This window comes from Streptomyces sp. CB01580, assembly GCF_001905795.1.
GTDB lineage: Bacteria > Actinomycetota > Actinomycetes > Streptomycetales > Streptomycetaceae > Streptomyces.
The window spans coordinates 57,672-152,501 of record NZ_LIXJ01000018.1; the positions used below are offsets into that span (position 1 = coordinate 57,672).

Here is a 94,830-nt window from a genome sequence, read left to right on the forward strand (position 1 = left end):
CGCTGTCGTCGGCCGCGACCGTTCCCCCATTTCCGGCCGGTTCCGGCAGCTTCCAGCCCCTTGCGGCCGTTTCCGGCCCATTGTCCGTAGCGGGTTCTTCGCCATCCGCTTCTTCGGCAGTCGCTGCATCGGTCCGTTGTCAGTGGTGGTCTCTAGGCTCTGCTCGCGACCAGCAATGCGAGCAGAGCCGACCGGGAGAGACCATCGCCATGGAATTCCGTATCGAGTGCAGAGCGCTGACCGACGCCGTGATCTGGGCGGCCCGGGTGCTGCCGAACCGCTCGACCGTTCCGCTGCTGGGTGGGCTGCTGCTGGAGGCGGAGGATGGTCGACTGCGCATATCGGGCCTCGACTACGAGGCGTCCGCGTGCATCGAGGTGGACGCGGAGATCGTGCGCCCCGGAAAGGCGCTGGTCATGGGGCGGCGGCTGGCCGACGTGGGCCGGGTGCTGCCCGACGGCGTGGTGGAGTGCGTGGTCGAGGGGGCACGGTTCTCCATGACCGGTGGCAGTGCCCGGTTCGGGCTCTCGATGCTGCCGCTCGACGACTACCCGACCTTGCCGGACCTGCCCCCGGTGCTCGGAGAGGTGGACGCGGAGGAGCTCGCCGACGCGGTCGCCCAGGTCTCGGTGGCAGCGGGCCGGGACGACTCGCTGCCGACGCTGACCGGTGTACGACTGGCGCTCGACGGCGACCGCATGACGCTCGCCGCGACGGACCGCTACCGGTTCGCGGTGCGCACGCTCACGTGGAAGCCGGTCGTGGAGGACGTCTCGGCAGATGTGCTGGTGTCCACCCGCAGGCTGTCCGAGATCACCCGTTCCTTCGACCGGTCCGGGGCGTGCCGACTGGCCCTGGACGGCGGTTCTGCCGGCTTCGAGCAGGGTGGCACGCAGTCCACGGTGCGACTGCTCGACGGTCGACTGCCGCGGCACGACAAGCTGTTCGCGATGGCGGACCCGGTCGGCGTGGTCGCGGACTGGGAGGAGCTGGCCGGATCGGTCGCTCGGGTCGCCGTGGTCGCCGAGGGCAGCAGTCCCTTGCAACTGACGTTCTCGGGCGGCTCGCTGCTGCTCCAGGCGGGCTACGAGGACGATGTGGCCTCCCAGCGCCTGGACGTCGAGCTGGTCGGCGCCGACGAGATGACGGTGGCGTTCGACCCGGTGTACTTGTCGAACGCGCTGTCCTCGTTCCACGCACCGGTGGTCCGCCTCGACCTGATGGGTCCGGGGCAGCGCGCGATGATCACCGGCTGGTCGTCCCGGGAGGACGCGCTCGGGCGGGCGACGATCCCTGCCCACCAGCATCTTCTGATGTCGGTGAAGCCGTTGGCCTAGGGATACTCGGTGAGTCGGTGAGTCGGTGACGTGGCGTCGACCACGGCCTGCTCGGCGACGGCTCCGTCGAAGTCCGCGTCACGCTCGCCGTACAGCTTGGGCAGCGGGTCACCGTCGACGATCCAGTTGCGCCAGTCCCGTTCCACCTCGGCGAGGTGCCGGACCAGGCCGAGCAGCGACATCGTCGACGGCGGAACCGATCGACGGGCCAGTTGCTCCGGATCCAGGCCCTCGCACTTCATCCGCAGGGTCGTGCGGTAGTCCGTCAGGAAGTCGTGCAGCGTCGCAGGCTCGCCTTCCGGGCCCGGACCTTCGTTGTTGCGGGGATCGTCGTCCGGGTCGGCCCACATGTCGGGGTAGACGGTCGCCTGGCTCCATCGTGCGGGTTGGTCGGTCATGCACCCCATGCTCGTCCGTGACAGCCGGAGCCACCACCGTGTTCTCGTTCCGATGCGGCGCCGTGTCGGCGACAGGATGAGGGGTCGGCGCCGGGGGGCGAGGGCCTCGTCCGTGGGCCGTTCCCGTCCAGGAACGTCGTCTCCTCGCCGACGAGGGGCAAGGCCCGTCCGGGTAATTCCTCGGCCGGTGATTCGCCGTTCCCGGTCACGACTTTCGGCTACAACTCCCGGCTACAACTCCCGTTCCATACGCATCAGTCGGCCCGTGTGTATGTCAACTGACCACTGCCGTCCGTGTTCTCGCGGTGCAGCGAACCGTTCGGGAGCAGCGTGAGTACGGTCGGCTTGCCCGCCGCGCAGGACGACATCGGCTCACCGGCGACCACCGTGGACGCGTCGATCTCCATCGGACCGGACGGGGACGGCTCGGTGGTCAAGGCGGCCTCGAAGACGCAGTGGTACGAGCCGCCGCCGTCGAGCGGTCCGTCCGCGGTGAGGGTGAGCACGGTCTGCCCGACCGCGCCCTGTCGGATGACGAGTTCCCGGGTCGAACGGCCCGAGGGGTTGTCGATGGAACCCGACCAACTGCCCAGGAAACCGGAGGGTATGGGGCCGTTGCCGCTCCGCCGGCCGTCGGAGGACGAATCGTCCGGATCGGAGGATGTCCGGCCGTCGCCGCCGTTCGCACCCGAGGACGTCCCGGCGGGTGGCGGTGACAGGGTCGGGGACGGAACGGGCTTCTTCCCCTTGTCGTTCATCAGCGCGTAGACGGACCCGCCGGCGCCGATCGCGACGAGCACGGCCACCGCGACGAGCGCGATCGTCGCTCCCTTGCCCCGCCGCTCGGGTTTTGGGGCGGGCTGCGGGGCGGGGGTGCAGAGCGGGCCGTACGGAGGAGTCGAGCCGAATCCGGGTTGCTGGTGCGGGTGCTGCTGTGGATATCCGTACCCGGTACCGCTCTGCTGCGTACCGAACCCCATCTGTCCGGGGTGCGGCTGCGCGTGCTGCTGCGGTGGGTAGCCGTACGCGTGGGAGTCCGGCGCGGGGGGCGGTACGGGCGCAGGGGTGCCGACCACGGCGGGCATCGAGTGCATGGTGCCGGGCGGCATCGGGCCGGGTCCGTCGACCGGCGAGCCTGATGCGACGGATCCGGCGGGGGCGGAAGGAACGGAGGAGGCGGGAGAGGCGGGGGACGTGGCGGACACGGAAGTGGCTGGAGGGGCGCCGGGCGCGGAAGTGGCTGGAGGAGTGCCGGGCGCGGAAGTGGTCAGAGGGGCGGTGGGCGCGCCGGGTGTGGTGGGCGCCGTGGCCGACGGGTCGGTGGGTGGTCGCTGCTCGGGCCTCTCCTCCGGGTCCTCGGAATCCAGCAGCTCCACGGCGTGGCGCCCGAGCTGGGCGAGGAGCGCGCCCGGGAGCCACGGCTCCGTCGCGTTGTCGTCCGCCAGGCGCTCCAGGAGCGCGTCCGTCGAAGGGCGGGCGGCCGGGTCCTTGCGCAGGCAGTCCCGGACCAGCTCGACGAGGTCCACCGGGACGCCGGTCAGATCCGGTTCCTCCTGGGCGATCCGGTACATCTGTGCGTGCGCACCGCTGTCGGACGTTCCGAACGGAAGCCGGCCGGTCGACGCGTACGCCAGTACCGAGCCGAGGCAGAACACGTCGCACGCCGGAGTCACCCGTTCGCCGCGCACCTGCTCCGGCGACATGAAGCCGGGCGAACCGACCAGGGCCCCGGTGCGGGTGAGGCCGCCGTCGGTGACGGTGTCGAGCGCGCGGGCGATGCCGAAGTCGATGACGCGCGGACCGTCGATCGTCAGCAGGATGTTGGAGGGCTTCAGATCACGGTGGACGAGCCCGGCGGAATGGATGGCCCGGAGCGCGTGGGCGAGCCCGGCCCCCAGAATGTGGACCGAGTGCTCGGGCAGCGGGCCGTATACGCCCGCCCCCGGTGTCGATCGCGAGGCGACACCGGGGGCGGGCGGGGTTCCAGGGCGGCCGGAGACCGTGGCCTGGAGGGAAGGCCCGGCGACGTAGCCGGTCGCCACCCAGGGAACGGCGGCCTCGGTGTCGGCGTCCAGAACCGGGGCCGTCCAGGCCGAGCCGACCTGGCGCGCTGCTCGCACCTCCTGACGGAACCGGTCGCGGAATTCCTGCTGTGCGGCGAGCTCGCCGCGTACCAGCTTGATCGCGACGGTTCGGCCGCGGTCGGAACGGGCCAGATAGACCTGGCCCATCCCCCCGGCGCCGAGCCGGCCCAGTAGTCGGTAGCCGCCGATGCGTTGCGGGTCGGTGGGCCCGAGCTTGTCCATGGTGTGTCCTCCCCCTGCGGCGAATACGCCGGAACGCGTTGAGGATAGCCGCGCGCCATGCCGCTCCGAAGGAGCCGGATACGGGCTCCTCCGCAGACAACTCCTCACCCCTGTCCCGGCTTTACTTCCTCGTCCTCGTCCTCGTCCTCGCTCCGTGCCCCTCGCCCGGCTCCGAGCTCCGGTCCCCGTTCCGGTCCCCGATCGAGGACCGCGGCCGGACACGAGGAGTGGCACGGTGGTCACGAGGTGCCGCATGCGACAGGGGAAGTGGCGCGAGGGGGCACGGCGGCGCGGAATGGCGCGGCGTACATGGGGACGGGGCCGCGCGGCACGGCGCGCGCGGGGAGTGGCATGGGGGAGACGGAACGGCGCGGCACGGCCGCTCGCACCGCCACCGGTGACCGGCAGCACGTTGCCGCCGCTGTTGCCGTCGCCGATGCCGGAGTGTGCCGAGCCGCGGTGTGACATCGCGTGCGTGGAGCCGCGACGTCACACCGCGTGCGTGGAGCCGCGACGCGACACCCTGCCCACCAAAGCGCCGCACGCCATACAAGGTGGTCATGTCGGCCGGCCGCCGGCGCATCTACGCTCGCCGCATGACCCCTCATGCCTCGCATGCCCCGCATGTCGACCCCGCCGCCGGCGCGGCCGTGAAGGCCGCAGACCGTGCGCACGTCTTCCACTCCTGGTCCGCCCAGGGCCTCATCGACCCGCTCGCCGTCGCCGGCGCCGAGGGGGCGTACTTCTGGGACTACGACGGCAACCGCTACCTGGACTTCACCAGCGGGCTCGTCTACACCAACATCGGCTACCAGCACCCCACCGTCGTCGCCGCGATCCAGGAGCAGGCGGGCAAGCTCGCCACCTTCGCCCCCGCGTTCGCGATCGAGGCGCGCTCCGAGGCCGCACGCCTCATCGCCGAGCGCACCCCCGGCGACCTGGACAAGATCTTCTTCACCAACGGCGGCGCGGAGGCCGTGGAGAACGCCATCCGGATGGCGCGGCTGCACACCGGGCGCACGAAGGTGCTCTCCGCGTACCGCTCGTACCACGGTGCCACCTCCACCGCGATCAACCTGACCGGCGACCCGCGCCGCTGGCCGTCCGACAGCGCCTCGGCGGGCGTCGTCCACTTCTGGACCCCGTTCCTCTACCGCTCGCCGTTCCACTCCGAGACGGAGGAGCAGGAGTGCGCCCGCGCGCTCCAGCACCTGGAGGACACCCTCGCCTTCGAGGGCCCCGGAACGGTCGCGGCGATCATCCTGGAGACGGTTCCCGGGACCGCGGGCATCATGACGCCGCCGCCCGGCTACCTGGCGGGCGTCCGCGAGATCTGTGACCGCTACGGCATCGTCTTCGTCCTCGACGAGGTGATGGCCGGCTTCGGGCGTACCGGCAAGTGGTTCGCCGCCGACCACTTCGACGTCGTGCCGGACCTGATGACCTTCGCCAAGGGCGTCAACTCCGGTTACGTACCGCTCGGCGGGGTCGCGATCTCCGCCGAGATCGCTGCCACCTTCGAGACCCGCCCCTACCCGGGCGGACTGACCTACTCCGGGCACCCGCTGGCGTGCGCGGCGGCCGTCGCCACTATCCACGTGATGGAGGACGAGAAGGTCATCGAGAACGCCGCCCGCATCGGCGAGACGGTACTCGGCCCCGGCCTGCGCGATCTCGCCGAGCGCCACCCGTCGGTGGGCGAGGTCCGCGGTCTCGGCGCGTTCTGGGCGCTGGAGCTGGTCCGTGACAAGGAGACCCGCGAGCCGCTGGTTCCGTACAACCCGAGCCCCGAGGCCAACGCGCCGATGGCGGCCTTCGGCGCGGCGGCGAAGAAGAACGGCATCTGGCCCTTCATCAACATGAACCGCACCCACGCCGTTCCCGCCTGCAACATCACGGACGAGGAGGCCAAGGCGGGCCTCGCCGCCCTCGACGCGGCGCTGTCGGTCGCGGACGAGTACACCGCGCAGTAGGTGCGCCGCAGGCACGCAGCAGGCGGATACGCGGTGTGACAAGGATGCCGTGCAACAAGCGCACCGTGTAACGAGCCCGCCGTCGTACGGCGAGTGCGCGAGTGTGCCGCATGGTGAACGCACCGAGGCCCTGGGCGCGTGCACCGGCGCGGCCGCCTTTCCCGGCCACCGACCCCGTACAGGGCCGGTGGCCGGGAGAGTTCGCCCGCTCGCCCTTCCGGCGTCTCCCCTTCTGCCCGGATCCGGGCAGGTCGACCCCTGCCTTAAGGTTGCCGGAGGCGGAGAGCAGGGGAGGGGCGCCATGCGCGCGAGCGGAGCTGTGACCCGCAGCACGCTGCGGCAGCAGATCGCGGACGCGCTGCGCGACGAAGTGCTTGCCGGACGACTGGAGCCGGGACGGGAATTCACTGTCAAGCAGATTGCGGAACAGTACGGTGTTTCGGCGACGCCGGTGCGTGAGGCGCTTTTCGACCTCTCGGCGCAGGGGCTGCTCGAATCCGATCAACACCGCGGTTTCCGGGTACGCGAGTTCACCGTCGCCGACTACCGGTCGATGGTCGAGGCCCGCACTCTGGTCATCGACGGGCTCATTCGCGACGTCTTCCAGGGGTACGGCCCGGGGCGGACGGTCGCGCGGGCGGTGGTGTACCAGGACGGTCTGGTCTCCGTGCGCCGCAGGGCGCAGGAGGCCTCGCGGGCGGCGCAGGGCGGCGACCTCGACATCCTCATCGGCTACGACCTTCGCTTCTGGCGGGAGTTGGGCGCGCTCGTCGACAACGCGTACATCAACGACTTCCTGCACCGTCTGCGCGTCCAGGCGTGGGTGTTCGCCGTGCCGTACCTGCGCCACGACGCGAGCGCCCGGGACTGGCTCTGGCACGGCCACCCGGAACTCGTCGCGGCGATCATGCTCTGTGACCGTGACGCGGTGTGCGCGGTGATGGACGACTACAACGCGCACGCGCTGAGCTGGGCGGACCGGCTCGCGGCCGGAAAGCTCGCGCGTCCCGGCGTGCCCGTCCCCGCCGCTGCCGACCCTGCCGCCCCTGTCGCTCCCCTCCCCGCCGTTCCGGGCTCCGGCGACGCCGGCGACGCCGGAGATCCCGGCCCCGCCTGCTCCGGAGATCCGGAACCGGGCTTTCCGGGGGCCTGACGGCCCGTACGGTAACTGCCGCACCGTCAAGTACCACTGCGCGGCGACCGGTCTGTTGCCGCATCAGGTCTGTCGCGCGTCGTCGGACCTGCCCCGCGTCATCGGACTGCCGTGGGCGCCATCGGGCCTGCCGGTTGCCGACCGACCTGTCGGCGCATCAGACCTGCCGTGCGCCATCAGTTCTGCCGACCCGTGAGGACCGCGCGACCGGATCCCGCCACCGCTCCCGGCGGGCGCCCCGGTGGACGTCCGGGCGCTCGCCCGGCTCCTTCTGCGGGCCACCTGGCACTGTGCGCGACGTGCCGCCCGCATTACGCTGTTGCGACTGTTGTGAATATTTCGATGCGCACCTGCGGGAGAGCGAGACTTCGTGGCCTGTGACCTGTGGCTGGTCCCCCTCGTCGATGTGCTGTGCCACAGCCCCGACAACCCGTTCGCCGAAGAGATCGCCGCCTACGACAAGGTGCTGGGCGAGGCCGGACTGCCGCCCGTTCCGGTGTACGCGTACATGCCCGGCCTGACCGGTGACGTGGCCCCGGTCGCGGGCTTCGACTACGACGCCCTGCACTTCCTGCGCCGCGCCTATCTGCTCCAGCTCAGCGGCCTCGCCGTCACGCCCGTCGACGAATTGGGCGGGGACTACGAGCAGTTGCTGGAGATGTTCGAGGCGACGGCCCGGCAGTCCCATCTGGTCTGGCACTACGATCACGCGGGGGCGTACGTTCCGCTGGACTTCGCCGCCCCGCTCTCCGACGACGACCTGCTCGCGGGCGGCGGCCCCCTCGGCTCCAGCCACGGGCTGCTGAGAGAGCTGGAGTTCGTCGCCCCGTCTCTCGGCATCGACCCGGCGAACCCGCCGGCCGCCCCACTGCCGCCCGTGGCGCCGACGGAGCTGGAGGAACCGGCGGGCCCGATCCCTTACGACGGCAGTCCGTTCGCCCGTGAGCGGCACGTCTGGCTGGGCCTGCACGCGGCCGCCACCCGCAGCCTCGCCCAGGGCTCGATGATCGTCCTCAGCTGACCCGTTCACCGCCCCGGGTGTGGTATCCGGACCGGCGTCCGGGCCGCTCCCGGACCGGCACCCGCTCCGGCACCCCGCCCCAGCATCCGAACCGGCATCCGGCCGGCACGGCCGAGGACGGCACCGCCGGGGCCGGTCAGTGCCGGGGGTGGGGCAAGGGCCGGGTCCGACGCCCGAACCGTCCTGCCCGGCCGGGCTCCTCCGGCGCCCCGCGGTGGTGTCACCGCGGGGACTCCGGGGGCCGCTGCCGCGGCATGTTCGGCCGGGCGATCGTCTGCATCGGGAACCGTCCCGGCTGCGTGCCGTGGTCCGTGCGCCCGCCGCCCCCGCCGCCGGACGACAGTGCCTGGAGCCCCATCGGCGCCGGCCCGGCCCGGAACTCCACCATCCAGTCCGCGGTCTCGGTCCGGACGAGTTCCGTGACGTCCTCCGAGAACCGCCGCAGCACCCCGAGACAGCGCTCGGCCGCCTCGCTGGCCGTCCCCTCGGTCGGGCCCAGCACCTCCCGTACGGACTCCGAGGCCCAGTCGAACTGGAGCACTTGGAGGCGACGCTGCACGGCCTGGGCGGTGGCGAGATTCCTTATCCAGCCCGATGTGAGGCCGAAGTATCGGTCGCACGCCATGCACGCGGCCCCCAGCAACAGCGACAGATAGCCCCACCCGGCCGCCCCGGCGAGCGTCCCGGTGAGGTCGAGCAGGGGCAGGGCGGCCCCCGCGACCGCCCCTGCGGCCGCACCGATCCGCAGCGTCCTGGCCGCGCGCCGCTTCCGGATCCGGTCGTTCAGATACCAGTCGGCGGTGCGCAGCGCCTCGGCCTCGACCCAGCGGTACAGCTCGTCGAGGCGCTCGGCGGGTTCACCCCAGTCGCCGAGCGGGAACGGTGTACCGGTCAGGTCCCCGCCCCGGCCCCGTGCGACCCGGCCCCATGCGCCGGAGCCCGAACCGGAGGAGCCGGCCGAGCCGGCCGAACCGGGCTCGTTGCGGGGTCCTTCGGGCTGCATCTCCGGCTGACTCACCGGGGTACTCCTCTGCGTTCTGCTTAATGACGCCTGATGTGCGGCGGTGGTTTCGGCGGTGGGCTGATCACTGCTCTCCGGTGCGGCCGACTGTCCCGCTTGCGTAACTTTGCGTGACGGGCGGTGCGCCTGTGTGCCCTGACGCGCATGCCCTTCCTACCGCCGAATGGTGGGCCGCGGGGTCGAAATGGCGTTATGCCCGGGAGCGGGGGGCCTGTGATCAGGTATGGGCGTCATGTCGGCGCTGACCCAAACTCACTCGAAAGAGTTGCTCGCCAGTGGGTGGGGCGCACTGTGCGGTGACCACGTAGGCTCGACATACCGAAACGTGTTGTCGTCGAATTGCCAGGAGTGACCGTGATTCCCGGTGCGGGTCAGCCCAATATGCAGCAGTTGCTGCAGCAAGCGCAGAAGATGCAGCAGGACCTCGCCGCGGCTCAGGAGGAGCTGGCCAGGACCGAGGTCGAGGGCCAGGCGGGTGGCGGTCTGGTGAAGGCGACCGTGACCGGCTCCGGTGAGCTCCGTGCCCTGGTGATCGACCCGAAGGCCGTCGATCCGGAGGACACCGAGACACTCGCGGACCTCGTCGTCGCCGCGGTCCAGGCGGCGAACGAGAACGCCCAGCAGCTCCAGCAGCAGAAGCTGGGCCCGCTCGCCCAGGGGCTGGGCGGTATGCCCGGCCTCCCCTTCTGACCGACCGCCTCCGGAGCGCCGCTCGGGCGCCGGTGGGGCCAGTCCCGGGGCCGTCGTCCGGGCAGTCCGGGCACGGCCTGGATGGCTTCCATGCTGTCGCACGGGCACGGCCCGGACGCTTCCTGGCCGTCGTCCGGATGTGACCAGGGTGCTTCCCGGTCGTCGTCCGAAGGTGACCAGGAAGCCTCCCGGTCGTCGTTCGGATGTGACCAGGACGCCTCACGGTCGTCGTTCGGCCGCTTGTGGGCCTTCTGACCGGCGGCCCGAACTCGTAGGTTGTATTCATAGCCCATCGCATGCGATGGACCGCCGGTCGCGCGCCGTTCGCGGCGTGCGGCCCACGGCCCGTCGCCCGCGGCCCACCCGTCCGCGGCCCGTCCGGGGACGGGAACAGGGAGTGGAAGAGGAAGGCGTTTCCGTTGTACGAAGGCGTGGTTCAGGACCTCATCGACGAACTGGGCAGGCTGCCCGGCGTCGGTCCCAAGAGCGCGCAGCGGATCGCTTTTCACATCCTGCAGGCCGAACCGACCGATGTGCGCCGTCTCGCCCATGCCCTCCTGGAGGTCAAGGACAAGGTCCGGTTCTGTTCGGTCTGCGGCAATGTCGCCCAGCAGGAGCAGTGCAACATCTGCCGGGACGCCCGCCGCGACCAGGCGGTCATCTGCGTGGTCGAGGAGCCGAAGGACGTCGTCGCGATCGAGCGGACCCGCGAGTTCCGGGGCAGGTACCACGTGCTCGGCGGCGCGATCAGCCCGATCGAGGGCGTCGGCCCCGACGATCTGCGCATCCGTGAACTGCTCGCCCGGCTCGCCGACGGCACGGTCACGGAGCTGATCCTGGCGACCGACCCCAACCTGGAGGGCGAGGCCACCGCGACGTACCTGGCCCGGATGGTCAAGCCGATGGGGCTGCGGGTCACGAGACTGGCCAGCGGTCTGCCGGTGGGCGGCGATCTGGAGTACGCGGACGAGGTCACCCTGGGCCGCGCCTTCGAGGGGAGGCGTCTGCTCGATGTGTGACGCTTTCATGTCACCCGATGTACCGATGGTGACCGTCGTCGCGACGCGCGGTGTTTCTATGTTCAGCGACGCTATGTTCTACTCACCGCTCGCGACCGTGCCCACGGGAGGTCCCCTCGATGTCTGACGCCACGCTGAACTCCGTCACGCAGGACCCGGGCGATTTCGCCGTCCAGATCGCCGACCAGATCAAGACGTTCATCGTCGCGGTCACCGAGGTGTCGAAGGTCGAGGAGCCCGAGGAGGCCGTTCCCGTCCTGCTGCTCCAGATCTCCCAGCTGCTGCTGGCGGGCGGACGGCTCGGTGCGTACGAGGACATCGTCCCCGAGGAGCGCTACGAGCCGGACCTGGGCGCGGAGCCGGACGCCGACGGGCTGCGCGAGCGGTTCGCCGTCCTGCTGGAGCCGATCGACGTCTACTCCGAGGTCTTCGACCCGTACGAGCCCCGAAAGGCGCCGGTCCCGGCCCGCATCTCGGACGACCTGGCCGACCTCGTCACCGATCTGCGCCACGGCCTGGCCCACTACGAGGAGAACCGCGTCACCGAGGCCCTGTGGTGGTGGCAGTTCTCGTACTTCTCCAACTGGGGTTCCACCGCGTCCGCCGCCCTGCGCGCCCTCCAGTCCCTGATCGCCCACATCCGCCTCAACCAGCCCCTCCAGGAGCTGGACGGCCTGGACACGGACTCGGAGACCGCCGACGAGGAGCTCGCCGAGGAGGCGGGCCGGGTGATGGCGCAGGAGATCGCGGGTCCGCTGGGGCTGCGCCCGGTGAAGTAGTACGTCCCTCGCGCCCCCTTGCCGTACCGTGCCGTGGGGCGAGAGGCCCTGTCGCACCCCTCGTCCTGCCGCGCCGCAGGTGAGACGCCCCCTCGCGTTACCTTGCCGTGCCTCGCCGTGCGGTGAGACGGGCCGTCCGGCGAGTGGACGGACGCTGCGCGGCGACCGCCGCGGCGTGCGACGCCTCGTGCCGCAGCTCGCGACCGCGGCGACGTGCGGCGGTGTACGTCCATGTGCGGCAATGCGCGCCCACGCGTGGGGTGCGGGAATGGCGGGATTGCGGAATGCGTGGCAATCACGGCACGCGCCCCGCCGACGGGAGCCATCGGCGGGAGCCCTCGACGGGCGGACGGTGAGGTTCCGGTCCAGGCTGGAGGGGGCGCCTCGCAGGGCGCGGTCCGACCCGCCGCGCATGTGGGGTGGGCCACACCTGGGAGTGCGGATCCGATCGGCGGGCAACAGCCCGTACGAGCGGCTTGGAGCTACACACCGATGATCACGTGCTGAGCAGGACATCTCAGCATGTGGTAACGGCGGGGCGATTTCGGGCCGCTCGTTAAACTGAGTCGACCGAGTAACGGACTGAGCGAGGAGCGCACGTGGGCCTTGTCGTGCAGAAGTACGGAGGCTCCTCCGTAGCCGATGCCGAGGGCATCAAGCGCGTCGCCAAGCGAATCGTCGATGCCAAGAAGAGCGGCAACCAGGTGGTTGTCGTGGTGTCCGCGATGGGCGACACGACGGACGAGTTGATCGATCTCGCCGCGCAGGTATCCCCGATACCCGCGGGGCGCGAGTTCGACATGCTGCTGACCGCGGGAGAGCGGATCTCCATGGCCCTGCTGGCGATGGCGATCAAAAACCTGGGCCACGAGGCCCAGTCGTTCACGGGCAGCCAGGCGGGCGTCATCACCGACTCGGTCCACAACAAAGCGCGCATCATCGATGTGACGCCGGGCCGCATCCGTACGGCGCTGGACGAGGGGAACATCGCGATCGTCGCGGGGTTCCAGGGCGTGTCCCAGGACAAGAAGGACATCACCACCCTCGGCCGGGGCGGATCCGACACCACCGCGGTGGCGCTCGCCGCCGCGCTGGACGCCGAGGTCTGCGAGATCTACACCGACGTGGACGGGGTCTTCACCGCCGACCCGAGGGTCGTGAAGAAGGCCCGGAAGATCGACTGGATCTCCTTCGAGGACATGCTGGAGCTGGCCGCCTCCGGTTCCAAGGTGCTGCTGCACCGGTGCGTGGAGTACGCACGCCGCTACAACATCCCGATCCACGTCCGCTCGTCCTTCTCGGGGCTGCGCGGGACCTGGGTCAGCAACGAGCCGCAAGGGGACCAGAAGGTGGAGCACGCGATCATCTCCGGAGTCGCCCATGACGTCTCCGAGGCCAAGGTCACCGTCGTCGGCGTGCCCGACAAGCCGGGCGAGGCCGCCGCGATCTTCCGCACGATCGCGAACGCGGAGATCAACATCGACATGGTGGTGCAGAACGTCTCCGCCGCGTCGACCGGTCTGACCGACATCTCGTTCACGCTGCCGAAGGCCGAGGGCCGCAAGGCCATCGACGCCCTGGAGCGCAACCGCGGCACCATCGGTTTCGAGTCGCTGCGCTACGACGACCAGATCGCGAAGATCTCCCTGGTCGGCGCCGGTATGAAGACCAACCCCGGAGTCACGGCCGGCTTCTTCGAGGCGCTGTCGGACGCCGGTGTGAACATCGAGCTCATCTCGACATCCGAGATCCGCATCTCGGTCGTCACCCGTGTCGATGACGTCAACGAGGCCGTGCGCGCCGTGCACACCGCCTTCGGCCTCGACAGCGACTCCGACGAGGCCGTCGTCTACGGGGGCACCGGCCGATGACCGCCCGCCGCCCCTCGCTCGCGGTCGTCGGAGCGACCGGGGCGATCGGCGGTGTCATGCTCCAGATCCTCTCGCAGCACGCGGACGTGTGGGGCGAGGTGAGACTGATCGCCTCGCCGCGTTCGGCCGGCCGCAAGCTGGTCGTGCGCGGCGAGGAGAGCGAGGTCCTTCCGCTCACCGAGGAGGTCTTCGACGGCATCGACGTGGCGCTGTTCCTGGTGCCCGACGACGTGTCCGCGCAGTGGGCGCCCGTCGCCGCGGCCAAGGGCGCGGTCGTCGTCGACGACTCCGCCGCGTTCCGGCTGGACGCGGACGTTCCGCTGGTCGTGCCCGAGATCAACCCGCACGCCGTACGGATCAGGCCTCGCGGCATCGTCGCGAGCCCGAACTGCACCACGCTCTCGCTGATCGTCGCGGTCGGCGCACTGCACGCCGAGTTCGGGGTACGGGAACTGGTCGTCTCCTCGTACCAGGCGGTGAGCGGCGCGGGTCGCGACGGGGTGGCCGCGCTGCGCGAACAGCTGTCGCTGGTGGCCGGCACCGAGCTGGGCACGAAGCCGGGTGACGTGCGCCGGGCCGTGGGGGACGCGGAGGGCGGGCCCTTCGCCGCACCGGTGGCGCTCAACGTGGTGCCCTGGGCCGGGACCGAGGCCGGCGACGGTTGGTCGTCGGAGGAGCTCGCGATCCGCGGGGAGTGCCGCAAGATCCTGGACCTGCCGGACCTGCGGGTGGCGGCGACCTGCGTGTACGTACCGGTCGTCGCGACGCACTCGATGTCCGTGCACGCACGGTTCGAGAACGAGGTCGCGGTCGACCGGGCCCACGAGATCCTGGCGACGGCGCCGGGCGTGGTGCTGTACGACAGCCCGGGGGAGGGGGACTTCCCGACGCCGTCCGACGTCGTCGGCACCGACCCGACGTGGGTCGGGCGCGTACGCCGCTCCCTGGACGACCCCCGCGCGCTGGAGATGTTCGTCTGCGGCGACAACCTCCGCAAGGGGGCCGCGCTGAACGTGGCACAGATCGCCGAAGCCGTGGCTGCCGAATTTCCCCGTGCCTGATCATGTCCTTCCTCGCGTCCGCGCCTGACCGAGGTGTCCGATCAGGGTGTTCGGTCGAGGCGTTCGGTCGAGGCGTTCGGTCGAGGCGTTCGATCAGGGTGTCTGATCAAGCCTGGTCGAACCTGATTTGTACGATCTGTGAATGCCCTGTGAGCAAGTTGAAAGTCTGAATCTCTTGAGCTGGGGTGTCGGGGTATCCGACGATGACCTTTCGGCCTGCTGCAACCGTCGGCCGGAACGTGCACGTCTATGCGATGACTTCTTGCACGACGGGGCGCATATTCGGGGCATTTGGGGAAGAGCGGGTACGTATGAGGGCATGTCGCACCGCGTCGAACGCGGTGTCGCGCGCGTACAACCCTGACGGGGGGAAACGTGTCCAACTGGCGTGGCAGAGGTTCTCGACATCACAGTGGTGGGCCCCCTGCGCGGCGCTTCGGTGCGACCGCTCAGGCGGCCCCGCAGGCCCGGCGGCATGCCGGTGATCGCGCCCATGCCTGCCGCGCGTCCCACGACACAGCTGCCGTCGCAGCGCGAGGGCGCTGAGGAGAGCGTGGCAGCCGGAACCACCGTCGACCATCTCACCGAGACCTACCGCGCCCACTACCGTTCGCTGCTGGGCCTCGCGGCGCTGCTCCTCGACGACACCGCATCCTGCGAGGACGTGGTGCAGGAGGCGTTCATCCGCGTGCACTCGGCGCGCAACCGGGTGCGGGACCCCGAGAAGACCCTGGCGTATCTGCGTCAGACCGTCGTCAATCTGTCGCGTTCCGCGCTGCGCCGCCGCATCCTCGGGCTGAAGCTGCTCTCCAAGCCCATGCCTGACATGGCGAGCGCGGAGGAGGGTGCGTACGACCAACTGGAGCGGGACGCCCTGATCAAGGCGATGCGCGGGCTGCAGCGACGCCAGCGGGAGGTGCTGGTGCTTCGCTACTTCGCGGACATGACGGAGGCTCAGGTGGCCGAGACGCTGGGCATATCCCTGGGATCGGTCAAGGCCTACGGGTCGCGCGGGATCGCGGCGCTGCGCGTCGTGATGGAGGCACAGGGATGAGCCGGCGCGGCAGCACGAACGGCAATGACAACGGCAACGGCGATGGCTATGGCGGCGGTGAGGGCTGTGGCGTCGACGATGGCGGCGGCGAGGGCGGTGACGACATGAGCCGCGACGGCGGTGTCGGCGACGTGGGCCGCGAGGGTGGCGAGGTCGCCCCGGAGAACGGGCGCGAGGGCGGCCGAGAGAGCGGAAGCGGGCAGGGGCCCGGGACCGACCGGACTGGAAACGCAATGGTGAACGACGGGCGGGAAGGCGCCGTGGCCCCGGACGGGGCATCGGACGCGTCCCCCGGCATGGATGCATGGGCGACTGCGGACGGGGACGGCGACGCGGCCTCCGAGGCACGGACACCCGAGGACGCGGGCCCCGGGGGCGCGGGTTCCGAGAACATGGCCCCCGAGGTGCGGAGTCACGAGGGCCCGGGCTCCGGGAGAGTGGCCCCCGAGGTGCAGGCTCATGCGCGGGCGGACGTGAGCCCGGGGGCGGAGGCGGACCCGGGCCGTGGCGTGGATGCGGGCGTGCACGTGGGCGCGGGCGGTGGCGACGCTACGCGCACGGGTTCCGTGACGGTCGTGGGCTTCGGCTCCCGGCGCGGTGACGGCGGCATGGAGGCGCCGGACCTCCTGGACGAGGTCGCGCTGCGCCGCATGCTGCACGGGGCGGTCCAGCACATCGAGCCCGGCCAGGGCGTCCTCGGCCATCTGCAGCGGGCGGTGCCCGCCCGTCGCGCCAGACGGCGGCAGGCCGTCGTGGGAATGGCGGCGGCGGCACTGCTCATCGGCACCGCGATCCCCGCCTTCGTCCATGTCGCGAACTCCGACGGTTCGAACACCGCCAACCCCGCGATAGCCGGGCACGGCGAACAGGCGCAGGGCGGCAACGGTACGGAGGATGGTTCGGGAAGCGGCGGGAAGGATCTCGGCGGCGGAACCGACGGCCAGGACGACCGGGATCCGGACCATCCCGTGAGCACGAGCAGCCCGTCCGGCAGCGGTGGCCAGGGCACCGAAGGCGACCTGGCCGGGGGAGTCTCCGATCCGGCCGCCTCCCTGGCGTCCGCCCCGCCGGCCTGTGACGCGGGACAACTCGGTGTCGCCTCGGCCCAGACGGGCTCGGCGGGCGCCGACGGCACTGTTTACGGCACGTTCCGGATCGCCAATGTCTCCGACACGGAGTGCTCGGTGAGCGGCGGCGGAAGCGTGGGCTTCCAGGCACTGGGGGCGGCGGACCCGGCCAAGATCACGGTCGTCCGGCACGCGGCGGGCGACGCGGCGGCCGGACTGCCCGACCCCTCGCAGGAACAGGACGCCGTGGCGCTGAAGCCGTCCATGATGTACGAGGTGAGGTTCGCCTGGGTGCCGAGGGACACCTGTCCGACTGTCGGGGGTTCGCCGAGCCCGACGCCGACGGAGGGCACGGGCGGCGCCGGCGGAGGTACTGCCGCCGGCGCGGGTCCGGGCACGGGTACGGGTTCCGGCGACGGGGCCGTGGCGACGGTCGCGCAGCTCGGCGGAGAGGACGGCGGGCTGCAGGACGGCAGCGTCGCCGTCACGCACATCCCGGAGGCGGGAGCACCGGTCGCGGAGACGAAGATCGCCAACGCCTGTTCCGGCACGATCTACCGGACCGGGGTGCTGGCCCCCACGACGTGACACGTGGGCACGCGCCCGAACCTGCGCGTGCCCCCACGTCCACCAGGTGTCCACGCGCGTGTTGTCGACCGACGAGGACCAGCGCCAGCTCGCAGACTCCCGGACAGATGCCCGCGCGCGTGTTGTTGCCCGACCCGCGGCGCTCCGGGCGTCTGCCTCCAAGCCCTGGGCCCCGGGCCCCGGACACATGCGGATGGTTCAGGCGCCGCCGGTCTTCGCGTCGGACCCGGGCCGGACGCCGTGGTCGGCGGGCTCGGTGGCAGCAGCACCCGCACCCACGCCCGAACTCGATCTCTCGGCCGCATCCGCATCCGCGTTCCTACCTGGATCTGTCCCCGCATCCGCGTCGGTGCTCGCAGCCGTGTTCCCGTCCGCGCCCGCGTCCGCACCCCCTTCTGCGACGATTCCCAGCTTCAGGTCGCGCGCGGCTTCGGCCTCGCGGCGGATCAGCCGGAACCACATGAAAAGCACGAACCCGGCGAAGACGAACCACTCACCGGTGTAGCCGAGGTTCTGGAACGCCTTCAGGTCCAGCCCGGTGCCCTGTGGCACGGTGGCCGGTACGGGACGCAGAGCGCCGGCGCCCGTGCCACCGGTGTCCTGGAGCGTCACCCACGCGTCGTAGACGTCGTACGGGACGAGGTTGATGAGGGACGCTGCGCCGATGATGCCGAGCTGGCCGTCCGGGAGCCCACCCGTGGCATGGGCTCCCGCGGTGCCGGCGTTCTCGGAGGCCTGGAGGTCGCCGGTGACCGTGACCGTGCCGGTCGGCGCGGCCGGAACGGCGGTGTTGCCGGGCTTGCCCGGCAACCAGCCGCGCACGACCGGCAGCGCCTTGCCGTTGTCCGTGCGCAGCATGTTCAGGACGTAGAAGCCGTCCTTGCCGTCCAACTCCCGTCCGGGCACCAGGAACTGGTCGGCGTACCGACCGGTGGCGGTGGCGGGACGGCCGGAGGTCGCCGTGTCGACGGGCAGCAGGTCGTCGATCGGCTTCGCGGCCCTGGTACCCGGGGCGGGCTGCTTCTCGGCGGCGTTGTGCGTCTGCACACGGTCTTCGAAGCGGCCGAGCTGCCAGGTGCCCATGAAGACGCAGAAGGGGATGGCCAGCACGACGAACAGGTTGATCCCCCACCATCGCGGGGTCAGCAGGAACCGGTACACCCCTCCACGGTACGGTCCCTCGCTGCGGTCCCCCGGCGCGGGGTACCGCCCACACCCCCTCCGCCCCGCGATCCGCCACCCACGTCCAGCCCCCTCGTGCGCACGGTCCGTCCCCCGTCGGGCACGGTCCGGCGCGGTCCCGCCGGATGGGGGCCGACACGCCCCGAGTCCGCGTACGCGCACCGTCCCCGAGCCCCCCGCACGGCGCGCCGTCCCCACCACCCGGCGTGGCTTCCGTCCCCCGTCTTCCGCCCCCGTCCCCGCTGTCCCCCCCCGTCCTCCGTGTGTCGTTCCTCAGGCTTCCGGCCGCCGTGCCTCTTTCAGGCGCCGGACGTGGGCGCGGAGGCACCGCCGGACGGGGGAGTGTCAGCAGGGGCAGGGGCAGGGGCGTCCGCGGCCAGGTGGCGTCGGGCGAAGTCGAGCTCCAGGCGGACCTGCTTGATCCGCTCCTCCACGACCAGCGAGCCGTGCCCCGCGTCGTACCGATAGACCTCGTGCACGGCGTCGCGCCCCTTCAACCGGTCCACGTAGTTCTCGATCTGGCGGATCGGGCAGCGCGGGTCGTTGACCCCCGCCGAGATGTGGACCGGCGCCCGGACGGCGTCGACGTACGTCAGCGGGGACGAGGCCGCGAAGCGCTCAGGGATCTCCTCCGGCGTGCCGCCCAGCAGGGTGCGGTCCAGTGCCTTCAGGTCCTCCATCTCGTCCTGGTACGCCGTGACGTAGTCGGCGACCGGCACGGCCGCCAGGCCCACCGCCCAGGCTTCCGGCTGGGTGCCGAGGCCCAACAGGGTCAGATAACCGCCCCAGGAGCCACCGGCCAGAACCAGCTTCGCCGGGTCGGCGAGCCCCGAAGCCACCGCCCACTCCCGCACCGCGGCGATGTCCTCCAGCTCGATCAGGCCGACCCGGTGCTTGAGCGCGTCCGTCCAGGCTCGGCCGTACCCGGTGGAACCCCGGTAATTGACGCGGACGACCGCGTAGCCGTGGTCCACCCACGCGGCGGGCCCGGACGCGAAGGCGTCGCTGTCGTGCCAGGTCGGCCCTCCGTGGATCTCGAACACCGTGGGGAACGGCCCTTCGGCCGGGGCGGCGGGCCGCTGTACGAGTGCGTGGACCCGGCCCCCGGGCCCGTCCACCCATACGTCTTCCACCGGCACGGACGCCGGGGCCTTCCGGCCGGGCGGATCGAGCACCACCGCGCCCGATGTCGACCGGATGACGGGCGGCTGCGCGGCCGACGACCACAGGTACTCCACCGTGCCGTCCGGCCGGGCCGTGGCACCCGAGACCGATCCCGCGGGGGTCTCCACCCGGACGGGAGGCGCGCCCGCCCCCGGCTCGTACCGCCACAGGTCGCTGCGGGCCTCGAACCCGTGCACGACCAGGAGCGCGGAGGCATCCGGATACCACTCGGCGCCCACATCGCCCGGCAGATCCATCCCGAGGTCCGTCTCCGTGCCCGCCACCGGATCCCAGATCATCGGCTCCCAGCGCCCGCGACGCTGATGTCCGACCAGCAGCCTGTTGTCACCGGCGACGGGCGCGAAGCCGAGCACGGACAACCCCAGCTCCTTCGTACCGCCCTCGGTGTCGTCCAGCTCCGCGACCGTGGACCCGTCGGGCCGCATCACACGCAGCGTGGAGTGCATCGCGTCGCCGTGCTCGGTGTGCTCCAGAGCGATCAGCGTCCCGTCATGGCTGAGATCGCCGACGCTCGCCGACTCACGATGGCGGTAGATCTCGACCGGGGCGGCCCCGGGGCGCACGACATGGATCGTCGTTCCGTCCTCGTCGGTCGAGCGGCCGATCACCGCCGTACCGTCCCGCCCGATCGCGAGCCCCGCCGGGTACGAGGGGGCGAGACCGGGCGCCGCCGGTTCGTCCACGGGCCCCTCGCCGTCGGCGCCGTGGAACGGCTGGCGCATCCACACCCCGAACTCGTCCCCGTCGGTGTCGTCGAACCACCAGATCGACTCGCCGTCCGGCGTCAGCACGCCCTCCGTCGTCCCGTTCGGCCGGTCGGTGACCTGGCGCTGCTCGCCGGTGGCGCGGTCCCATGCGTACAGCTCGTACGTCCCCGTCGCGTTGGAGACGAACAGCGCGCGGTCCGGCGCGTCCTCGGCCCAGTCGGGCAGCGACACCCTGGGCGCGCGGAAGCGCTGCTCCCACACCGGCATGGACGTGCCCGCCGCCTCCTCGCCGACCGCATGAGCTCCGACGGCCGCGTCGCCGGTCGGTGCTGCTCCGCCCCCGTCGGCGACCGCACCCGCTCCGCCCCCGTCGGCGACCGGGCTCTCGGTCCCCGCCACGGGCGCATCGGTCGGCCCGGACCCGGCCGCGGGCGTCTGTCCGGACCCGGCCGGGGACGTCTGTCCGGACTCGGGCGTGGGCGCGGGGGTGGTCGCCCGCGAGATGGGAGCCGTCGAGCCAGTGATCTCAGTCATGGTCCCCATTCTGCGCCGGAACGCCGACAATTCGTTCGCATTGCCCTCAGCCTGTGGATAACCTCCCCGGCATGCATGCAGAGACCCCCGCCGACTGGCGCCAGGCCAACCGCGCACGCTGGGACGAACGGGTCCCCATCCACACCGCGAGCGATTTCTACGAACTCGACTCCTTCCGCGCGGGCAAGGACGCCCTGCGCGACTTCGAGCGTGCGGAGGTCGGTGACGTCACGGGCAAGTCGCTGCTGCATCTGCAGTGCCATATCGGAGTGGACACCCTCTCCTGGGCCCGGCACGGCGCGGCGCGCGTCGTCGGTCTGGACTTCTCGGAACCGGCTGTCGAGACGGCGCGCCGCCTGGCCCGCGAGATCGGACTTCCCCAAGAACGGGCGACGTTCGTCACCGCCGACGTCCACGACGCCGCCGAGGCCGTTCCGGACCCGTCGTACGACATCGTCTACACCGGCATCGGCGCATTGAACTGGCTTCCCAGTATCAGGCGTTGGGCCGAGGTCGCCGCGTCGCTCGTCGCGCCGGGCGGTTTCCTCTACCTCGCGGAGTTCCATCCGATCACCGACTGCCTCGACGACTCGACCGGCAGGGAGATCGTCCACGACTACTTCTGTCGCGACGCGTGGGTGGAAGAAACCCCGGGCACGTACACGGACTTCGACGCGCCGACCGTCCACAACCGCAGTGTCGAATGGCAGCACCCGATCGGTGATGTGGTGTCGGCGCTGGCCGCGACGGGCCTGCGGATCGAGTTCCTGCACGAGCACGACGTCTCGCTCTTCGCCCGGTTCTCGGCGCTGGAGCGGCAGGGCGACGGCTTCTACCGCTTCCCCGCCGACCGCCCGCGGATCCCGCTGATGTACTCGATCAAGGCGTCACGCCCGTCCGACTCCTGATGGTCCATCGCGCGCCCCGACTCTCCCCTCCCCGGCCGCTTCCCGCCCGCTCACGGGCCGGTTCCGGCCAGGACCGCCGGGTCTACGGGCGCGGACCCGTAAGAGACGGAGGTCGAAGGCCGTGGCGGGCCGGCCGGAGACGCATGCTTCCGGCCGGCCCGCCGTACCCAGGCGCCCGCGCTTTCCGCGCGACTTTTCGACTTTTCGCCCTTCGTTCTCCAGCCTTCGGCCCTCTGGCTTGGGCCCTCGACTTTCGGGCTTCGCCGTTGGCCGCCTACTACGCCGCCGAGCGGAAGGCCGGAAGGTAGCCGCCCGACTGCCCGGCCGCCTTGGGGTGGTACGAGTTGTAGACCGGGACCGACACACTGTGGAGCCACGCGTCACCGGAGCACAGCTCGTGCCCGGTGAACTCGTCCACCACGCTGGAGTACGTGAACCCGGCGTTGGCGGCCTGCTTGGCGATGACCCCGTTCAGGATGTCGGACGCGTCGTTGATGGCCGCGCGCTTCTTCTCGGAGAGCCCGGCGACGCAGCTGCCGCTCAGCTTGTAGAAGCGCGGGTACCCCAGCACCACCACATGAGCCTTCGGGGCACGGGTCTTTATGGAGCCGTAGAGCGAACTCAGACGTGACGGCAGGGAGTTCTGCACCTGGGACACGGCCGAGCCGACACTGCTCAGGCAGGTGGCCTCGCTGGACAGCACGCAGTCCTGCATGACATCGGCGAAGCCCACGTCGTTGCCGCCCGCGGTGACGCTGACCAGACCGGTGGACGAGTTGAGAGCACCCAGCTGGGTGCTCGCCACGGAGCTCGTCGTGGCGCCCGAACAGGCGACGAAGGTGAACGAGGAGGGTGAGTTGGCGGCGGCCCAGAGGTAGGGGTAGGCATTGGTGCTGCGACGGCAGTCGCCGCTGTCGGAAAGGTAGCTTCCCGCGCCGACGCCGGAGGAATACGAGTCGCCGAGAGCGACGTAGCCACCAGTGGCTACGGAGTTCGCCGAGGCCGGCTGGGCAACGCCCAGAGCGGCCGCGGCGGCGAGGACCAGGGTGGAAGCGGACGCCCAGAAACGCCGTACTGACATGGCTGTCAGCCCTCCGAAGTGTGGGGAATGGGTGGGGGGGGGTTGATGGGGCGCCATGTTTCTAGCAGCTCTGGGTACTGGCCGGTAATAGCTGAGCAAGAACTGGTCTGATATGCCCGAATGATCGTTCGGGTGTACGAGCTTCGCGCGTAGATAAACCTCTGGCCGCACCTGAGAATGGTGTTTTTCGGTTCACTTGCCGACCCTGCCGAACCATCCGTCGTGCCATCGCGGGGGGTGTGTCGGCGTCGGAGCCGGTAGTCAAGGCCGGAATCGGCCTTGGGCGGCAGGCCCCCGACGCGGCGCGACCCCGACATGACAGGCCCCCGACACGGCGGGACCCCCGAGTCGCGGGGGCCTCAAGTGACGGGAGGGGCAGGGTGTCGGCGGAGCCGGGCGACAGGGGGGGCCGGGCGGAGGGAAGGCCCGGGCGGAGGGAGGCCCGGGCGGCAGAAGGTCCAATCGTCGGGGCCTGGTCGCCGGGTGCGGGCATCAAAAAACCGCCCTCCGTGGCGGCATCCCTGCGCGGGGCGCCGCCACGGAGGGCGGTGGGTCTGGTTCTACGGGTTCAGTGGTCGCGGCCTGCGGAGATCAATTGTGGCCGAACCTCCGCTGCTTCCGGTGGGAGACCTGCTCCGAGATCGAACGCACCGTGTTCTCGGTGGGGGGCGGCTGCGTTTTCTCCTTTGTGTCCGGAGCGGTGCTGCGTTCGTGGCCACCGGTGCGGGCGCCGCGATTCTGTCGACTCTGCTTCTTGCCCACGATCGTGCCTCCTGTGGCGGATCTCGGACGATGGGCCACTCTCAGATTCGCATATGCGTACGAAATGTGCATATCGGGCGCGAGTCGCGGAGCGTGCTTCCGAACGGGCGGCGGGCGCCGGGGCGGCGCCCTGAGGGCCGACCTCGACAGGTGTCGCGACGGGCGTCGCGGCGGGGCTGCGACAGGTGGTGCGACAGTCGGTGGGCAGGAGGCAGGAGGCAGGGGGTAGGGGCCGGACAGGGCGTGCGGCAGGTGGTAGGGCGGCTCGTGCGTCAGGCGGTGCGACGCCTCCGTCGCCGTCCGTGATCCGTCCGGCCCGCCCCGCTCCCGCCGATATTCGAATGCGGTTCGCCCCCGTCGGGCATATGGTCGACGGTTGTGGAACCGCTCATTGAGAAACAGATCCGCTCATCCTTCGTGAACTGCACCAAAGGGGATGCGGCCCGGCTCCGGCTGCCACTCGATTTCGCCGAACTTCCCTGGGAGGACCTGGACTTCCTGGGATGGGTGGATCCCGGAGCGCCGCTGAAGGCCCACCTGGTGCTGCCCCGTGCGGAGGGCCCGTTGGGGATCTCGCTGCGGGTGCCTTCGATGCGGCGTACCAGCGCCGTGAAGTCCAGCCTCTGCCAGATCTGCCTGACCGGCCACGCCTCCTCGGGCGTCACTCTGCTCGCCGCTCCGCTGGCGGGCCCTCGCGGCCGCGAGGGCAACACGATCGGCATCTACATCTGCGCGGACCTCGCCTGCCCCCTGTACGTGCGCGGCAAGCGGCAACCGAAACTGCGTGCCGGACGGTACGAGGAATCCCTCGGCCTGGACGAGCGCCTGGCCCGCATGTCGGAGAACCTGGACGCCTTCGCGGCCAAGGTCACCGCGGGGTGAATTGGGCGGATGCGACGGTTGCCCGCTGACGCCGCCCGCCTGCCTGCCGAGCAGGACGCGAGGGGCGGGCACAGGCTCCGGCTTCAGCCGCTCACCACGTCCCGAACCGCCGCGAGGAAGTCCTCCATCAGCGGATGCGTGGGATGGACGGGACGGGCGAGGTAGACCGTGGCGGCGGGGGCGTCGGAGACCGGGATGAAGCGGATGCCCGGGTGGCCATGACTCTCCGCCGTGCCGGCCGCGCCGAGGCCGAAGGCGCCGCCGGCGGCGATGAGGTTCAGCCACTCGTCCACGTTGCCCACCTCGACCGTTCGGGCCGGGCGGTGCTGTGGCGGCCACAGGTCCGGTGAAGTGGTACCTGTGTCGGGCCACAGGGCCAGCGGAAGGTCCGGGCGGGCGGTGAGTTCGGCCAGCAGCACCTGGTCCCGGTCCCCGAGCGGGTGGTCGTCGGGGACTGCGGCGACCCGGTCCTCCGTGTAGAGGGCCTCGGTGCGGATGCGCGGCTCGGCGGGGACGGTGCGGAGTATCGCCACGTCGGTGTCCCCGGTGGCGAGGCCCGCGGTGCTGTTGTCCCGCCGGACCACGTCGAGCGGGATGTGCGGGTGTGCGCGGCGCCAGGAACGGAGCAGCGGGACGGTCTGTCGTCCGAGCACCGCGCAGGTGTAGCCGATCCGCAGGGGGCGGGGGACCGCACGGGTTTCGGCGAGGGCCGCGTCCAGGTGGGCGAGGATCGTGCGTCCGTGCGCGGAATCGTCGCCGAGCAGCCGGTGGTGGCCGGAGCGGCGGCGTCCGCCGCGAACGGCGCGGTGGAGGCGTTCGTGCGGGCCGCCGCGATCGAGCTCCCGCCCCAGCGCATCAACGCGGTGAGTCCGGCGGTGGCCGAGGAGTCCCTGCCCGCTTACGGACCCTTCTTCGCCGGCATGGAGGCGGTCCCGGCGGCCCGGGTGGCGACGGCGTACGTCCGCTCGATCGAGGGTGCGCAGACAGGTCGGATCTACCGGATCCGGTAGGCCCGGACCTCCGCACCTGGATGCTTCGAGTTCGCGAGCACACGGCGGCGGACCGCCGCGGCTCACGCTGTCCGGGGAAGCCTTGACGCGCAGCCAGCTGTGTTTGCTTTCACAGCTGCTCCGGATCGCCGCTGTCGGCCGGTGCTGCCTCTACCCGCTCGCGGTCCCGCCGAAAACCCAGCCGACCAGCGACCTCCATCCTTTGCGAGAGCACTGATCGGTCGGGTCTGTGGACTCTGGCATGGGAGCGGGGTTCCCTCTCCTTGTCCATGAACTGATTGCTCTCGTAAAGGATGCCTATTCGGTCAACTTCGGCTGCGGAGCGTTAAAACTGGCCACATGCCGACCAGCCGATCTTCCGGTACACGACTCGACGGCAGCATGGTCAGGCACTTGAACGGTCCGCTGCGCCGCGGAACGAGATCGTCGGGGGTACTGGTGAACCATAGGTGGCCGCCGTCCACCTTTCTCGGCCGGTTGCGGAGTACGACGCGCGATGAACTGCTCGGGCAAGGCACGCTGATCGCCTATCCGCCCCATCGCGCGCTGCTGCAGCAGGGAGACGAGGGCAGGCACATCTTGTTGATCACAAGCGGTGTCGTGAAGGTCGTCGCCAGCGCGGAGAGCGGCTACGACATGCTGCTTGCCGTCCGTATAGCGGGTGACCTGGTGGGTGAGATGGCAGCCTTCGAGGAGCGCCCCAGGTCCGGCATGGTGATCGCATGCAGCGATGTGACCGCCCGGATCATCCAGGCGCGGGCGCTGGAAACCTTCCTCACCCGCCACCCGGATGCCATGCGGGCCATTCTTCACATGCTGTGCGCCCGGTTGCGCTGGGCCAACCGGCGTCGGATCGACTTTCAAGCGTACGACTCGCTGACCCGGCTGGCCCGGGTCCTGGCCGAGTTGAGTCAGGCCTACGCACAGCCCGTGCCGGACGGTGGCGGCAAGCGGTGCGAGCTGGGAGTGACGCTCACTCAGAGGGAGCTTGCGTCGTTGGCCGGACTCGCCCTCAACACGGCTGAGAAGAGCCTGGCCACGCTGACAGCCAAGGGGCTGGTGGAGCGCAGTTACCGAAGCATAACCATCTGTGACGTTCCGAAACTGCTTGAATTCGCCAAAGTCGTTGCTGACAACCCGTATTGATACGGGATCACTGCACGCTCTCTCTCCTAGCCTCTCGGGCAGCACTTCGTGGGCGTTGTGCCCATGCCCTGCTCAGAGAGGAATGATCGGGTGGTTGAGTGGGCCGGGTTCTATCCGTGCACCTGCATAGCCGTTGACGCGCAGGCGTATGGCAGCAAGAACGACCGCAGGCAGTCCGAAATCCAGCATGACCTGCCGCGGCTCCTCGATCGTGCTGCCAGGGGTGCCGGCCTCGACCGCACCCAGTGGCACATTCAGCGAAAGGGAGACGAGCAGCTCGCGGTGCGACCTCTGGACGGTGCTGAGTCACGTCTGGTCGACGACTACATCCGCCACCTCGTCGCCGAGCTGCGTGAGTACAACGTCCAGCGGGTGCCTGAGGCACGGATGCGGCTACGGTCCGTTATCCACCTGGGCCTGGTGGAGTTGGCCGAGAACGGCTTTGCCGGTTCGGCCGTCGCGGCCACGGCGCGTCTGCTGAACGCGCCTCAGCTCTATGACGCACTGGCCGTGCAGCCCCATGCCGACTTGGCGTTGTTGCTGTCCGATGATGTCTTCCGGTCCACGGTGGCAGGTGGACATACGACCCTGCGAGTTGAGGACTTCGCCCAGGTCACCGTCCAGGTGAAGGAGTACGAGGGCACGGCCTGGCTGCGTGTGCCCGCGCTTGGCGCACCGGCCGCTGCCTCACTCCGGCCCGGAACCGCGGAAGCGGGGAAGCCTGCGGCTCCGGCGCCGGAGGATCCTGCGCGGAGCCGGCCCGAACCGGCCGCCGCATGCGGCGCTGATGGTGGCAGGGGAATCAGTCAGAAATACCGGGCTGAATCGATCAGTGTCACCAACGTGGAGGGCTCCTTGGACGCCCGGGGTTCCGTCTTCGGATTCGGGAGCGTTGGTGGCTGAGACTTCGAACCCGGACGACGGGCCGGACGTGCCGTCCGGTCCCGCCTTCGACGAGGACGTCGCACCATCCGCGCAGGACGGCGCCGGCGGTGCGCCGGAGGCCGGGGAAGATCCTCTCGGCCCGGATCCCGGAGCGGACACAGACTTCGAGCGGCGCAAGGAGCAGGACGAACGGGAGGAGGACGACCGGGGCTATGACGATCTGCGCCGCGTCCACCAGCTTGTCAACAACAATTTCTACGGTGTCGTCGATGCCGCTGGAGCGGCTTTCGGCTTCGGCGCCGTCTCATCCCCTGGACTCGCCCCCGGCACCGTAGTCCCTGAGGAGACGGACCGGGCATTGCGGTTCTTCGTTCCGCCGCAGCCCTGCTACGACGAGGCGCTCGGCAAGCTGCGCGAGAACGCTCTCGTGGTGCTGACGGGTCCGAACCACTGCGGCCGGGGCGCTGGTTCCCTTGCTCTGCTCAGGGAGATCCTGGGCAAGGAAGCCAGACTGCGCAGCCTGTCGCCCGCCAACGCCCTCGCCGAGCTGGCTGCTTCGCGGGACCTCAGGCCGGGACAGGGGTACGTCATCCTCGACTACGTCGGCGAGCTGCACATCGGGGCTGTGCAGGCATTCGGGATCGGGCGGTTGAGTGAGGAGCTTCGCCGCAAAGGGTCGTACCTGGTGATCACGGCAGGGGATACGACCCGCCGGCGGCTGGCACTGCGGGAACACTGTGTGGCGTGGCAGGCGCCGGCCCCCTTTGAGTTGTTTGAACACTGCAGGGGCGAGTTGCCGCATGCCGGCTTCGAGCCGGACGCCGAGAAGGAACTGCTGGAGCGGGTCGGCGAACAGCGGCGGCCGGCAGATGTCGTCGCTGCGGCCGTAGCTCTGTCCCAGGAAGGCATGGAGGCCGCGCTGGACACACTGCGGGACCGGCACCGGGAGCAGGTCCAGGAGTGGTTCCGTACGCCACCCTCCGCGGACGACCTGCTTCCGCTCGCCGCCCTGGCTTTCTTGGAGGGCATCCCGGAGCGGACATTCGAGAAGGAGTGCGCCGCCCTTGCCGCTCATGTGCGCAGCTGGGAGCAGAGCGGCGAGACGCCGGTCGCGGAACCGGACGGCTCGACCGGAACGTCGTTGGGCGGCGTGGTGGCCGACCAGTCCCGGGCACGGTGGAGAGATCGAGCGGTGGGCCTCGTGACGACCGAGTACCGTCCTGGGCCGGGCCGGGACGTCGGCCGCAGTGAGCGGCGCCTGGTCTTCACCTCGCCGCGCATCCGCGAGCTTGTGATCGCAGAGTTGCACGACCTGTACGGCTACGGGCTCTGGTATCCGCTGCGCCAGTGGCTGAACGATCTCGCGTTGCAGGGCGACCTGGACACCCGGACGGAGGTGGCCCGGGGCGTCGCGCTGCTGGCCCGGTACGCGCTGGTCGATGTCGACGAGAACCTGCTGAAGGTGTGGTCCGAGGGCATCACCAGCCAGCGGGTGACCGCAGCGCTGACGCTCCAGTTCATGTGCGACGTCGAACATCTCACCCCGCAGGCCCTGCACATCGTCCTGGGCTGGGTGGACAGAAGCGGTGCCGGGCGTGCCGTGACAGCGGCCATGGCACTGACCGGCCGCCTGGGTTCGCTCTACCGTCTGCAGGCACTCAACTGGCTGTGGTTCCTGACGCACCGGGGCGAGCGCATTGCGTCTTCTGCGCGCCGTTCCCTGGTCCTGCTGCTGCAGACCGCTGAACAGGACTCCGAACGCGTCCTGTTCATCCTCCGGTATGTACGGACCGTGATCGCGAAGGCAGCGCCGGGCTCCCGGGAGCGATCGATAGCGCTGAAGACCGCTGTCCAGCTCCTCGAAGCCGTCCGGCTGGATGCCACCGAGCCCCTCACCGCCGCACTGCTGCGTACCGTCCCGGACAGCGAGCGCCATCTCGGGGCGCTGTGGGCCGATGTCCTGCACAGCACCAACCGGAGCCGGGCGGTCGGCGCACTGTGCCGGACACTGGTGCAGCTGCGGGACGATCCGTCCGTCACCGGCGCCGTACGCGAACTCGGCGAATCCATGCGGCACGCCATGAGCCAACGGCAGTGGGCAGCGCTGTGCTACCACCTGTCCATCGCGCTGAAGCACCCCGACTACGCGGCCCCCGGTGCCCGCGAGTTGGCGCAGGTGCTCCTCGGATCCCTGCGAGGCCGGGCGCCGGCGGACTCCCGGCATTCCACCGCCTCCGTCGTATCCGTCGTTCCTTTCCCTTCTGCTCAAGGAGGCCGAAGCAAGTGAACTACCCGGTCATTGCCGAGCACATCCTGGCCACCGTCCAGGGCACGTGGTGGTCTCGCCGCCGTCGTCGCGACGATGTGCCGTCGCTGCCGCCCGGAGCCGTCTACGTCCTCAGGGTCGGTGGGAACTACCGCACGTTTCCCGAGGGCATGGTGTTCGACCCGTCTCACCCCGACGTGCTCGACGCCTCTTCGGTCAGCCTGGTCGACACCCGGGCCCGCCTGGTCGATGTGGAGCGACCACTGCCGTCGGTGAGCGAGGCGGACAACTTCACGATGCGGGCCTCCTTCACCTGCCAGGTGACCGACCCGACCGTTATCGCCAGGCAGGGCATCGTCGACGTCACTGTTCCCTTGCGGGCCTATCTGATGGGAGACAGCGACCTGCCGAGGGTGAGTGCCGGGCACCGCGTGGAAGAGATCAACGCGGTGCGCATCGAGGCCGGCCACCGTATGACTGCCTACAGTGCGATCGTGCCCCCACGTGTCGCGGGCATGAGCGTCGAGTTCGTCAATGCCGAGGTACACGCGTCGGACGACCTGCGGGACTGGGAACAGAAGCTGCGTGACGAGCGGCGTGCCCGGGAACTCCAGCGGGGACAGCGTGACTTCGAGACCCAGGACACACTCCGGATCGCGGAACTCCTCTCCCAGGGGTCCGACCACGTGGACGCCTTTGGTATTGCCCGGAAGGAGATCGACGTCACCGAAGTGGCAGCGCGCGTCCACCGAATCACCGACGAGGAGTCGGCCCGCCGTCACCAGGCCGATACTGCGGAGCGGACCCACGCGCAGGCTCTGGAGACGGAGGACGCGCAGATGCGCCGCGAAATGCTGCTGACGCTGCTGCGACAGATGGGCGGCAGCGAGTATGTCGACTACCACCAGGTCCTGGAGCAGGTTCTGCGGGAGACGCGCGGCCAGGCCACGCCCGGCATCGGAGCCGCTGTGGACACTGCCCGCATGGTCGGGCCGGGACAGGCACGTCCCGGCCGTACGGCAGCGGGCTCGGACGCCTCGTGCGACCCGCAGGGTGGCTTCGTCAAGGACGAGGACGATCTCGTTGGCTGACTCCTTGACGAACCATGCGACTGCTTCCGGCGCGGTGGGCAGCCAGGACACCGGCGATGGAGTTGCTTCTCATACTGCGAACGGCCGAACCACTTTCCGCAATACCGGCGATGGTGCCCCGGCCGAGACCACCCGTCGGCGCTTTGAGTCCGACGCCGCACGACGTCTGCGTGCCCTGACCGGCGTTGACGAGGAACTGCTGGCCAGAGTCAAGTACGAGCGGAGCAAGTACACGGCCCTCGGCGGGGTGGTGCTCGGTACCTCCGTCATTGCGGCGTTTTCCATGTGGAACTTCGCGGCTGAGGCACTTGGCGGGGTTTCCGTCGCTGCCTTGGTTCCGACCGTCATATGGATGCTGTTCGTGCTCAACCTCGACCGTTGGTTGGTCACACCGCAGCCGAACATGCGGCGACGGGTCGGGCCTCTCCTCACGCGCCTGCTGATCGCCCTGCTGCTCGGCGCTGTGATTGCCGAGCCGCTGGTGCTGCGCATTTTCCAGACAGCCATCGAGGAACGCGTCGCGGACGAACGCACCGACGTCATCGACAGGATGCGTACGAACCTGGTTCGCTGCAACCCGGTGCCACCCACGACACAGACCGTCGCCCTGAAAGACTGCGACAGGCGGTACGTCCTCTCCTTCCGCGCGACGCCGGCGGAACGGGTCGAGGAATTGACCGCCTTGCGTTCGGACGCAGCCGCCTTGCAGAAGCGGGTCGACCGGGACACCACCAGACTGGAAGCCATCGACTCCGAGGTACGGGACGAATGCCGCCGACTGATCCGCATAGCCGCCACCGGCTTGTATCAGCGGACGTCCGAGTGCCTGCGTCTGCGCGAGAAGGCACAGGACTACCGGACCACCCATCGCACCAGTGAGAACGAGAAGCGCCTTGTCGGCATGAACACCCGTATCTCGAAGATCGAGGCCGGGCTGACCTCGTCACGTGGTTCCTTCCTCAAGGCACGGGCCGACGGCATCGAGCGGCGGCTGGACGAGGAACGCGCCAAGCAGAAGGAGATCGGTGTCCTGGAACGGATCCGGACGCTTGATGAACTCGCGAGTGGGAATCCGGTGTTGTTCGTGGGCATCTGGCTGGTGCGCCTGCTGTTCGTGCTCCTGGATGTGCTCCCGGTGCTGGTGAAGTACCTGACCGGCGAGACCGCGTACGACCGGATGCTCACCAGCGAAAGCAACAGCGCGGTCAAGATTCATGGCGAGGAAGTCCGGCTTGCCGAACGTCGGGCCATCGCAGACCTTGAGATAGCCCAGGACGCCATCGAACAGACGGTCCGGCGTCATCGCGCCGAGTCGGAGGCGGCGTTCCGGGAGCATGCAGCAGCGATGAACATCCGGGTCCGACAAGCGGTGAACTCGCTGGAGGACGAGATCCGCCGCTCGTCGACGGTCTGAACACATCAGCCATCCACCAGGAACACAGCACCACGGCCGCCCCGCGCGCCGGGGCGGCCGCCAGACACTGACGGAAGGAGTGCGAGCTATGACCACACCCAGAGGCGACTCCGACACGGACCTGGGCACCAACACGGCGGCCGGCCATGGTGCGCAACTCGCGAGAGTCCTGCTGTTCGAGGCTCGTGAGGAACTCGCAAGGGCCGACAACAAGGCCGGCCTCATGCTGGCGTCCCTGGGTGCGGCCCTGACCGCCCTGCTCGGCGCGATCGGCAGCGGCATCATTGCCCTGCGAAACTACCCGGTCGTGCCGCAGCTCCTTCTCTGGGTGGGATGCGCCGCCTGCGTACCAGCAGTCGTCCTGCTGGGCCTGGCCGTGGCTCCACGGCTTGGAAGCCCCCGCCGCTCGCGTACTCACTACTTCGGTGACGCGAGGCTGGCGATGTCGGTCACACACATGGAGCGGGCGGTCCGCCGTACCGACCCCGTGTACCGGGACCTGAGTCAACTGGCGACCCTGTCCCACATCGCCTGGATCAAATTCCGCTGTATACGGCACGCACTGGCCTGGGCCGCGGTCTTCTTCGCCCTCACGCTGCTGGGCATAGTGACAGGAGCATCGACTTAGCGGAACCCGGACAGGACGGAGGGCAGGCCATCCGATCGCAACGCGAAGCGGTGGGGCATGGCCGCTCCCGCTCACTGCGGAGCGGGTGGCGTGCAGGGAGCGAGCCGGAGCGTCGGTGTGGCACGCTGCGCCGGTCCCGCCCGGGGCCACCGACGTCGGTGATGGCACTCTCTCTCTGATGCTGGCACTGGTGAGGCTACGCGTTGGAGGGTGTGCGACCGATGTCTGCTCGACTGGAAAACCACTCAGGGGCCCGACCCGCTTTCGCGGATCAGGCCCCTGACCTGGTATTTCAGCTGTCGGGGTGGCGGGATTTGAACCCACGACCTCTTCGTCCCGAACGAAGCGCGCTGCCAAGCTGCGCTACACCCCGATCGTCGCCGGTCTCCCGGCGACATCGATTACTTTAGCCCACCCGAGCCCGCAGACGAAATCCGGTTTATGTCCTGCTCACGGGGCCGAGCCCGGCGGCGGCCGTCGACGCCGGGCGTGGGGCGCGGGATCAGTCGCGGGGCGTCAGGGTCAGGAGGGTCGCCTCCGGGGGGCAGGCGAAGCGGACCGGGGTGTAGCGGTTGGTGCCGCAGCCCGCGGAGACGTGGAGGTAGGACCGGTGGCCACCGGCGGCGTGGGAGGAGAGGCCCTTGACCCGGTCGGTGTCCAGGTCGCAGTTGGTGACCAGGGCCCCGTAGAAGGGGACGCAGAGCTGGCCACCGTGAGTGTGACCGGCCAGGATCAGGGGGTAACCGTCCCGGGTGAAGGCGTCCAGGGAGCGCAGATAGGGGGCGTGGACGACGCCGATGGAGAGGTCGGCGCCCGTTTCGGGGCCGCCCGACACCTCGGCGTAGCGGTCGCGCTTGATGTGCGGGTCGTCGAGGCCGGTGAAGGCGATGTCCAGGCCGTCGATCTTGAGGTGACCGCGAGTGTTGGACAGACCGAGCCACCCCGCCTCGTCGAAGGCGTCGCGCATGGGCTCCCACGGGTTGTGGACGGCGCCGACCACGGGGGCGTTCCCGTTGAGGCCGTGCCTGCCCTGGACCTTCTCGACGAGGTAGCGGGCGGGATTGCGGGGCTTGGGGCCGTAGTAGTCGTTGGAGCCGAAGACGTACACACCCGGGAACCCCATCAGCGGGCCGAGCGCGTCGAGCAGCTCGGGTACGGCCTCGGGGTCGGAGAGGTTGTCGCCGGTGTTCACGACGAAGTCGGGGCGCAGACCTGCCAGCGACTGCAGCCAGGCGCGCTTCTTGCGCTGGCCGCTCACCATGTGGATGTCGGAGATCTGCAGTACGCGCAACGGGCGCGCCCCCTGCGGAAGGACGGGTACGGCCACCCGCCGGAGGCGGAACGAGCGGGCCTCGAATCCGGCGGCGTAGGCGAGGCCGGCCGCCCCGATCGCCGCGCCGACTGCCGTGATTTTCAGGGGAAGTCCGTAGCGTGCACGCATGTGTCCATCGTCGCAGACGCGGTGCCGCGCCCGAAAAGGCGGCGGGGCCGGAGACCGGCGCTGCGGGGCCGGGACACGAGAGCGGTCGGAGCGTGACGGGAGAGCGGCGGCTCGGGGAAGCCGCGGGGACTCGGGAGAAACCTGCGGGCGGCGGAGGCCGTGTACCTGCCACAATCAGCACATGACCACGCTCAAGTCCAAGCTGCAGGAAGACCTCACCACGGCCATCAAGGCGCGTGACGAGCTGACCTCGTCCACGCTCCGCCTGACCCTCACCGCCATCGCGAAGGAGGAGGTCAGCGGCACGTCGGCGCGCGAGCTCTCCGACGACGAGGTGCAGAAGGTGATCGCCAAGGAGGCGAAGAAGCGCCGTGAGGCGGCCGAGGCGTTCGCCCAGGGCGGCCGGACCGAGCAGGCCGAGCGGGAGAAGGCGGAGGGCGAGATCCTCGACGCCTACCTGCCGAAGCAGCTGAGCGACGACGAGCTGGCCGCGATCGTGGCATCCGGTGTCGAGGAGGCGAAGGCCGCCGGGGCCGAGGGACCGCGGGCCATGGGTGCCGTCATGAAGATCGTGACCCCCAAGGTCGCGGGGCGGGCGGACGGCGGCCGTGTGGCGGCCGCCGTGAAGAAGCTCCTGGCGGGCTGAGACCGCCGCCGCGCGGAGCGCACTCGCATGGCATGCCGAGCGCGTGCGGGGTACGTGCGGATGCGCAGGGCGTCCGGATGGACGCGGATGCGCGCGGTATGGCGGATGCGCGCGGCAGGTACGACGCGACGAACGTCCTGTACGAGGCGATGAACATCTGGTACATGTGACGAACGCGCAGGCACGTACGACCGCCGCGCGGCACGTACGACGAAGGTGGGGCTCCCGGACCGCGACCGGTCCGGGAGCCCCACCTTCGTCGTACGCCCTGTACGGATACGGGTCAGGGCCCCTGCGTTCCGTCGTTGCCCTGGCCTTGGGGGTTTCCGTTGTTCCCACCGATCAGGTCCGGCGGGATGGTGAAGCCGGGGAACGGGTTCTTGCCGCCGGGGCGCCCGCCCGGCCCATGACCGGGCCCGCCGGGGTGGTCGGGGCGATCCGGTCGGTCGTCTCCGTCGCCGGGCCGGCCCTTGCCGGGATCAGGCTTCTGGCTCTTCGCCGGGTCCGGGATGTTGATGGTGTTGAAGGAGGGGGCGGGCAGCCCATTGAGGGCGCCCGTCATCGCGTCACGCCAGATCGGTCCGGGTACCTGCCCGCCGTACACCTTGGGCTGGTACACGCCGCCGATGTTGATGTTCACCATCTCGACGTCCTGGGACGGGCTGCCGACCCATACAGCGCCGGACAGGTTCGGCGTGTAACCGACGAACCAGGCGTTCTTGCGGGCGTCGGTCGTACCGGTCTTGCCCGCGTTGTCGCGGCTGCCGAGCCCCGCCTGCTGACCCGTACCGGAGTCGACCACCCCGCGCAGCAGGGAGTTGACGGTGTCGGCCGTCGTCTGGGACATGGCCGTCGAGCACTTGCTCTTCGGCACGGGGAGCGACTTGCCGTCCGCCGTCCTGGCCGACTCGATGGCGATCGGCGTGCAGTACGTGCCGCGGTTGGCGAAGGCGGCGTACGCGCTGGCCATCGTCAGCGGGGACAGGCCGTCGGAGCCGAGGGTCAGGGTGGACGGGTTCTGCGGCAGCTTGCTGCCGTCGCCCTGCACCACACCCAGCTTGTCGGTCATCTGGGAGACTGGGCACATGCCGATGTCCTCGAGCATCTGCACGAAGTAGGTGTTGACGGACTTCTCCATCGCCTCCTTCAGCGCGTAGGGGCCCCGCTCGGACTCGTTCTCGTTCTCCAGGTGATACTTCGGCACACGGTCGTTGACCCACGGCTTCCCGCAGGTCCGTACCGTGTCCGGGTAGTCCATCTCGTACGGGGACGAGTAGGCCTGGGTCGCCGGCTTGCCGCCCTCCAGGGCCGCCGCGGCGAGAAACGGCTTGAACGTCGAACCGGTCGGGAAGCCGAAGTTCGAGCCGCCCATGTCCTTGTCGACGGAGTAGTTGTACTGGGTTTCGTTGGGCCCGAAGCCGTACGGCCTGGACTGGCCCATCGCCATGATCTTGCCCGTGCCGGGCTGGACCAGCGTCACGGCCGTCGCGACCTTGTCCGTCTTGTAGACGTGGTTCTTGATCGAGTTCTGCGCCGACTGCTGGGACTGCGGGTCGAGCGTCGTGCGGATCGTCAGGCCGCCCTGGTTCCAGATCTTGGCCCGGTCCTCCTTGGTCTTGCCGAAGGCGGGGTCGGTGAGGAAGACGTTGCGCACGTAGTCGCAGAAGAACCCGGCGCCGCTGACGGCCGTGATGCAGCCGTTCTTCGGCTTCTTGACCTTCAGCTTGATCGGGTTCGCCTTCGCCTTGTCGGCCTCGGCCTGTGTGATGGAGCCGACGTCGGCCATCCGCTGGAGCACGATGTTGCGGCGCTTGGTCGCCTCCTTCGGGTCGTTGACCGGGTCGAAGCGGCTCGGCGACTGCACGACCCCGGCCAGCAGCGCGGACTCCTCCAGCGTCAGGTTCTTCGCCGACTTGGAGAAGTAGCGCTGGGAGGCGGCCTCGACGCCGTACGCCTGCTGACCGAAGAAGGTGATGTTGAGGTAGTTCGCCAGGATCCGCTTCTTGCCGAGCTTCTCCTCGACCTGGATGGCGTACTTCAGCTCCTGGATCTTGCGGCCCATGGTCTGCTGCGTGGCCTGCGCGACCTTGTCCGGGTCGTCACCGGCCTCCTCGACGAACACGTTCTTCACGTACTGCTGGGTGAGCGTCGAGGCGCCCTGCGCGGTTCCGCCGGTCTGCACGTTGCGGTTCAGGGCGCGCAGGATGCCCTTGAGGTCGATCGCCCCGTGCTCGTAGAAACGGGCGTCCTCGATCGCCACGATCGCCTGCTGCATGTACGGCGAGATGTCCTTCAGCTTCACCACCGTGCGGTCACGCGAATACACGGAGGCGATGAGTCCGCCCTTGCTGTCGAGGATCGTGGTGCGCTGACTCAGCGGCGGGGTCTGGAGGTTGGCCGGGATCTCGTCGAATCCCTCGACCGTTCCCTTGGTGGCGAGCCCCAGGGCTCCGGCGGCCGGCAGCGCGATGCCCGCGAGCACGACTCCGGAGAGCGCGGCGACACCGAGGAACTTGGCGGCCTGCTGGGTCGTCGAGAGACCCCCGCCCGAGCGCTTCTTTGGCATGGGGGCAGCCTACGTTCTCATTCGCCGGACACACGTATATGCCTTGGCCTAAGCTGCACTCAACTGTCACAGCAGTCCGGTTCCGCACCAACCCCCGTGCGAGATCCGGCCAGGAGTCAGGGCGCTTCCGAATTCGCCGCGTGTGTCATTGAAAGTCCGTTGCGATCTGGGAGAACTGTCCTGATTCTTAGGGGATATTGGCGTATGTCCTCACCTCACTCCCCTGGGTGATCTGCCGCATACGCATAGTCCGTTCGGGCCATTCAAGATTGGGCCCGAAGGGGGTGTTGTGCTGTCGCCACCTTCCGTAACGTCCTCAACTGGCAGCGGTGAATATGCCGCTACCGCCGTGGGGGAGCCTCGATTCGGGAGAGGACGGCGCCGTGATGGGCTGGGTAACCGACTGGAGTGCGCAGGCAGCCTGCCGCACTACTGATCCGGATGAACTGTTCGTACAAGGAGCAGCGCAGAACAGGGCCAAGGCGGTGTGCACCGGATGCCCGGTGCGGACCGAGTGCCTGGCCGACGCTCTGGACAACCGCGTCGAATTCGGCGTGTGGGGCGGAATGACGGAACGGGAGCGCCGTGCGTTGCTGCGCAGGCGGCCCACCGTCACGTCCTGGCGCCGGCTGCTGGAGACCGCTCGCAGCGAGTACGAGCAGTCCACGGGAGGCATCCTGCCCGTGGCGATCGGACTGGACGACGACGAACTGCACGAGAGGTACGCCGCTGTGGGATGAGGCGGGCGCAGGTGGTTGCGCGGATGCGCCCTCGGGCGGATGTCCGGAGTGCCTCGCCCCGATTGCGAAGCGGACCGTGCCTGGCCGGTCACGCGGCCCCGCCGTCGGGCCCGGACGGTTATGTGGCCCGGCCGTCGATCGATCCGGCCGCGAGTCGGTCACCGATGGACCTGAGGCCCGCGAGGTCGTGCACGTCACCGGGCAGTGCGGCCACTTCGGTCATGGCCACCTCGGGGTGCAGTGCGGTGAAACTGTCGCGTGTGCGCTGCTCGCGCGCGACCACCTGCATGCGCTCCGCGTGCAGGCGTAGGAGGGCCGCCGTCAACTGCTCGACGGAGGCGGAGGCGTACGTCTCCTGGTTCGTAAGCATGCCCGGCGCTGCGGAGACCGATGAGTTCGTGAGTTCGGGATCCGCCGCCGGATCCGAGCCGTCCGCATCCGCAGCTTCCGGATTCGTACCATCCGGATCAAGGTCATTCGCATCCGTGTCGTCCGGACCCGCGCCATCCGGATCTGCGGTCGATGAGGCCGGGGCTTTCAGCGAAATCGGGGTTTTCGGGGACGTTTCCGGTCCGCGGTCATCGTCCGAATCCTGCGGGTCTCGTAGGTCTCGTAGGTCTCGTGAGTCCCGAGGGTTCCGTGAGCCCTGTGATTCCTGTGAATCCTGGTCTTCTGTTTCCTCGTGCTCCCCGTGCTCTTCGTGTTCCGCGTGTTTCCGGTCTTTCCGGCGTTCCTGATGGTCCTGGTGTTCCCCGTGCTCGACGGCGGCCGTGGGGGCGTTCTCGGGAGAGGCGACCGGTCGGTCGGCCGGGTCACAAAGTGCAGCCTTCCCTTCCTCCTGATCCACAATGCCGATCGCGTCGAGGTTTTCCGCAGCCGCCAGGGCGTGTTCGGCGGAAAGCCGTGCGGCATCGCTGCCGTGGACGCGATTGAGCACCAGACCGGCCAGCGGCATGTCCTCCGATGCGAGCCGTTCCACGAAGTACGCCGCCTCGCGCAGCGCGTCCCGCTCCGGCGTCGCGACGACGAGGAACGCCGTACCGGGCGCCTGCAGCAGCTTGTACGTGGCGTCGGCCCGGGTACGAAAGCCACCGAACATGGTGTCCATCGCCGCGACGAAGGTCTGTACGTCGCGCAGGAACTGGCCGCCGAGCAGTTTGCCGAGAGTGCCGGTCATCATCGACATGCCGACGTTGAGGAACTTCATCCCCGCCCGGCCGCCCACCTTCGCCGGGGCCATCAGCAGCTTGATGAACTTTCCGTCCAGGAACGAGCCGAGCCGCTTCGGCGCGTCCAGGAAGTCCAGCGCGGAACGGGACGGCGGGGTGTCGACGATGATCAGGTCCCACTCGTCGCGGGCGCGCAGCTGGCCGAGCTTTTCCATGGCCATGTACTCCTGCGTGCCCGCGAATCCGGCCGACAGGGACTGATAGAAGGGGTTCTCCAGAATCGCGCGGGCCCGTTCGGCGTCCGCGTGGGCCTCCACGATCTCGTCGAAGGTCCGCTTCATGTCGAGCATCATGGCGTGCAGTTCGCCGGCGCCCTCGCCGTCGATGCCGGGGACCCGGCGCGGGACGTTGTCCAGCGAGTCGATGCCCATGGACTGGGCGAGCCTGCGGGCCGGATCGATGGTGAGGACGACGACCTTGCGGCCGTGCTCGGCCGCGCGTACGCCCAGGGCGGCGGCGGTGGTCGTCTTGCCGACCCCGCCCGAACCGCAGCACACGATGATTCGGATGCCGGGGTCGTCGAGCAGCGCGTCGGTGTCCAGCGCGGGGGCCGTCTCCGCACCCGAGCCCGTGCCCTGTCTCATGCGCCCGCCCCTTGTCCACCCCTGTGTCCGGTTCCGTGTCCCAGCCCCACGGCACCCGGTGTGTCCGCCCCCGGTTCTTCGGCCGCTTCGTCCCCCACGCCCTGCTTGCGCAGCTCGGTCGCCAGGTCGTAGAGCCCCGCCGGGTCCATTCCCTCGCCGATCAGCGGGAGTTCATAACCCGGGAGCCCGAGCCCCGCGAGCACCGCACGCTGCTCGCGTTCCAGCTCGACCCGCTGGGCGTGCTCGGCGGCCTGCTCGACCAAGGGGCGTACGAGCCCGGCGGAACCCGTGACGCCCGCGCGGGTCAGAGCCTTGGCGATCTCCTTGCGGCGTCCGCCCGCGGCCGTGCGCAGCGCGTCCTCGTCCAGCAGATGCGGTCGCACCATGTTCACGATGACCCGGCCGACCGGAAGCTCGGCGGCCCGGAGCTCGGCGATGCCGTCCGCGGTCTCCTGGACGGGCATCTCCTCCAGCAGCGTCACCAGATGGACCGCGGTCTCGGGGGACTTCAACACCCGCATGACGGCCTGTGCCTGGTTGTGTATCGGGCCGATCCGGGCCAGCCCGGCCACCTCGTCGTTCACGTTGAGGAAGCGGGTGACGCGCCCCGTGGGCGGGGCGTCCATGATCACGTAGTCGTAGACGTACCGGTCCTGCTTGTCCTTGCGGCGCACGGCCTCGCACGCCTTGCCGGTCAGCAGCACGTCGCGCACGCCGGGCGCGATGGTGGTGGCGAAGTCGATCGCGCCGAGCTTCTTGAGCGCGCGGCCGGCGCTGCCGAGCTTGTAGAACATCTGGAGATAGTCGAGCAGGGCGCGCTCCGCGTCGATCGCCAGCGCATAGACCTCGCCGCCGCCCGGGGCGACGGCGATCTTGCGCTCCTCGTACGGAAGCGATTCCGTCTCGAAGAGCTGGGCGATGCCCTGCCTGCCCTCGACCTCCACGAGGAGGGTGCGCCTGCCCTCGGTCGCGAGGGCGAGCGCGAGGGCGGCGGCGACCGTGGTCTTACCGGTACCACCCTTGCCGCTGACGACCTGGAACCTGCTCACGTATTCGAGCCTAACCAGTCGGGCCGCAGGCTACGCACGAGGCTGCGCGTGCCCGGGATTGCACAGGCATTACAGTCGGGCCATGACCAAGTGGGAATACGCGACCGTGCCTCTGCTCGTGCACGCGACCAAGCAGATTCTGGACACCTGGGGCGAGGACGGCTGGGAGCTGGTCCAGGTCGTTCCCGGCCCGAACAACCCCGAGCAGCTCGTGGCCTACCTGAAGCGGGAGAAGGCGTAATGGCGGGCGTCGTCGAGTCGAAGCTCGCCGAGCTCGGGCTGACCCTGCCGGACGTCGTGCCGCCGCTGGCCTCGTACCAGCCGGCCGTGCGGTCGGGCGTGTACGTGTACACGTCCGGCCAGCTGCCGATGGTGGACGGCAAGCTCGCGGTCACCGGCAAGGTCGGTGCCGAGGTCACGCCCGACGAGGCCAAGGAGCTGGCGAAGACCTGCGCGCTCAACGCGCTGGCCGCCGTGAAGTCCGTCGCCGGTGATCTGGACCGGATCGTCCGGGTCGTGAAGGTCGTGGGCTTCGTCGCCTCGGCGTCCGACTTCACCGGCCAGCCCGCCGTGCTCAACGGGGCCAGCGAGCTGCTGGGCGCGGTCCTCGGCGAAAAGGGCGTGCACGCGCGCAGCGCCGTGGGCGTCGCGGTGCTGCCGCTGGACGCTCCTGTGGAGGTCGAGGTCCAGGTCGAGCTGGCCGAGGGCTGAGGCGCGGGCCCGTGAGCGTGCGGCGTACGGAAGTCCCGTCGCCGCCGTTCCCGCCCCTTCCACACCGCCGGAACCCCTGATCCCGCCCGGTCGGCACGCCCGGGCGGGATCGTGTGCACAGGGGGCGTACGTGCGCACGTGCGTGGCTTGTGCAGCACGCGCACGGTGGCATGTGCGGCACGCGCACGGTGGCATGTGCAGCGGGCACATTCCGGCATGCACGGGCTGCGTGAACGGCGGCAGGGATGCGGGCGTGTATGCAGGTCTGGAGGCGTGTATGTACGGGGCATGTGCGGATCAGCTCATCTCTCGAACATCGGCGCGGTTCCGGATAGCCTCCGGCCATGTCGAATGGTCAGTGGTACCCACCGGAATGGCCCGACCGGATCCGGGCACTCGCCGCAGGTGAGCTGACGCCCACGACGCCGCGGCGAGCCGCCACCGTGATTCTGCTCCGGGACCCCGCCGTCGGCACCCAGGACGGGATCGCCGTCCACATGCTGCGACGCCGGGCCTCCATGGCCTTCGCCGGCGGTGCGTACGCCTACCCGGGCGGCGGCGTCGACCCGCGCGACGACGACCGGCTCGTGGGCTGGGCAGGGCCGCCGCTGGGGAGCTGGGCCGGGCGGCTCGGCGTGGGGACCCCGGCCGAGGCCCAGGCCATTGTGTGCGCGGCGGTCCGTGAGACCTACGAGGAGGCGGGCGTCCTTCTCGCCGGCCCGACCGCCGACAGCGTCGTCAGTGACACCACCGGCGCCGACTGGGAGGCCGACCGCGCGGCGCTGGTCGCCCGCGAACTGTCCTTCGCGGAGTTCCTGGACCGGCGCGGACTGGTGCTGCGCTCCGATCTGCTGGGCGCCTGGGCGCGTTGGATCACCCCCGAGTTCGAGCCGCGCCGTTACGACACCTGGTTCTTCGTCGCCGCGCTCCCCGAGGGGCAGCGCACCCGCAACGTCTCCACGGAGGCCGACCGCGCGGTGTGGATCCGCCCATGCGAGGCGGCCAACGGGTACGACAGGGGCGAACTGCTGATGATGCCCCCGACCGTGTCCACGCTGCGGGCGCTCGGGCCGTACGGCACGGTGGCCGAGACGCTGAAGGGCGCGGATTCCCAGAACCTCGCGCCCGTCCTCGCACGGGCGAGGCTGGAGGGCGACGAGCTGGTGCTGAGCTGGCCGGGGCACGACGAGTTCACGAAGCACATCCCGAACGCGACGGCCGCCCCGCACGGCACCGAAAGCGGCACGCGGGGCGAAGGCGGCGTGGTGAGAGGCGCGCAGGGCGGCGCGGCGAGCGGCGCGCGGGGTGGAGAAGAGGGCGGCACGGGCCGCGGTACGGGAGGTGAACCGGTATGAGCGACGCGGCAGCGCTGCCCGGACAGCCACGCGGCGGGGTCGTCTCCGGGCCCGCGACCCCCCGTACCGTCAATGTCCTCGCCCCCAACGCCTCGCCCATGACGCTGGACGGCACCAACACCTGGATCGTCGCGGAGCCCGACTCCGATCTCGCGGTCGTCATCGACCCGGGGCCGCAGGACGATGCGCACCTGCGGGCGGTCGTCGACACCGCCGAACGGGCCGGCCGCCGCATCGCGCTCACGTTGCTCACCCACGGGCACCCCGATCACGCGGAGGGCGCGGCGCGCTTCGCCGAGCTGACCCGTACCAAGGTGCGTGCCCTGGATCCGGTGCTCCGCCTCGGCGACGAGGGGCTGACCGCCGGAGACGTGATCACCATCGGGGGACTGGAACTGCGCGTCGTGCCGACGCCCGGCCACACGGCGGACTCGCTCTCCTTCCACCTGCCCGCCGACCGGGCGGTGCTGACCGGGGACACGGTCCTCGGGCGTGGCACCACGGTCGTCGCGCACCCGGACGGAAGGCTGGGCGACTACCTCGACTCACTGCGCAGACTGCGCTCGCTGACCGTCGACGACGGCGTGCACACCGTGCTGCCGGGGCACGGCCCGGTGCTGGAGGACGCGCAGGGCGCGGTCGACTTCTACCTCGCGCACCGTGCGCACCGGCTGGCCCAGGTGGAGACGGCGATCGAGGCCGGGCACCGGACTCCGGCCGAGTTGGTGGCTCACGTGTACGCGGACGTGGACCGGTCTCTGTGGCCCGCGGCGGAGCTCTCCGTACGGGCGCAGCTGGAGTACCTGAGCGAGCACGGGCTGGTGTAGCGGGCACGGCCTGGTGCGGTGTTCCGGTCCGGGGTCGGGCCCTGATCGTGCCGGGCCGAGCCTCGAATCGGACCGGATCAGCCCGATCGGGGGCACACCGGATCGGATCGGCCCTGGTCGCCCTGCCTCCGGCCCCGGTCGGAGCGGACCGGAACCAGCCGCACCGGCTCGGGACCGGTCGCAGCGGATCGGACCCGGTCGCACCGGACCGCCGCGCGGGGGCCCGGGGCCTCCTCGTGCGGTCGGCGGGAGCGCTTCGGCTATTCGGCTAGCGGGAGCGCTTCGCCAGACGTTCCACGTCGAGCAGGATCACGGCGCGCGCCTCCAGGCGCAGCCAGCCACGTCCCGCGAAGTCCGCGAGCGCCTTGTTGACCGTCTCGCGGGAGGCGCCGACCAGCTGGGCCAGCTCTTCCTGCGTCAGGTCGTGGACCACGTGGATGCCTTCCTCGGACTGGACACCGAAGCGCCGCGAGAGGTCCAGGAGGGCGCGGGCGACCCGGCCGGGGACGTCCGAGAAGACCAGGTCGGACATCTGGTCGTTGGTCTTGCGGAGACGGCGCGCGACGGCGCGCAGCAGCGCCGAGGCCACCTCGGGGCGGGCATTCAGCCAGGGCTGGAGGTCGCCGTGTCCGAGGCCGAGGAGCTTGACCTCGGTCAGCGCGGTCGCGGTTGCGGTGCGCGGGCCCGGGTCGAAGAGCGAGAGCTCGCCGATGAGCTCTCCGGGACCGAGGACGGCCAGCATGTTCTCGCGGCCGTCGGGGGAGGTGCGGTGGAGCTTCACCTTGCCCTCGGTCACCACGTAGAGGCGGTCGCCCGGGTCGCCCTCGTGGAAAAGAGCGTCGCCGCGTGCGAGGGTCACCTCACTCATCGAGGCGCGGAGCTCCGCGGCCTGCTCGTCATCGAGCGCCGCGAAAAGCGGGGCGCGCCGCAGAACGTCGTCCACGAGTTCTCTCCTTGTCGGCCTGTTCAGGAAACCGTGGTCCCCATCATGCCGGACGGTAAAACAGTGCGATCAATCACAAACCAGTTTGACGCACGTACGTGCCGAACCGTGCGTCAGGGGGACGATCGAGGGTGTGTACGCGGTGACCGGGGCGGATGGCGACGTGTGGCTCTAGGCTGGCCGGGTGTCCAAATCGCCGGTGAGAACGCAGGCCAAGGGGGCTGGTGGGGTGTCGGAGGGCCGTGATTCCGCTATGGGCGAACAGGCTGCGAGTCGTCCGAAAAAGGCGACAAATCGCCCTGTGGTCGCGCAGTCCGGGAGTGCTGGAACGAAGGCCGTGAAGGCCCCGAAGGTCCCGAAGACCGGGAAGGCTGCGAAAGCCGCGAAGACCGTGCAGGCCAAGAGGGCTGTCAAGGCGACCAAGGCGGCAGAGGCGTCCAAGGGGGCCGACGGGGCCAGGGCGAACAGGGTGGCGAGGGCCGCGAAGCCGGAATCGCATCTGGCGATGGTCCGTCGCGCCCGCAGGATCAACCGCGAACTCGCCGAGCTCTACCCGTACGCCCACCCCGAGCTGGACTTCAGGAACCCGTTCGAGCTTCTCGTCGCCACGGTCCTCTCCGCCCAGACCACCGACCTGAGGGTCAACCAGACCACCCCCGCGGTCTTCGCCGCCTACCCCACGCCCGAGGACATGGCCGCGGCCGTTCCGGAGGAGCTGGAGGAGATCGTCCGGCCGACCGGCTTCTTCCGGGCCAAGGCCAAGTCGCTCATAGGGCTTTCCGCGGCGATCAGGGACAATTTCGGTGGCGAGGTGCCGGGCCGCCTGTCCGACCTGGTCACGCTGCCGGGGGTCGGCCGCAAGACCGCCAATGTCGTCCTCGGCAACGCCTTCGGCGTACCGGGCATCACCGTCGACACGCACTTCGGCCGCCTCGTCCGTCGCTGGAAGTGGACGGAGCAGGAGGACCCGGAGAAGGTGGAGGCCGAGATCGGTGCGATCTTCCCGAAGAGCGAGTGGACCATGCTCTCGCACCGCGTCATCTTCCACGGCCGGCGCATCTGCCATGCCCGCAAGCCCGCCTGCGGCGCCTGTCCGATCGCGCCGCTCTGCCCCGCGTACGGGGAGGGCGAGACGGACCCGGAGAAGGCCAGGAAGCTGCTGAAGTACGAGATGGGCGGTCAGCCCGGTCAGCGGCTGAACCCGCCGGCGGACTACCCGGGGAAGCCCGCGCCCGGGCCTGGGGGCAGCTGACGTACCGACGTCCGCCCCGGAACGAAATGCGTGACGCCAGGCGTTGTGAGACGAGGGGTGCCTATGAAGACGCGAGAACAGAGCACGGGCCGACAGAACGCTGATCGCCGACAGAGCGCTGGTCAACGGCAGAGTGTTGACCACCGGCAGAGCACTGACCGACAGGGTGCGGGCCGGCCGAGTGCGGACGGGCGGAGCAAGGACGGCCGGGGCGACGTGGTGAATCGCGCGGCGATGGCCGCAGCGCCCCCTCCTGCCGTTGCCATGGCGGGAGCGGGCGGGACAACGCGGGGAGCGGACGGGGCCACGGCGGGCGCGGGGCAGGACTCCTGTCTCACCGTGACGACGGAGGGCCTGCCCGAATGGCTCGTCCCGGTGGCCACGGCCGTGCGGACCGTCGAGCCGGGTCAGCTCAGCCGCTTCCTGCCTCCCGAGAACGGTGCCGGACGGCAGTCTGCCGTCCTCGTCCTGTTCGGCGAGGGCGAGCGCGGTCCCGAACTGCTCCTCATGGAGAGAGCCGGAAGCCTGCGCTCCCATGCCGGGCAGCCCTCCTTCCCCGGCGGTGCCCTGGACCCGGAGGACGGCGACCAGGGGACGACGGGGCCGCTGCGGGCCGCGCTGAGGGAGGCGCAGGAGGAGACCGGTCTCGACCCGCGCGGGGTGCAGCTGTTCGGTGTGCTGCCCCGGCTCTACATCCCCGTGAGCGGCTTCGTCGTGACGCCGGTCCTCGGCTGGTGGCGGTCGCCGAGCCCGGTCGGAGTCGTCGATCCGGGTGAGACCGCCCGGGTCTTCACCGTTCCCGTGGCGGATCTCACTGATCCGGCCAATCGGGCGACAGCGGTACATCCCAGGGGCCATCGGGGCCCGGCATTCCTGGTCGAATCCGCTCTTGTCTGGGGTTTCACCGCAGGCGTGATCGACCGGATCCTGCACTTCGCGGGCTGGGAGCGCCCGTGGGACACCGGCAAGCAGGTGCCGCTCGACTGGCACGCATGACAGGCTGGCCCCGTGCTGCGCTGTCCGGCCCCGGCCGGAACCAGCCGATCGACGGGCCCGGTGACGAATCTGTGAGGCTGTAGACGGTGAACGTGCTGGACATCCTGCTGCTGGCCGGCGCCGTGTGGTTCGCTGTCATCGGATATCGACAGGGGTTCGTCGTCGGCATCCTGTCGGTGATCGGGTTCCTCGGTGGCGGTCTCGTCGCCGTCTATCTGCTGCCGATCCTGTGGGACCAGCTGACGAGCGGCTCGGAGGTCTCGTCGACGGCGGCGGTGGTCGCGGTCGTCATCGTGATCGTGTGCGCCTCGGTCGGGCAGGCGTTCACCACGCACCTCGGGAACAAGCTCCGCCGGTACATCACGTGGTCGCCCGCCCGCGCCCTCGACGCCACCGGAGGCGCCCTGGTCAACGTGGTCGCGATGCTGCTGGTCGCCTGGCTGATCGGTTCGGCCCTGGCCGGCACCACCCTGCCGACAGTGGGCAAGGAGGTCCGCAGCTCGTCGGTCCTGCTCGGCATCTCGCGGGTGATGCCCGTACAGGCCTCGACCTGGTTCACGGACTTCTCGTCGGTGCTCGCCCAGAACGGCTTCCCGCAGGTCTTCAGCCCCTTCGCCAACGAGCCGATCACCGAGGTCCAGGCCCCGGACCCGGCGTTGAGCACCAGCCCCGTCGCGGTCCGCGCCCAGCAGTCCATCGTCAAGGTCGTCGGCACCGCGCCGAGCTGCGGCAAGGTCCTCGAAGGCACCGGATTCGTGTTCGCCGACCGTCGTGTGATGACCAACGCCCACGTCGTCGGCGGCGTCGAGGAGCCGACCGTGCAGATCGGCGGCCAGGGCCGGCTGTACGACGCGAAGGTCGTGCTCTACGACTGGCAGCGCGACATCGCCGTACTCGACGTACCGGACCTCGACGCGAAGCCGCTGCAGTTCACCGACGCCGACCAGGATGCGCGGACCGGGGACGGCGCCATCGTCGCCGGGTTCCCGGAGAACGGCTCGTACGACGTACGGTCCGCGCGGGTGCGGGGCCGTATCGACGCCAACGGACCGGACATCTACCGCCGGGGCACCGTCCGCCGCGATGTGTACTCGCTCTTCGCGACCGTCCGTCAGGGCAACTCGGGCGGACCGCTGCTGACGCCCGACGGCAAGGTGTACGGAGTCGTATTCGCGAAGTCGCTCGACGACCCGGACACCGGTTACGCGTTGACGGCCGACGAGATCCGCCAGGACATCGCGCACGGCCGCTCCGCCAACCAACAGGTCGACAGCCAGGGGTGCGCTCTCTAAGGGCTGTCTCCAGACTGCCGTTGTTCGGCCGCAGGCCGGGCCGTGCCTGCCAGGCGTCGCACGACAGGCGGCAGTTCGACGGCGGGCCCTGGCGCCGGGAGCGACAGCACCAGGCCCCGCCGTCGTCATGTCGCGAACTGTCATCTGCCGCTTGCGGCCTGCCACCTGCTACCTGTGGTGCGACGCCCGACCGGCACGTCCATCGGCCTCCGGTCGGTGAGAAGCCCGGAGCTCGGGGCCGGCCGGAGCGCCGGCCGGTGAGCCGGTCCGGCGCCCGTACGGAAGCATGTCACCGCACAGGAGTACACCACCCTGCAGAAGAGCGACTCACATCCGGAAACTCACCCACGCGGGTGGCGCAGTCGTGCCGAGACCCAGCGGGCCCGGCGGCGCAGGATACGCGGGATGCCGAGCCGGGGATCGTGCATCACATGCATGTCATGCACCCGGCCCTGGGGGCCGCCCCTCTCGTGATTGCCCCGATCCGCCGTGGCGGTCGAGCGACGGTTGCGTGCTGCGTCACCGATGTCGTGCGTCCAGCCCATACCTCGACGTCTGCCCGTGCCTCATGGTCGGTAACCGCCCGTCCGTCAGCCAATCGGCCTATGCGGCAGGCAATTGGCGTTCGTCGGACAACCGTGCGTGCGCGGCTACCGGTCGGGCTCGGTGTCCTTGAGCCAGTTGATGAGTTCGGCTGAGAACCCGGCCGGATCCTCCTCGTGCGGGAAGTGCCCCAGACCGTCGAAAAGTCGCCAACGGTACGGCGCCTCGACGTACTCGCCGGACCCCGCCGCGCTCCGGGTACGGACCGCCGGATCGAGTGAGCCGTGCAGGTGCAGCGTGGGGACGCGTACCGGCAGCTTCATCCGCCGGTTGAACTGGATTCCGTCCGGACGGGCCAGGGAGCGCACCATCCACCGGTACGGCTCGATCGAGCAGTGTGCGGTCGACGGGATGCACATCGCGCGTCGGTAGACGTCGAGCGTCGCGTCGTCGGGGAACTCAGGGGTCCGGGGACCCGCCCAGTCATGGATCAGCCGCCCCACCAAGGCCGCGTCGTCCGCGACGAGCTGACGCTCCGGCACCCAAGGACGCTGGAAGCCCCACACGTACGACCCCGCACGGGACTGCGCGAAGTCGGAGAGCATCGAGGAGCGCCAACGGCGTGGGTGCGGCATTGAGGAGACCACGAGACGGCGCACCAGCTTCGGCCGCATCACGGCGGCTGTCCACGCGAGGTAGCCGCCCAGGTCATGACCGACGAGTGCCGCGTCCGGTTCGCCGAGCGAGCGGATCACGCCGGTGACGTCGAGCGCCAGATTGGCGGGGTCGTACCCCCGGGGCGTACGGTCGCTGCCGCCCACGCCCCGCAGGTCCATCGCCACGGCGCGGTATCCGGCGTCGGCCAGGGCGGTGAGCTGGTGCCGCCAGGTCCACCAGAACTGCGGGAAACCGTGCAGCAGCAGGACGAGCGGTCCCTCGCCGAGCTCGGCGATGTGGAAGCGGGCGCCGTTCGCCGCCACGTCGCGGTGGGTCCACGGTCCGTCGAGCCGGACCGGCCCTCCGGCACCGGCCGGTCCGGGCCTGTCGACGTCGGAGGGCGTGCCGTCCCGGCCCGACCGGCCCTTCGGATCTCCCGACCGGCCTTTCGGATCTCCTGACCGGCCTTTTGGACCTACCGGGTCGGGCGCACTGGAATCGTGGTCCATCATGTGGTCGAGCGTGCCACAGCCGGCGCCTCGTCCTGTGCCGGAGCCGCCTCCAGAGCCTTGTCCGCCCGGGTGCTGCCGGTGACGGCCGGAGGGCCCGTCCCCGCCGCGGTGGTGGCGCGCGGATGGGGCTTGACGCCCTGAAGGACCGCCGCCGTCTGCTTCGCCGAGGCGATGGACCTCTCCGGAGGCTTCACCTTCTTGAACTTGGCGACGGCGAACAGGGCGAGCAGCGCACCCAGGACGATGAACGCTCCGCCCACGATCAGGAACGACCAGGCCAGCCCGAGTCCCAGGTTGTGGATTCCGTACGCCGCCGCGAAGCTCAGTACGGGGATCGCGAACAGAAGCAGCACGCCCGCGATGATGATCACCACACTGCCGGTGACTCCACGCTTGACATCCTGGCGTACCTCCGCCTTGGCCAGGGCGATCTCGTCGTGCACCAGTGCGGACATCTCGGCCGTCGCCGCGGCGACCAACTGTCCGAGACTGCGGTCGGTGTTGCCCGCCATGTTGCCGGGGTCGCTCATCCCTGACTCCCTACTTCTGCTCTCCTGCTCAACACATCTGGTGTCAGATCATGCCGGACTGTCCGGCTTGCTGCTCGCTGCCCCCGCCAGTCGGGCAAGGCGTCGGTGCTCGGCCGCCTTCTTCTCGTGGATCGCGGCCATCCGCAGGTGGTACTCCGGATCGCCCTGCTCATAGACGTCGGGCACGCCGTCCTGGTCCTCGTCGAGCTCCTCGGCCTCGTGCAGCATCCGATATTTGCGTACACGGAGTTTGAGCAGCGTTCCGGAGAACAGCGCGGCCGTGAGGGAACCGATCAGCACGGCTGACTTGATCTCGTTGATCGTGTCCGCGTCGCCGACGAAGGCCAGCTCGCCGATGAGGAGCGAGACGGTGAAGCCGATGCCCGCAAGCGACGCGATCGCGAAGACGTCCGCCCAGGCCAGGTCCTTGTTCAGTTCCGCCTTGGTGAAGCGGGTGGCCAGCCAGGTGCCCCCGAAGATGCCGATTGTCTTGCCGACGACCAGGCCCAGGACGACCCCGAGCGTCTCGGGCCGGGTGAAGACGTTCGCCAGCGCTCCCCCGGAGAGGGACACCCCGGCGGAGAAGAGGGCGAACAGTGGCACGGCGACACCGGCCGAGAGGGGGCGTACCAGGTGCTCGATGCGCTCACCGGGGGAGTGCGTCTCGCCGTCCTGCCGGGTGCAGCGCAGCATGAGGCCCATGGCGACCCCGGCGATGGTGGCGTGGATGCCGCTGTTGTACATCAGGCCCCAGATCACCACGGCGAGCGGTACGTAGACGTACCAGCCGCGCACCTTGGCACGCTGCAGCAGGTAGAACACGACGAGGCCGACGAAGGCGCCGATCAACGCCATGAAGTTGATCTTCTCGGTGAAGAAGACGGCGATGATCAGGATCGCGAAGAGGTCGTCGACGACGGCGAGCGTCAGCAGGAAGGCACGCAGCGCGTTCGGCAGCGAGGTGCCGATGACCGCGAGGACGGCGAGCGCGAAGGCGATGTCGGTGGCGGTGGGGACGGCCCAGCCGTCGGTGGAGCCCCCGCCGATCAGGACCTCGGCCGTGTAGACGACGGCCGGGACGGCCATGCCGCAGAGCGCGGCGATGACCGGCAGCGCGGCTGCCTTGGGGTCGCGCAGTTCGCCAGCGACCAGTTCCCGTTTGAGTTCGACGCCCGCGACGAAGAAGAAGATGGCCAGCAGCCCGTCCGCCGCCCAGTGCTCGACGGAGAGGTCGAGGCCCAGCGAGGCGGGGCCGAAGTGGAATTCGCTGACGGCCGCGTAACTGGAGCCGAAGGCGTTCGCCCATATCAGGGCCGCCACTGCCGCGACCAGCAGGATGACCCCGCCGACGGTCTCGGTGCGCAGGGCGTCCGCGAGATAGTTCCGCTCGGGAAGGGACAACCGCCCCAGGAAGGTACGGCGGGACGAGGGCGTGGGGGTGGGCGCGGCCACGAGAGGGAACCTCCGGGTCGGTCGGTACGGCAGCGGTGGCATGGTTGATGCACTTGCCGACCAGACTTCCCGGCACACCCAGTGAAGATTTTTTGTTGAGCTGTTGACGCGCTAGCCACTGTACCCGGGATGCGCCGGGTTGTATCCGGTGATCTCCGCCCCAAAAATGCCCGAGGGGCATCCGGCGCGTTGCCGGATGCCCCTCGGGGGCGTGCTCGGGCCTTGGTGCCCAGGCACTCGTTGTTTCCTGTCCGAGGACCCGCGGCTCGGATCTGCCGCTAGGGTCCCGCTGCCCGGACCCCGGTGCCCGGGTTCTGCGGCCCGGGCACCGGTGCCTCGCTCGGTTACGGGGTGTGTTCAGTCCTCGGACGAGCCGGAGGACGACGGCAGCTGGTTCTGGATGAGATCCATGACCGAGGAGTCGGTGAGCGTCGTGACATCGCCCAGCTCTCGGTTCTCCGCGACATCCCGCAGCAGCCGCCTCATGATCTTGCCGGAGCGGGTCTTCGGCAGCTCGGCGACCGGCAGGATCCGCTTGGGCTTGGCGATCGGGCCCAGCGTGGCGCCGACGTGGTTGCGCAGCTCCGCGACCAGCTCGTCGGACGCGGTGGCCGAACCGCGCAGTATCACGAACGCGACGATGGCCTGGCCGGTCGTCTCGTCGGCGGCGCCGACGACGGCGGCCTCCGCGACCGAGGGGTGCGACACGAGCGCCGACTCGACCTCGGTGGTCGAGATGTTGTGACCGGACACGAGCATCACGTCGTCGACCCGGCCGAGCAGCCAGATGTCGCCGTCCTCGTCCTTCTTGGCGCCGTCACCGGCGAAGTACTTGCCCTCGAACCGCGACCAGTAGGTGTCGATGAAGCGCTGGTCGTCGCCCCAGATGGTGCGGAGCATCGACGGCCACGGCTCCGTGAGGACGAGATAGCCGCCCCCACCGTTCGGCACCTCGTTGGCCTCGTCGTCGACCACTGTGGCGCTGATGCCGGGCAGGGCGCGCTGGGCGCTTCCCGGCTTGGTCGTCGTGACGCCGGGCAGCGGCGCGATCATCATCGCGCCCGTCTCCGTCTGCCACCAGGTGTCCACGATCGGGCACTTGTCGGCGCCGATGTGCTTGCGGTACCACATCCACGCCTCGGGGTTGATCGGCTCACCGACCGACCCCAGAACCCGAAGGCTGCTCAGGTCGAACTTGGCGGGGATGTCGTCTCCCCACTTCATGAACGTGCGGATCGCGGTCGGCGCGGTGTAGAGGATCGTGACGCCGTACTTCTGCACGATCTCCCAGAAGCGGCCCTGGTGCGGGCTGTCGGGCGTGCCCTCGTACATGACCTGCGTCGCGCCGTTGGCCAGCGGGCCGTAGACGATGTACGAGTGTCCGGTCACCCAGCCGATGTCGGCGGTGCACCAGAAGACGTCGGTCTCCGGCTTGAGGTCGAAGACCGCGTGGTGCGTGTACGCGGCCTGCGTGAGGTAGCCGCCGGAGGTGTGCAGGATGCCCTTCGGCTTACCCGTCGTGCCGGAGGTGTACAGGATGAAGAGCGGCTGCTCCGCCTCGAACGCCTCGGGGGTGTGCTCGGCGGACTGCCGGCCGGTGATCTCGTGCCACCAGACGTCACGGCCCTCGGTCCACGCGGTGTCCTGGCCGGTGCGCCGGACCACGAGGACGTGCTCGACGCCGTCGATGCGGGAGACGGCCTCGTCCACGGCCGGCTTGAGCGCGGACGGCTTGCCCCGGCGGTAGCCGCCGTCGGAGGTGATGACGACCTTGGCGTCCGCGTCCTGGATGCGGGCGGCGATGGCGTCGGCCGAGAAGCCGCCGAACACCACCGAATGCGCGGCGCCGATGCGGGCGCAGGCCAGCATGGCGATGGCGGCCTCGGGGATCATCGGGAGGTAGACGGCGACCCGGTCGCCCTTGCCGACACCGAGCTCGGTGAGGGCGTTCGCGGCGCGGGAGACCTCGTCCTTCAGGTCGGCGTACGTGATGGCACGGCTGTCGCCTGGCTCGCCCTCGAAGTGGATGGCGACCCGGTCGCCGTGACCGGCCTCGACGTGACGGTCCACGCAGTTGTACGCGACGTTGAGCTTGCCGTCCGCGAACCACTTGGCGAAGGGCGGGTTGCTCCAGTCGAGCGTCTCGGTCGGCTCCGTTGCCCAGGTCAGACGGCGGGCCTGCTCGGCCCAGAAGCCCAGCCGGTCAGCCTCGGCCTGCTCGTAAGCTTCCGCTGTGACGTTGGCGTTCGCGGCCAGATCGGCAGGCGGCGCGAATCGGCGCTCCTCACGAAGCAGATTGGCCAGGCTGTCATTGCTCACGACATCTCCCATTCCCAGGGTGTCCGTTGTGTCCCGTGCATAGCTCATCAGGCCGGAGGGCCGGGTGACAAGGGTCTGCCGAGAATTGGTTTAGACCTGTGTTTCGGTGTATGGGACCATGGCCCCGCTCTTCCATGCTGCGCGGCACCGTGCGACGCGGCGCGCAGTGACACGACGCGGTGCGACGTGATGCGCTCCAGGTGGCGGCGGGAAAGCGGGGGCATGAGGTCTCACGGAAGTTCCTACGGACCCGGGGTGTATCCGGTTCAGCATTCGTCCGTTTTCGTCACGGAGCCGGTGCCCTCGGGCGGCCGAAGGGCTGCCGGCCGAGGGCACAGGGACGGGGCATCCGAAGGGGCCAGGCATCCGAGGGAACCGGGCGTCGGAGCGCATCGGGGCACATTCGGCGTCCGAGCGGACTGAGCATTCGAGGGCACCGGGCGGTTCGTGGTGTTCCACGTGCCCGTGGTGTCCGCAGGCTCGGGTTTCCCGGGGGCGAGCGGCCGGATTCAGACGCCGGTGCGTTCCAGACCGTCCGGGTCGGAAGGGGCGCCCGGTCTCCCCGGTGCACCCGGTCTCGACAGTGTTCCGGCGGTTCCCGGTGTTCCGGACGGGTCCTGGGTTCTCGCGGCTCCTGGTCTCCCCGGCGAAATCCCGGGGGCGGCGCAGACATCGCCGGGGCCCACCTGGTCGAAGACCTCGTCAAGTGCGATGCCGACGCTCGCGGGCCCGGTCAGCAGATACGCCTGAGCCTCGCCCACGTGGAAGTACATCCCGTGCAGTTGAAGGGTGCCCTCGGACAGTCGTCGTGCCACAGATTCATGGGCCCGCAGATGTTCCAACTGCTGCACTACATTGGTGAGGCAGAGCTGTTCCACCGCGTCCGTGGGCAGACGGCCGGAGATCCGGGCCCAGGGATGATGCCGTGACGCCATCCGCTTCAGACTCGGCAGTCCGTGTCTCAGCCAGCGCCACAGGGACGTCTGCGGAGTGTCCGGGGTCCGTGTGCCGTCGAGCAGTGCCTGCATCGCACCGCACCCGGAGTGCCCGCAAACGGTGATGGAATCCACCCCCAGCACATCCACCGCGTATTCGATGGCGGCGCCCACCGAATCGTCCCCGGACTCGGTGTTCGGCGGCGGCACCAGATTGCCGATATTCCGGACGGTGAACAGATCGCCCGGCCCGCTTGCCGTGATCATGCTGGTGACGAGACGGGAATCGGCACAGGTGATGAAGAGCTGGGAGGGACGCTGTCCCTCCCGGGCCAACCGGGCCAGTTCCTCGCGCACCAACGGGGCGGTGTGGCGCTGGAACGTGCTCAGGCCGCTCACCAGGCGGTTTCCGCCCGTCTGACGCCGGTCGGCGGTCGATGCGCCCACCGGGGCAAGGGCGCTGTCGCCTCCAGTGACGGAGCGAGCGGCGGCAGGGCAGGCGGGAGCAGGGCCAGGGTCGGTGGCAAGGGGGCAAGCACCGGTCGGATCGTCGGAGCCACAGTTGTGGCCAGTGCCTTGGCCGGGCCTCTGAGCGGGGTCGAGGCCATGGTCGTGCCCGAGGCCTGGACCGCGATCGCGGATGGCGCTCGCAGCGATGCCGGATCTGTGGCCGTGGCCCGTGCCGGGAAGGTCATCGGGAGTGGCGTCAGAGCTGGGAGGGGCGCCGTCGGCGGTGCCTCGATGGGGAGAGGCGAAGGCATCGGGTCCGGGGACCGGCGCGGTGGTGCCGCACGTGCGGAAGGCGCGCTTCGCGCCGGAGTCCGGGGCAGTGGCAATGTGCGGTTCGGGGACATCGCAGGACGGCGTGCCACCGCCCTCGGGAAGACCGTGCGTCTGCTCGGACCGATCGCGACAGTGATGGTTGCGCCATGGTGTCCAGAGGCTGCAACAAGAATGCGCGGCCGAGGCAGTCTCCACGATCCGGCTCCCGGACCTGCCGGTGAAGACGACCCGGCCGCCGTGGGCCCTCTGGGCGATGCTCCAGTCCTGGATCGTCTCGTATGCCGCGTGGTCCATGAAGAAACCGTCCAGTTCGACGACCACATCTCCGTCCTGCGGCAGCCGCCCGAACGTCCGGCTGAGCCTGGGGACCGCGAGGAACGTCAACTGGCCCCGTACGACGACCAGATGCCGCCCATCCTGATCGGTGACGGTGATTCTGGTACGGGCCAGCCGGTGGAGGGCGACGACCACTGCCACCGCGATGCCGATCGCCACGCCCTTGAGAACGCCGAAAAGGATCACGCCGGTGATCGTCGCGCCGTACACCAGGAATTCCCGGTGCTTATGGACATTGCGGATGTGGGCGAAACTCACCATCTGGATGCCGACCATCATGACCAGCGCGGCGAGCGCGGCCAACGGGATCAGCTCCAGGACGGTGACCAGGAGCCCGGTGGCAAGAACCACCCAGATGCCGTGCAGCACGGTGGAGGCGCGGCTGGTGGCCCCGGCCCGTACGTTCGCCGAACTGCGCACCGCGCCCCCGGACACCGCAAGTCCGCCCACCAGCCCGGACAGGGTGTTGGCGATGCCTTGCGCACGCAGTTCGCGGTCGAGGTCGGAGCGCCCGACCGGCGGGCCGGGCGGGTCAGACGAGGCGGGCTCGGAGGGGGCGGCGGGAGGGGTGCAGACGGCTGCCGTGACTGAATCGCCGGGCGAGAAAGGCAGGTTGGGCACTGTTGCCATAGCCGACACGGGCGGCGGCGAGGATGCGTCCCTGCTCCGGTCGGCGGCTCGTCCGCCGAAGCGGTCGGCCGTCAGCTTGTCCACGGCGACTGCCGCAAGCAGCGATTCCAGACTGGCCACCAGCATCACGGTGAACACTGCGGTGGCGAGAGCGAGCACCGGACCGTGGGGCAGTTCCGGTAGGGCGTGCGAGCGCCAGGACGGCAGATCGACGCGGGCGATTCCGGGCGTCGCGACCCCGGCCACCACCGTCGCGGTCACCACCGCGGCGAGGGCTGCCGGCACCCGTCGTACTGTCCGGCCGAGTCGGCCCGGAGTCCGCGGCCACAGAACCAGGACGGTGATGGTCAGCATTCCGATGAGCGGCGCCGACGGACTCACCCGCCCCAACTGGTCCGGCAGGGCAATGATGTTGGATACCGCGGAACTCTGAGGTGAGCCGCCGAGCACGATGTGCAGCTGAGCGAGCGCGATGGCCACGCCGATGCCGGCGAGCGTGCCGTGAACGATGGCGGGGCTGACCGCGAGGGCGCTGCGTGCTGCCCGCAGCGATCCCAGCACGATCTGGAGCAGTCCGGCACCGATCGTGATCGCGCAGGTGGTGCGCCAGCCGTAGATCTGGATCAACTCGGCTGTGACCACGGTCAGTCCGGCGGATGGGCCGCTGACCTGAAGTGGGGTGCCGCCGAGCAGCCCGGCGACGATACCGCCGATCGCGGCGGAGATCAGTCCGGCCGTCAGTGGGGCGTCCATGGCGACGGCCAGCCCGAGCGACATGGGGACTGCTAGAAGAAAGACAGTGATGGACGCGGAGAGATCGGCGCCCGAGATACGGAGTCGTGGACCGCCCGGTGGTGACGACGGCGGGCTGTGTGGTCGCTTGACCCCCGATGAGCGGGATGGACGCGAACTGCGGGACGCGCGGTCATGACGTGTGGGTACGCAAGCGGACATGTTTCCGTCTCCTCCGGACAGCGTGGGCGCGAAACATGGGGGAAAGCGGCCGGGAAGCAGGGCGCTTGGCGGCGACATTTCCCAACTCTTGGTAAATAGATCGTAATGGAGAGTAAAGACTTGCGTCCATGCTTGGGGTCAAATGACCTATTCATTCATCCATTCCGGTGAATAAGCATTTTTTGCATGGCCCACCGCTCGGCTGTTGCTGCTAGTGCATGCAGCACAGATCGCTCTATATGGGTACATTCAGTGCAAATTTACTGCGAGGGGGACGCTGGGCGGATGCCGGCTGCCATGGAGCGCATGTGCGGCGCCAAAGGGGGTGGCGCTGAGAAGGGCGGCGTCGAGAAGGGTGGTGCTACGAAGGGGGAGCCGCGAAGAGGGGGCCGCGACGAGACGGGCCGCCGGATGGGGTGGTCTGTGCGCTGCAGTTGTCGCGCTGGCGGGGGTGACCGGCTGCTCGTCCGAACCAGGCGCGCCGGCCGGAGCCGCCGGGCCCGGCGCCGTGAAGCCGGAAGCACAAGCGAAGAAGACGGTGGCGAAGAAGGTTCCGGGGTACGCGCCCAAGAGTGTGTTGCGGCTCATCGGCGACGGCTCCACCGCCTTCACCGACAGTCGGCCGAATCAACCGGTGGCACAGTGCCTGGCGTCCCGTCAGAAGCCGTCGCAGTTCGTGGTGTTCTCCTGGGACGGTGCGGGGGAGGGCAGCCAGAAGCTGTTCTCGCGTTCCGCGAGGTGGGCAGGAAGTACCCGGCCAGCATGACCTACTTCCTCAGCGGCGTGTGCATGTTGCCGGAAGGGAAGCGGGAACTCTACGACCCGCCGAAGCACGGCATCGGCAGCTCGGGCATCGGCTTCAACGACACCGACGGCATCCGGAACACCCTCGCTCAGCTACGAGGTGCCTGGGAGGAGGGCAACGAGATCGGCAGCCACTTCAATGGGCACTTCTGCGGTCCGGAAGGCGGCGTCGGCACCTGGACTACAACTTCATGTTCAACCAGTCCGGCACGACCCAGGGAGATCCGTCCTGGCGCGAACGCTGGGGGAATCGGATGCGCGACGGCCTGCTCGAGGCGTTCGACCGTGCCTACGACGGAAACGTGCTCCGCTGATCAACGGCAATCACTTCGAGTCCTGGAACGGCGGTACGTACATGCGAGCCGTCGTGCAGACCATCGCGAAAGTCTGCACGAGGAAAGGTGTCCGGTGCGTTTCCTTCCAGCAACTGGCCGACTGGCTGGACGCGCGGGATCCGGCGATGCCGGCGAAACTCGCCACGCTCGATGTGGGCCAGGCCCCGGCCGAGGGCTGGGCGGAATTCCTCGGAGGCACCGGGCGATCGAGGCTGGAGGCAGGAACGAATGCGCATGTCGGCAGGGCGCCGGGGGCCGACGAACGGGGCGGCGAGGACAGCGTGCATGGGAGCGGACACCGGCTCGTCGAGCGTTGATGATGACGAGGCGGCTGCGCGGGGTGGCGGCTGCGTACGAGTATCGGCCGCACACCCGAGCCCGCGGCCGATGTCCGAGACCTCGCCGTGCCGACCTGGCGCAATCCACCCGAGTGGCGTCCCGAGTATGGCGAGTCGTCCCCCGCAAGCACATTTTCACGGTCCCGTCCGCAGCCGGACGGGACCCGATCAGACGGGCTGCGCGGCATCATCCCGTGCGAACCGCTCGTCGAGCACGAAAGAGGGGTCGACCTGGGCAGCCAGGTCGGCGCCTGTCTTCTCGTTGCCCCAACTCTCGGCGTTCTTCAAATGGAAGTGCACCATCTGGCGGGTATAGCGCTCCCAGTCGCGTTGCCCGTACGAGTCGTCGGCGGCGTTCTGCAGAGCCTGCAGAGCCATCCGGTTTTCCGCCTCCAACTGCTCGAAACGGTCCGGCCGGCCCTTCTCCATCGCCCGGACCCAGTCGGAGTGCCCGACGGTGATCAGCAGGTCGTCGCCGACCTCGGAGCGGAGGTACTCCAGATCGTCCTTGCCCTGGACCTTGTTGCCGACGACCCTCAGCGCGACCCCGAAGTCCCGTGCGTACTCCTTGTACTGGCGGTAGACCGAGACACCCTTCCGGGTCGGTTCGGCGACCAGGAACGTCATGTCGAAGCGAGTGAACATCCCGGAGGCGAACGAGTCGGATCCCGCCGTCATGTCGACGACGACGTAGTCGTCGGGGCCGTCGACGAGATGGTTGAGGCAGAGTTCCACCGCGCCGACCTTCGAGTGGTAGCAGGCCACTCCCAGATCCGACTCGGTGAACGGCCCCGTGGCCATCAGCCGGATCTCCCCGTCGTCGAGCCGGACCGTGCGGGCGCACGCCTCGTAGATCGGGTTGTTCTCGCGGACCCGCAGCAATCGTGAACCCTCGCCCGGCGGGGTCGTCTTGATCATCGTCCCGGCGGAGGCGATACGCGGATTGCTGCCGCGCAAGTACTCCTTGATCAGGGGCAGATGGGCTCCCATGGCCGGAAGTGCCGCGGCCTCCTGATCGTCGAGCCCGAGAGCGGCCCCGAGGTGTTGGTTGATGTCGGCGTCCACTGCGACGACATGGGCTTCATTGGCTGCGAGGTGGCGAATGAAGAGCGAGGACAGCGTGGTTTTGCCGCTGCCGCCCTTGCCTACGAAAGCGATCTTCATGTTCACCTAGGGTAGTGCCATGACAGCGGTCCGCTGTCACTCCTCGTGAAGAAGCCCACTCCCGGGTGTTATCGGTGTGGTTGGCGCGTAGCCTCGTTACTTATGAGTACGACTGCCCCCGATCCGCTCGCCGCTCTGAGTGCCCTGCCGGGAGTCGCCGAGGCGGTGGACTCCGTACGCAAGTCCGTGGACCGGGTCTACGGCCACCGCATCATGAGGCGCCGCAGCAACGAGGTCACCGCCGAAGCGGCGCTGCGTGGCGCCCGCGGCTCGGCCGTGCTGTCCGGTGCCGACTGGAATCTGGAGGAGGTGCGCCGACGCAGCGACTTCAGCGGTGACGACGAGGCGCGTGTTGTCGGAGCGGCCCTTCGGCTCACTGCCGAAGCGGGCCAACTGCTTTCCATCTGGCGGCAGTCGCCATTGCGGGTGCTGGCGCGGTTGCATCTGGTCGCGGCCGGACGGGCGGAGCCCGAGGACGCAGTCGGCCGACCGCGGCTCGCAGGCGAACGCGTCGACGAACCGCTGATCGAAGCGCCGCTGCCCGATGCCGACGAGGTGGCCGGGCGACTGGACGGGCTTTCCGCATTGATCCTTTCGGGGACTGCCGCGCCCGCGCTGGTGACGGCGGCGGTTGTGCACGGTGAACTTCTGGCCCTGCGTCCCTTCTGCTCGTACAACGGTCTCGTCGCCAGGACCGCTGAGCGGATCGTCCTGATCGGGAGCGGGCTTGACCCCAAGTCGATCTGCCCCGCCGAGGTGGGGTACGCCGAGCAGGGACGAGCGGCGTACGTGGCGGCGCTCGAGGGGTACCTGTCGGGGACGCCGGCCGGAATGGCGACCTGGATCGCGCACTGCGGAAAAGCCGTGGAACTCGGCGTCAGAGAAACGACGGCAGTCTGCGAGGCGCTGCAGCGCGGGGCCGCGTGACCCGACGGCGGATCCGCGCGGCACGGTGACGGTTCCGAGGAGCCGGACCGGCGAACGAACGCGCTGATACGGGGAGGGGCGGAGCATCGTCCCCGGGTCGGGTCACGGCGGGTGGTATCGCGGCCGTGGCGCCACCCCCGGGCGGGGCGTGCCGGTCGTCCGCGGGTGGGGAGCGGTTCGTCGGGCGAGGAGCGCGCCCGCTGCAAAAGGGTTGCGGCGGCACCGTCCTCGGTACCGCCGCTGGCATGTCTACCCAGTTACCAAGCGTCCTCGATATATGCCCATCAGGTCGGCGCCCTTGCCCGATTCCTGGTGCGGCTGGCCCGTAATCGACGGGTCGACGTCGCGTGGGTACTCGGTTTTCATGCTCGGTCCGTGGGGCCTTCTGTGCGTTACAGGTAATCCTTTCGGATGTCCTTGGTCTCGCGGGCCGTTGAGTCCTTTGTACTCCAGAGCCGAGGTGAGCGGTAGTGGCGGCCACACTTCTTTACTTTTGGGTTCAATTACGGGCGAGTTGCGCATACCGGTCGGACCGGTGGATCGGGCCTGACTCGGTGCGTGAATCGGCGTGCGCGGGCGGCCGATTCGGCCGCCCGCGGGTTGCGAGGAACGGGAGGGCCGGGCGGCCGCCTGAGCGGGGTTGGTGAGGTGGCGCCGCCCGGCCCCGTGGTGTCCGGTCCCGAGGCGTTCGGTTGTTCTGTTGGCGGCGGTTCGCGAGGGACGTCGCGCCGACTGGCAGGCCCTCGCGCCGCTGTCAGAGGGAGGTCGTGGTGCTTCGGCGACGGGAGGTGTACCAGACCAGTCCCGCCGTGACAGCGGCGGCGCCCACTGCCGCCGCCGCGACCAGCGCCGGACGCGGCGGCATGGTGAAGGCGGGCAGTCGTTGCTTGAGGCGGACCGGGCGGTCGAAGATGAGAATCGGCCACTCGCGAAGGGTCGCTTCGCGGCGCAGGGCGCGGTCCGGATTCACCGCGTGGGGGTGCCCGACGGACTCCAGCATCGGTACGTCCGTCGCGGAGTCGCTGTAGGCGTAGCAGCGCGAGAGGTCGTACCCCTCCGACACCGCGAGCGCCTTGATCGCCTCGGCCTTCGTCGGTCCGTAGGCGTAGTACTCGACTTCTCCGGTGAAGCAGCCGTCGTCGCCGACGACCATCCGGGTGGCGACGACCCGGTCGGCACCGAGCAGCTCACCGATCGGTTCGACGACCTCCGCGCCCGAGGTGGAGACGATCACCACATCGCGTCCGGCGGTGTGGTGCTCCTCGATGAGCGTTGCCGCCTCGTCGTAGATGATCGGGTCGATCAGGTCGTGCAGGGTCTCGGCGACGATTTCCTTCACTTGCTGGACGTTCCAGCCCTTGCATAGCGCGGAGAGATATTCCCGCATCCGTTCCATCTGGTCGTGATCTGCACCTCCGGCAAGGAACACGAACTGTGCGTACGCAGTGCGCAGTACGGCGCGGCGGTTGATCAGTCCGCCATGGTAGAAGGACTTGCTGAAGGTCAGCGTCGAAGACTTCGCAATGACCGTCTTGTCCAGGTCGAAGAAGGCTGCTGTGCGCGGCAAGAAGCGGTTTTCCACAACGCAGAGCATAGGGGCCCACCATTCGGCGTAAACTGCGGCGTGTGGGTTTGCCTGAGAAGGCTCTCGGGTACACCATGGAAGTCACGGATCGTTCGCGACCGTGCTAACCCGGTCCGGCTCCTCCCCCCCCCCGAGTCGGCCGTGGGGACGACCCCCGCTCTCCCCCCCGGCGGGGGTCGTCGCATGTCCGGGCACGTTTCTGCCGCGCGGAATCAAGCATTCTGCCTCCATTTCGGGGGTGCCGGTTCGCTTCCGTCTCCGTCTCCTTCATCTTGATCCGTCACGGTCGGTGACGGAAGGGCTGCTCTCCGGATGCCATCGGTATGGGTGACGGAGTTATTCACAGGGGCGGAGTTGTCCACAGTTTTTGAGCAAGATCCACAAGATTTCCGGAAGCGTTGCACGGTGATTCCAGCCGCGAAGTCCGCGGGTTGCGGAATCGCTGATCTCGGAGACTCCCGAGAACGTTGCGAACCCGCGATGAACGTGCAGTGAGAAGGGGGCGGAGATCGTGGCTGAATCCATCGCTCGGGATCGTCTGCCGGTCGCCGGAGCGCGGCGGGGTGGACCGTTGATCGTGACCGAGGACGTGGAACTCCTCGATGATCTGCTGCGGCTGTGTGCCGCTGCCGGAGCGGAACCGGAAGTTCATCACTCGTTGCCCGAGCGCAGGGGCAGCTGGGAACAGGCCCCGATGGTTCTCGTGGGGGACGACGCCGCGCGAAGGTGCCGCGGGGCCGGGCGCAGGCGCGGGGTGATGCTCGTCGGGAGGGACGAGGATGCGCCGGACGTCTGGCGCAATGCCGTGGAGATCGGTGCCGAGTACGTGCTGAGGCTGCCCGAATCGGAAGGGTGGCTCGTCGACCAGATCGCCAACGCGGCGGAAGGTGTCGGCCGGCCCGCGCTCACCGTCGGGGTGATCGGCGGCCGGGGAGGTTCCGGGGCCTCCACACTGGCCTGTGCCCTCGCGGTGACCGCGGCCAGGGCGGGGCGGCGATCCATGCTGATCGACGGCGACCCGCTCGGCGGAGGCATCGATGTGCTGCTCGGCGGCGAGCGAGTCGAGGGCATGCGATGGCCGGATTTCGCCCATTCCAAGGGGAGGGTCGGCGCCGGTGCGCTGGAGGAGTCGCTGCCGGCGCTGCATGGGTTGCGGGTGCTCAGCTGGGGCCGTGACGACTGTGTGGTCATTCCGCCGCCGGCCATGCGGGCGGTCCTGGCGGCGGCGCGCAGGCTCGACGGTGTGGTGGTCGTGGATCTGCCGCGCCGGGTCGACGAGTCGGTGGCCGAGGCGCTCGGCCAGCTGGACCTCGGGCTGCTGGTGGTGCCCGGAGAGCTCCGCGCGGTCGCGGCGGCCAAGCGGGTGGCATCGACGGTCGGGATGATCCTGGACGACCTGCGGGTGGTGGCCCGCGGCCCCTATGCGGCGGGGCTCGACGAGCGGTGGGTGGCGCAGGCGCTGGGGCTGCCGCTCGCCGGTGAACTCCCGCTCGACGCGGGGCTGTCGGCGGCGCAGGAGACCGGCGCGCCTCCCGGTGGCAGTCCGCGCGATCCGCTGGCCAGGTTCTGTGCGGCGTTCTGGGAGCGGGCTTCCGTTCCGGACGGCGTGGCGGGACTCGGCGCGGGAGGCGCGTCATGACCGAGACGCTGCTCGACGCCGTACGGCAACGGCTGGCTCAGAGCGGCGCCGCGCCGACGCCTGCGGGCGTGGCGGCCGCGTTGCGGGCCCAGGGGCGGTTGCTCGGGGATGCCGAAGTCCTCTGCGCGGCCGACGAGTTGCGGGGCGAACTGGTCGGGACCGGGGCGCTGGAGCCGCTTCTTGCCGACTCGGCGGTGACGGACGTACTCGTCTCCGCACCGGACCGGGTGTGGGTGGACCGGGGCAGTGGTCTCGAACTCACCGGGGTGACGTTCCGGGATGCCGCCGCGGTGCGCAGGCTGGCGCAGCGGCTGGCTGCCGTGGCGGGGAGACGGCTGGATGACGCCCGGCCCTGGGTGGATGCCAGACTGCCGGACGGCACCCGCATGCACGCCGTTCTGCCGCCTGTGTCCGTCGGCTCGACGTGTCTGTCACTGCGTGTGGTGAGGCCCAGGGCGTTCTCACTGATGGAGATGGTCGAGGCCGGGACCGTGCCGCCGGGCGGTGATCGGGTGTTGAGGGCACTGGTCGAGGCCCGAGTCTCGTATCTGATCAGCGGTGGGACCGGCGCCGGGAAGACGACGCTCCTGTCGAGCCTGCTGGGGGCGGTCGGGGAACGGGAACGGATCGTGCTCGCCGAGGACTCGGCGGAGTTGCGGCCGGACCATCCGCACGTGGTGCGCCTGGAGTCCCGCCCCGCCAACCAGGAGGGAGCGGGGCGGGTGACCCTCCGCGACCTGGTACGGCAGGCGCTGCGCATGAGGCCCGACCGGTTGGTGGTCGGAGAAGTGAGGGGTGCCGAGGTCTCGGAATTGCTGGCAGCACTGAACACCGGGCACGAAGGCGGTTGCGGGACGGTTCACGCGAATGCCGCCGAGCACGTCCCGGCCCGTCTCGAGGCGCTGGGAACGGCGGCGGGGCTGGACCGGACAGCTCTGCACAGCCAGTTGGCGGCGGCACTGTCGGTGGTCGTCCACCTCGTGCGGGACCGGACCGGAAAGCGGCGGATCGCGGAGGTGCACGTCCTGGACAGGAACACGTCCGGGCTGGTTGTGACCGAGCCGGCACTGCGCTGGGGCACCGACGGATTCGTCCGGGAGCGGGGCTGGGAGCGGCTGCGGTCGCTGATCGGAGGTGCGCTGTGAGCGGAGGCGTGGCGGCGGGGCTGTCACCCGGCGCGAACTGCGCGGCGGTGCTGTGCCTCGCGATGGTGGTCTGGTCACTGGTGGTGCGGGGCCGGGGGCGACGCAGGGTCCGGGTGCTGTTTGCCGACGTGGTGGAGTCGCCGTTGCGCCATTGGGGGGAACGGACCTGGGTCCGGCTCCGGAAGCGGACGCGGGAGCGGCAGGAGTGGTTATGCCTCTTGGTGGCGCTGATCGTCGCCGTGCTGGGGCGGTCCGTGCTTCCGGTGCCGGCCGGAGTGGTGGCGGTTCCGTTGGCGCGGCGGTGGCTGCGACGACGGGCTCTGCGGCGTGAGCGGGAACGCGGGGCCGACGGGGTGGTCGCGTTGTGCGGTGGTGTCGCGGGCGAGTTGCGGGCCGGGCACGAGCCGGGAAGGGCGTTGCTCGTCGCGGTGCGAGGGGCCGGGGTGCTGGGGGCGGCGGAGGCCGGTGTGTCCGCTGCCGCGCGATTCGGCGGGGACGTGCCGACGGCACTCGGTCAGGCGGCCCGGGTGCCGGGGCTGGACGGGCTTGCCGGGGTGGCGGCCTGCTGGCGCGTGGCGGTGGACGGAGGTGCGGGTCTCGCGGCGGGTCTAGACCGGTTGGAGGGCGCTTTGCGCGCGGAGCGGCGCAGACGGGAGGAGTTGCGGGCCCAATTGGCTGGGGCTTGGTCGACGGTGACCGTACTGGCGCTGTTGCCGGTGCTGGGACTGGGGCTGGGGGCTGCGCTGGGGGCCGAACCGTTGCAGGTGCTGCTCCACACTCCGGCCGGGTTGGCTTGCCTGGCCGCGGGTGCGTCACTGGAGGTGGCCGGGCTCTGCTGGGCCGCTCGGATCGTAAGGGCGGCGGAGACGGCATGAGTGTGGTGATCGGTGGAGTCGCCTACGGGGTGGCGGTCGTGTCGGCTGGTGTGGGTACGGCCGTGTGTCTGGCACTTGCCCTGGTGGGGCGGCGACGGAGGCGTGAGGGACGCCGTCGAGGTGCGCTGCTGTTCGGGACCGGCCCGGAACCGCGCGGAAGCGGGCGGATGGTGCCCGGTGTCCGGGTGAAGGAGTGGATGGCGCCGGTGGGCGTTGCTGTGGCGGGCGCGGTCCTGGTGGGTGGCCTGTCTGGGTGCATGGCCGGCCTGGTGGCAGCGTACGGCGCATGGCTGTGGCAACGGAAGCAGCGCTGCCGGAAAACGGAACCGGACGCTGCGGAGGCGGCGGAGGTGGTGCGTCAACTTCCGCTCGCGGCAGATCTCTTGGCCGCCTGCATCTCTGCTGGTGCTGGGCCGAGGGAGGCGGCGGAGGCCGTGGGGGAGTCGCTGGGCGGCCCGGTGGGCGTGCGATTGGCGCGGACCGCCGCGGAGATCCGGCTGGGCGGTGACCCCACAGCGGCCTGGGGGAGGTTCGGCGAGATACCCGGTGCACGCGCCCTGTCCCGATGCCTGGACCGGGCGGGGTCGACCGGGGCCCCGGCAGCGGAACCGGTGGCGCGACTGGCCGAGGCGATGCGGGCGGAGCGGGCGAGCACGGCGGTGGCGCGTGCGCAGCGGGCGGGTGTGCTGATCACCGCGCCGGTGGGGCTCTGTTTCCTTCCCGCCTTCCTGTCCGTCGGGGTGGCGCCGGTGGTGATCGGTCTGGCGACCGGTCTGCTGCACACCGACTGACATAGAGCGGTCCGTGGTCTTCCGATTCTGTGTGAATCGACGCGAAACCGGCGTGAATCAATTCGAACCAATGGATATCCGTGTGAACCATGCATGTTGTGGGGGTTGGAATGGCACAGCGAATCAGTGGCTGGGTGCGGGGTCTGATGCGTCGGATCCGGTCGGACGACGGAATGACGACATCCGAGTACGCGGTGGGGACGATCGCTGCCTGTGCGTTTGCGGCGGTGCTCTACAAGGTGGTCACCAGCCAACCGGTCATGTCCGCGCTGCAGTCACTGTTGAAGGACGCGCTCGATGCGAAGTTCTAGGGATGGCCGCGGCGCAGCGCAGAAGGGCCGTCCCAGAACCGTCGGTGGGGGCGGGGGCGGGGGCGGGGGAAGGAACGAGGACCGGGGTGCGGTTACGGCGGAAGCGGCCATGGCGATTCCGGTGCTGGTGGTATTTGCCCTGTCGCTGGTCTGGGCGTTGATGGCCGCCGCGGCCCAGATCCGGTGCGTGGACGCGGCCAGGGCCGGGGCGCGGGCGGCGGCCCGCTCGGAACCGGAGGCCCAGGCGTTGGAGGCTGCCCGTACGGCAGCACCCGGTGGAGCCGAGGTCTCGATGGAACGGACCGGCGAGTTGTGGCGGGTACGGGTGGCGGCGCCGACGCCCGGCCTCGGCCCGCTGGCCCTGACACTTCACGCGGAGGCGGCGGCGCTGGCCGAGGACACGGTGGGGGTGGGGTCATGACCGGCGGAGGCGTCGTGACCGGGGAAGGGAGAGAACGGAAGGCCGTTGCCGACGGGCCGAGCCCTCATGGGACTGAAGGTCCCGGGCTCGGGCCTGGGCCCGGGGCCGGGCCTCGGTACGAGCCCGACTGCGATCCGGGCCCGGACGGTGCAGGGGGCCGGGGCTGCGGATCGGTCCGGGGGCATGAAACGGTCCGGGGCCGCGAATTCGTTCCGGCCCGGATCGGGGCTCCGGAACGAGGAAGGGCCCGGAGGCGGGCGGGTCCGGACGACGGGCTGGCGACGGTGTGGGTGGCGATGACGGCCACGACCCTGTGCGCGGTGTTCGCTGTCGTGCTGGCGCTCGGACAGGTAGTGGTCGTCAAGCACCGGGCCGGGGGAGCGGCGGACCTCGCGGCCCTGGCAGCCGCCGACCGGGCCCTGCGAGGGGCCGAGCAGGCGTGCGGGGCGGCCGAGAGGGTGGCCGCGGCGCAGGGGGCGACGGTGGTGCGGTGCACGGTGCGGGGGGAGATTGTCGACGTTACGGCCCGGGCGGGTTTTGGGCCGTACGAACCGGAGGTCAGGTCCCGGGCCGGCCCTCCGGCGGCTCCTCCCGGGCCTCCGGCATCGACGTCGCTTCCGACGGTTCCTCCCGGATCAACGGCGCTGCCGACTCCGGCTCCGCCACCTCTGGGTCCATCGCCTCCGGATCTGCCGTCTCCGAGTCTGCGGCCGCCGGTGATGCTGGGGGATTCGGCAGTGCCAGGGGACCCGGTTCCTCGGGTTCCGGTGGAGCGGACCGGAGGAGTTCGCTGAGGAGGCGTACGGCACCGCGTTTGTGCAGCGGATCGTTGCCGTTGCCGCACTTGGGGGACTGGATGCAGGAAGGGCAGCCCGCCTCGCATTCGCAGGACGCGATGGCCTCGCGGGTCGCGGTCAGCCAGGCACGGGCGGTGTGGAAGGCCCGTTCGGCGAATCCGGCGCCGCCCGGGTGGCCGTCGTACACGAAGACCGTGGGCAGCAGGGTATCCGGGTGCAATGGCACGGAGACACCGCCGATGTCCCACCGGTCACAGGTGGCGAAGAGCGGCAGCATCCCGATGGAGGCGTGCTCGGCGGCGTGCAGGGCGCCGCCGAGGATCTCCGGGTTGATGCGGGCGGCATCGAGCTGGTCCTCGGTGACCGTCCACCACACGGCGCGGGTGCGCAGGGTGCGGGGTGGCAGGTCCAGTTTGGTCTCGCCGAGCACCTCGCCGGTGATCAGTTTGCGGCGCAGGAAGGAGACGACCTGGTTGGTGACTTCCACGGATCCGTAGCAGAGCCGCCCATCGCCCCATGGGATCTCGGTGTCGGTTTCCAGGACGGCGATGGAGGTGGTGTCGCGGGCGGTCGTCGAGTACGGCGGTGCCGCCTCCTCGACCAGGGCCACCGAGTCCTCCAGATCCAGCTTCCGGACGAGATAGGCGCGGCCCTGGTGGAGATGGACGGCACCTTCGTGGACGGCGGTGTGCGCGGCGGCCTTGTCGACCGTGCCCAGCAGCCGACCGGTGCCCTCCTCGACGATCTGGACGGGACGGCCGCCCTCGCCCCGGATGTCGGTGAGATCGGCGGCGCGTTCACGACGGGTCCAGTGCCAGCCCGATGCCCGTCGGCGCAGGAGCTTCGCGGCCTCCAGTTGCGGCAGCAGACCGGCGGCGGCCGGACCGAAGAGTTCCAGATCCGGTTCGGTCAGCGGGAGCTCCGCGGCGGCGGCGCAGAGGTGCGGGGCGAGGACGTACGGATTGTCCGGGTCCAGGACGGTCGATTCCACGGGCTGCCGGAACAGCGCCTCGGGATGGTGGACGAGGAAGGTGTCCAGCGGGTCGTCGCGGGCCACCAGCACGGCCAGGGCACCACGGCCGGAACGTCCGGCGCGCCCGGCCTGCTGCCACAGCGACGCCCTGGTGCCGGGGTAGCCGGCGATGACGACGGCGTCCAGGCCGGAGACGTCGACTCCGAGCTCCAGGGCGGTGGTGGCGGCCAGACCGAGGAGCCGGCCGGAGTGCAAGGCACGTTCCAGTGTGCGGCGCTCCTCGGGGAGGTACCCGCCCCGGTAGGCGGCGACCCGGGCCGGCAGGGAGCGGTCCACCTCGGCGAGGCGTTCCTTGGCGATGACGGAGATCAGTTCGGCGCCGCGGCGGGAGCGTACGAAGGCGACCGAGCGGACGCCCTGGACGGTGAGGTCGGTGAGGAGGTCGGCGGCCTCGGCGGTGGCGGTACGGCGCACCGGCGCGCCCTTCTCGCCGTGCAGTTCGGTCAGGGGCGGCTCCCACAGGGCGAAGACCAGTTCGCCGCGGGGCGAGGAGTCGTCGGAGACCTCCTTGACGGGGAGCCCGGTGAGGCGGCCCGCCGCGACGGCCGGTTCGGCGGCGGTGGCCGAGGCGAGGAGGAAGACCGGATCCGCCCCGTAGCGGGCGCACAGGCGGCGCAGCCGCCGTACGACCTGGGCGACGTGGGAGCCGAAGACGCCCCGGTAGGTGTGGCACTCGTCGATGACGACGTAGCGCAGAGCGCGCAGGAAGGAGGACCAACGAGGGTGGGAGGGGAGTATCCCGCGGTGCAGCATGTCGGGATTGGTCAGGACGTGATTGGCGTACTGGCGCACCCATTCGCGTTCTTCGACCGGAGTGTCGCCGTCGTACACCGCGGGCCTGATGGCGTTGCCGAGGGGCGCTGCGAGTTCCTTCACGGCGCGCCGCTGATCGGCGGCCAGGGCCTTGGTGGGGGCGAGGTACAGGGCGGTCGCGCCTCGGCCGTTCGGGGCCTCAGAACCGTCGAGCAGGGCGGAGAGCACCGGGGCGAGGTAGGCCAGCGACTTCCCGGACGCCGTCCCCGTGGCGATGATCACGGAATCGCCGTCCAGAGCGTGCTCGGCGGCCACCGCCTGATGTACCCAGGGGTGGTCGATGCCGGCCCGCTGGATCGCGGCGATCACTTCTGGACGGATGCGATCGGGCCAGATGGCATGGGTTCCCGTACGCGGGGGCAAGTGCTCCGTATGAGTGATGCGCGCGGACCGGCCCGCCGCTGCGGCGAGCCGGTCGAGGACCATGGCGGGAGAGGGGCCGGAGTCCGTGTTCCCGGGCGGTCGACTGGGGCGGTGATTCTTGGCCATCGGCACAGAGTGTGTCACTGGCGTGACGGACAATGGTCCCAAGGCGTCGTGCATGGCTGCTGGTAAGTGATTGAATGCCATCGCGGCTGGCGATCCGTCCCCTGGCTCCGCCGGGGAGACCGAGGGGCGACCGCTCGATAGCAAGGTGCTGGAGGATCCGTGGACCTGTCCTTGTCGACTCGCAATGTGTCCGGCCCTGGTGGCGACCGTACGGTCGTCGAGGTCGGTGGCGAGATTGATGTGTATACCGCGCCCAAGCTGCGCGAGCAGTTGGTCGAGTTGGTGAATGACGGCAGCTACCACCTGGTTGTCGACATGGAAGGCGTGGACTTCCTCGATTCCACCGGTCTCGGCGTGCTCGTGGGCGGCCTGAAGCGTGTCCGGGCCCACGAGGGCTCGCTGCGCCTGGTGTGCAACCAGGAGCGCATTCTCAAGATCTTCCGGATCACCGGTCTGACCAAGGTGTTCCCGATTCACACCACGGTCGACGAGGCGGTCGCGGCCACCGACTGACGGTCCGGCCCGCCCCGATACGGACTGATGGTCCGGTCCGCCCCGATACGTCGGGGCGGCGACGGTCCGTCGAGTTCCGCATGCGCTCCAGTGACCGGATCGGCCGACAGCAGCCGGTCCGGTACGCGGCCGTGCGGAGCGAATGCGTCCGGCGGCCGTCTGTCGGCGTGGGTCGGCACGTGTCCGGCCGCCTGCTCGGGCATGTCGAGCGTTGGGCACGTCGACCGGAGCGTCGCGTCCGGTCCCGAGCGACCGGGTGTCACGACTGGCCGGAAACCTGCCGACTGGCCGGAAACCTGCCGACCGGTCGGCGGACATCCGCCGGTCGGCCGGCCGGGTGCCGGGCGTTCGGTGGGGTGGTTGACCGGCGAGGGCCCGGATGGCATGCCTCCGATGGGCCATCCGACTGATCGGGAGGTCGCCGGTCGGCCGTTCCGCGTGGAATGTGCGCCTCGGACCGTTCGTCGGTCGGCTGACAGGCTGATCGCCGGTCGATCGGTGCCGCGGGCCGGGTCTCCCGTGCGGTCGGCGGTTGCACGTCGGCCGTGGCGGACGTCCGGTGGCCGACGACGGGCCCTTCGGCCGATGGGCTCGTCCACAGGACGGGATGGTCCGGGGCGGGATCCGTGACGGCCCGTGGCGGGTTCCGTACGAAGCCGCGGGCAAGGAGCCGGACGAAGGAACTGGACGCGGAAATGAGCACGGAACGGGCGGGCGCGGGACCAGCGACTGGCAGGCTGGAGGCCGACCCGGCGATGGCCGAGATGAAGACCAGAGGAATACCGGAAGAAGAGCCGGAGCGGCGGGCAGCGTGCCCGGGCTCCCGGAGTGCACGCCCGTACGTCTGAGGGGGATCACATGGCCACTGTTGAACTCCGCTTCAGCGCCCAGCCCGAACACGTCAGGACGGCGCGCCTCGTGGCCGCCGCCGTGGCGCGCCGCGCAGGCGTCGATGAAGCCGTGCTCGACGAGGTCCGACTCGCCGTCGGTGAAGCCTGCAGCCGCGCCGTGGGGCTGCATCGCAGTCATGGCATCACCGCTCCCGTCTCCGTCGCTCTGACCGAGGAGGAGAAGTCCTTCTCCATCGAGGTCGGGGACGAGGTGCCCGGACCGGGTGCGGAGCCCGCTCCCGGCGCGGGCCCCGGGGTCCGCGGTGCGGGCCTCGACGAGCCGGAGCCCGGCACCGAGGCCGACGGCGAGGACGAGATGGGTCTCGCGGTCATCAGCGGCCTCGTCGACGACATGGAGGTCAGATCCGGGATCAACGGCGGAGTGATCCGTATGACCTGGCCCAGGATGCCCGCGCCGGCGCTTCCCTGAGACGGGCGCCGCAGCCGTCATGGTCGGCGGCCCGCTGCCCATGACGGCTCCCGAGTTCCGGTCCTGCCGATTCCTTGATCCGCCTCATGGCCCCGCTGAGCACTGCTGAGCGGGGCCTTTTTCATTTCTGCGTGATCGGTGGTCCGCGGAAAATGGTTCTGTCGCATTACTGCATTCGGAGTGATCTGCGGCCCGATCATTTATCGATCAGGTCGTGAACGTCAATTACATTTGCAGTGCACTGTTTTGCTCGGTCCGTTCTCCTTACAATTCGTCCACGTCTTGAGCGCTGAGCGTCAAGGAGGACGTATGGCGGAGATCTTCAACACCCCACTGGCAGGACTGGCGCAAGATTCCGCACTTTCCGCACGTTCGGACCGGCCGTCTTCCCTCGCGGCCGCGGTGCTCACCGATGACAATCGCGTCATCGTGGTCGTCGTCGCGGTCGTGGCCATTGCCGCGCTGGTCGTCGCCCGGTTGCTGCTGCGCCAGGTGCTGGCGGCGGGCGAGGGGACCGACCGGATGAAGGAGATCGCGGCCGCCGTTCAGGAAGGCGCGAATGCCTACCTGGCCCGACAGTTGCGTACCGTCGGCGTCTTCGCGGTCGTGGTCTTCTTCCTGCTTCTTCTGCTCCCGGCCGACAACTGGTCGCAGCGTGCGGGTCGCTCACTCTTCTTTCTGGTGGGCGCGCTTTTCTCGGCGACCACCGGATACATCGGCATGCGGCTCGCCGTGCGCAGCAATGTCCGTGTGGCTGCCGCTGCGCGTGAGGCGACTCCGGAAGAAGGTGAACCGGAAAAGGACCTCACCGCCGTCTCGCACAAGGCGATGAAGATCGCTTTTCGTACGGGTGGTGTGGTCGGCATGATCACCGTGGGGCTCGGGCTGCTCGGGGCCTCCTGCGTCGTACTCGTCTACGCCGCGGACGCTCCGAAGGTGCTGGAGGGCTTCGGGCTCGGTGCTGCGCTCATCGCCATGTTCATGAGGGTCGGTGGCGGCATCTTCACGAAGGCCGCGGACGTCGGTGCCGACCTCGTCGGCAAGGTCGAGCAGGGGATCCCGGAGGACGACCCGCGCAACGCCGCCACGATCGCCGACAACGTGGGCGACAACGTCGGCGACTGCGCGGGCATGGCGGCCGACCTCTTCGAGTCGTACGCCGTGACGCTCGTGGCCGCGCTCATCCTCGGGAAGGCCGCCTTCGGGGACTTCGGGCTGGCCTTCCCGCTGATCGTTCCGGCGATCGGCGTGGTCACCGCGATGATCGGGATCTTCGCGGTCGCCCCGCGGCGCGCGGACCGCAGCGGAATGACGGCCATCAACCGCGGCTTCTTCGTCTCCGCCGTGATCTCGCTGGCGCTGGTGGCCGCGGGCGTCTTCGCCTACCTGCCGTCCTCGTACGCGGAGCTGGACGGCGTCACCGACACCGCCATCACCTCGCGCGACGGGGATCCGCGGATCTTCGCCCTGGTCGCCGTCGCCATCGGGATCGTGCTGGCCGCCCTGATCCAGCAGCTGACCGGCTACTTCACCGAGACGAGCCGGCGCCCGGTCAGGGACATCGGCAAGTCCTCGCTGACCGGCCCGGCCACCGTCGTGCTCGCGGGCGTCTCCATCGGACTGGAGTCCGCCGTCTACGCGGCGCTGCTGATCGGCCTGGGCGTCTACGGGGCGTTCCTGCTCGGCGGAATGTCGATCATGCTGGCGCTGTTCGCGGTGGCCCTGGCGGGGACGGGTCTGCTCACGACCGTCGGGGTCATCGTGGCCATGGACACATTCGGACCGGTCTCCGACAACGCGCAGGGCATCGCGGAGATGTCCGGCGATGTCACGGGCGCGGGCGCACAGGTCCTCACCGACCTGGACGCCGTCGGCAACACGACGAAGGCCATCACCAAGGGCATCGCCATCGCCACCGCGGTCCTGGCGGCGTCGGCGCTGTTCGGCTCGTACCGCGACGCGATCGCCGGGGCAGTCGAAGGCGTGGGGGCCGGGGCCGGGGCGATGTCCCTCAGCCTGGACATCTCGCAGCCCAACAACCTGGTGGGCCTGATGCTGGGCGCCGCGGTCGTCTTCCTCTTCTCCGGACTGGCGATCAACGCGGTGTCCAGGTCCGCCGGGGCCGTGGTCCACGAGGTGCGGCGGCAGTTCCGCGAGCATCCCGGGATCATGGACCGCAGCGAGAAGCCGGAGTACGGACGTGTCGTCGACATCTGTACGAAGGACGCGCTGCGCGAGCTCGCCACGCCCGGCCTGCTCGCCGTGCTGGCGCCGATCGCCGTCGGGTTCACCCTCGGCGTCGGGGCGCTCGGCTCATACCTCGCGGGCGCCATCGGCGCGGGGACGCTGATGGCAGTGTTCCTCGCCAACTCCGGTGGTGCCTGGGACAACGCCAAGAAGCTCGTCGAGGACGGCCGGCACGGCGGCAAGGGCAGTGAGGCCCATGCCGCGACCATCATCGGTGACACGGTCGGCGACCCGTTCAAGGACACCGCGGGACCGGCCATCAACCCCCTGCTGAAGGTGATGAACCTGGTCGCGCTGCTCATCGCCCCGGCGGTGGTGCAGTTCAGTTATGGGCAGGACGCCAGCCCCGCGGTCCGGGCGGTGGTGGCGGCGCTCGCCATCGTCGTCATCGTGTACGCGGTCTACGTCTCCAAGCGGCGCGGGATCGCCGTCGGGGATGCGGAGGAGCCCGAGGACGGGGACGGGGGTGGCGGCAGCCACGCCCGTCCTGGCCGGGCGGCCGTGTCGTGAGGCGGTGAGAGGGGCGGATCAACGGCCGGGCGGACGAAGGGGGCTGATGCCCCGTCCGCCCGGCCGATGCCGCTCACCGGGGAAACCGTGGTCGGTCGGCCCGGTCGGCCCGGTCGGCCCGGTCGGCCCGGTCGGCCGTATGGCGGCTCGGGGGAGCGGGCGGGGTGGTGCGGTGGTGCAGCCGGGTGCTGGGTGGCGGGTGGCGGGTGGTTCGTGGGGTGTTCGCCGCCTGTAGGCCCCCGTACCCGTACGCATGCATGTGTGTACATGCGTGCGTCATGCTGTTCGCTCGGGTGTTCCCGTTTTCGGTAGCTGTGCGGGTGAGTTGTATCTCCCTCATTCTCCTTGGTGCAAATGGCTGCAAAAGGTGATCCATCGGACGAGAGGCACCCGGATGGAGGGCGCCCGACGTGTAAGTTCCGGGGCCGAGAGTCTTGGAAGGGACCGATCCGGTGAACAAGAAGCTTGCGTCCGCACTGTCCGGCGGTGCGGTACTGGTACTCACGCTGTCGGGCTGTGGTGGCGACGACAAGAGCGAGAAGGTGAACGACTGGGCCAAGAAGGTCTGCGACCAGGTCCAGCCCCAGCTGCAGAAGATCGCGAACGCCAACGCCGCCATCCAGCAGCAGACCGCCGACAACAGCAAGCCCGCCGACGTCCAGAAGACCGACTCGGCCGCCTTCCAGCAGATCTCGCAGGCGTACAAGGCGCTGGGCAAGGCCGTCGAGTCCGCGGGCCCGCCGCCCGTCGACAACGGCGAGGCCACGCACAAGGACGCTGTGAAGGAGCTCAACACCTCCTCCGCGGCGTACGCGGACCTGCAGAAGAAGGTCGACGCCCTCGATACGAAGGACCAGGCGAAGTTCGCCGACGGCCTCAAGGGCATCGCGGACGAGCTGAACAAGATCAGCTCCAATGGTGACCAGGCCCTGAAGAGGCTTCAGTCCGGCGAGGTCGCCACCGCGATGGCGAAGCAGAAGGGCTGCCAGAAGCCGACGGCCTCGGTGCCGCCCAAGAACACCACTCCGGGATCGGGCGCCCCGGCGGCGCCGTCCACCTCGCCCAGCAAGGAGTCCTGACCGGTCGGCCCGGTATCCGTTCGGCCCGGTGGGCCGGGCGGCGTGAGCGGCCCGGGTGGTCCGAGCGGCCCGGACAGTCCTATGGGTGCCGGGCCGCTGCCGTTGTCGGTGGGAGCGGACACAATGGTCGGGTGAGTACGACCCGCCTTCCCGTGCCCGACCGTTCGCCCCGGCTCCGCGAAGCCCTGCTCGCCGCCGCCTTCACCGCCGACGGGCTCCTCGACCTGCTCGGTGCGCCCGCCTATGCCGCTCTCGCCCGCAGCGAGACGGTTCCGGCGCTGCGCGCCACCCGGGGGGCGTCCCCGCTCGACACCCTGGTGCGGCTCTTCCTGCTCCAGCGCCCCGTCCCCCACGAGCGGGCCCGAGCCGCGCTTCCGCTGGCGGAGTGCATGGAGGACGGCTGGGTGGTCCGCGCCGGTGACGAGGTGCGGGCCGCTGTCGACGTGCGTCCGTACAGCGGGCCCGAGGGGCAGGACTGGTACATCGTCTCCGACCTGGGCTGCTCGGTCGGCGGCGCGGGCGGCATCGGTTCGCGCGAGGAGGGCGTGGTCCTCGGAGTCGGCGGGGCGTCCGCCACCCTCGCCGGAATCACCGTCCGTACGCCGGTCGCCTCCGTGCTCGACATCGGTACGGGCTCAGGCATCCAGGCACTGCACGCCTCGCAGCACGCCGGTCGGGTGACGGCCACCGATCTCAACCCGCGCGCACTGGAGTTCACCCGGCTGACGCTGGCCCTGTCCGGCGCACCGGCGGCGGACCTGCGCCTGGGCTCCCTGTACGAGCCGGTCGGCACGGAGAAGTACGACCTGATCGTCTCCAACCCGCCGTTCGTCATCTCGCCCGGCGCCCGTCTCACCTACCGCGACGGAGGCATGGGCGGCGACGACCTGTGCCGGACCCTGGTACAGCAGACGGGCGACCGGCTCAACGAAGGCGGATACGCCCACTTCCTGGCCAACTGGCAGCACGTGGAGGGCGAGGAGTGGCAGAACCGGCTGAGTTCCTGGGTGCCCTACGGCTGCGACGCCTGGATCGTGCAGCGTGAGGTCCAGGACGTCACGCAGTACGCGGAGCTGTGGCTGCGCGACAGCGGCGACCACCGTACGGACCCCGCCGAGTACGCGGCCCGGTACGACGCCTGGCTGGACGAGTTCGAGGCCCGCAGGACCAGGAGCGTCGGCTTCGGCTGGATCACCCTGCGGAAGTCCGCCGCGGCCGCGGCCGGGAATCCGTCCGTCGTGATCGAGGAATGGCCGCACGCGGTGGAGCAGCCGCTCGGGCCGGCCGTGCAGGCCCACTTCGCCCGCCAGGACTACCTCCGCGAGCAGGACGACGCCGCGCTGTTGGCCGGGCGGTTCGCGCTCGCCGCCGAGGTCGTGCAGGAGCAGGTCGGCCTGCCCGGAGCGGAGGACCCCGAGCACGTGGTGCTCCGTCAGAACCGCGGTATGCGGCGCGCGACGAAGGTCGACGCCGTCGGCGCGGGCTTCGCGGGCGTGTGCGACGGGACGCTGCCGGCGGGCCGGATCCTGGACGCGATCGCCCAGTTGATGAACGAGGACCCGGTGCTGCTGCGCGACCGCACCCCGCAGGCGATCCGGTTGTTGGTGGAGGAAGGGTTCCTGGAGCCGGTGGGGTCGGCCGAGTGACGGTGTCGCCGTGATCCGGAAGGGGCCGTTCTGTTCTGGTTCGGGTCGTTCCGGTTCGAAGCGGTTCCGGGGCGGGGTGTGCCTCTGTACATGGTGAACGTCCTCTTCACCGGCGGTGCCGTTCTTGTCGCCCAGTGGTTCGCCGTCGTGTCTCGTGTTCCGGTTGCGCTCGGTGGCGGGACCCGTACGACGGACCCCGAGCCGGGACGGGGAGGTGTCCGGCGTCTGCCGCCGGTTCGGTTCCGGTTCGGTTTCGGGACGGACCAGTGTCCCGAGCGGCTTCCGGGCCGCCTCCCGGCTTCGGCGCGGCGTTCCTGAGCGGCTTCGGGCCGGCCGCCACCCCTGATCGGCCTCTGGACCGGTCCCGCGTCTCCCGGCCGGGCCCCGGCTCGGCGTCCCGGCCCCGAGCCGAGGTCGCGCCCGAACCGGCGTCCGGCGCCCGAATCGGCGTCCGAGCCCGAGTCGAAGTCCGCGTCGGCCCGGTGGCGGGTGAATCCGGCCATTCACCCGGGGTTCGCGTCCGCGACGCCCGGGGGTGACAGCCTCCACCTGACCGGACGACACGGCCCCGGCCGAACAGCGACAGGGAGGCGGACGGACATGGAGAGCGGACCAGCGGTTCTCGCCGGAGCAGTGTTCACGCTGTTCGGCGCCGCGCTGCTGCTGTGGACGGGGGCGCGCGTGATGCGCCGCGCGCCGGTGGCGCATGGAGTGAGCCCCCTCGCTTCCGCCGCGCTCGCCACTGTGTTCGGCGTACTTTTTCTCGTTCTCGGTGTGTGGTGCTTCACTCGCATCTGATCCACTTCCCACCGGGACCCACGGGTTTTTGCCGGCTGTCGCCACGCATGGCGGACCCCCGGGGGCATCGCGGATCCCGCCCGGCGGGACATGGCGGGGGACACACGGGGCAGGGTGGGGAAGGTGAGAAACACGCCCGGAGGGCCCGTGCCCGGTGGCGGACACCACGCGCCGCCGGCGGTGGTGCCGCAGTGGTCGGGAGCCGGCGGGCAGCGGTCGTACGCCCGACGGACCGGGTACTCCGGGCGGCAGGAATGCCGGGAGTCGGGTTACCGTTCGAGTGGCCGTTGCGGGCTTTTGCCGTTTGACACGGGGGCGGGTTGTACCGTCACACTCCGCAGCGACGGCACCGTCGGCGGCGTCATGCCGCTGCCCGGATGCCCACCGAGCGTCGACCGGAGAGAAGAGCGAAGTTGTCCCCGACCAGCGAGACCGCACAGGGCGGCCGCCGACTCGTCATCGTCGAGTCGCCTGCCAAGGCGAAGACGATCAAGGGCTACCTCGGCCCCGGATACGTCGTCGAGGCGAGTGTCGGGCACATCCGCGACCTGCCGAACGGTGCCGCAGAGGTCCCGGAGGAGTACACCGGCGAGGTGCGTCGGCTCGGCGTCGACGTCGAGCACGACTTCCAGCCCGTCTATGTCGTCAACGCGGACAAGAAGGCCCAGGTCAGGAAGCTCAAGCAGCTTCTCGCCGAATCCGACGAACTCTTCCTCGCCACCGATGAGGACCGCGAGGGCGAAGCCATCGCGTGGCACCTGCAGGAAGTCCTGAAGCCCAAGGTCCCGGTCCACCGGATGGTCTTCCACGAGATCACCAAGGACGCGATCCGGGCCGCCGTCGCCAACCCGCGCGAGCTCAACCAGCGCATGGTCGACGCCCAGGAGACCCGCCGCATCCTCGACCGGCTCTACGGCTACGAGGTCTCGCCGGTCCTGTGGAAGAAGGTCATGCCGCGGCTGTCGGCCGGGCGCGTCCAGTCCGTGGCGACCCGTCTCGTCGTCGAGCGGGAGCGCGAGCGCATCGCCTTCCGCTCCGCCGAGTACTGGGACCTGACCGGAACGTTCTCCACCGGAACGGGTGCGAATGGGGCGGACGCCTCCGACCCGTCGACCTTCACCGCCCGCCTCAACACGGTCGACGGCCGCCGTGTCGCCCAGGGCCGTGACTTCGGCCCGGACGGCCGGCTGAAGTCCGGCTCCGGCCAGGTGCTGCACCTGGACGAGGTGAATGCCCGCGCGCTGGCCGCCGCGCTCGCCGACAGCGCGTTCGCCGTGCGTTCCGTCGAGTCGAAGCCGTATCGCCGTTCCCCGTACGCCCCCTTCCGTACGACGACCCTCCAGCAGGAGGCGAGCCGGAAGCTGGGCTTCGGCGCCAAGGCCACCATGCAGGTCGCGCAGAAGCTGTACGAGAACGGCTTCATCACGTACATGCGTACGGACTCCACGATCCTCTCGGACACGGCGGTCGCCGCAGCCCGGGCGCAGGTCACGCAGCTGTACGGGGCCGACTACCTGCCGGACAAGCCGCGCACGTACGCCGGGAAGGTCAAGAACGCGCAGGAGGCGCACGAGGCGATCCGCCCGTCCGGCGACCGCTTCCGTACCCCCGCCGAGACCGGCCTCACCGGTGACCAGTTCCGGCTCTACGAGCTGATCTGGAAGCGGACCGTCGCCTCCCAGATGAAGGACGCGGTCGGCAACTCCGTCACCGTCAGGATCGGCGGCCGGGCGAGCGACGGCCGGGACGCCGAGTTCTCCGCGTCCGGCAAGACGATCACGTTCCACGGGTTCATGAAGGCGTACGTCGAGGGCGCCGACGACCCGAACGCCGAGCTCGACGACCGTGAGCGCCGCCTCCCGCAGGTCGCCGAGGGCGACGCGCTGTCCGCCGAGGAGATCTCGGCCGACGGGCACGCCACCAAGCCCCCGGCCCGCTACACCGAGGCCTCGCTGGTCAAGGAGCTCGAAGAGCGCGAGATCGGCCGCCCGTCTACGTACGCGTCGATCATCGGCACGATCCTGGACCGCGGCTACGTCTTCAAGAAGGGCACGGCGCTCGTCCCGTCCTTCCTCTCGTTCGCCGTGGTCAACCTGCTGGAGAAGCACTTCGGCCGACTCGTCGACTACGACTTCACCGCGAAGATGGAGGACGACCTCGACCGCATCGCGCGGGGCGAGGCCCAGGCCGTGCCGTGGCTGAAGCGTTTCTACTTCGGCGCGGGCGGCGACGACCTGGCGGGCGCGGGCGCGGGCGCGGCCTCCGACGCGGGCAACGGCGACGGCGACCACCTCGGCGGCCTGAAGGAACTCGTCACCGACCTCGGCGCGATCGACGCCCGGGAGATCTCCTCGTTCCTCGTCGGCAACGGCATCAAGCTGCGGGTCGGCCGCTACGGGCCGTACATCGAGCGCGGCGAGAAGGACGCGGAGGGCCACCAGCGCGCGGACGTGCCGGAGGACCTGGCTCCGGACGAGCTGTCCGTGGAGTACGCGGAGGAGCTGCTGGCCAAGCCGAGCGGCGACTTCGAACTCGGTACGGACCCGATCACCGGGCACCAGATCGTCGCCAAGGCCGGTCGCTACGGCCCGTACGTCACCGAGGTGCTGCCCGAGGGCACCCCGAAGACCGGCAAGAGCGCGGTGAAGCCGCGGACCGCCTCCCTCTTCAAGTCCATGTCGTTGGAGACGGTGACGCTGGCCGACGCGCTCCGGCTGATGTCGCTGCCCCGCGTCGTCGGCGAGGACACCGACGGCGTCGAGATCACCGCGCAGAACGGCCGCTACGGCCCGTACCTGAAGAAGGGCACGGACTCGCGTTCGCTCGCCTCCGAGGAGCAGCTCTTCGACATCACCCTCGAAGAGGCCCTCGCGATCTACGCGCAGCCCAAGCAGCGCGGTCGCGCCGCCGCCAAGCCGCCGCTGAAGGAGCTCGGCACGGACCCGGTGAGCGGGGCGCCGGTCGTGGTCAAGGACGGCCGCTTCGGCCCGTATGTGACCGACGGCGAGACCAACGCCACGCTGCGGACCGCCGACAGCGTCGAGACGATCACGCCGGAACGTGGTTACGAGCTGCTCGCCGAGAAGCGTGCCAAGGGGCCCGCGAAGAAGAAGACGGCGAAGAAGGCCCCGGCCAAGAAGACGGCCGCGAAGAAGACGGCGGCCAAGAAGACCACGACCGCCAAGAAGACCACGACCGCCAAGAAGACGGCGGCGACCGCCAAGAAGACCGCGGCGAAGAAGACCACGGCCACGAAGAAGACGGCGGCGAAGAAGACGGCCGCCGCGAAGGGGACCACGGCGGCGTCCGCGGCCGCCGGGGAGAGCTGACCGAGGACCCGGTACCGGTGGGCTGACCGGGGCCGGAGTATCGGTGGGCTGACCGAGGGCCGAGGCGTGGATGGGACCGGGCCGGGGCCTGGGACCGTGAGCTGATCGGAGGGGCGTCCCGCTTCAGTGCGGGCCGCCCCGTCTTGTACGGGGCGGCCCGTTCCGTATGGGAAGCGGTCCGCCCTCGCGCGGGAGGCGGCCCGGTTTTCGTACGGGGGAGTTTCCGGCGGGGGTTTCTCGTACGGGGACGCCGCCGGTCCGGCGGGGCGTGAGGCGTGGGCGGCTGCGGCCGGGCCACCTCCGCAGCGCGTCGTCCGTGCTCCTGTCGCACGCCCCGAGCTGCCCGCACACCGCGCCCTCGTCGTCCACATGTTCGGGCGTGGCCTCCGGGGAGTCGTCCGATCCGGATAGGCTGGGCGGATGACGCGAGCCGAGCAGCCAACGGTCGTGAGCCCCACCTCCGACACACTTGCCGCAGACTCACGCGAGCGCGCCGTACGAGCCTTGTTGCGCATCCCGCCGCTGAAGCGGTTGTGGAGCGCCCAGCTCGTCGGAAGCATCGGCGATGCCCTCGCCCTTCTCGCGCTGGTGCTGATGTCGCTGCAGGCGGCGGTCCAGGAGGGCTCATTCGGAGCCGGATATCGAGGGGCGGCGTTCGCCGTCGCCGCGGTGTTCGGTGCCCGGATTCTCGCCACCCTGATCTTCGGGGCCGTACTCCTCGGTCCGCTGACGACGCTCACGGCGCCGGGCGGACCGCTGGACCGGCGCTGGCTGATGATCGGGACGGACGGGCTGCGGCTCGCGCTGCTGGTCGTCGCGCCGCTGTGGATCGACTGGATGCCGGCTCAGGCGCTCATGATGATCCTCATCACCGTCTTCGTCGTCGGTGCGGCCGAGCGCCTCTGGGCGGTCGCCAAGGACGGCGCCGCACCCGCGCTGCTGCCCGCGCCGCCCCCCGAGGGCGCGGCGGTACGTCCCCTGCCCGATCACCTCGACGCCCTGCGCCGACTCTCCCTCCGTACCGACTTCGCCGCCATCCCGGTCGCCGGGGCCGGTCTGCTGGCCGCCACCCTGGTCGGCAACCTGCTGGGCTCGGGCCTGGAGTGGTTCTCGCTCCACCAGGCGGCGCTCGGCTCGTACGTCGCGGCCGGTCTGTTCGCGGCCTCGATCTCCACCCTGTACTTCCTGGAACTGCCCGGTTCGCAGACGCCCCGCCCGCGCTCGCCGCTGGAGGGCCTGCGCCGGCCGTCGGCCGACGGCGGACCCGACCGGGGCCGCACCGGCGCCGTACCGGTGATCATCGGTGCGTCGGCCGCCGTCGCCGGGGCCATCGCCGCCGCCGCTGCCGTCGCCGCCCTGCACGCCGGAGAGCTGGGCGGCGGACCCGTCACGTTCGCCCTGCTGATCCTCGGACTGACCGGCGCCACGGGCATCGGCATCCGTACCGCCGGGAAGGTGCTGCCCACGCTGTCGCGGCGGCGGCTGCTCGCGCTGGCCGTCGCCGTCACGGGCGTCGCGCTGCTCGCCATGGGCCTGGTGCCGGACACGGCGACCGTCGTGGTGATCACGGTGCTCGCCGGGTACGCGGCGGGGGCCGCCGCACGCACCGGCCACGTCCTGATCGACCAGGAGACCGAGGAGTCCCGCCGGGCCAGGATCACGGAGCACCTCCAGGCCGTCGTACGGGTCGTCGTCGGGCTCGGCGCGCTCGTCGGCCCGCTGCTGTCCGCAGCGATCGGCGCGCACCGGCTGGAGTCGGGAGCGTTCGTCTTCGCCCACGGCGGAGCGGCCTTCGCCCTGATGCTGATCGGCGCGCTGCTGCTGCCCGTCGCGGTGATCGTCCTCGCGAAGACGGACGACCGCTCCGGCGTGCCGCTGCGCCGTGACCTGCGCGAGGCACTGCGCGGCGGGGAACCGGACGTGGCGCCCGCGAAGACCGGGTTCTTCCTGGCCTTGGAGGGCGGCGACGGCGCCGGAAAGTCCACCCAGGTCGAGGCACTCGCCGAGTGGATCCGCGCCAAGGGCCACGAGGTCGTCGTCACCCGGGAGCCGGGCGCGACCCCGGTCGGCAAGCGGCTGCGCTCGATCCTGCTCGACGTGTCGTCGGCCGGTCTCTCCAACCGGGCCGAGGCGCTGCTGTACGCCGCCGACCGCGCCGAGCACGTCGACTCGCTGGTCCGCCCGGCGCTGGAGCGCGGTGCGATCGTCATCTCCGACCGTTACATCGACTCGTCCGTCGCCTACCAGGGCGCCGGCCGTGATCTCTCCCCGACCGAGATCGCCCGGATCTCGCGCTGGGCCACGAGCGGGCTCGTACCGCACCTGACCGTCCTGCTGGACGTCGATCCGAAGACCGCGAGGGAACGGTTCACCGAGGCGCCCGACCGGCTGGAGTCCGAGCCGCCGGAGTTCCACGCCCGGGTGCGGGCCGGCTTCCTGACGCTGGCCGCGGCCGACCCGACCCGCTACCTGGTGGTGGACGCGGGGCAGGACCCGGAGACGATCAGCACGGTCGTGCGCCACCGCCTCGACCAGCTCCTTCCGCTCTCCGAGGCCGAGATCAAGGCCCAGGAGGAGGCGCGCAGGAAGGCCGAGGAGGAGGCCCGGCGCAAGGCAGAGGAGGAGGCGGCCCGCAAGGCCGAGGAGGAGCGGCTGGAGCGCGAGCGACAGGAACAGCTCGCCAAACTCCGGGCCGAGGAGGAGGAACGTAAGCGCCGCGAGCTGGAGGAGGCGCGCAGGCGCGAGGCCGAACGCCAGGCGGAGGAGGCCCGGCAGCGGGCGGAGGAGGCCCGGCGCAAGGCCGAGGAGGAGCGGCGCAAGCGGGAGGCCGAGGAGGCGGCCCGCGAGGCGGAGCAGGAGAGGCTGCGCAAGAGGGCCGAGGAGGAGGCCAGGCAGCGCAAGGAGGCCGAGGAACAGCGTCTGGAGAAGCAGCGGGCCGCCGAGGAGGCCCTGCTGCGCGCCGAGGAGGCCCGGCGCCGGGCCGAGGCGGCGGAGGCGGCCAGGGCCGAGGCGGCGTTCGTGCCGGACAACGAGGTCACGGTGCCGACACCGATCGTCGATCCGAACGACGTGACGCAGCAGGTGCCCTCGCCGACCACGCGTCCCGCGCGCTCCGACGACGAGACGGCGATCCTTCCTCCGGTACGGGACGGACAGCCCCCGGTACGGGACGCGCGGCGTCCTCGTGACACGGGGGGTGCGCATGACGTGCGGGAGTCGAGGGATGCCTGGGGTGCGCGTGACGCGCGCTCGGCGGATCCGGCAGACCGGGTTCCGCGGGGCATCTTCCGTGACGAGCGCCCGTCGGTGGGCTTCGTGGCGGAGAGCGAGAACGAGCGCACGCGCGAGCTCCCGCAGATCGACGACCCGCACGCGGGCGGCACCGGGGCGCAGCAGGCGCGGGACCGCTGGGACGGTCAGGAGAGCCGCTCCCGGCGCCCGCGCCCCGATTGGGCCGAGGAGACCCCGTTGGACGACCTGCCGACGCTGGCGGACGAGCTGCTGGGCGGCGACCATGGGGACGACGAGGACCCGGGCTCCAAGGGACGGGGACGCCGCCCGCGCCGCTGAGGCGGTGCGGGGTGAGGGGCGGGCATCCGGGTGGGCGGCCGAAGGGGCCGGGCCGCGGGGCGGACGTCCTGTCCGTAGGCCGGCTGGTTCGCCGGTCTGCGGCCCGTCGGCCCGGTCGGAGTCCGGACCGGACCCGCCCGGCCCTGCCGGGATTGTCAGACCCGTCCCTCACAATGGAGTCCGGACATGGGCCGGGACCGGCAGGGCCGGGTTCGGGCGCGGTCGGTCCGGGCGGACGGGGCCGAGCGCAACGACAGCCCCGTCGCGTGGGCCGTGCGGCCGTATCGTGCGACAACCCGGCGCAGGAGACCACGGCACACGGCACGACGGTGCACGGGTGCACGACAGCACGGCGTACGACACGTCGGCACGGCGTACGACAGCGGACAGCACGACAATGTGCGGCCACGAGGCCGCACACCACCGGAAGGGCGGTGACCCATGACCGTATGGGACGACCTGGTCGGGCAGGACCGGGTGCAGGAGCAGCTCGGTGCCGCCGCCCGGGACGCCGATGCGCTGGTCACCGCGCACGCCGCGGGGGAGCCGGTGCCGCCGGGATCGAAGATGACCCACGCCTGGCTGTTCACCGGCCCCCCCGGCTCCGGTCGTGCCACCGCGGCCCGGGCCTTCGCCGCCGCCCTCCAGTGCGTCAGCCCCGACCGGGCCCTGGGCGGCGCGCCCGGGTGCGGCTTCTGCGACGGTTGTCACACCAGCCTCATCGGTACACATGCGGACGTCGAGGTGGTCCGTACGGATCTGCTCTCCATCGGCGTGAAGGAGACCCGCGAGCTGGTCCGACGCGCCCAGCTGTCCCCGGCCGGCGGTCGCTGGCAGGTCATCGTGCTGGAGGACGCGGACCGGCTCACCGAGGGCGCGGGGAACGTCCTGCTGAAGGCCGTTGAGGAACCGGCTCCCCGCACGGTCTGGCTGCTCTGCGCGCCCTCGCTCGAGGACGTGCTTCCCACCATCCGTTCCCGCTGCCGCCACCTCACCCTGCGCACGCCCTCCGTGGACGCGGTGGCCGACGTGCTGATCAGGCGCGACGGCATCGATCCGGAGCGGGCCGCGTCCGCCGCCCGTGCCACCCAGGGCCACATCGGTCGGGCCCGTCGCCTCGCCACGGACGAGCGGGCCCGCTCCCGGCGTGCCGCCGTCCTGAAGATGCCGCTGCGGGTCGAGGAGATCGGGGGCTGTCTCAAGGCGGCCCAGGAGCTGATCGACACCGCCGCGGAGGACGCCAAGCAGGTCTCGGAGGAGGTCGACGCCAAGGAGACGGAAGAACTGAAGGCCGCCCTCGGTGCCGCCGCCGGAGGCCGGATGCCGCGGGGGACGGCGGGCGTGATGAAGGAGCTGGAGGACCGGCAGAAGCGCCGCAAGACCCGTACCCAGCGCGACAGCCTCGATCTCGCGCTCAGCGAGCTGACGGGCTTCTACCGTGATGTGCTGGCTCTGCAGATGGGCTCGCGGATCGCCATCGCCAACGCGGACACGCAGGACGCCCTCGACCGCGTGGCCGGCTCCTCCACCCCCGAGCGGACCCTGCGCCGGATAGAGGCGGTGATCGCGTGCCGCCGGGCGCTGGACCGCAACGTCGCGCCGCTGCTCGCGGTGGAGGCGATGACGATGGCGCTGCGCGCGGGCTGACGTACGGCGCCGCCGTCCTGTTCCCGCTTTCCCTCCCGGATCACCACCGCCGTCACCCATCCCCGTCACGACCGCCGTCCCATCCCCATCGCCCCTGGCATCCCCAACGCCATCGGCAGCGCACTGCCCCAGCACCACCCCCGCCGTGACCACAGGTAGCGCACCGCGTCATCGCCGATGTCATCGTTCGTCACGTTTCGTTACTGATTTTTCACCCGTATGGGCGGTAAAGCGGGCGAGGTGCCGTCCGGCGACTACGCTCCGGGGATGGACACCAGGCGCCCGCTCCGCATTTTCGCCCTCGCGCTCGGCATTGCCGGCCTCCTCGTCTCCGGTTGCAGCGGCGGCGGTTCGGCGAACCCGTCCCCGTCCGCCCCCGCCGTCCCGGCCGCGCTCCAGCCGTACTACGAGCAGCGGCTGCAGTGGCGGGACTGCGGGGTCGAGGGGTTCCAGTGCGCGACGATGAAGGCGCCCCTGGACTACGCGAAGCCCGACGGCGGCGACATCGATCTGGCCGTCTCCCGCACCAGGGCCACCGGCCCCGGGGAGCGGATCGGCTCGCTCCTGGTGAATCCCGGCGGCCCTGGAGGCTCGGCCGTCGCCTACCTCCAGAATTTCGCGGCCCTCGGCTACCCCGCCCCGGTCCGGGCCCGCTACGACATGGTGGCCGTCGACCCGCGCGGGGTCGCTCGCAGCGAACCCATCGAGTGCCTCACCGGCCCGCAGATGGACGCTTACACCCAGGTCGACCAGACGCCCGACGACGAGACCGAGGTCGCCCGGTTGGGCGCCGCGTACCAGAGGTTCGCGGGCGGCTGCGAACAGCACTCGGCTCAGGTGCTCCCGCATGTCTCCACCGCCGAGACCGCCCGCGACATGGACATGCTGCGGGCGCTGCTGGGCGACGAGAAGCTGCACTACGTCGGAGCGTCGTACGGCACCTACCTCGGTGCCGCGTACGCCGAACTCTTCCCGGCCCGGGTCGGCCGGATGGTCCTGGACGGAGCGATGGACCCCTCGCTCTCCGCCCTCGACGTGAACCGTGACCAGACGGCGGGCTTCGAGACCGCGTTCCAGTCCTTCGCCGCCGACTGCGTGAAGAGGGCGGACTGCCCGCTCGGCACGACCTCCACCGCCGACGCGGCCACCCGCCTGAAGGGGCTCTTCGCCGCCCTCGACGCCAAGCCGATCCCCACGGGCGACACCCGCGAGCTCACCGAGTCCCTCGCCACCACCGGGGTGATTGCCGCCATGTACGACGAATCGTCCTGGCCCCAGCTCCGCAACGCGCTCGTCGGCGCCGCGAAGAGCGACGGCTCCGGTCTGCTCGCCCTGTCGGACAGCTACTACGAGCGCGAGCCGAACGGCACGTACGCGAACCTGATGTTCGCGAACGCCGCCGTGAACTGCCTGGACCAGCCGCCCGCCTTCGCCGACGCCCGAGCCGTCATCCGTGCGCTCCCCGACTTCGAGAAGGCGTCGCCGGTCTTCGGCCGGTCCTTCGCGTGGGCCGCCCTGAACTGCGCCCACTGGCCGGTCCGCCCCACGGGCACCCCTCATCGCATCGAGGCCGAGGGCACGGCCCCGATCGTGGTGGTCGGCACCACGCGTGACCCGGCCACCCCGTACAAGTGGGCCGAGTCGCTCGCCGACCAGCTCTCCTCCGGCACGCTTCTCACCTACCAGGGCGACGGCCACACCGCGTACGGCCGCGGCAGCGACTGCATCGACACGGCGATCAATACCTACCTCCTGGACGGCACCCCGCCGGCCGACGGCAAGCGCTGCTCCTGACCGCTTGTGCCCTCCGTTCCGCCCGTCTTCGCCGCCTTTGGGCCGCTGACCTGCGGAGACGGCCCGGATCCGGGGTGGTACGGAGTACCCCCGGAAACTGTGTAGACTTGGCGACGCCGCTGATCGCACCATAGTGCGACGGGCGTGCCGCCTTAGCTCAGTTGGCCAGAGCAACGCACTCGTAATGCGTAGGTCTCGGGTTCGAATCCCGAAGGCGGCTCAGAAAAACCCCGGATCAGATGCTCGCTGATCCGGGGTTTTCTGTTGCTCGGGCTTCCTGGGAAGACACCCGTCCGCGCCCCTGTGCCTCCATGCCTCACCATCACGCCGTGAAGGCACCAAGGTCGAGGGCGGCGGTCACGGTCCAGGTCTCCCGTACGGCGTCCTCGGCCTCGGCGACTGGCGCTGCGCGCGATGCGCATGGCGACCTTCACGGCCTCACTCGATCTGACCGGCGTGAACGTCGCGCTGCCCTCGACGCGGGATGAACTTCTCGTGGGCTCCGCCGAGTTGGCGGCGAGCGGGTCTCCCCGACCGGCCAGGTGTTCTTCCCGGGGGCGGAGGCAGAGGGCTGATCCGGGGCGGGGCCGTGGTGAGGCGTCCGGGGAAGCCCGTTGGGCCGGGGCCGGGCGGACCCGGTCCCGGCCCCGCACACAGGTCGGGCCAGTCGTTGGACCTGTTGGCGGGGCGGTCGGTCGCCGCGGCCGGTGTCAGTCGGTGGCGTCGGCTGTGGTGGTCGTGGCGGGTGTGGTGGCGGCCGGCGTCGGGCGGCGCAGGACGAGGCGGTGGGAGAGCTCGGAGAGCAGGAGGGCGAGGACCGCCAGTGCTGCCGCGATGAAGCCCAGCGAGCCCGATCCGCCCACGTTGATGCCGAGTCCGCCGAGGGCGCCGGCCAAGGCGATCGCGAGGTAGAGGATCGACGAGTGGAGGGAGACCAGGACCGCGGCGAGGCTCGGGTTCAGGCTGATCAGGCGGTGCTGCTGTGGCGCGCTCATGCTGAAGGCAGTGACCGCGAAGACGCCGATGAGGACGAGCGAGGCGGCGTACGTGCCGTTGACCAGGGGCAGCACGAGCAGGCAGACGGCGACCCAGACGAGGCAGATCGCCATGACGCCCCGGCCGCCGATCCGGTCGGTCAGCACCCCGGCCGCGTAGCTGGCGAAGATCGCCACGGTTCCGAGCGTCAGCATCAGCAGGGCGACCTTGTTGCCGGAGCCGCCGGTCGCGTCCGTGAAGATCTCGGCGATGTACGTGTACAGGATGTAGACGGAGGTGAACGCCACCAACGTGGTGCCCAGGGTGGTCACGACGCGGGAGTCGGCGAGCGGTGCGAAGCGCCTGCGCAGGGGCTCGGCGGGAGGACTGGCGATGCCGCGCGGCACCAGGCTCAGCAGGCCGACGATGCCGACGACGGCGAGGGCCGCCACGAACCACATAGTCGCCCGCCAGCCGAACCGGCTGCCGAACGCGGTGCCGATGGGCGCGCCGAACGCGGTCGCGGCCGTGAAGCCCGTGAGGACGATGGCGATCGCACGGCCGCGGCGCTCGGGCGGTACGAGGGCTGCGGCCGTCGCCGCGGCGACCGGTACGAACATGCCGGTGCCCGCGGCCGCGACGGCCTGGGTCACCAGCAGCAGACCGAACGACGGCACCAGCGCCGAGCCGATCGTCCCCAGCATGTAGATCAGCGCCGCGCACAGCAGCGTCACGCGTCTCATCAGCGGACTCGGCGTCGCCATCCTGCCGGAGCCGTTCGTGCTTGCCCGGCCGACCGCGTTGCGCATGCTCGGCGTCACGGATCCGCCGATGCGCGGGTACATCGTGTTCGCGTGGCGCGAGGGCGGGCCGTCCGGTTCTGCGGCGCGGGCCCTCGTGCGGCACCTCCGGCGCGCCATGGCGGTGCGGCCGTCCTGACATGGGTGCCGCCGTTTCGGCGGGGTGCGCCCGGTCCGGCGTGCGCGTCCGCCCCGGTGCGTCTGCTCGTGTGTGTCTGCCCTGGTGTGCCCCCGCTCTGGGGGAGTTGGAGCGCCGACGGGAGGCGGTCGTGCCGACCAGGCGCGGTGTGGCGGGTACGCGTGCGGCAGCCCGTACCCGTACACGTACCCGCAGAGAATCGACGGACGCCCGGATACGTGTACGGGCAGGGGGAGCCGCACCGCTCGGGGGAGGGCGGGGCGGGGTGATTCACGGGATTCGGGTCGGGGCTCGGCCCGGTGCGGATGCCGCAGTGGTGATGGGCACCTCGCAGGGGTGGACGGCTCGCGATCGTGGCGGACGGCGTGCGCGGTGGGTGGCTGACAGTAGGCAGTGGGTCGTGGACTGAATGATGCGCAATGGCGGCAGGAAGCGGAAATGGGGGCAGGAAGCGGAAATGGCGGCAGGAACAGGAAGGGCCGGGGTCCTCGCTTCGCGTGTGCAGGTGGCGGGCGCCCTTTGCCCGTCACCTGTGCGGTGACTCCGATGGAGACCGTAAACCGCATCGCTTATAGACTTCCAAGACCGATTTCGCCATGTGAAAATGACTTCCAAGGCATAAGTGGAGGTGGGGCGGACCGTGGATCTGCTGCAGTTGCGCTGCTTCCAGACCGTCGCGCGTTACGAGCACATGAGCCGCGCCGCGGAGGAGCTGCGCGTCGCCCAGCCTTCGCTCAGCCGCACCATCGCGCGCCTGGAGGCCGAGCTCGGCTCCCCGCTCTTCGACCGGCACGGCCGCCGCATCCGGCTCAATCAGTACGGAGCGATGTTCCTGCGTCACGTCGACCACGCCCTGAGCCAGCTCGAGGACGGCCGCCGGGCCCTGAGCGACGCCCGTGACACGGGGCTCGGACGGGTCGGCGTCGCCTCCGAGACCCTGCTGACGATCACCCACGCCCTCGGCAGTTTCCGGGCCGCCTTCCCCCGCGCCGACGTGCGCCTCTTCCAGTCGAACGCGCAGGAGATGACCCGCCAGCTGCGCGCGGGCGAGGTCGACTTCTGCGTGGCCTCGCAGCCGCTGGCCGGCACGAACCTCGCATCGGTCGAGCTCGCCCGCGAGGAGGTGCTGCTCGCGGTGCCGCGCGGGCACTGGCTCGACGGCCGGGAGAGCGTGAGGATCCCCGAGGTCGCCGACGAGCCTTTCGTGAGCACGCGTCCCGGACACTGGCAACGCACGCTCCTCGACCGGCTGTTCGCGTCCGAGAGGCTCACGCCGCGCCTGTCCTGCGAGGGTGACGAACCGGGCGCCAGCCAGGACATGATCAGCGCCGGTCTCGGGATCGGCCTCATCCCGGCGATGTCCCGCCGGGCCGGTACGGATTCGCACACGCCGGTCGCCTGGGTGCACCTGGACGCGCCCGACTGCTACCGGGTGCTCACCCTGGTGTGGAACCGCGACAACTACCTGTCCGAAGCCGCCCTGAAGTTCCGTGAGTTCATCACCAGTCGACCGTTCATGACGCACCGGAAGCCCGATCCGCGCCGCGTGGCTGCCCAGGACCGGGCGGACCGACGGGCCGATGGACCGGCGGACCTGCAGACCGGCGGAACGGTGGTCGGCGGACCGGGGGATTCGTAGGCCGACGGAGCTGTGGGCCGGGGGACTTGTGGGCCGCCTGCCTGGGAGACCGTGGGCGTGTGCGGTTGCTGGAGCCACCGGTGAGGGGGTTTGGCGTCACCGGTGACTGTTTGGTACGGTCCGTCGCGCTGCCATCCCGTCGGCCGAGGACGGCGGGGCAATCGGCTGGTCTACGGCCAGGGCGTCACGGCCTTCCACGACGATGGTCACGGCCGGGTCGCGGCGGTGGGGACGGCCGACGGTCGCCAACTGCCGGCGGATCTGGTCCTGGTCGGCATCGGCGTCGTGCCCCGTACGGAACTGGCCGAGACGGCCGGGCTGGCGGTCTCCGGCGGCATCGTGGTCGATGCCGGGCTGCTGACCGGCGACCCGCACATCTCGGCCATCGGCGACTGCGCGGTCTTCCCGCTGTCGGGCCCCGGCACGCAGCCGCGGTCCCGGCCGAGGTCCCAGCCGCAGTCCCGGCTGGGGTCGGGTTCGCAGCCGGGGGCGGAGTCGCAGCCTCAGTCGGAGTCGGAGACAGGGGCGGGGGCGCGGTCACGGACGCAACCGCGGATGCGGCTCGAATCCGTACAGAACGCCGTCGGGCACGCCAAGCTGGTCGCCGAGCGGCTCACCGGGGCGCCGCGCCCGTACGACGAACTGCCCTGGTTCTGGAGCGACCAGTTCGGTACGACCGTACAGATCGCGGGAATCGGTGACGGGCACGACGCCGAGGTGGTGCTGGCGGACAGCCCGGACGCGGATGCCTTCTCGGTTCTCCTGTTCCGGCAGGAGGCGCTGATCGCGGTCGAGTCCGTCAACCGGCCCGGCGACCACATGGCGGCCCGCCGACTCCTGGGCGACGGTCTGTCGTTGAGTCGTGCCGAGGCCGCACGCGCGGGCTTCTCGCTCACGGAGCATCTCAGGCGTTCCGCGAACGGGGGCGTGTCCGCCCCCGCCGGGGCGATGGCCACGGGCTGAGCGCCGACCGGCCGCCTCGCGACGGCAGTGTGCCGAGTGCCGCGTGCCGAGTGCCGCGTGCCGTGCGACCGACCTAGGGTCTGTGTGATGTCG

General features: G+C 70.3%; 71 protein-coding genes, 2 tRNA genes and 3 pseudogenes. 52 read left to right on the top strand and 24 right to left on the bottom strand.

Annotated elements, in window-relative coordinates:
• Positions 1-209: 209 nt before the first annotated feature.
• The gene (gene dnaN / locus AMK22_RS24125) at positions 210-1,337 is read left to right on the top strand and encodes a DNA polymerase III subunit beta (RefSeq protein ID WP_073788234.1); all 1,128 of its coding nucleotides are present in this window, start codon (positions 210-212) and stop codon (positions 1,335-1,337) included.
• A 38-nt stretch (positions 1,338-1,375) separates the two neighbouring features.
• On the opposite strand, the pseudogene AMK22_RS24130 reads toward dnaN, so the two are convergent.
• Together AMK22_RS24130 and AMK22_RS24135 are read right to left on the bottom strand one after the other, a co-directional pair.
• Positions 1,376-1,735: pseudogene (locus AMK22_RS24130) on the bottom strand (mycothiol transferase); the annotation flags it as partial.
• Between the two features lie 254 nt (positions 1,736-1,989).
• Positions 1,990-4,041, bottom strand: coding sequence for a serine/threonine-protein kinase (locus tag AMK22_RS24135; RefSeq protein WP_073788236.1), 2,052 nt, complete (start codon positions 4,039-4,041; stop codon positions 1,990-1,992).
• A 596-nt stretch (positions 4,042-4,637) separates the two neighbouring features.
• On the opposite strand from AMK22_RS24135, the gene AMK22_RS24140 reads away from it, so the two are divergent.
• The 3 genes from AMK22_RS24140 to AMK22_RS24150 all read left to right on the top strand — a co-directional run bounded on the left by AMK22_RS24140 (position 4,638) and on the right by AMK22_RS24150 (position 8,188).
• Positions 4,638-6,014 (top strand): aspartate aminotransferase family protein, encoded by a 1,377-nt coding sequence (locus AMK22_RS24140; RefSeq protein ID WP_073788324.1) that lies wholly within the window; start codon positions 4,638-4,640, stop codon positions 6,012-6,014.
• Between the two features lie 301 nt (positions 6,015-6,315).
• On the top strand, positions 6,316-7,167 hold the full coding sequence (locus AMK22_RS24145) for a GntR family transcriptional regulator (RefSeq protein ID WP_073788238.1): 852 nt from the start codon (positions 6,316-6,318) through the stop codon (positions 7,165-7,167).
• 370 nt (positions 7,168-7,537) lie between these two features.
• Positions 7,538-8,188 carry a hypothetical protein gene (locus AMK22_RS24150; RefSeq protein ID WP_073788240.1) on the top strand — a complete coding sequence of 217 codons (651 nt, stop codon included), beginning with the start codon at positions 7,538-7,540 and terminating at the stop codon, positions 8,186-8,188.
• A 220-nt stretch (positions 8,189-8,408) separates the two neighbouring features.
• Here the strand turns inward: AMK22_RS24150 and AMK22_RS24155 are convergent, their stop codons facing one another.
• Positions 8,409-9,191, bottom strand: coding sequence for an SLATT domain-containing protein (locus AMK22_RS24155; RefSeq protein ID WP_073788242.1), 783 nt, complete (start codon positions 9,189-9,191; stop codon positions 8,409-8,411).
• Positions 9,192-9,563: 372 nt separating this feature from the next.
• Here AMK22_RS24155 and AMK22_RS24160 point away from each other — a divergent pair, with 372 nt between their 5' ends.
• From AMK22_RS24160 to AMK22_RS24190, 7 genes are all read left to right on the top strand, one after another.
• Positions 9,564-9,899, top strand: coding sequence for a YbaB/EbfC family nucleoid-associated protein (locus AMK22_RS24160; protein WP_073788244.1), 336 nt, complete (start codon positions 9,564-9,566; stop codon positions 9,897-9,899).
• Positions 9,900-10,318: 419 nt separating this feature from the next.
• Positions 10,319-10,918, top strand: coding sequence for a recombination mediator RecR (gene recR, locus AMK22_RS24165; protein ID WP_073788246.1), 600 nt, complete (start codon positions 10,319-10,321; stop codon positions 10,916-10,918).
• Between the two features lie 119 nt (positions 10,919-11,037).
• A complete protein-coding gene (locus AMK22_RS24170) occupies positions 11,038-11,697 on the top strand; it encodes a DUF5063 domain-containing protein (RefSeq protein WP_073788247.1) in 660 nt (219 codons plus the stop codon).
• A gap of 599 nt (positions 11,698-12,296) precedes the next feature.
• On the top strand, positions 12,297-13,568 hold the full coding sequence (locus AMK22_RS24175) for an aspartate kinase (RefSeq protein ID WP_073788249.1): 1,272 nt from the start codon (positions 12,297-12,299) through the stop codon (positions 13,566-13,568).
• Positions 13,565-14,629, top strand: coding sequence for an aspartate-semialdehyde dehydrogenase (locus tag AMK22_RS24180; RefSeq protein WP_073788251.1), 1,065 nt, complete (start codon positions 13,565-13,567; stop codon positions 14,627-14,629). The genes AMK22_RS24175 and AMK22_RS24180 overlap by 4 nt, the downstream gene beginning before the upstream one ends.
• 475 nt (positions 14,630-15,104) lie before the next feature.
• A complete protein-coding gene (locus AMK22_RS24185) occupies positions 15,105-15,683 on the top strand; it encodes a SigE family RNA polymerase sigma factor (RefSeq protein WP_073788253.1) in 579 nt (192 codons plus the stop codon).
• Entirely contained in the window at positions 15,680-17,338 is a 1,659-nt protein-coding gene (locus AMK22_RS24190) for a hypothetical protein (RefSeq protein ID WP_073788255.1), read from the top strand. The genes AMK22_RS24185 and AMK22_RS24190 overlap by 4 nt, the downstream gene beginning before the upstream one ends.
• A gap of 198 nt (positions 17,339-17,536) precedes the next feature.
• On the opposite strand, the gene AMK22_RS24195 is transcribed toward AMK22_RS24190, so the two are convergent.
• The gene (locus AMK22_RS24195) at positions 17,537-18,499 is read right to left on the bottom strand and encodes an SURF1 family protein (RefSeq protein ID WP_079186364.1); all 963 of its coding nucleotides are present in this window, start codon (positions 18,497-18,499) and stop codon (positions 17,537-17,539) included.
• 320 nt (positions 18,500-18,819) lie between these two features.
• Positions 18,820-20,679: a S9 family peptidase gene (locus tag AMK22_RS24200; protein ID WP_242434123.1), complete on the bottom strand. Its 1,860-nt coding sequence runs from the start codon at positions 20,677-20,679 to the stop codon at positions 18,820-18,822.
• Positions 20,680-21,017: 338 nt separating this feature from the next.
• Here AMK22_RS24200 and AMK22_RS24205 point away from each other — a divergent pair, with 338 nt between their 5' ends.
• On the top strand, positions 21,018-21,854 hold the full coding sequence (locus AMK22_RS24205) for a class I SAM-dependent methyltransferase (RefSeq protein WP_073788257.1): 837 nt from the start codon (positions 21,018-21,020) through the stop codon (positions 21,852-21,854).
• A 277-nt stretch (positions 21,855-22,131) separates the two neighbouring features.
• Here AMK22_RS24205 and AMK22_RS24210 read toward each other — a convergent pair whose 3' ends face one another.
• Positions 22,132-22,935, bottom strand: coding sequence for an SGNH/GDSL hydrolase family protein (locus AMK22_RS24210; RefSeq protein ID WP_073788259.1), 804 nt, complete (start codon positions 22,933-22,935; stop codon positions 22,132-22,134).
• Between the two features lie 591 nt (positions 22,936-23,526).
• Complete coding sequence (locus AMK22_RS40175; RefSeq protein WP_199883304.1) at positions 23,527-23,697, bottom strand: hypothetical protein; 171 nt, start codon at positions 23,695-23,697, stop codon at positions 23,527-23,529.
• A 378-nt stretch (positions 23,698-24,075) separates the two neighbouring features.
• Between AMK22_RS40175 and AMK22_RS24215 the strand changes: the two genes are divergently transcribed.
• On the top strand, positions 24,076-24,579 hold the full coding sequence (locus tag AMK22_RS24215) for an FBP domain-containing protein (RefSeq protein ID WP_073788261.1): 504 nt from the start codon (positions 24,076-24,078) through the stop codon (positions 24,577-24,579).
• Positions 24,580-24,662: 83 nt separating this feature from the next.
• Here the strand turns inward: AMK22_RS24215 and AMK22_RS24220 are convergent, their stop codons facing one another.
• Positions 24,663-25,430 (bottom strand): LysR substrate-binding domain-containing protein, encoded by a 768-nt coding sequence (locus tag AMK22_RS24220; protein ID WP_079186377.1) that lies wholly within the window; start codon positions 25,428-25,430, stop codon positions 24,663-24,665.
• Here AMK22_RS24220 and AMK22_RS24225 point away from each other — a divergent pair.
• The 7 genes from AMK22_RS24225 (at position 25,320) to AMK22_RS24255 (ending at position 33,019) form a co-directional block, all read left to right on the top strand.
• A complete protein-coding gene (locus AMK22_RS24225; RefSeq protein WP_424863372.1) occupies positions 25,320-25,589 on the top strand; it encodes a hypothetical protein in 270 nt (89 codons plus the stop codon). The two genes, AMK22_RS24220 and AMK22_RS24225, sit on opposite strands and share 111 nt — an antisense overlap.
• 339 nt (positions 25,590-25,928) lie before the next feature.
• Positions 25,929-26,735: a Crp/Fnr family transcriptional regulator gene (locus AMK22_RS24230; protein ID WP_242434114.1), complete on the top strand. Its 807-nt coding sequence runs from the start codon at positions 25,929-25,931 to the stop codon at positions 26,733-26,735.
• A 90-nt stretch (positions 26,736-26,825) separates the two neighbouring features.
• Positions 26,826-27,638, top strand: a complete 813-nt coding sequence (locus tag AMK22_RS24235; protein WP_242434115.1) for a hypothetical protein — start codon at positions 26,826-26,828, stop codon at positions 27,636-27,638.
• Complete coding sequence (locus AMK22_RS24240) at positions 27,631-29,907, top strand: hypothetical protein (RefSeq protein WP_073788265.1); 2,277 nt, start codon at positions 27,631-27,633, stop codon at positions 29,905-29,907. The genes AMK22_RS24235 and AMK22_RS24240 overlap by 8 nt, the downstream gene beginning before the upstream one ends.
• Positions 29,904-30,977, top strand: a complete 1,074-nt coding sequence (locus tag AMK22_RS24245; protein ID WP_073788267.1) for a hypothetical protein — start codon at positions 29,904-29,906, stop codon at positions 30,975-30,977. The genes AMK22_RS24240 and AMK22_RS24245 overlap by 4 nt, the downstream gene beginning before the upstream one ends.
• Positions 30,970-32,391: a DUF4407 domain-containing protein gene (locus AMK22_RS24250; protein ID WP_073788269.1), complete on the top strand. Its 1,422-nt coding sequence runs from the start codon at positions 30,970-30,972 to the stop codon at positions 32,389-32,391. The genes AMK22_RS24245 and AMK22_RS24250 overlap by 8 nt, the downstream gene beginning before the upstream one ends.
• Before the next feature lie 88 nt (positions 32,392-32,479).
• Complete coding sequence (locus tag AMK22_RS24255) at positions 32,480-33,019, top strand: Pycsar system effector family protein (protein ID WP_073788271.1); 540 nt, start codon at positions 32,480-32,482, stop codon at positions 33,017-33,019.
• Positions 33,020-33,318: 299 nt separating this feature from the next.
• Here AMK22_RS24255 and AMK22_RS24260 read toward each other — a convergent pair.
• Positions 33,319-33,392, bottom strand: a tRNA-Pro gene (locus tag AMK22_RS24260).
• Between the two features lie 129 nt (positions 33,393-33,521).
• Positions 33,522-34,460, bottom strand: a complete 939-nt coding sequence (locus AMK22_RS24265) for a metallophosphoesterase (RefSeq protein ID WP_073788273.1) — start codon at positions 34,458-34,460, stop codon at positions 33,522-33,524.
• A 181-nt stretch (positions 34,461-34,641) separates the two neighbouring features.
• Here AMK22_RS24265 and AMK22_RS24270 point away from each other — a divergent pair, with 181 nt between their 5' ends.
• On the top strand, positions 34,642-35,106 hold the full coding sequence (locus AMK22_RS24270; RefSeq protein ID WP_073788274.1) for a GatB/YqeY domain-containing protein: 465 nt from the start codon (positions 34,642-34,644) through the stop codon (positions 35,104-35,106).
• A 283-nt stretch (positions 35,107-35,389) separates the two neighbouring features.
• Here the strand turns inward: AMK22_RS24270 and AMK22_RS24275 are convergent, their stop codons facing one another.
• Positions 35,390-37,672: a transglycosylase domain-containing protein gene (locus AMK22_RS24275; protein WP_073788276.1), complete on the bottom strand. Its 2,283-nt coding sequence runs from the start codon at positions 37,670-37,672 to the stop codon at positions 35,390-35,392.
• A gap of 386 nt (positions 37,673-38,058) precedes the next feature.
• On the opposite strand from AMK22_RS24275, the gene AMK22_RS24285 reads away from it, so the two are divergent.
• Positions 38,059-38,412, top strand: a complete 354-nt coding sequence (locus AMK22_RS24285; protein WP_199883305.1) for a WhiB family transcriptional regulator — start codon at positions 38,059-38,061, stop codon at positions 38,410-38,412.
• 118 nt (positions 38,413-38,530) lie between these two features.
• Here the strand turns inward: AMK22_RS24285 and AMK22_RS41155 are convergent, their stop codons facing one another.
• Complete coding sequence (locus AMK22_RS41155) at positions 38,531-40,225, bottom strand: ArsA family ATPase (RefSeq protein WP_242434116.1); 1,695 nt, start codon at positions 40,223-40,225, stop codon at positions 38,531-38,533.
• Entirely contained in the window at positions 40,222-41,274 is a 1,053-nt protein-coding gene (locus AMK22_RS24295; RefSeq protein ID WP_073788281.1) for an ArsA family ATPase, read from the bottom strand. Before AMK22_RS24295 ends, AMK22_RS41155 begins: the two co-directional genes overlap by 4 nt.
• An 82-nt stretch (positions 41,275-41,356) precedes the next feature.
• Between AMK22_RS24295 and AMK22_RS38570 the strand changes: the two genes are divergently transcribed.
• The 4 genes from AMK22_RS38570 to AMK22_RS24310 all read left to right on the top strand — a co-directional run bounded on the left by AMK22_RS38570 (position 41,357) and on the right by AMK22_RS24310 (position 44,167).
• Positions 41,357-41,515: a DUF4177 domain-containing protein gene (locus AMK22_RS38570; protein ID WP_003967454.1), complete on the top strand. Its 159-nt coding sequence runs from the start codon at positions 41,357-41,359 to the stop codon at positions 41,513-41,515.
• Positions 41,515-41,985: a RidA family protein gene (locus tag AMK22_RS24300; RefSeq protein WP_073788282.1), complete on the top strand. Its 471-nt coding sequence runs from the start codon at positions 41,515-41,517 to the stop codon at positions 41,983-41,985. Before AMK22_RS38570 ends, AMK22_RS24300 begins: the two co-directional genes overlap by 1 nt.
• Positions 41,986-42,329: 344 nt before the next feature.
• Positions 42,330-43,340, top strand: a complete 1,011-nt coding sequence (locus AMK22_RS24305) for an NUDIX hydrolase (RefSeq protein ID WP_079186367.1) — start codon at positions 42,330-42,332, stop codon at positions 43,338-43,340.
• Entirely contained in the window at positions 43,337-44,167 is an 831-nt protein-coding gene (locus tag AMK22_RS24310; RefSeq protein ID WP_073788284.1) for an MBL fold metallo-hydrolase, read from the top strand. The genes AMK22_RS24305 and AMK22_RS24310 overlap by 4 nt, the downstream gene beginning before the upstream one ends.
• Positions 44,168-44,435: 268 nt before the next feature.
• On the opposite strand, the gene AMK22_RS24315 is transcribed toward AMK22_RS24310, so the two are convergent.
• Positions 44,436-45,110, bottom strand: a complete 675-nt coding sequence (locus AMK22_RS24315; protein WP_010473292.1) for a Crp/Fnr family transcriptional regulator — start codon at positions 45,108-45,110, stop codon at positions 44,436-44,438.
• A gap of 253 nt (positions 45,111-45,363) precedes the next feature.
• On the opposite strand from AMK22_RS24315, the gene nth reads away from it, so the two are divergent.
• From nth to AMK22_RS24330, 3 genes are all read left to right on the top strand, one after another.
• A complete protein-coding gene (gene nth, locus AMK22_RS24320) occupies positions 45,364-46,362 on the top strand; it encodes an endonuclease III (protein WP_079186368.1) in 999 nt (332 codons plus the stop codon).
• Between the two features lie 339 nt (positions 46,363-46,701).
• Positions 46,702-47,358, top strand: a complete 657-nt coding sequence (locus AMK22_RS24325) for an NUDIX hydrolase (RefSeq protein ID WP_073788286.1) — start codon at positions 46,702-46,704, stop codon at positions 47,356-47,358.
• A gap of 86 nt (positions 47,359-47,444) precedes the next feature.
• Positions 47,445-48,650 (top strand): MarP family serine protease, encoded by a 1,206-nt coding sequence (locus AMK22_RS24330; RefSeq protein WP_073788287.1) that lies wholly within the window; start codon positions 47,445-47,447, stop codon positions 48,648-48,650.
• Between the two features lie 341 nt (positions 48,651-48,991).
• Here the strand turns inward: AMK22_RS24330 and AMK22_RS41160 are convergent, their stop codons facing one another.
• From AMK22_RS41160 to AMK22_RS24360, 6 genes are all read right to left on the bottom strand, one after another.
• Entirely contained in the window at positions 48,992-49,195 is a 204-nt protein-coding gene (locus tag AMK22_RS41160; RefSeq protein WP_073788289.1) for a hypothetical protein, read from the bottom strand.
• 105 nt (positions 49,196-49,300) lie between these two features.
• The gene (locus tag AMK22_RS24340) at positions 49,301-50,362 is read right to left on the bottom strand and encodes an alpha/beta fold hydrolase (protein ID WP_073788291.1); all 1,062 of its coding nucleotides are present in this window, start codon (positions 50,360-50,362) and stop codon (positions 49,301-49,303) included.
• Positions 50,359-50,892 carry a phage holin family protein gene (locus AMK22_RS24345; protein ID WP_073788293.1) on the bottom strand — a complete coding sequence of 178 codons (534 nt, stop codon included), beginning with the start codon at positions 50,890-50,892 and terminating at the stop codon, positions 50,359-50,361. Before AMK22_RS24345 ends, AMK22_RS24340 begins: the two co-directional genes overlap by 4 nt.
• 48 nt (positions 50,893-50,940) lie before the next feature.
• Positions 50,941-52,344 carry a Na+/H+ antiporter NhaA gene (gene nhaA, locus AMK22_RS24350; RefSeq protein ID WP_073788294.1) on the bottom strand — a complete coding sequence of 468 codons (1,404 nt, stop codon included), beginning with the start codon at positions 52,342-52,344 and terminating at the stop codon, positions 50,941-50,943.
• 357 nt (positions 52,345-52,701) lie between these two features.
• Positions 52,702-54,675, bottom strand: coding sequence for an acetate--CoA ligase (gene acs / locus AMK22_RS24355; RefSeq protein WP_073788295.1), 1,974 nt, complete (start codon positions 54,673-54,675; stop codon positions 52,702-52,704).
• 497 nt (positions 54,676-55,172) lie between these two features.
• A complete protein-coding gene (locus tag AMK22_RS24360) occupies positions 55,173-58,301 on the bottom strand; it encodes a SulP family inorganic anion transporter (RefSeq protein ID WP_107430626.1) in 3,129 nt (1,042 codons plus the stop codon).
• A 442-nt stretch (positions 58,302-58,743) separates the two neighbouring features.
• Between AMK22_RS24360 and AMK22_RS37680 the strand changes: the two are divergent.
• Positions 58,744-59,757, top strand: a pseudogene (locus AMK22_RS37680) (hypothetical protein).
• Between the two features lie 189 nt (positions 59,758-59,946).
• Here AMK22_RS37680 and AMK22_RS24375 read toward each other — a convergent pair.
• Entirely contained in the window at positions 59,947-60,942 is a 996-nt protein-coding gene (locus tag AMK22_RS24375) for an ATP-binding protein (protein ID WP_073788329.1), read from the bottom strand.
• A gap of 102 nt (positions 60,943-61,044) precedes the next feature.
• On the opposite strand from AMK22_RS24375, the gene AMK22_RS24380 reads away from it, so the two are divergent.
• Positions 61,045-61,869: an oxidoreductase gene (locus tag AMK22_RS24380; RefSeq protein WP_073788299.1), complete on the top strand. Its 825-nt coding sequence runs from the start codon at positions 61,045-61,047 to the stop codon at positions 61,867-61,869.
• 754 nt (positions 61,870-62,623) lie between these two features.
• On the opposite strand, the gene AMK22_RS24385 is transcribed toward AMK22_RS24380, so the two are convergent.
• A complete protein-coding gene (locus AMK22_RS24385; protein ID WP_073788300.1) occupies positions 62,624-63,463 on the bottom strand; it encodes an HAD family hydrolase in 840 nt (279 codons plus the stop codon).
• A gap of 502 nt (positions 63,464-63,965) precedes the next feature.
• Between AMK22_RS24385 and ssd the strand changes: the two genes are divergently transcribed.
• The 7 genes and pseudogenes from ssd to AMK22_RS41165 form a co-directional block, all read left to right on the top strand.
• Complete coding sequence (gene ssd / locus AMK22_RS24390) at positions 63,966-65,093, top strand: septum site-determining protein Ssd (RefSeq protein ID WP_079186370.1); 1,128 nt, start codon at positions 63,966-63,968, stop codon at positions 65,091-65,093.
• Positions 65,090-66,238: a TadA family conjugal transfer-associated ATPase gene (locus AMK22_RS24395; RefSeq protein ID WP_073788301.1), complete on the top strand. Its 1,149-nt coding sequence runs from the start codon at positions 65,090-65,092 to the stop codon at positions 66,236-66,238. The genes ssd and AMK22_RS24395 overlap by 4 nt, the downstream gene beginning before the upstream one ends.
• A gap of 62 nt (positions 66,239-66,300) precedes the next feature.
• Positions 66,301-67,113 carry a type II secretion system F family protein gene (locus tag AMK22_RS24400; protein WP_079186378.1) on the top strand — a complete coding sequence of 271 codons (813 nt, stop codon included), beginning with the start codon at positions 66,301-66,303 and terminating at the stop codon, positions 67,111-67,113.
• Positions 67,110-67,904, top strand: coding sequence for a type II secretion system F family protein (locus AMK22_RS24405; protein WP_073788303.1), 795 nt, complete (start codon positions 67,110-67,112; stop codon positions 67,902-67,904). Before AMK22_RS24400 ends, AMK22_RS24405 begins: the two co-directional genes overlap by 4 nt.
• 110 nt (positions 67,905-68,014) lie before the next feature.
• Positions 68,015-68,215 (top strand): DUF4244 domain-containing protein, encoded by a 201-nt coding sequence (locus AMK22_RS24410; RefSeq protein ID WP_199883307.1) that lies wholly within the window; start codon positions 68,015-68,017, stop codon positions 68,213-68,215.
• Positions 68,202-68,636 carry a TadE family type IV pilus minor pilin gene (locus AMK22_RS24415; RefSeq protein ID WP_073788305.1) on the top strand — a complete coding sequence of 145 codons (435 nt, stop codon included), beginning with the start codon at positions 68,202-68,204 and terminating at the stop codon, positions 68,634-68,636. The genes AMK22_RS24410 and AMK22_RS24415 overlap by 14 nt, the downstream gene beginning before the upstream one ends.
• Before the next feature lie 296 nt (positions 68,637-68,932).
• Positions 68,933-69,154 (top strand): annotated as a pseudogene (locus tag AMK22_RS41165) (Rv3654c family TadE-like protein); the annotation flags it as partial.
• A gap of 40 nt (positions 69,155-69,194) precedes the next feature.
• Here AMK22_RS41165 and AMK22_RS24425 read toward each other — a convergent pair.
• Complete coding sequence (locus tag AMK22_RS24425) at positions 69,195-71,849, bottom strand: DEAD/DEAH box helicase (protein WP_242434118.1); 2,655 nt, start codon at positions 71,847-71,849, stop codon at positions 69,195-69,197.
• 78 nt (positions 71,850-71,927) lie between these two features.
• Between AMK22_RS24425 and AMK22_RS24430 the strand changes: the two genes are divergently transcribed.
• The 11 genes from AMK22_RS24430 (at position 71,928) to AMK22_RS24485 (ending at position 90,441) form a co-directional block, all read left to right on the top strand.
• Positions 71,928-72,281, top strand: a complete 354-nt coding sequence (locus AMK22_RS24430; protein WP_003967428.1) for an STAS domain-containing protein — start codon at positions 71,928-71,930, stop codon at positions 72,279-72,281.
• 858 nt (positions 72,282-73,139) lie between these two features.
• Entirely contained in the window at positions 73,140-73,601 is a 462-nt protein-coding gene (locus tag AMK22_RS24440) for an ATP-binding protein (RefSeq protein ID WP_073788307.1), read from the top strand.
• Positions 73,602-73,910: 309 nt separating this feature from the next.
• Positions 73,911-76,358 (top strand): sodium-translocating pyrophosphatase, encoded by a 2,448-nt coding sequence (locus AMK22_RS24445; protein WP_073788308.1) that lies wholly within the window; start codon positions 73,911-73,913, stop codon positions 76,356-76,358.
• A 452-nt stretch (positions 76,359-76,810) separates the two neighbouring features.
• On the top strand, positions 76,811-77,437 hold the full coding sequence (locus tag AMK22_RS24450; protein ID WP_073788333.1) for a small secreted protein: 627 nt from the start codon (positions 76,811-76,813) through the stop codon (positions 77,435-77,437).
• 131 nt (positions 77,438-77,568) lie between these two features.
• The gene (locus AMK22_RS24455) at positions 77,569-79,083 is read left to right on the top strand and encodes a N5-glutamine methyltransferase family protein (protein ID WP_073788309.1); all 1,515 of its coding nucleotides are present in this window, start codon (positions 77,569-77,571) and stop codon (positions 79,081-79,083) included.
• 600 nt (positions 79,084-79,683) lie between these two features.
• On the top strand, positions 79,684-79,881 hold the full coding sequence (locus AMK22_RS24460; RefSeq protein WP_073788310.1) for a hypothetical protein: 198 nt from the start codon (positions 79,684-79,686) through the stop codon (positions 79,879-79,881).
• Positions 79,882-80,294: 413 nt separating this feature from the next.
• Entirely contained in the window at positions 80,295-83,210 is a 2,916-nt protein-coding gene (gene topA / locus AMK22_RS24465) for a type I DNA topoisomerase (protein WP_073788311.1), read from the top strand.
• 420 nt (positions 83,211-83,630) lie between these two features.
• Positions 83,631-86,780 (top strand): dTMP kinase, encoded by a 3,150-nt coding sequence (tmk, locus tag AMK22_RS24470; RefSeq protein WP_079186371.1) that lies wholly within the window; start codon positions 83,631-83,633, stop codon positions 86,778-86,780.
• A gap of 441 nt (positions 86,781-87,221) precedes the next feature.
• Positions 87,222-88,427, top strand: a complete 1,206-nt coding sequence (locus AMK22_RS24475; RefSeq protein WP_073788313.1) for a DNA polymerase III subunit delta' — start codon at positions 87,222-87,224, stop codon at positions 88,425-88,427.
• A gap of 267 nt (positions 88,428-88,694) precedes the next feature.
• A complete protein-coding gene (locus tag AMK22_RS24480) occupies positions 88,695-90,221 on the top strand; it encodes an alpha/beta hydrolase (RefSeq protein ID WP_073788335.1) in 1,527 nt (508 codons plus the stop codon).
• 146 nt (positions 90,222-90,367) lie between these two features.
• Positions 90,368-90,441, top strand: a tRNA-Thr gene (locus tag AMK22_RS24485).
• Positions 90,442-90,931: 490 nt separating this feature from the next.
• On the opposite strand, the gene AMK22_RS24490 is transcribed toward AMK22_RS24485, so the two are convergent.
• A complete protein-coding gene (locus AMK22_RS24490; protein WP_158072078.1) occupies positions 90,932-91,939 on the bottom strand; it encodes an MFS transporter in 1,008 nt (335 codons plus the stop codon).
• 37 nt (positions 91,940-91,976) lie between these two features.
• Between AMK22_RS24490 and AMK22_RS24495 the strand changes: the two genes are divergently transcribed.
• From AMK22_RS24495 to AMK22_RS41170, 3 genes are all read left to right on the top strand, one after another.
• Complete coding sequence (locus AMK22_RS24495) at positions 91,977-92,135, top strand: hypothetical protein (protein WP_242434119.1); 159 nt, start codon at positions 91,977-91,979, stop codon at positions 92,133-92,135.
• Positions 92,136-92,775: 640 nt separating this feature from the next.
• Positions 92,776-93,774, top strand: a complete 999-nt coding sequence (locus tag AMK22_RS24500) for a LysR family transcriptional regulator (protein ID WP_079186380.1) — start codon at positions 92,776-92,778, stop codon at positions 93,772-93,774.
• A gap of 102 nt (positions 93,775-93,876) precedes the next feature.
• Positions 93,877-94,737 (top strand): oxidoreductase C-terminal domain-containing protein, encoded by an 861-nt coding sequence (locus AMK22_RS41170; RefSeq protein WP_073788315.1) that lies wholly within the window; start codon positions 93,877-93,879, stop codon positions 94,735-94,737.
• Positions 94,738-94,830: the final 93 nt, after the last annotated feature.

Excerpts from the sequence above, each read along its gene's own strand:
- AMK22_RS24255 (WP_073788271.1), top strand. The coding sequence starts at position 32,480 with ATGACCACACCCAGAGGCGACTCCGACACGGACCTGGGCACCAACACG.
- AMK22_RS24385 (WP_073788300.1), bottom strand. The coding sequence starts at position 63,463 with ATGCTCTGCGTTGTGGAAAACCGCTTCTTGCCGCGCACAGCAGCCTTC.
- AMK22_RS24140 (WP_073788324.1), top strand. The coding sequence starts at position 4,638 with ATGACCCCTCATGCCTCGCATGCCCCGCATGTCGACCCCGCCGCCGGC.
- AMK22_RS24440 (WP_073788307.1), top strand. The coding sequence starts at position 73,140 with ATGGCCACTGTTGAACTCCGCTTCAGCGCCCAGCCCGAACACGTCAGG.
- AMK22_RS24190 (WP_073788255.1), top strand. The coding sequence starts at position 15,680 with ATGAGCCGGCGCGGCAGCACGAACGGCAATGACAACGGCAACGGCGAT.
- AMK22_RS24310 (WP_073788284.1), top strand. The coding sequence starts at position 43,337 with ATGAGCGACGCGGCAGCGCTGCCCGGACAGCCACGCGGCGGGGTCGTC.
- AMK22_RS24185 (WP_073788253.1), top strand. The coding sequence starts at position 15,105 with ATGCCGGTGATCGCGCCCATGCCTGCCGCGCGTCCCACGACACAGCTG.
- AMK22_RS24205 (WP_073788257.1), top strand. The coding sequence starts at position 21,018 with ATGCATGCAGAGACCCCCGCCGACTGGCGCCAGGCCAACCGCGCACGC.
- AMK22_RS24375 (WP_073788329.1), bottom strand. The coding sequence starts at position 60,942 with ATGAAGATCGCTTTCGTAGGCAAGGGCGGCAGCGGCAAAACCACGCTG.
- AMK22_RS24415 (WP_073788305.1), top strand. The coding sequence starts at position 68,202 with ATGCGAAGTTCTAGGGATGGCCGCGGCGCAGCGCAGAAGGGCCGTCCC.
- AMK22_RS24230 (WP_242434114.1), top strand. The coding sequence starts at position 25,929 with ATGCCGACCAGCCGATCTTCCGGTACACGACTCGACGGCAGCATGGTC.
- AMK22_RS24360 (WP_107430626.1), bottom strand. The coding sequence starts at position 58,301 with ATGTCCGCTTGCGTACCCACACGTCATGACCGCGCGTCCCGCAGTTCG.
- AMK22_RS24410 (WP_199883307.1), top strand. The coding sequence starts at position 68,015 with ATGGCACAGCGAATCAGTGGCTGGGTGCGGGGTCTGATGCGTCGGATC.
- AMK22_RS24275 (WP_073788276.1), bottom strand. The coding sequence starts at position 37,672 with ATGCCAAAGAAGCGCTCGGGCGGGGGTCTCTCGACGACCCAGCAGGCC.
- AMK22_RS24155 (WP_073788242.1), bottom strand. The coding sequence starts at position 9,191 with ATGCAGCCCGAAGGACCCCGCAACGAGCCCGGTTCGGCCGGCTCGGCC.
- acs (WP_073788295.1), bottom strand. The coding sequence starts at position 54,675 with ATGGGAGATGTCGTGAGCAATGACAGCCTGGCCAATCTGCTTCGTGAG.
- AMK22_RS24135 (WP_073788236.1), bottom strand. The coding sequence starts at position 4,041 with ATGGACAAGCTCGGGCCCACCGACCCGCAACGCATCGGCGGCTACCGA.
- dnaN (WP_073788234.1), top strand. The coding sequence starts at position 210 with ATGGAATTCCGTATCGAGTGCAGAGCGCTGACCGACGCCGTGATCTGG.
- AMK22_RS38570 (WP_003967454.1), top strand. The coding sequence starts at position 41,357 with ATGACCAAGTGGGAATACGCGACCGTGCCTCTGCTCGTGCACGCGACC.
- AMK22_RS24475 (WP_073788313.1), top strand. The coding sequence starts at position 87,222 with ATGACCGTATGGGACGACCTGGTCGGGCAGGACCGGGTGCAGGAGCAG.
- AMK22_RS24425 (WP_242434118.1), bottom strand. The coding sequence starts at position 71,849 with ATGGCATTCAATCACTTACCAGCAGCCATGCACGACGCCTTGGGACCA.
- AMK22_RS24270 (WP_073788274.1), top strand. The coding sequence starts at position 34,642 with ATGACCACGCTCAAGTCCAAGCTGCAGGAAGACCTCACCACGGCCATC.
- AMK22_RS24490 (WP_158072078.1), bottom strand. The coding sequence starts at position 91,939 with ATGAGACGCGTGACGCTGCTGTGCGCGGCGCTGATCTACATGCTGGGG.
- AMK22_RS24400 (WP_079186378.1), top strand. The coding sequence starts at position 66,301 with ATGGTGGTCTGGTCACTGGTGGTGCGGGGCCGGGGGCGACGCAGGGTC.
- AMK22_RS41160 (WP_073788289.1), bottom strand. The coding sequence starts at position 49,195 with ATGGGCTGGACGCACGACATCGGTGACGCAGCACGCAACCGTCGCTCG.
- tmk (WP_079186371.1), top strand. The coding sequence starts at position 83,631 with ATGACGCGAGCCGAGCAGCCAACGGTCGTGAGCCCCACCTCCGACACA.
- AMK22_RS24460 (WP_073788310.1), top strand. The coding sequence starts at position 79,684 with ATGGAGAGCGGACCAGCGGTTCTCGCCGGAGCAGTGTTCACGCTGTTC.
- AMK22_RS41155 (WP_242434116.1), bottom strand. The coding sequence starts at position 40,225 with ATGAGACAGGGCACGGGCTCGGGTGCGGAGACGGCCCCCGCGCTGGAC.
- AMK22_RS24180 (WP_073788251.1), top strand. The coding sequence starts at position 13,565 with ATGACCGCCCGCCGCCCCTCGCTCGCGGTCGTCGGAGCGACCGGGGCG.
- AMK22_RS24210 (WP_073788259.1), bottom strand. The coding sequence starts at position 22,935 with ATGTCAGTACGGCGTTTCTGGGCGTCCGCTTCCACCCTGGTCCTCGCC.
- AMK22_RS24395 (WP_073788301.1), top strand. The coding sequence starts at position 65,090 with ATGACCGAGACGCTGCTCGACGCCGTACGGCAACGGCTGGCTCAGAGC.
- AMK22_RS24405 (WP_073788303.1), top strand. The coding sequence starts at position 67,110 with ATGAGTGTGGTGATCGGTGGAGTCGCCTACGGGGTGGCGGTCGTGTCG.
- AMK22_RS24170 (WP_073788247.1), top strand. The coding sequence starts at position 11,038 with ATGTCTGACGCCACGCTGAACTCCGTCACGCAGGACCCGGGCGATTTC.
- AMK22_RS24445 (WP_073788308.1), top strand. The coding sequence starts at position 73,911 with ATGGCGGAGATCTTCAACACCCCACTGGCAGGACTGGCGCAAGATTCC.
- AMK22_RS24300 (WP_073788282.1), top strand. The coding sequence starts at position 41,515 with ATGGCGGGCGTCGTCGAGTCGAAGCTCGCCGAGCTCGGGCTGACCCTG.
- AMK22_RS24305 (WP_079186367.1), top strand. The coding sequence starts at position 42,330 with ATGTCGAATGGTCAGTGGTACCCACCGGAATGGCCCGACCGGATCCGG.
- AMK22_RS24340 (WP_073788291.1), bottom strand. The coding sequence starts at position 50,362 with ATGATGGACCACGATTCCAGTGCGCCCGACCCGGTAGGTCCAAAAGGC.
- AMK22_RS24480 (WP_073788335.1), top strand. The coding sequence starts at position 88,695 with ATGGACACCAGGCGCCCGCTCCGCATTTTCGCCCTCGCGCTCGGCATT.
- AMK22_RS24265 (WP_073788273.1), bottom strand. The coding sequence starts at position 34,460 with ATGCGTGCACGCTACGGACTTCCCCTGAAAATCACGGCAGTCGGCGCG.
- AMK22_RS24145 (WP_073788238.1), top strand. The coding sequence starts at position 6,316 with ATGCGCGCGAGCGGAGCTGTGACCCGCAGCACGCTGCGGCAGCAGATC.
- AMK22_RS24380 (WP_073788299.1), top strand. The coding sequence starts at position 61,045 with ATGAGTACGACTGCCCCCGATCCGCTCGCCGCTCTGAGTGCCCTGCCG.
- AMK22_RS24200 (WP_242434123.1), bottom strand. The coding sequence starts at position 20,679 with ATGCCGGTGTGGGAGCAGCGCTTCCGCGCGCCCAGGGTGTCGCTGCCC.
- nth (WP_079186368.1), top strand. The coding sequence starts at position 45,364 with ATGGGCGAACAGGCTGCGAGTCGTCCGAAAAAGGCGACAAATCGCCCT.
- AMK22_RS24345 (WP_073788293.1), bottom strand. The coding sequence starts at position 50,892 with ATGAGCGACCCCGGCAACATGGCGGGCAACACCGACCGCAGTCTCGGA.
- AMK22_RS24285 (WP_199883305.1), top strand. The coding sequence starts at position 38,059 with ATGGGCTGGGTAACCGACTGGAGTGCGCAGGCAGCCTGCCGCACTACT.